Below are 100,875 nucleotides of genomic sequence, written 5' to 3' on the forward strand. Positions count from 1 at the left end.
CCGCACGGGTGGCTGAGTCGAACCCCCCCCCCCCCCCCCCCCCCCCCCCCCCCCCCCCCCCCCCCCCCCCCCCCCCCCCCCCCCCCCCGGCGGGCGGTTCGCGGCTGTTCTCTGCCGGAGAGGCCCTGGTTGTCAGTTGTCGCGACGGCGCAGATAGAACATGAGGCCGCCACCTGCCGCGGCGACGAGGGCGAGGCCGATCGCGATCTCGCCCTTGTCGACGCCCTCCGAGGTGCCGCCGACGCCGCCCCGCACACCACGCGAGGGCGCGGTGGTGGTGCTGATGGTGGGCCTGGTGGTGGGCCGGAGCGTCTGGATACCGCCGGTGATCGTGAGATCGGTGGTGCCCCGCTCGCCGCCGCACACGAACGTCACGGTGTAGGTGGCACCCCGCCTGGCGTCGACGTCGACCTGGGCGGTCGTGGAGCTGTTCGGCGAGATGGTCACCGTGCCGAAGACGCCGGAGGAGGCGGTGGCGGTGGAGGCGCACCCGGTGACGTTCAGCGTGACCGTACCGCCGGGGGAGATGGTGGAGGGGGTCACGCTGAACCCGAACGACGTGATGTTGCTGCCGTGCGCGCCGCCGCCGTCGGCGGCCAGCGCTGCCGCGGGGGTGGCGAGGGAGAGAGCCGCGGCGCCGAGCAATGTGGCGGAGGCGATGCGTATCGCGCCCATGGACAATCCTCCGGGTCCCCGAGGAGCACTGCGGAACTGTTTTCCACAAAAATCGGGAAATGCACCTCGATGCCCGACACGCTAGGAGCGGGCGGCGCCGGTCGCGAACGCTGTCCGGCAAATGGGGTATCCCGTTCCCCCGCCCGGCGGACCTGTCGGGGTGTCACCGGGGATTTCGGTCAGGTGAACAGTTCGGGAAAGAGGTCGCGCAACGGCGCCGAGGTGGCCGACAGACCCCGGCCGAAGGGGGCGTCGAAGTCCCAGATCAGGAAGAGCAGGAAGGCGATGAGCACGCTGAACAGCCCGGCCAGCAGCAGTTCGCGCCCGGTGCGGCGGATCTGGAGCGTGAAGATCAGGCCAACGGTCACCACGGCCCCGGTGATCAGCCCGAACCAGACGACCCCCGGCATCGTGGCCCCGGCCCCGGCGCCGCGCGTGGTGCGGGCGTCGTCGACGGCCGCCACCTGGTCGACCAGCGGCTGGTACGCCTGGCCCTCGTGGTCGGTCTTGGGCTCGTAGTCCGTGACGTCCTTGCGCAGCTGGGAGAGCAGGACCGAGCCCTTGTCGCCGAGCTCGCCCGAGACCTCCATGTGGTGCCACTCGGAGCGCACGACATAGGTGACGTACGAGTCGACGTCGGCGCGGATGCGCTCGCGGACCGGGCCCGGATAGACCTGGGCGCGCTCGCTGACCTCGTGGAGCGCCTGCGCCTCCTGGCGGACGGTCTCCGAGGCCGCGCCCCGGGCCTCCCAGACGCCCGCGATGGCGAGGCCGAGCACGATCGCGTAGATCACTCCCATCATCATCGTCATGTACTCCATGACGTCCGGGGTCTGGGAGGGGTCGTCGTCCTCGCCGATGCGGCGGTGGTTGACGACGACGATGGTCAGTACGACGACGCACGCGGCGGCCATCGCGATGGCGAGGACGATCCAGTCCTTCAAGGGGGAACCTCCGACGAGGGTGAAGCGGGAACGGCGCGGACGGCGCGCGCCAGGGCCGACGGCTAGTTCGAGCGGGGGCGGAGCACCGCGACGGCGACCACCGCGGGCACCGTGACCAGCAGGGTGAGCGTCACCGTCGAGAGCCCCGGGGCGGGCTTCTTCCTCGGCGGCCTGCGGTACGCGGGCAGCGCGACGGGCCGCAGCCGCGGCGGCGGGGTGGCCGAGGGGCCCGGCGCCACGGGCGCGGGCGGCGGCGGGGGCGCGGGCTTCGCCGGTACGGGCACTACAGGCTGCACCGGCCGGGGCTCAGGGGGCTGCGGCTCGGGCGGGGCCGGCGGCGGGGGAGGGACCGGCTTCGGCGGGGCGGGCGGCGGGGGAGGGACCGGCTTCGGCGGGGCGGGCGGGTGCGCCGGCGGGGGTTTCGGCACCGGGGGCTTCGGTTCGGGCGGCTTAGGTGGCGGGGGTTTCGGCGTGGGCGGCGGGGGCGACGGCGTGCAGATGCCGCCCCCGGCGACCGCCACCGCCCAGTCGTCCCCGGCGCCGCCCGAGACCGAGGCGTACGCGCAGGCGTCCGCGCGCGCGCACGGCGCGGGGCCGGTCAGCAGCAGGGCCAGGGCGGCGGCCGAAAGCAGCCGCTGCGCCAAGTGGGTTACGTGCACGTCCAGGATCATCCGGCCCGGCGGGCCGCTCGGCCATGAGACCGGCTCGGATTCGCCTGATGGGGGGAGGTTGGCCGGGTTTGCGTTTGGAACCGCCGGGGGCGGTTCGACGGGGGGCGGGAAAATTCTTTCGCAGGGTTTTGAACGTTCCGGGGGCCGCCACGCGTACCTAGGGCCATGAAAGGCGCACCCAGGCGCCACAACAAGCAGAGAACCAACTGGAGTTGACATGGCAACCTGGCGCAACGCCTCGCTCGCGGTGACGGCGGCGGCAGTACTGGCACTCACGGCGACGGCGTGCGGCCAGGACAAGGGAAGTGCCTCGCCCAAGGGCCAGTCGGTCGGCAACGCCGCCCCGGCCGCGGGCAGCGGAAACGGCTACGGATACGGCGACGCGGGCTACGGCTCGGGGTCCGGCACCGCCAATCAGGCGGCCGCCAAGGCGGCCGGACAGCTTACGGTGTGGGACAGCAAGGAACTCGGCAAGGTGGTCACCGACAGCGCCGGAATGACGCTCTACCGCTTCGACAAGGACACCGCCAGTCCGCCCAAGTCGAATTGCGACGGCGACTGCGCGAAGCTGTGGCCGGCCGTGCCCGCGGGCAGCGTCACAGCGGCTCCCGGCACCGACGCGAGCCTCATCGGTGAGGTGACCCGTACCGACGGCAGCAAGCAGCTGACGATCGCCGGCTGGCCGATGTACCGGTACACCAAGGACACCAAGACCGGTGACGCGAACGGGCAGGGCGTGGGCGGCACCTGGCACGCCTCGGCCCCCGACGGCAAGAAGGCGGCGCCCTCCGCGGACAGCTCCGAGGCCGGGGCGGAGACGCCGAGCCTGCCGGGCCTGTCGGTCCGTAACGACGCCAAGCTCGGCAAGATCATCGTCGACTCCCGCGGGATGACCGTCTACCGCTTCAAGAAGGACTCCGCCTGGCCCATGAAGTCGGCCTGTGTCGGTGACTGCCTCAAGAAGTGGCCGGTGGTCGCGCCGGTGGAGAAGAAGGACACCGAGGGCATCATCCAGAAGGGCTTCGTCACCTTCAACCGGCCCGACGGCATCAAGCAGCAGTCCATCAACTGCTGGCCCGTCTACACCTACGCCGGCGACAGCAAGCCCGGGGACACCAACGGCCAGGGCGTGGGCGGCACTTGGTGGGCAGTCTCGCCCGAGGGAAAGCTGATCGCCACCACCAAGTAACCCCCCCAAGGCCGTCGGCCCGTCACCGTGTCCCCCGCGCGGTGGCGGGCTCGACGCACGTTCCGGAGGATGTGACCGAACTTGTGTGTGACCAATAACGGATCGGCATTTTCCGTTTTCACTCGCCCTCCTGCCTGACGATCAGTAGCCTCAGCTCGAACACTGACCATGCACATGGCCACCACACCCCCTGCGGCGAGCTGTTGGAGACATAGATGGAGCGTCCTGCCTGGGCCCCTACGGGCATCGACATCTCGGTGCCGAGTGTGTCCCGCATCTACGACTACTACCTGGGCGGCTCGCACAATTTCGAGGTCGACCGGGAAGCCGCGCGCAAGGCCATGGAGTTCATCCCCGGACTGCCCAAGGTGATGCAGGCGAACCGGGCGTTCATGCGGCGGGCGGTCCGTTTCGCCCTGGACGAGGGCATCACGCAGTTCCTGGACATCGGCTCGGGCATCCCGACGTTCGGCAACGTCCACGAGGTCGCCCAGAGCCGCGCCGCCGAGGCGCGGGTCGTCTACGTCGACCACGACCCGGTCGCCGTCGCGCACAGCAGGGCCGTCCTGGACGGCAACGAGCGGGCGGGCGTGCTCGCCGCCGATCTGCGCAAGCCGCAGGACATCCTCACCAGCGCCGAGGTCGGCAGGCTGCTCGACCTGGACCAGCCGGTCGCCCTGCTCCTGGTGGCCGTCCTCCACTTCGTGGAGGACTCGGACGACCCGCGCGCCGCCGTCGCCGAGCTGCGCGACGCGCTCGCCCCCGGCAGCCTGCTGATCCTCACCCACGCCGCGTACGAGGGCATCCCGCTCAGCGAGGACCGGGCCGGCGGTGCGGTGGGCGTCTACCGCAACATCCGCAACCCGCTGGTCATGCGGACGAGCGACGAGATCGCCACGTTCTTCGACGGGTTCGAGATGGTCGCGCCCGGTCTGGTGCAGATGCCGATGTGGCGCCCGGAGTCCTCGCCGGAGCAGGAAGACCCCTACGCCTTCTCGGGGTTCGCCGGCGTGGGACGCACAGCGTGAGCACCCCGACCCGGACGGACGGGCAGCCCGTCGATCCCGACGGCCCCGAGTCCCGGCTCAGACGGTTCGCCACGATCTGGAGCCGGGCCATCTTCCCGGTGACGGCCACGTCGCTGACCCGACCCGAGTTCGAGCGCCATCTGCTGCCGCTGGCCCGCCGCCTCATCGAGGCGCTGCACCGCCGCCACTTCGACCCGGCGCCCGCACACGAGATCGGCGCCGGCCTGGTGGGCGCCCACTGCACCGACCCGGACGCGCTCAGCCGTACGCTCGGCGTGGTCGACTCCTATCTCGTCCTGTACTGCGGTACGGGCGGCGACCTGCGGGCCGAGGAGGCGCGGGCCCGCTGCGCCCGCCTCCAGCACGCGCTGGCCGCCGGGTTCGCCCAGGCGCTGCGCGAGCGCACCTTGAGCGAGCAGGAGGCCATCGCCCGCTCCGCGCTCGCCGCGCGCAGCGCCGCCGAGGAGGCCCTGCACACCACCGAGACCCGGTTCCGCGCGATCTTCGAGGGCGCCGCCGTCGGCATCGGCATCGCCGACCTCGAAGGCCGCGTCCTGGAGGTCAACGAGACCCTCACCCGGATGTTCGGTGGCGTCGAGGGGCAGATCCGCAGCCGCAACGTCAGCGAGTGGGTGCACCCCGAGGACGCGCCGCAGGTCTGGAAGCTCTACGAGGAGCTGGTCCGGGGCGAGCGCGACCACTACCGGGTCGAGAAGCCGTACTACCGCGGCGACGGCACCGTCCTGTGGACCAATCTGACGGTCTCGCTGCTGCGCGACGCCGAGGGCCGACCGCAGTACCAGCTGGCCCTTCTGGAGGACACCACCGAGCGGCGGCTGCTGAATCTGCGGCTGCGCTACGAGGCCACCCACGACGCCCTGACCGGCCTGCCCAACCGCACCCTGTTCTTCGAGCGCCTGGACAAGGCGCTCGCGGCGGGGGAGGGCAAGCGCTTCGGGCTCTGCTACCTCGACCTCGACGGATTCAAGGCGGTCAACGACAGCCTCGGCCACTCGGCGGGCGACCGGCTCCTGGTGGAGGTCGCCGACCGGCTGCAGAGCTGTGCGACCGGGCCCGGCGAGATGGTGGCGCGGCTCGGCGGCGACGAGTTCGTGGCCCTGACCACCGGCACCGACACCCTGCGCGAGGTCGACGAACTGGCCTCCCGCATCCTCGGCGTGCTCTCCGTGCCGATCCGCCTCGAGGGCCGCGAGCTCACCGTGCGCGGCTCGATCGGTGTGGTCGAGGGCCCGGCGGACGAGCGCGGCCCGGCGGAGGTGCTGCGCAGCGCCGACATCACGATGTACCGGGCCAAGGCGGCGGGCGGCAACCGTTTCGAGCGGGCCGACCCGGAGGCCGACGCCCGTGCGATCACCCGGCACGGGCTCACCAACGCGCTGCCGGCCGCGCTGGAGCGCGGTGAGTTCTTCATCGAGTACCAGCCGCTGGTGCACCTGGTCGACGGCAGTGTGCACGGGGCGGAGGCGCTGGTGCGCTGGTCGCATCCGCAGCACGGTGTGCTCGGCCCGGACCGGTTCATCCCGCTCGCCGAGCACACCGGTCTGATCGTGCCGCTCGGCCGCTGGGTGATGGCGGAGTCCGTACGCCAGGCGAGGTTCTGGCAGGAGCGCCACCCGGGCTCGCGGGCGGGCGGCCCGCTGCGGATCAACGTGAACCTCTCGCCGACGCAGCTGCACCACCCCGGTCTGGTGGCCGACACGGTGGAGGTACTGGAGCGGTCGGGCCTGGAGCCGGGCGCCCTGTGCCTGGAGGTCACCGAGTCCGCGCTGATCGGCGCGGACGACGATCTGCTGAAGCCGCTGCGCCAGCTCGCGGACATGGGCGTGGACATCGCCCTGGACGACTTCGGCACCGGCTACTCCAACCTGGCGAACCTGCGCCGGCTCCCGGTGAGCGTGCTGAAACTGGACCGCTCCTTCACCCAGTCCATGCAGCAGCACCCGGCCGACCCGGTCGACATCAAGATCGTCGAGGGGATCGTGTCACTGGCCCACAGCCTGCAACTGGCCGTCACCGTCGAGGGCGTGGAGACCGGGGCGCAGGCCGAGCAGCTGCGCGAGCTGGGCTGCGACACCGCCCAGGGCTGGTACTACGCCCGCCCCGGCGCCCCGGACCGCATTCACTCACTGGCGCTCACCGACGCCGTCTGACCCGTACCGGTACCGCGGGGTCAGACCCCGACCCTGAGCAGGACCCGCTGCAACTCCCGTGCGGCGCGCGGCGGGTCCACGTCGCTGCGGTGGGCCAGCGCGATCGTGCGGCGCAGGCCCGGGCGGGCCAGCGGGGTCACCCGCAGATCGCGGCCCGCCCGGGCGGCCACCATGCTCGGCACCACCGCGATGCCGAGCCCGGCCCGTACGAAGCCGAGCACCGCGTCCATCTCGCCGCCCTCGACCGTGAACACCGGCTCGAAGCCCTCGGCGCGGCAGGCCGCCACGGTGAGCTCCCGCAGGTCGTAGCCGTGCCGGAACATCACGAGCGGCGCGTCGCGCAGATCGCGGATGTGGACCCGCCCGCCGGTGCCGGGGGAGGGTTCGGCGGCGGCCGAGACCACCACCAGGTCCTCGTGGAGGAGCTCGACGCTGGTCAGCGCGGGGGAGCCGGGAGGCAGCGGAAGGACCACCAGGGCGAGGTCGAGCGCGCCGCGTGCCAGCTCCCGTACGAGGTCGTGCGAGCCGCCCTCCTCGATCAGGAGCTGGATGCCCGGATGGCGGCTGTGGAAGGCGCGCAGCACGTCCGGCAGCAGGCCGGTGCACAGGCTCGGGGTGGCGCCGAGCCGGACCCGGCCGCGGCGCAGCTGCGCCAGCTCCTGCACCTCGATCCGCGCGGTGTCCGCATCGGCCAGGATGCGGCGGGCCAGTGGCAGCAGCGCCTCGCCCGCGTCGGTCAGGGCGATGTTGCCCCGGGCGCGGCTGAACAGCTCGGCGCCCAGCTCCTTCTCCAGCGCCCTGATCTGCTGGGAGAGCGAGGGCTGCGAGACGTGGACCTGCTCGGCGGCGCGGGTGAAGTGGCGGGTCTCCGCGACGGCCACGAAGTACAGGAGCTGCTGGAACTGCATGGGCCCACGATAGGCCATGGCTATCGAATCGAGCGTATTCATGTCTTGGACCTCTCGGGACCTCCGGCCCTAGCGTCTATGACATGGCTCTGGCAACGCGGACGGACCGAAAACCGTCCTTGACGCGCACCGTGTGGGACTCCACCGTCGGCAAGAAGGCGGTCATGGCCGTCAGCGGCATGATCATGCTGACCTATCTGGCCGTCCACATGTTCGGCAACCTCAAGATCTTCTTCGGGGCGGGCGACTTCAACGGGTACGCGCACTGGCTGCGCACCGTCGGCGAGCCCTTCCTGCACTACGAGTGGGCGCTCTGGATCATCCGGGTGGTGCTGGTCGCCGCCGTCGTCGCGCACGCGGTCTCCGCGTACCAGCTGAGCCGGCGCGACATCAGGGCGCGCCCCGACAAGTACGTGCACCGCCGCCCCCGCGCGAGCTACGCCACCCGCACCATGCGCTGGGGCGGCGTCATCCTCGGCCTGTTCATCGTCTGGCACGTCCTGGACCTGACCACCGGGACCGTGCACTCCGGCGGCTTCCAGTCCGGGCACCCGTACCAGAACGTGGTGGACACCTTCTCCACCTGGTACGGCAACACCGTCTACATCGTGGCGATGCTCGCCCTCGGCCTCCACGTCCAGCACGGCTTCTGGAGCGCCGCCCAGACCCTCGGCGCCGGCAGCGCGGCCCGCGACCGGATCCTCAAGAACCTCGCCAACGCGCTCGCGCTGGTGCTGACCCTCGGATTCATCTCCGTCCCCGTCGCCGTCATGACCGGAGTGGTGAGCTGAATGACCTCGTACACCGACTACGCGCTCGGCGAGCCGATCGCCGACACCAAGGCACCCTCGGGACCCGTCGCCGAACGCTGGGACACCCGCCGGTTCGAGGCGAAGCTGGTGAACCCGGCCAACCGCCGCAAGCACACCGTGATCGTCGTCGGCACCGGGCTCGCGGGCGGCTCGGCCGGCGCGACCCTGGCCGAACAGGGCTACCACGTCGTCCAGTTCTGCTTCCAGGACTCCCCGCGCCGCGCCCACTCCATCGCCGCGCAGGGCGGCATCAACGCGGCCAAGAACTACCGCAACGACGGCGACTCCATCCACCGCCTCTTCTACGACACCGTCAAGGGCGGCGACTTCCGGGCGAGGGAGTCCAACGTCCACCGCCTCGCGCAGATCTCCGTCGAGATCATCGACCAGTGCGTGGCCCAGGGCGTGCCCTTCGCCCGCGAGTACGGAGGACTCCTCGACACCCGCTCCTTCGGCGGCGTCCAGGTCTCCCGTACGTTCTACGCGCGCGGCCAGACGGGCCAGCAACTGCTGCTCGGCGCCTACCAGGCGCTCTCGCGGCAGATCGCGGCCGGCAACGTGGAGCTGCACGCCCGCACCGAGATGCTCGACCTGATCGTGGTGGACGGAAAGGCGCGCGGCATCGTCGCCCGCGACCTGGTCACCGGCCGGATCGACACCTACTTCGCGGACGCGGTGGTCCTGGCCAGCGGCGGCTACGGCAACGTCTTCTACCTCTCCACCAACGCCATGAACTCCAACGCCACCGCCGTGTGGCGGGCCCACCGGCGCGGCGCCCACTTCGCCAACCCGTGCTTCACCCAGATCCACCCCACCTGCATCCCGCGCACCGGCGAGCACCAGTCCAAGCTCACCCTGATGAGCGAGTCACTGCGCAACGACGGCCGGATCTGGGTGCCGAAGGGCCAGGGCGACAACCGCCCCGCGGCCGAGATCCCCGAGGACGAGCGCGACTACTACCTGGAGCGCATCTACCCCTCCTTCGGCAACCTCGTCCCGCGCGACATCGCCTCGCGCGCCGCCAAGAACGTCTGCGACGAGGGCCGCGGCGTCGGCCCCGGCGGCCAGGGGGTCTACCTCGACTTCGCGGACGCCATCGCGCGGATGGGGCGCGACAAGGTCGAGGAGCAGTACGGCAACCTCTTCGAGATGTACGAGCGGATCACCGCCGAGAACCCGTACGAGGTGCCGATGCGGATCTATCCCGCCGTGCACTACACGATGGGCGGGCTGTGGGTCGACTACGACCTCCAGACCACCGTTCCGGGTCTGTTCGCGATCGGGGAGGCCAACTTCTCCGACCACGGCGCCAACCGGCTCGGCGCCTCGGCCCTGATGCAGGGCCTGGCGGACGGCTACTTCGTACTCCCCTCCACGATCAACGACTATCTGGCGCGCAACCCGCACCAGGAGCCGGTCACCGCCGAGCACCCGGCGGTCGCGGAAGCGGTCGCCGACACCGAGGACCGGCTCAACCTGCTCCTGGCGGTGAACGGCGACCGCACCCCCGACGCCTTCCACCGCGAGATCGGTGAACTGATGTGGGAGTACTGCGGAATGGCCCGCACCGAGGAGGGGCTGCGCAAGGCCCTCGACCGGATCCCGCAGATCCGCGAGGAGTTCTGGCGCCGCATCAAGGTCCCGGGCACCGGCGAGGAGTTCAACCAGTCCCTGGAGAAGGCCAACCGCATCGTCGACTACCTGGAGCTCGCCGAGCTCATGTGCCTCGACGCACTGCACCGCGCCGAGTCCTGCGGCGGACACTTCCGCGAGGAGTCCCAGACCCCGGACGGCGAGGCGGCCCGGCGCGACGAGGAGTTCTCGTACGCGGCCGCCTGGGAGTTCACGGAGACCGGCACCGCCCCCGTCCTGCACAAGGAAGACCTCGTCTTCGAGTACGTCCACCCCACCCAGCGGAGCTACGCATGAAGCTCACCCTGCGCGTCTGGCGGCAGAAGAACGCCGGCGCCGACGGAGCGATGTCCACCTACGAAGTGGACGGCATCTCGGCCGACATGTCCTTCCTGGAGATGCTCGACACGCTCAACGAGGAACTCATCCTGGGCGGCGAGGACCCGGTCGCCTTCGACCACGACTGCCGCGAGGGCATCTGCGGCGCGTGCAGCCTGGTCATCAACGGCGACGCGCACGGACCCGAGCGCACCACCACCTGCCAGCTGCACATGCGGGCGTTCCGGGACGGCGACACCATCGACGTCGAGCCGTGGCGGGCGGCCGCCTTCCCGGTCGTCAAGGACCTGGTGGTGGACCGCTCGGCCTTCGACCGGATCATCCAGGCGGGCGGCTACATCAGCGTCCCGACGGGAGCCGCGCCCGAGGCGCACGCCACGCCGGTGCCCAAGCCGGACGCCGACTTCGCCTTCGAGCACGCCGAGTGCATCGGCTGCGGCGCGTGCGTGGCGGCCTGCCCCAACGGCTCGGCCATGCTGTTCACCTCGGCCAAGGTCAACCACCTCAACGTGCTGCCGCAGGGCGCGCCCGAGCGTGAGACCCGGGTGCTCGACATGGTCGGCCAGATGGACGCGGAGGGCTTCGGCGGCTGCACCCTCACCGGCGAGTGCGCCACCGCCTGCCCCAAGGGCATTCCGCTGCCGTCGATCGCGGCGATGAACAAGGAGTGGCTGCGGGCGACCAGGAAGGCGGGGAAGGTCGGCCGCTGAGGCGCCGCCGAGGAGTGGGGCGTGCCCCCGGCCGTGGTTCCGGGGCACGCCCTTGGCGTACGGCTCAGCCGGTGACGGTGATCTGCTGGGCCGGGTCGGTGGTGTCGGTGACGTCGTAGGTGGCCGAGAAGGTGGCCGTCTGGTTGCCCGTGGGGCAGAGGAAGCCGCCCGTTCCGGTGGCCGCCACGGGCGCGTTGGCGATGGCGAGTCTGGACGGTGAGCCGTTGGTCCAGGTGCCCGCGACAGTGCTGGGGCCGCCGGGCGATGCGTTGAGCGTGCAGTTGGCGAGGCCGCTCGTCTTGATGACGACCCCGCCCTTCGGCATGGTGAGCCCGGCCGAGACCGGCGAGCCGTACTGGGCGGAGATGCTCCACTGGCCGTTGGTCGCGTTGCTGGTGACGGTCACGCCGACGCCGAAGATGCTGGTGGTGCAGCCGCTGAAGGAAGGCGGGTTGATGGCGGCGGAGACGGGCCCGGCGGCGTTGTGGTTGCCGGGGGCGGCCGGGACCTGGTTGGTGCTCGTGCCGCTGGGGACCGACGCCGAGACCGTACAGGTCATGGTGGTGGAACCGGCGGTGAAGGTGGCCTTGCCGTTGAGCTTGGCGGCGAAGGAGTGGCCGGCCGGGGTCACCGTGGTGGAACCGGCCACGAGGGCGCCGGCGGCATTGGTGGCGCCGAAGGTGAGAGCGGCCGCGGCGGCCATGAGGGCGGCGGGCACACGGAATCTGCGGGTTGCCATGGGGGGCTCCTCGGTCGAACGATTTCGATGGGGTGGGGGTGCGAGGAGGAACTCAGGTGAAGTCGAACCCTGGTGAACTTGAGAGTAAGTCCGCTTTTTCGGACCGAACAGCCGCTGTTCCGCCATGAATTGACGAGCCGTCAGCTTGTCGGGCGGTGAGGTTCTGCTACTGATCGGCGGCGGTCGGGCGTCAGCCGTCGAGCGCCTTCGCCAGATACGGGGCCGTGCGCCCGGCCCCCGCCGACGCGACCTCGCGCGGCGGACCCGCCGCCACGATCCTGCCGCCCTCGTCGCCGCCGCCCGGCCCGAGGTCCACCACCCAGTCGGCGCCCGCCACCACGCTCATGTCGTGCTCGACGACCACCACCGAGTGGCCCGCGTCGACCAGGCCGTGCAACTGGCGCAGCAGCACCTCGACATCGGCCGGGTGCAGCCCGGTCGTGGGCTCGTCCAGGAGGTACAGGGTGTGGTCGCGCCGTGCCCTCTGGAGCTCGGCCGCCAGCTTGATGCGCTGGGCCTCGCCGCCGGAGAGCTCGGTGGCGGGCTGGCCCAGGCGCAGATAGCCCAGCCCCACGTCGAGCAGCGCGGTCAGACTGCGGGCGGCGGCCGGGGTGTCGGCGAAGAACTCGGCCGCCGCCTCCACCGTGAGGTCGAGCACCTCGGCGATGGTGCGGCCCCGGTGGGTGACCTCCAGCGTCTGCGGGTTGTACCGGGCGCCGTGGCAGTCCGGGCAGGGCGCGTACGTACTCGGCAGGAACAGCAGCTCCACCGAGACGAACCCCTCGCCCTGACAGGTCTCGCAGCGCCCGCCCGGGACGTTGAAGGAGAACCGGCCCGCCTTGTAGCCGCGCGCCCTCGCCTCCTCGGTGGCGGTGAAGAGCTTGCGTACGACGTCGAAGAGGCCGGTGTACGTGGCGAGGTTGGACCGGGGCGTGCGGCCGATCGGCTTCTGATCGACCGTCACCAGCCGCTCCACACCCGGGAGTTCCTCGGTGACCTCGCCCACCAGCGTGGACTTCCCGGAGCCCGAGACGCCGGTCACCGCCGTGAAGACACCCAGCGGCAGCTCGGCCGTCAGGCCCCGCAGATTGTGCCGGGTCACCGGGCCGACGTTCAGCCATCCGGACGGCTCGCGCACCTCGCGTACGGGCCGGGGCGCCGTGTCGAAGAGGAAGCGGCGGGTCTGCGACTCGGCCACCTCGGCCAGCGCGTGCGGCGGGCCGCTGTGCAGCACCTGCCCGCCGTGCACCCCGGCGAGTGGACCCACGTCCACCAGCCAGTCGGCGTGCCGCATCACATCGAGGTGGTGCTCGACGACGAACACCGAGTTCCCGGCCGCCTTCAGCCGGTCGAGGACCGTGAGCAGGGCTTCCGTGTCGGCCGGGTGCAGCCCCGCCGACGGCTCGTCCAGGACGTACACCACGCCGAAGAGCCCCGACCGCAGCTGGGTCGCGAGCCGCAGCCGCTGGAGCTCCCCGGCGGAGAGGGTGGGCGCGGTCCGGTCCAGGCTGAGATAGCCGAGGCCGAGCTCGGTGACGGGGTCGATCCGGCTCAGCAGATCGGCCGTCAGGACCTCGGCCGTGGGCCCGCCGTCGGCTGAACGCAGCACATCTGCGAGGGAGTTGAGCGGGAGGGCGGCGAGTTCCGCGATGGTGCTGCCCGCGAAGGTGACCGCCAGGGCCTCCGGCCGCAGCCGGCTGCCGCCGCAGACAGGGCAGTCGGCGGCGGTGAGGAACCGCTCGGCCTTCGTTCGCAGCGTCGGGCTCTTGCTCTCGGCGAACGTCTTCATCACATAGCGGTGGGCGCTCATGTACGTGCCCTGGTACGGGCGTTGGATACGGTTCGCCTCGCGCACCGGGTGCACGGTGACCACCGGCTGCTCGTCCGTGAACAGGATCCACTCGCGGTCCGCCGGGTCGAGCTCGCGCCAGGGCCGGTCGACGTCGTACCCGAGAGTGTCGAGGACATCGCGCAGGTTCTTGCCCTGCCAGGCGCCAGGCCAGGCCGCGATGGCGCCGTCGCGGATGGACAGCGACGGGTCGGGGACGAGGAGCTCCTCGCTGGTGCGGTGGACGCGGCCCAGGCCGTGGCACTCGGGGCAGGCGCCGGCCGCTGTGTTGGGCGAGAAGGAGTCCGAGTCCAGGCGCGCGGCGCCGGTCGGGTAGGTGCCCGCGCGGGAGAACAGCATCCGCAGCGAGTTGGAGAGCGTGGTGACCGTGCCGACCGAGGAGCGCGAGGTCGGGGACGAGCGCCGCTGCTCCAGCGAGACGGCGGGCGGCAGCCCCGAGATCTCCACGACCTTCGGCGCGCCCACCTGGTGGATCAGCCGCCGGGCGTACGGAGCCACCGACTCGAAGTAGCGCCGCTGGGCCTCCGCGTAGATCGTCCCGAAGGCGAGCGAGGACTTACCCGACCCGGAGACCCCGGTGAAGACCGCCAGCGCGTCCCGGGGGATGTCCACGTCGACCCCGCGCAGATTGTGCTCGCGCGCGCCCCGCACCCGTACGTACGGGTCATGGGGGCGGTCGGCTTCGGTCCGTCCGGTGGGGCTTTGCATACCGGAATTCTAGGCGGAGCGGCCGGCCGTGCCCGCGAGCCGGGCGAGCCGTCGGTAGGAGTCCAGCATCGCGCCCCGGTCGTACGTACTGGTCGTGACCAGGAACTCGTCGGCCGCGCTGCGCGAGAGCAGCTTCTCCAGGGCGTCGGCGACCTCGTCCTCGGTGCCGTGGATCTGGCCGCGCCGGGCCTCCTCGAAGAGCGCGCGTTCGCGGTCGGTCATCGGCAGCGCCAGGATCTCCTCGGCGGGGGAGAGCGGCGGGAACTCGCCCCGGGTGCGCGAGTGCGCCGTCGACCAGGCCTCGGGCAGCAGGATGCGGCGGGCCTCCTCGGTGGTGCCGGCCACGGCGACCGTGCCGGAGACCACCACGTACGGGCGGTCGTTCCACGCGGAGGGGCGGAACGTGTCGCGGTAGTCGTCGATGGCGCGCAGCATGGCGTCCTCGCCGCGCACATCGGCGATGACCAGGGCGAGACCGGCACTGGCGGCGAGCTGCGCGCCCTGTCCGGTGGCGAGGACGAACGCGGGGACCCGGAGCCCCTCGGCCGGGCGGGCGTGCACCTGGGGGTGGGCCGTCTGCGTACCGTCGAAGTAGCCGAGGAGTTCGCTCAGCCGGCCCGCGAAGTCGTCGGCGTCCTTCTTGTCGCGGCCGAGCGCCTTGCGGATGCCGTCCGTGAACCCGACCGACCGCCCCAGGCCCATGTCGACGCGGCCGGGGAAGAGGGACTCAAGGATCCCGAACTGCTCGGCCACCACGAGCGGTTGGTGGTTGGGGAGCATCACACCGCCCGTGCCGACCCGGATCGTCGAGGTGGCGGCGGCTACGGCCGCGGCGAGCACGGTCGGCGCGGAGCCCGCGACACCCGGCACGCTGTGGTGCTCCGAGACCCAGAAGCGGTGGTAGCCGAGCCGCTCGGCCTCCTGCGCGAAGGCCACGGTGTCCCGCAGCGCCTGCGGTCCGTCGTGCCCCGCGCGGATGCGGGAGCGGTCAAGGACGGAGAAGCGCGTCGACGCGATCAGTGAGCTCACACAACCTTCAACGTCTGTGCCGCGCCAGGATTCCCTAGGGTGGACGCATGACGGAGAACAGCAGGCCACTGGCCGTATTCGACCTGGACGGCACGCTCGCCGACAGCGGCCACCGGCAGCACTTCCTGGAGGGCGCGAAGCGGGACTGGGCCGCCTTCTTCGCCGCGGCCCCGGCCGATCCGCCGCTGGCGGAGGGAATCGCGCTGTGCCTGGCGGCCGCCGAGGAGTGCGAGGTCGTCTACCTCACCGGCCGGCCGGAGCGCTGCCGCAGGGACACCCGGGCGTGGCTGGCCGCGCAGGGCCTGCCCGACGGGACGGTCCACATGCGGCCCGACGCCGACCGCAGGCCCGCCCGGACGACCAAGCTGGAGCTCCTGCGCCGGCTCGGCGCCGGCCGCGAGGTGCGGATGCTGGTGGACGACGACGAGCTGGTGTGCGACGCCGCCGAACGGGCCGGCTTCCGGGTCGTACGGGCACGCTGGGCCGTGCCGTCCGAGGCGCTGAAGGACGCGCAGGAGCGGGAGGGCCGGACCTGAGCGGGCGGGGCCGGGCGGACCCCGCCCGGACCTGGGGTCTGTCGTTCGGATCGGGTCGGCCTGATCCGAACGACAGGCCCTGGGCCCGGCCGTCGCGCTTCCCGGTCCTCACACCTCCTGGTCGTCGTCCAGCCGGAAACCGACCTTCAAGCCGACCTGGTAGTGCTCGATCTGCCCGTCGGCGATCTGGCCGCGTACTTGAGTGACCTCGAACCAGTCGAGATTCCGCAAGGTCTGCGACGCGCGGGCGACGCCGTTGCGAATGGCCTGGTCGACGCCCTCGGGGGAGGTGCCGACGATCTCGGTGACGCGGTACGTGTGGTTGGACATGGAGGTGCACTCCTCTTCGTCGCGTCCCTCCACCGTGCCCCACCTCGCGCCGCTTCGCGAGGCGTCGGGCGGGGCCCGGGTGCGGCCTCGGTTCCGTAACAAGGGTTGACCGACCCATTGGTACAGACCAAAATCGGCCGCACCCGAACTGGCCAACTGCGCTTTCCCCCAGAAGCGCCGTCTGCGCTTTCCCCACGTCGGGTCATGACTGCCCGTGCCATGACGCAGAAGGTGACCGCCGTGAAGAACCGCTTCCTCCATGCCCCCGTCGTGCTCGCCACGGCCCTCGCACTCGGCGGCTGCGGCGCGCTGCCGGGCGTGGGCGGGGACTCCACCACCACCGTCACCGTGTGGCTGATGAAGGACAGCGCCTCCGACGAGTTCATCAAGCGGTTCACCGACGAGTTCGAGAAGGAACACCGCTCGGTCAAGCTGGACGTACGGATCCAGGAGTGGACCGGCATCGGCCAGAAGGTGACCACCGCCCTCAAGACGGGCGAGGTGCCCGACGTCGTCGAGGTCGGCAACACCCAGGTCTCCCAGTACGCGGCGAGCGGCGGGCTGCTCGACCTCACCCTGGAGTCGCTGCGCGACTGGGGCAGCAAGGACTGGCTGCCGGGCCTCGCCGAACCCGGCAAGGTCGACGGGGTGCAGTACGGCATTCCCTGGTACGCGGCGAACCGCGTCGTCATCTACAACAAGGACCTGTTCGACGCGGCGGGCATAGGCAGGACGCCGAAGACCCGCGCCGAGTGGCTGAGCGACACGGACAAGCTGAACACCGGCGCCACCCAGGGCATCTACCTCGCCGGACAGGACTGGTACACCCTCGCCGGGTTCGTCTGGGACGAGGGCGGCGAGCTCGCCCAGGAGAGCGCCGGGGAGTGGACCGGCACCCTCGCCACGCCCGCCGCGCTGCGCGGCATGGACTTCTACCGCCGGCTCCAGGCGCTCGGCGACGGCCCCAAGAACGCCGACGAGGCCACGCCCCCGCAGGCCGGGGTCTTCGCCAAGGGCAAGGTCGCCCAGATCATCGCCGTCCCGGGCACCGCCAAGGCCATCCAGAAGGCCAACCCCGCCCTCGCCGACAAGCTCGGCTACTTCCCCATCCCCGGCAAGACCGCGGCCACGCCGGGCGCGGTCTTCACCGGCGGCTCGGACCTCATCGTGCCCAAGCGGTCCGCGCACCACACCGAGGCCGTGGAGGTGGTCAAGGCGCTGGCCGGGGAGAAGTGGCAGCAGGACCTCGCCGCCGCCATGAGCTACGTACCGAACAAGCCCGCGCTCGCGGCCGCCGTGGAGGACCAGGCGGGCACGGCCGCGATGGCGCAGGGCGCGGCCCGGGGCAGGGCCACGCCCAACTCGCCCCAGTGGGCCGCCGTCGAGGCCGACAACCCGATCAAGCCGTACATGACCGCCGTGCTCACGGGAGCCGACCCGAGGACGGCGGCCAGGACGGCCTCCTCGCGGATCAGCTCGCTGCTGTTCCCCTGACCGGGTCGGCCGCGGCCCCGCCCGCGGTCGCCAGCGACAGCGCGAACCGGCCGTCGGCGTCGGTCCACCAGTGGGTGGCCGTCAGCCCGGCGGCCGCCAGTTCGGCCCGCACGCCCTCACGGCGGAACTTCGCCGAGATCTCGGTCCGCAGCTCCTCGCCCTCCTCGAAGCGGACGACGAGATCCAGCTCGGGGATCTTCACGGTGAGGTCGGCGCGGGCCCGCAGCCGCATCTCGATCCACTCGTCGCGGGCGTTCCAGCGCGCCACGTGCGAGAAGTCGTCGAGGTCGAAGTCCGCGCCGAGCTCGCGGTCGATGACGGCGAGGACGTTCTTGTTGAACTCGGCCGTCACCCCCTGCGCGTCGTCGTACGCCCGCACCAGCACCGACTCCTCCTTCACCAGATCGGTGCCGAGCAGGAAGCTGTCGCCCGGCTCCATCACCGCGGCGACCGACGCCAGGAACTCCGCGCGTTCGGCGGGCAGCAGATTGCCGATCGTGCCGCCGAGGAACACCACCAGACGCGGCCCCGGGGCGGCGGGCAGGTCGAGCGGCCGGGTGAAGTCGGCGATCAGCGCGTGTACTTCGAGCCTCGGCCGCTCCTCGATCAGCGCCTCGGCCGCCCCGGTCAGGGCGCTCTCGCTGACGTCCACCGGGATGTACGTGAGCGGGTCCGGCAGCGCGTCGAGCAGCAGCCGGGTCTTCTCCGAGGAGCCCGAGCCCAGCTCGACCAGGGTGCGGGCCCCGGAAGCGGCCGCGATCTCGGCGGCGCGCCGGGTGAGGATCTCCCGCTCGGCGCGCGTCGGATAGTAGTCGTCGAGCCGGGTGATCTCCTCGAACAGCTCGCTGCCCCGGGCGTCGTAGAACCACTTGGGAGGCAGGGTCTTGGGCGTACCCGTCAGCCCGTGCAGCACATCGGCGCGCAGCGCGGCCCCGGTGGCGTCCTCGGGCAGGGCGCGGGTCAGCTGGAACGGGTGGGACTCGTGCACGAGGAAGGCTCCTTGAGGGGGGTCAGTACAAGGTCGGTACGGGTCGCGGACAGCAGGGTGCGGTCGGGGACCTCGTGCCAGTGCGGATCGTCGTCGTAGGGCTCCGAGGCGACGACCGTGCGCTCGCCCGGCCGGGCCAGGTACCAGAGGGTGTCGCCCCAGGCCGTGGCGGCGATCGTCTCGCCGTCCGTGAGCAGCAGGTTCAGCCGCGAGCCGGGGGCCGCCTCGGCGACCTCGGTCACCGTCTCGGCGAGCGCCCGGCCCATCTCGTCGCCCGCCCGCAGCCGGTGCAGCAGCAGGGCCCACACCAGCGCGGAGTCACAGCGCGCCTCCAGCCGCAGCAGTTCCTCCGCAGGCAGGGCGGCAGCGAGCGACGTGAGCGCGCCCGGCCAGCCCCTGACCGCCCCGTTGTGGCTGAACAGCCAGCGCCCGGCGGCATAGGGGGCGGCGGCCGCCTCGCCGTCCGCGCCCGGCTCGGTGGCGTCCCGTACCGCCGCGAGCAGCGCGCCGGTGCGCACCACCCGGGCCAGGTCCGCGAACGACGGGTCGGCCCAGATCGGCCCCGGGCGGCGGTAGCGGCCCGGCACCGGGTCGCCCTCCGCGTACCAGCCGACCCCGAAGCCGTCGGCGTTGACCGTCCCGTACCGCTGGTGGCGCGGCGCCCAGGACTGCCGGTACAGCGCGTGCGGCGGGCTCACCAGGAGTTCGCCGAGCGCCGAAGGCTCGCCCAGGAAAGCGATATGACGGCACATCAGGCATCCCTCGCGGTCCGGAACCCGGCGAATATCTGCCGCCGCACCGGAAGGTCCCAGTTGCGGAAGGTGCCCCGGCAGGCCACCTGGTCCACGGCGAACGAACCGCCGCGCAGCACCTTGTGGTCGGGTCCGAAGAACACTTCCGAGTACTCGCGGTAGGGGAACGCCACGAAGCCCGGGTAGGGCATGAAGTCGCTGGACGTCCACTCCCACACGTCACCGATCAACTGCCGTACACCCAGCGGGGACTCGCCCGCCGGATAGGCCCCGGCGGAGGCCGGGCGCAGATGGCGCTGGCCCAGGTTGGCGTGCTCGGAGGTGGGATCGGCGTCGCCCCACGGGTAGCGTCGGGAGCGGCCGGTGGCCGGGTCGTGCCGGGCCGCCTTCTCCCACTCCTCCTCGGTGGGCAGCCGCCGCCCGGCCCAGCGGGCGTACGCGTCCGCCTCGTACCAGCTCACATGGAGCACCGGCTCGTCCCGCGGTACGGGCTCGGTCACCCCGAACCGGCGGCGCAGCCACTCGCCGCCCTCCCGGCGCCAGAACAGCGGAGCCGTCAGCTCGTGTTGCCGGACCATGGCCCAGCCCTTGGGCTCCCACCAGCGCTCGTCGGTGTAGCCGCCGTCCTCGATGAACCGCAGATACATGCCGCAGGTCACCGGCGTCGTGTCGAGGTGGAAGGCCGGGACGATGCGGTGGTGGGCCGGGCGCTCGTTGTCCAGGGCCCACGGCTCGGCCGTGGTCCCCATGGTGAACGGGCCGCCGGGGATGAGGACTTCGGCGGGCAGGCCCGCGGTGGAGCCCTGCGGCGGCTCGGGGGCGGCGAGCGCCGCCGGGCCCTTGCGGAGCTGATGGGTGATCAGCATCGTCTCGTCGTGCTGCTGTTCGTGCTGGGCGATCATCCCGAAGGCGAAGCCCGCGTCGACGAGGCGGGGGCCGCCCTCCAGCGGGGCGCTCTCCAGTACGTCGAGGGCCCGGCCGCGCACCTCGGCGGCGTACCGGCGCGCCTCGGCGGGGGAGAGCAGCGGCAGCGAGGTCCGGGCGGCACGGGGGTGCTCGAAGGCGTCGTACAGCGAGTCGATCTCCGGGCGCATCGCGTCCCGCCCGGCGACCGCCCGCAGCAGCCACTGCTCCTCCTGGTTGCCGATGTGCGCGAGGTCCCAGACCAGCGGCGACATCAGGGGCGAGTGCTGGGCCGTGAGGTCGTGGTCGTCGACGCAGGAGGTGAGCGTGGCGGTGCGCGCCCGCGCGGCGGTGAGCGCCGTCAGGGCGCGCTTCCGCAGCGCCTCGGGGTCGGTGAGTGCCGCTCCGGTCGGTTCGGGGCCGGTCATGAGGAGGTGTCCTTCCCGGGGGCGAGCGCGAACGAGGTGTCCGCGGGGGAGAGGCCCCGTGCGACATGGCGGTCCGTGAAGGCGGCGACCGCCTGCCGGACCTCGGTGGTGGCGCCGAGCCGGGGCAGTGCCTCCAGCGCGGCCGCGAAGCAGAGCTCGGCCGCCTCCCGCAGTTCGGGGTCGGCAAGCCCGGAGCGGGCCGCCTCGACCCAGAGCGGGTTGCGCGGCGCGGGCTGCGAACCAGCCCTCTCCGCAAGGGATTTGACGGCCCGGTAGGCGGTCTCGGCCGCCTCCTGGTCGTCGAAGAGCGCGGTGGTCACCGCGAGCGGGACGATCCAGCCGTCCTCGCCCGGCTGCGCGTCGATCATGCGCAGCTCCAGGTGCCCGCGCGGCCGCACCGGCGGGAAGAGGGTGGTCAGGTGGTATTCGAGGTCCTTGCGGGTGGCCCGGCGCGGCTCGCCCGTGCGCAGCCACTCGCGGAAGGTGAGCCCCTCCGGCGCGTCCCAGGGGCCGTCGTCGGACCGGACGCACATCACCGGCGTGTCCAGCACGTGCGCGGCCCAGGCCGCCCGGGGCTCGGCGTCGAGCGGGGGCGCCAGCGACCGTACCGGGTCGATCGCGGTCCACACCGCCTGCCGGGAGGAGCGCCAGCCGGTGCGTCTGCCCTCCTGCCAGGGGGAGTTGGCGAACGCGGCCACCAGGACCGCGCCGAGGAGGTGGGCCAGCCGCCAGCGGCGCCCGAAGCCGAGCGGGCCCGGCTCCTCGTATCCGGCGTCGAGGCAGACCTGGACGGAGGCCGAGGCGCACATCATGGCCCGCCCGGCCGGGCCCGACCGGTCGAAGTGGGCTTCCATGGCGTCGTACCGGGGGTCGTGCAGAAAGCGGCGCGGCGGCTGCCACGGATCCTGGCCGAGCCCGGTGAGCGTGAGGTCCCTGGCACGAAGAGCGGCCCGGACGGCCGTCAGATCGGCCGCCACGGAGTCGATGCACTCCATGAGGGAAGCGGCGGGAAGCGAGCTGAGCTCCAGCTGGCCGCCGGGTTCGACGGTGAGTGCCGACCGCAGGGGGAGTTCCCTCAACGAGGCGTAGGCGGCGGCGAGTCGGTGGTGCTGAACGGGGAGGTGCGGGTCGTGCAGATCATGGACGAGCCACTCCACTTCGACACCGACGGCGCGAGGTGGGCCGTTCTTGAAGCAGATACACCGAAGCAGATCGTCTGCTTCCGTTTCTGTGAACTGTTTGGTCAGCATGGTCGCTTCCCCAACTCGGGGCCGTTTTCGGTGCACTGTCCCACCTAAGCCACTGCCGTAATCTCGCACAAGAGTGCCCATCCGGACGGAAAGTATGTTGCGGGAGTGCTGTCCTGGCGTCAACGATGCCAGATATGAGTGCACGACTGCGCGACCTCGCGCGCCACAGCGTGGAGATCACCGAAGCCGGTGCGTACGAGACGCCCGGCGGGACCACGGTCTCGATCGCCGCCTGGCTGGCGGCGGCCGTCGACGGAACCCGGCTCTTCGGCCCCGGCCCGGTGCCGGTGACGCCGGACTCCGACCGTTCCAGCGTATGCGCGGTGACCGGCGAGAGCAGCCTGGAGGCGGCCCGGCGGCTGGTGGGCGAGGGCCCCGGCGAGGTTGCCGTGCTGAACTTCGCCTCCGCCCGCAACCCCGGCGGCGGCTTCCTGAACGGCGCGCAGGCCCAGGAGGAGGCACTCTGCCGCTCCTCCGCGCTCTACCCGACGCTGCTGCGGGCGCCCGGATTCTACGAGCACCACCGCGCCGACCGCGATGTCTTCTACAGCGACCGGGTGATCCACTCGCCCGGTGTGCCGGTCTTCCGGGACGACCGGGGACGGCTGCTCGACGAGCCGTTCCGGGTGGGCTTCCTGACCTCGCCCGCGCCCAACGCGGGAGTGATCCGCCAGCGCACCCCGGAGGCGGTGGACCGCATCCCACAAGCCCTCGCATCCCGCGCCGAGCGCGTTCTGGAGACGGCGGCCGCCTGCGGCTACCGGCGCCTGGTGCTCGGCGCCTGGGGCTGCGGCGTGTTCCGCAACGACCCGGCGCGCGTGGCGGGCGCCTTCCACGCCCACCTCACGGGCGGGGGCCGCTTCGCGCGCCACTTCGACGAGGTCGTCTTCGCGGTCCTGGACCGCACGGCGGACCGGGCGACGCTGCGGGCCTTCGAGACGGTGTTTGCGCAGGCGTGACGGGCGCCAGGCCCGCCGTGGGGTGAGCGTCGCCGCCGCGGTTGCGCCGGACGGCGCAGCGCGCCGGGCCCGGCGGGCGGGCGGCGGCCAGGCTCAGGGGCATGATCATCCGAGCCTTCGCGGCGCTGCTCGCCGCCCTCGTCGCCGTCCTCGCCGCGCCCCCGCCGGTGTCCGCCGCGGAACCCGCGCCGCCCCGCACCGTCTCCGGCTGGCTGCCGTACTGGGACCAGGAGGGCGCCTACCAGGACGCCCTGCGCCACGCGGACCAACTGCACACCGTCAGCCCGTTCTGGTACCAGGCGATCAGCGCCGAGCGTATCGACGGCCACCCGGGCGCGGGTGCCCAGCGCGTCGTCGACGGGCTGCACGCGGCCGGGATCGCCGTGGTGCCGACCGTCATGGAGACGATGAAGCCCGGCGTCCTCGCCGCGATCCTCGCCGACCCGGCCCGCCGCGCCGCCCACATCACGGCCCTGCTCACAGTGGTGGGCAGCCGTTCCTACGACGGCCTGGACATCGACTACGAGTCGATCGCCCCGACCGGCGACGCCGGCTACCCCGCGGTACGGGCGGACTACGCCACGTTCATCACCGAGCTCTGCGGGCGCCTGCACGCCCTGGCCAAGAGCTGCGTCAGCACCGTCTCGCCGCAGACCGCGACCACCGGGCGCATCTGGGACTACGCGACGATCGGCCGGGCCGCCGACCGGGTGCGGATCATGGCGTACGACCGGCACTGGTCGGGCGGGGACCCAGGCCCGCTCGCCGGGGCCGACTGGTACGAGGAGATCCTGCGCCGGGCCACCGCGCTGATCCCGCCCGCCCGCATCGAGATGGCCCTGCCCGCGTACGGCTGGGACTGGCCCGCGGGCGGCGGCGGCCGCGCCCGGCACGTCACCATGCGGGAGGCGGAGGCCCTGCGGGTGGCCCAGGGCGCGCCGTACCGGCTCGACCCCGTGTCGCAGACGCCGCACTTCAGCTACCAGGACGGGGACACGGCCCGCGAGGTCTGGTACCAGGACGCGCGCGGCATCGAGGCCGATCTGCCGGTCCTGGACCGCTACGGCATCCACCACACCTCCCTCTGGGCCCTCAACTTCGAGGACCCTGCCGTGTGGCCGGTGCTGGCCAGAACCTGACCGGCGAACCGGCCACGGGCCCGGTTCAGCCGTGGACCGTGGCGGTCGGGGTGTTCCAGCCGGAGACCCGCAGCCGAGGGGCGGATCCGTGCAGGTCGGAGGCCCGGTAGGTGGCGGTCAACGTCGTCCTCTCGCCGGGCCAGAGGGTGACCTGGTTGTCGGACCACTGGACGGGCAGGACCGGGGCGCCCTTGGCGTCCACGAGGTGGACGTCGGTGAGCAGCGCCGGGGTCCTGCCCGTGCCCGTGTTGGTGAGCGTGACCGTCGTGGTCGAGGTGCCGTCGCCGTCCGTGGCCGTCGTCGCGTCGGCGGTCACCGTCGCCTTCGCCATCGCGCTCAGGCCCTTCAGATCGGCGTAGGCGGTGGTGGGGGTGTAGTACCAGTCGGTGTGCGCGTAGTCGAGGACGTCCGCCTTGGTGGAGAGCCAGTACACATTGCGGCTGACCTCCTTGCCGGTGGAGTCGGTGAGCAGCAGCCGGGCGAGATAGGCCGTGGAGAGGCCGCTCACGCTCGCCGGGACGGTGAGTGCGGTCGTCCTCGCCCCGTCGCCGCCCACACCCACACCCGTCGCCGTCTTGTCGTACTTCTGCGTCCCGTCGGTGTTGAACAGCGTCACCCGGGCCGTGAGACCGGACACGGGCGTGTGCCTGCCGTTCACCACGGCGACCGACCGGTTGTCGTACGAGTACTGGATGTGCAGCGGCTCGTTCGCCTTCTTCGCGCCGAAGTACGCGCCGCCCTGATCCAGACAGCGGTCCGTCAACTGCCAGTGCAGAGAGGTCCAGCCGCTGTTGAACATCCAGTAGACGACCCCGGTCGCGGGCTTCGAGGCGTCCTTGGCGTTGCGGGCGTACGCCTCGTACTGGGCGCGCACGTTCTCGTACTGGGCGAGCTGCGCCTTGCGCACATAGTCGTCCAGACCGGCCGGGGTGCCGTAGCGTCCGGCCAGGGCCGCGTCGTAGAGGGCGAGGGTGGCGAAGGTCGAGGAGGGGGAGCGGTGGTACTGCTTGGCCGAGGGGCTCTTCCAGAGCGTGTCCAGCTCGGCCGGTGACATCATCCGGCGCAGGGTGTCCAGGGTGGGGATGTCGGGGCCCGCGCTGGTCTCGGAGTTGAAGCCGGTGGCCCCGCCCTCCTGCTTGTTGTACCAGTAGTTGGGCGGCACCCAGTCGTACGGGCCGGTCATCTTCATACCCGAACTGCCGGTGATCGGCGAGGACTTGTCGGACGCGGCGGCCACGATCGGGGTCTGCCAGTCGGCCGCCCGCAGCGCGTCCACGTAGTTCTTCTCGATCGTCTTGTCCGGGGCGAAGTCGCTGCCGACCAGGAACGAGATCACGCTGGGGTGGTCGCGCAGCCGGGCCGCCTCGGCGGCCATCGACGCCTTCGCGACCGGGTAGTCCGCCGCGGTCCACTTGTCGCCCGGCTCGCTCCCGTTGACCTGGCCCTCCCACTTGTCGCAGCACTCCCAGCCGGGGAGCGTGAGGATGCCGTAGCGGTCCGCGAGGTCGAAGAACTCGTCCGGCTCGATGTGCCCTTCGAGCCGGATGGTGTTGAGGCCCAGATCGAGCGCGTACTTGAGCCGGTCCTCCACATAGGTGTGGTCCCAGCGCAGATACTCGTCCGGCGACCAGCCGCCGCCCTTGATCAGCAGCGGACGGCCGTTGACGGAGTACTGGCGGGCGCCGTCCGCGTTGAGCGGTGCCTTCACGTCGCGGATGCCGAACGACTCGTGCACCGTGTCGGACGCGGTGCCGGAGACCGACGCGGTCAGGTCGAGCCCGTAAAGCGCCTGCTCGCCCATCCCGGCCGGCCACCACACGCGCGGCGAGGCCAGATGGAGCCGGGGGTGGGCGGCCGGGGTGAAGGTGACCGTCTTCGTCTCGTGCGCGGCGAGCGTGACGTCCTGGCTGAAGGAGGCCGTGCCGATCGTGCCGGAGACGGTCGTGGTGACCGTGCTCGCCGAGTCGTTGCGTGCCTGCGCCTTCACCGTCAGGTCGGCGGTCGCCAGCGACGGCACGGCGAGGGCGGTGACGACGTGCGCGTCCCGCAGCGCGACCGGACCGCCGCGCCGCACCAGCACGTCCCGGACGATGCCCATGTTCTCGTCGGGCGGCGGCTGCAGCCAGTCGATCCACCCCATGGTGAGGTTCTTCCTGGGGTCGTTGGGCTGGACGCGGAACGCGACGGTGTTGGTGCCGGACCTCACCGCCGAGGTGATGTCCAGCTCGTGGTGGGTGTAGGCCCCCGCGACCGCGCTCTTGTCGGCGACCTGCTGCCCGTTGACGAACACATCGGCGGCCGAGACGACCCCGCTGAAGTCGAGGTACGTACGCGAGGAGGTGTCCGCGACGGTGAAGTCCGAGCGGTACCACCAGGGGACGGTGAAGTCGGCGGTGGGGATGCTCTTCTGGTTGGTGGAGTAGAAGGGGTCGGCGTACTTGCCGGCCGCGAGCAGGGCCGCGAGGACCGTGGAGCGGGGCCCGGCCGCGTACCAGCCCGCCGCCGGATAGCCGGGGCTGGAGACGGCCGCCGCGGAGTCGGTGACCTTGGCGGTGGACTGGATGGCGTAGGCGGGGAGCGCCGTCGTGGACGGGCCAACAGCCGTGCGGGCGCCGGGAGTTGCCGGGGAGGCGCCGGTGACCAGGGCGAGGACAAGGCCGAGGGCCGTGGCCACGGCGGTCTTCCGGCGGATTCGGAGGACGGGATGGCGGTGGAACACGGTGGTCTCCCAGGGGGCTGGTCGGGACGTCCGCGCTTCGCACTGGTCGGGAAAGAGGAATGAAAGTTAGGAAGCTTTACTAACGCGCCTCTGAAAGTAGAGACAAGAGCGATTCATGTCAACGACCGGTGGGCGTGGCTCCGCTGGGGCGACCGCCGGGTGAGTGGCTCTGCTTGACGGTGGCCGCCGGTGAGTGGGGTGCCCCAACGGCGGCCGCCAGGCGCGTGTGCGTTCGACGGCTGCCAAGTGCCCGCGTGCGCTCAACGGCCGCCGGGCGCCTGGGTCCGCCGTTCGAACGTCACGTCCCGCGCCGTCCCCAGCGCCGTCGCCACCGCGCCGAGCAGCACCGCGTCCTCGCCGAGCGAGCTCGGCGCCACCTTCGGGCGCAGCGGCGTCAGGGTCCGCAGGGTCTCCCGTACGGTCCGCAGCAGCAGATCCGCGCTGTGGCCCACACCCCCGCCGAGCACCACCAGATCCGGGTCGAGCATCGCGGCGACGGCCGCCACGGTGTGGGCGAGGCGCTCGCCCTCCAGCTCGACCGCCTTGACCGCGGCGGGATTTCCGGCCCGCGCGGCGTCGAAGACGTCCTTCGCCGTGAGGGGCCCGGCCATGCCGTGTGAGCGCGCCGCCGCCACCACGGCGTCGCCGGAGACCGCGTCCTCAAGGGTGTCCGGCTTCTGCCGCCCGGGCCAGGGCAGGAAGCCGATCTCGCCGGCGCCGCCGTGCGCGCCGGTGAAGAGCTGGCCCTCGCTGACCACGCCCATGCCGAGGCCGGTGCCGATCATCACGTACACGAAGAGGCGGCTGCCCGCGCCGACGCCGAAGGTGTACTCGCCGAGCGCCGCCAGATTGGCGTCGTTGTGCACCGCCAGCGGCATTCCGAGCCCGTCGCGCATCCGGTCGAACAGGCCCGGGCGGCCCCAGCCGGGCAGGTGCTGGGCGTAGCGCACGCGCCGCTTCTCCGCGTCGTACACCCCGGGCGTGCCGACCACCGCCTGGGCGATCTTGTCCGGGTCCACCCCGGATCCGGCGACCAGTTGACGGGCCGTGGTGACCACCAGATCGGCCATGGTGCCCGAGGTGCGGGCCTGGTTGCGGACCTCCGAACGGGCCACCACCGCACCGTCCAGATCCGCGAGCGCGACCCGCAGCCAGGCCCGCCCGATGTCGATGCCCAGCGCGTATCCGGCGGTCGGGTCCGGGGCGTAGAGCACCGCGGACCGGCCGCGCTCGGGCGTGTGCGTGCCCGCTTCACGGACCAGGCCGGTGGCGGCGAGCGCGGCCAGCGCACTGGAGACGGTGGGCTTGGACAGGCCGGTCTCGCGGGCGAGCTGGGCCCGCGACGAGGGGCCGTTGCCGCGCAGTCGGGCGAGCAGCAGCCGCTCGTTGCTGCTGCGCTGGCGCTGTGGGTTCCAGGGCTGTTCGCCCTCGTCGCTGCTGGTCATCGCATCATTCTCACGCATCGTTGCGGACGGTTTCCCGGCGACCTCTTGACGCCCAAAGTAAAGGTACTTAACTTGAGCACGCCCGGCGCCGGGGCGCACCCCCGCACTGGCGAAGAACCGCCGCCCGCAACGCCGTTCCCCGCGTCCCCCAAGCCCCAGGGAGGTCCCTCGTGTCCGGAACCCCGCCGCCGACCGGCGGTTTCGTCCGCCGTATCGGACTCTTCCAGGCCACCGCCATCAACATGAGCCAGATGTGCGGCATCGGCCCGTTCGTCACCATCCCGCTGATGGTCGCCGCCTTCGGTGGGCCGCAAGCCGTCATGGGCTTCGTCGCCGGGGCGGTGCTCGCCCTCGCCGACGGGCTGATCTGGGCCGAACTCGGCGCCTCCCTGCCCGGCTCCGGCGGCAGTTACGTCTATCTGCGCCAGGCCTTCCAGTACCGCAGCGGACGTCTGATGCCGTTCCTGTTCGTGTGGACGGCGATGCTCTTCATCCCGCTGATCATGTCCACCGGCGTGGTCGGCTTCGTCCAGTACCTCGGCTACCTCGCCCCGGACATGGGCAAGACCACCGGCGACCTGGTCGGGCTCGGCATGATCGCCCTCGTCGTCCTGCTGCTGTGGCGCGGCATCGAGCACATCGCGCGGATCACCACCGTGATGTGGGCCGTGATGATCGCCTCGGTGACCCTGGTCATCATCGCCTCGGCCACCCACTTCAGCGCCGACCGCGCCTTCACCTACCCCTCGGGTGCCTTCGAGTTGACCAGCAACCACTTCTGGCTCGGCTTCGCCGCGGGTCTCACCATCGGCATCTACGACTACCTCGGCTACAACACCACCGCGTACATGGGCGCCGAGATCAAGAACCCCGGCCGCACCCTGCCGCGCTCCATCATCTTCTCGATCGTCGGCATCATGGCGATCTATCTGCTGCTCCAGATCGGCACCCTCGGCGTCATCGACTGGCAGCGGATGACCGACCCCGGCGACATCGCCTCCACCTCCGTGGCGTCCGCCGTCCTGGAGAAAGCCTGGGGAAAGGGCGCCGCCGACGTCGTCACCGTCCTCATCCTCATCACGGCCTTCGCCTCCGTCTTCACCGGACTGCTCGGCGGCTCCCGGGTGCCCTACGACGCGGCCCGCGACCGCGTCTTCTTCCGCCCGTACGCCAAGCTCCACCCCAAGCACCGCTTCCCGACGCTGGGCCTGGCCACCATGGGCGTCATCACGGCGATCGGCTTCCTCATCGGCCGCCACACCGACCTGGCCACCCTGATCCAGCTGCTCACCACGGTGATGGTGCTGGTGCAGGCGCTCGCCCAGATCGCCGCCGTGACCGTACTGCGGAGGCGCCAGCCGGGGCTCCGCCGCCCCTATCGGATGTGGCTCTATCCGGTGCCCAGTTTCGTCGCCCTGGTGGGCTGGCTGGTGATCTACGGATACGCCGACAAGAACTCGCCCGGCCGCCACCCCATCGAGTGGTCACTGGCCTGGCTCGCACTCGGCTGCGTCGCGTTCGTGGTGTGGGCCCGCTTCGAGAAGGTGTGGCCGTTCGGGCCGCGGGAGGTGCGGGAGGAGTATGTGGGGGAGTCGGTGGGGGAGGGGGTGGGTGCGGCCTGAGTGGCGTATGGGTGCCGCGCCGAGCACCGACCCCCGCCGGACCGGTTCCTGCCTCTGGCACCGGTTCGAACGGGGACCAACTTCTCGTATGCGAGGACTACTTGGCGCCATGCCGACGTCGCCCGAGCGGCACCTTGGCGAAGGGCGCCCACTCATACATGCGGTTGTCCCGGTTGATGAGAATCAGCTCGGCATGGCTGATACGGGCATGTGCGGGTTCGATGTCCAGCGCTGCCAGTGCTTTGGCGTACGGTTCCGTCGGTCCGGTCCCGTGGCTGTACCCGAGTGAGACATGGGGGGTGAACCCCTCGGCCCGTTCGGGGACTTCCGGCAGAACCTCACCAACGGCTGCACGGATCGCATCCCGCACGGCCCGCACCGGCGCATCTGGTCGCACAGGAACGAGGATCGCCTCCGGGTCCACGATCGGAGCGCTCAAGGTGACCTCGAACGCCGGCACCTCGGCTAGCCGCGTCCGGGCTGCCTGCTCGATGGCGGTCGCGTCATGCTCGGGGAACTCCCCCACGAAGCCGAGGCCCTGCATGGTGAGGTGCAGCCACTCGTCAGGGATGAGGTCGAGACCGCCGACGGATGCGAGTGCAGCACGGTACTCAGCCGCGAAGCGGCACACGTCCGGCTGCCCTTCGAACGTCAGGTGCCAGGTGTAGAAGCGACGGCCGACACTCCAGCCCGGCCGCCACCACCAGTGGTCGCGCATGCGCTCAGGTTCTGTCGTCATGCCGTGGAATCCAATCAGTCCGACCAGCCTCCTGACGAGAGCGCAGCGTGTCGCGGAGCGGAATCTGCGCACCACTCGCCGAGTATGCGCCTCGCCGAAACCATGGCCCCTGCGTCAGCGGACGCATCGCGCGCCATGACGGCGGCGAGCTCACTCATGCGCTGGGTAACCGGCCCCGTGCGCCGCTCAGCAGGCATGGCCAGCACGGGCAGCAGAGCCTCCATGACACCCTCGGGTTCACTGCAGGCCAGGAGGGCCGCAGCCTGACCGATGCAGATCTGTGCCTCGGTGCCGTACGCACGTACCCGTTGAGTCGCGAGCAGGCCGAGCGCGCTCTGCGTCTCGCGCAGCGCCGCCTGAGGCTGACCAATGCGCAGGTGGACGGCTGCCGCATAGTTCTCTTGCCGAGCCTGCGGGCACGAGAAGAGTCCACCGATGTCGTCAGCCCCGGCCCCGGTGTCGCGGGCGAGGGCAGCACGGGTCAACGCGTCCTCGGCCTCGGTCCTCGCGCCGAGCATGGACCAGGCATCGGCCTCCTGGCAGGCGAGCAGCGCGCCCACGGTCCCGTTCACGGGGACCAGGGCGCCACGTCGAGCTTGGCTGACCGCATCCTTCAGACGACCGTCCCAGAGGGCGACCTTGGACCGAGTCGAGCAGACCCAGGCGCGCAGCCCGTCGTGGCCGGCGTTCTCGGCACACATCCACGCGGTGCGCCCATGTGTGTCGGCGGCCCGGAGGTTACCCAGGTCTGAGGACATCCAGGCGAGCAGCCCGCACAGGTAGCCCGCCGAAACGTACAAATCCGCAGACTGGCGCGGCGGCTGGCGCCCTTCGAGGAGCCGGAACACCCTGTCGCGCAGGTCGCAGGTGCGGCGGAACATCAGCCGGGGATCGTCGGTGAGGTAGTCCCGGGCAAGGGTCTGTACATCGGCGAAGAGCTGTTCCAGGGCGATGTCTCCGACGTTGCTGGACTCGGCCCACTGGGCCCAGGTCGCCGATTCTGCCGCAGCTGCGAGCACGCGGTCAGGCTCCGGCTCGACCAGGGGCGGCGGGTGAGGCGTGGTCGGTGTCTGCTCGGGAGCATGGTGCTGAAGGATCCGCAGGTCGCTGTTCGGCAGGGCCCGGCGGTCATCGATGTCGAGCAGCTCCTCGACATCACAGCCGTAGACACCGGCGAGGGCGACGAGAACGTGAAGGCTCGGCCGTCGCCCGCTCGGACCAGGCCACTTCTCCCACTTGCCCGCAAGGGAGGCGTCTGCTGCGATGGCCTGCCCTGGTACGCACGAGAGCCGCTCTGCGGTCTCCTGCAAGGTCCACCCAAGGGCATGCCGCCACGCCTCTCGGGGACGCAGACGAAAGCGAACGCGCATCTCCGTGGCGATCTGCGCGGCGGTACATCCGACGGCGGTCATCTCGTGACGAAGAGCGTCACGGTCTGCTTTGGCTCCTGGCTTTGCTGGTGGCGACATCGCTCTCCCTGGCTACACGCTCTCACTCACGGTAGTCACTGCGTGGCCCCTTGATGAGCCGTTCCCCCGATCCCGCGGAGTACCTTCCGTCCAATTCCTCGATGAGGAAACGGCGTTGTCGCAGGTCAACTACTCCCGGCCGCGCCAGAAAAGTTGGACACCCGCGACCGTGACGGGGAGGCGACAGAGCGCGAGTGTTGAGGCACGCACCAACCCTCCTGACAGGGGCTCTCATATGTACGCCATCAACACCGCAACAGCCAGCGAAGGCGGACCGCCGCAAGGTTCACGTGCAGCGGGGTGGAGCATGACCGTCACCCCCGCCGCCGAAGATGCGGCGCAGTACCGGCGCTGCGAGCTCTGCAAGGAGCCGGGCGCCGACACCACCACCCGCATGGTCGTCGCCGACAGCGGCGGTGACCACACCAGCTACGCGCACGCCGACTGCGCCGAAGTGGCCGAGGCCGGGGTGATCACGCCGTGATGGACCAGACCAGCAGAGCCCTCACCGACTGGCTCGCCTCCGCACACCACGTACCCGCGCAGGCCCGGCGGGAGTTCGACGTGGGTATCGCCCTCGTGCCGACCGGCGAGAAATTCGACGCGATCCGCCTGCCCGCCCCCGTCGTCCACGCGGCCGCAGGCAGCCAAGACCTGGACGCCGTCGCCGCATACCTCGCCGAGGCACTCGCGGACGGGGCCGTCATCCACGACGCGTACGGCATCGGCGTCTGGTACTACGCCCTCGTACCACCCGGAACACACACCCACTGGCAGGTGCCAGGCATCGAGTGCCTGCGCCCAGGAACATGGCTGGGAGTACCGCGCGTCGACCTCACCGCACGCCCCGGCCCGCACTGGACCCTGCCACCCCGCACGGTGGGCAGCGTATGCGCAGCGCACGCCGTCGCCGACCTCGTCGCGCTCGGGCAGAACAAGCTGCGCCAGACGCCGAAACCGGAGCGCACGCCATGAGGTCCGTGATCCGCTACGCGGAATGGACCCTCGGCACGGACACAACCCCCGGCGCCTCCGGACCCATCTACGTGATGGAGTGCACCACCTGCCTCACCACCTCCTCACCCTCCGACGAGAGGACAGGACCGGAGGACTGGGCGATCCGGCACACCGCCAGGCAGCACGACCACACCGGCTTCCGGGCCGTCGTGACCTCTTTCAGCCGGGTTGCTCCGGCCCCGGGCAACCCGCTGTTCGAACAGGCGCTGCCCCGTTGACCGCCCGCCCCTGGTGTCCCCTGCGCCGCCGGACGCGTGCCGTCCCGGTCGCTGCCGTCGCCGGCGCGGCCGGGGCGGGACTACAGGGTGACGAGGTCCGCAAGAGGCACATGGAGGGCGCCGGCCGCTCGCCAGCCGCCCCGGAGGGCATATCCGGTTCCGCCGTACCGACTTCGGCCAACCTCCGGGCCGGGACACCGGTGCTTCTGGAAGGATGCCGAGCGCGATGAGCGATATAGCGAAGCAGCCGCAGCAGCCCGCCGGCCGTCCCGTCCCGACCAGCGCCGACGTGGCCCGACTGGCCGGCGTCTCGCGCGCGACGGTGAGCTACGTACTCAACAACACCTCGGCCGTACGCATCAGCGAGCCCACCCGGGTACGGGTACGGGAGGCCGCCCAGGAGCTCGGTTACGTGCCGCACGCCGCGGCCCGCAGCCTGCGCGCCGGACACACCCGGATCGTGCTGCTGCCCAGCGGGCACATCCCGGTCGGGCCGTTCTACAGCCGCTTCCTCAACGAGCTGCAAGGGGCGCTGCGGCGGCTCGACTACACGGTCGTGCAGTACGGCAGCCTCGGCCTGGGCGCCGACGACGCGGCCCGCGCCTGGGCCGAACTGCGCCCCGTCGCGGTCATCTCGCTGGGCGAGACCGAGCTGACCGCCCAGGGCGTCGAGCTGCTGAAGCGGTCGGGGGCGCGGGCGGTCGTCACGCTCGGCCCGCAGCGCGTCGAGGGCGCCCACTCGCTGCTGATGGACCAGCGCGAGATAGGGCGGTGCGCGGTCGGCCATCTGCTGGAGCGCGGCCACCGCCGCATCGGCGTCGTGGTACCGGCCGAACCGGGCCTGGAGCTCTTCTCCACACCCCGCCTTGCGGGCGCCCGCAAGGCCGTCGCGGGCACGGACGCGGTGGTCGAGCCGCTGGAGCTGGCGTACGAGGAGGAGTCGGCGGCGGGACTGGCCCGGCGCTGGCGGGGGCTCGGTCTCGACGCGGTGTTCGCGTACAACGACGAGTACGCGATGCTCCTGATGCGCGCCCTCCAGGACGCGGGCATAGGGGTCCCCGCCGAGGCAGCCGTGGTCGGCGCCGACAACCTCCTCCTCGGCAGCCTCCTCCGCCCGCGCCTGACCACGGTCAACATCGACATGATCGCGGGCCGCCACCTGGCAGAACTGGTGGACGGGGCGGTACGCGACCCGTCGGCGGTGGGGGAGCGCAGGGACTTGATGGGGACGAGCCTGGTGAGGCGGGAGTCGACGTAGCGCGGTGCGAGTGCCCCGGTCGGGGACGGGCCTTGTCTTTCCGGGGTGCAGGGGCGGAGCCCCGCAACGGGGTCCGGGGGCGGAGCCCCCAGCAGACCGCCTCGACCCACCACCCGGCCGCCCGCCCAGGGCTCTCGGGAAGGGGCGGGGTGGGGGAAATTCCGCCCCCACCAGCGGAGTGGCACCCCCAGCCCCCCGCCCCCGCCCCCCTACCGTCCCCCCATGCACCCCTCCCGCTTCGTCATCCTCCTCGTCCCCTCCCACGTGGAGACCCGCGGCACCGCGTCCGTAGCCGACAGCGCCGTCCGCTCCGCCCTCGTCGAGGCGACGGGCGAGACCGGCGAGACGGGCTACCCCCGCTACGCCGGCCACGGCATCGTCGCCGACGTGGACCCCCGGACCCGCACCGTGGAAGGCATCCTCGTGGACGGCACGGAGCTCGACTACGGCCTCACCGCGCTCATCGCCCCCGAGGAGTGACCCGGCACACCCGGCACACCCGGCACACCCAGCACTGCAAGCTCCGCCGAGATCCCCGCGCCCGCTGCCCGCAGCGCCGGAAGCAGCGTCCGCAGCATCTCCTCCGGCGTCCCGCGCCGCGCGTGCTGCGCCACGTTCACCGCCGCCACCACCCGCCCGTCCGCCCCGCGCACCGGGACGGCCAGCGAGCGCAGCCCCTCCTCCAACTCCTCGGCCACCAGCGCGTACCCGTCGGCCGCGCACCGCTCCACGACCCGGGCCAGCTCGGCCGGGGACGTCACCGTATTCGGGGTGAGCGCGGGCAGCCCGTCGGGCAGCGGCGGGCGTTCCTCCGGCGCGAGACCGGCGAGCAGCACCCGCCCCATCGACGTCGCGTACGCCGGGAACCGCGTCCCCACCGTGATGTCGATGCTCATGATCCGTACGGTCGGGACGCGTGCCACGTAGCGGATGTCGGCCCCGTCGAGCACCGCCATCGACGCCGACTCGCCGGTCCGGGCCACCAGGCGCGCCAGGTGCGGCTGGGCGACCTCGGCGGGCCCGAGCGCCGAGAGCCGGGCACAGCCCAGTTCGAGGACCCGGGGGAGCAGCCGGAAGTGCCGCCCGGCGGGGCCGCCGCACTCCACGTACCCGAGGTGTACGAGAGTGAGCAGCGAGCGCCGCACGGTGGCCCGGGTCAGGCCGGTCGCCTCGGAGACGGCCGTGAGCGTCAGCCCCACGCCCCGGTCCGCGCCCAATGCGCACAGCACCGCGAGGCCACGGGCCAGGGACTGCAGAAAGTCCGGCCCGAGCTCCCGCTTGAGCCCGGCGGAGGCGTCGGCCTTGAGCCCGGCGTACGCGCCGACGAGGCCGCCCGCCACAGGATCCGCCCCATCCGCCGCCAGCGGGTCCACCGCCTCCAGCGCACACCGCGCCGCGAGCGCCGCCTCCATCGCACCCCCCACCTCCCGCAGCCGAGGCAGCACCGCCTCCCGCAGGGACTCCGGCGTATGCCTGCTCGTATGGCTCGGCACGCTCACCGCGCACACCGTCGAGCCCGCCGCGTCCCGTACGGGCACCGCCACCGCGATCAGCCCCGGCTCGATCAGCTCCTCGTCGGCCGCCCACTCCAGCGTGCCGTCGGCGAAGAGCGCGCCCGGCGCGCAGCGGTCGGCGGGCAGGAGGTCGCCGATGCGGAAGGCGAGCGACATCCTGCGACGGCGGCCAGCGGTCTGGAGGACTACGCGGGCGCCCGCCCCGTCGGGCACGGCCACCGAGACCGACTCGTCCAGCTCGTCCGCGAGCCGTCCCGTGAGCGGGCCGAGCGCCGCCGGGATCCCGCTGCCGCGCAGATACGCGCCGGACAGCGCCATCAGACGCGGCGCGAGCGCCACTTCCCGGCCGTCGGCGCGGACCAGGCCGAGCCGGTCCAGGGTCGCCACCACCCGGTCGACCGTCGCCCGGGCGAGCCCCGTGGACCGTACGAGCGCGCCGCGGTCCATGTCGTGTGCGGCGAGCGCGCGCAGCACCGTGAGGCCGCGTTCCAGCGGGCCGACCGGCATGTCACGGGACACGGGTCCTCCAAGGGCCGTTGACAGCGCGCCGGGGCGGGCCGAGACTCGGCATTGATTGTGAACCAAAGTTCACTGGGCGAACAGAGTGCGTCGGACCGAATGCGTCGCGCACCACGCGGGCACGGCCGACCGAGCAGCGGGAGAGAACCGATGAGCATCCGGGACGTGTACATCGTCGACGCCGTGCGCACCCCCATCGGCAAGTTCGGGGGCGCGCTCGCCCGGGTGCGGCCCGACGACCTGGCCGCGCACGTGGTGAGGTCGCTCGTCGGCCGCTCCCCGCAGCTCGACCCGGCCCGCATCGACGACGTCTACTTCGGCGACGCCAACGGCGCCGGCGAGGACAACCGCGATGTGGCCCGGATGGCCGTGCTGCTCGCCGGGCTGCCGGTGTCGGTCCCCGGCGTCACCGTCAACCGCCTGTGCGGTTCGGGCCTGGAGGCCGTCATCCAGGCGGCCCGTGCCATCGCGGTCGGTGACGCGCACATCGCGGTCGCGGGCGGTGTGGAGTCGATGTCCCGCGCCCCGTGGGTGATGCAGAAGCCCGAGCGTGCCTTCCCGGCCGGTCACCAGCAGCTCTGGTCGACCACGCTCGGCTGGCGGATGACCAACCCGAGGATGCCCGCCGAGTGGACGGTCGCGCTCGGCGAGGGCGCCGAACTGATCGCGGACCGGCACGCGTTGACCCGTGAGCAGCAGGACGCGTTCGCCCTCGACAGCCACCGCAAGGCCGCCGAGGCCTGGGCGAAGGGGCTGTACGACGACGAGGTCGTCCCGTACGAGGGCGTCGATCTCGCCCGTGACGAGTGCATCCGCGAGTCGTCCTCGATGGAGGCGCTCGCCCGGCTCAAGCCCGCCTTCCGTGAGGGCGGTTCGGTGACCGCGGGCAACTCCTCGCCGCTCAACGACGGCGCCGCCGCTCTGCTGCTCGTCGACGAGGAGGGGCTGCGCGCCACCGGCCGCGAGCCGCTCGCCCGGATCCGTACCTCCGCCGTCACCGGGATCGAGCCGCAGCTCTTCGGCCTCGGCCCGGTCGAGGCGGTGCGCACCGCGCTGGCCAAGGCGGGCAAGGGCCTCGGAGACCTGAGCGTCTTCGAGCTCAACGAGGCGTTCGCCGCACAGTCGTTGGGGTGTCTGGCCGAGTGGCCGGAGCTGGATCCGGCCGTGGTCAACCCGCGCGGCGGCGCCATCGCCATCGGCCACCCGCTCGGCGCCTCGGGTGCCCGGCTCGCCGGGGCGGTGGCCCACCAACTGGCCGCCGCGGGCTCGGGCGTGGGACTCGCCGCGCTCTGCATCGGCGTCGGCCAGGGTCTCGCGCTGGTCCTGGAGCGCTGAGGGGACGGTACCGGCGCGAGCTGAGCGGACTGAGGCCGTCCGGAACGACCCGCCCGAATGGCCCGCCCGAAATGGCCCGCCCCGAACAACCCGCCCCGAACAGCTCCGCCTGGAACAACTCCCTTACGTCTCTGCGAAGATGCCGCCGCGTCACGTGTGACGGGGCGAGACGTTTCTTCATGCGGCCCCACTAGGATGCCGCACGGGACTTCCCCGCGATCATGGCTTCCCCCGGTCATTGCTCTCGATCACGCGTGAGACTGGAGATCCTTCATGCCCCTGCTCGACCCCAAGACCTGGCAGGCGCGGACGCTGTCGGGGGGTGAGTACGAGGTCACCGAACCCGCCACCGGCGAGGGCCTGGGCGCGCTCACCCTGGCCACCGCCGACGACATCGCCGCGGCCGTCGCGGCGGGCCGCGCGGCGCAGCCCGGCTGGGCCCGCTCCCCGCACTTCGCCCGTGCGGCCGTACTGCGCCGCGCGGGCGACCTGTTCACGGAGTACGCCGACGAATTGCGCGAATGGCTCGTACGGGAGTCCGGCTCGATCCCCGGCAAGGCCGGCTTCGAGCTGCACGTGGCCGCTCAGGAGTGCTACGAGGCGGCGGCGCTCGCCTCCCGGCCGCTGGGCGAGGTGCTGCCGAGCGAGGAGCCGAGACTCAGTTTCACCCGGAGAGTGCCGGTCGGGGTGACCGGGGTCATCGCCCCGTTCAACGCCCCCCTCATCCTCGCCATCCGCTCGGTCGCGCCCGCCCTCGCGCTCGGCAACGCCGTGATACTGAAGCCCGATCCGCGCACCGCTGTCTGCGGCGGTCTCTCGCTCGCCGCGGTCTTCGACGAGGCCGGGCTGCCCGAGGGCCTCCTGCACGTACTGCCGGGCGGCGCCGAGGCCGGGCAGGCCCTGGTCGCGGACCCCGGCGTCCCGGTGATCTCCTTCACCGGCTCGACCGCCGCCGGGCGCAGGGTCGGTGAGGCCGCCGGGCGTCTGCTCAAGCGCGTCCACCTGGAGCTCGGCGGGAACTCCGCACTGGTCGTCCTGGAGGACGCCGACATCGAGGGCGCGGTGGCGCAGGCCTCCTGGGGCTCCTTCTTCCACCAGGGCCAGATCTGTATGACGACCGGCCGCCACCTCGTCCACGCCTCGCTGTACGAGGAGTACGTGGAACGGCTCGCCGCCAGGGCCGACGCGCTGGCCGTGGGCGACCCGTACCGCGAGCAGGTGCACCTCGGGCCGATCATCGACCGGGCCCAACTCGCCAAGATCCACGGCCTGGTGGAGGGCAGCACCGCGCGCGGTGCCCGGCTCGCCGCGGGCGGCACCCACCGGGAGCTGTTCTACCGGCCGACCGTCCTCGCGGACGTCGACGACCACACCCCGGCGTACGCGGAGGAGGTCTTCGGACCGGTCGCGCCCGTACGGCCGTTCCGCACCCTGGACGAGGCCGCCGCACTGGCCGCCGACGGCCCGTACGGACTCTCCCTCGGCATCGTCACCCGCGACACCGCGCTCGGCCTGGAGCTCGCGGACCGCATCCCGACCGGCATCGCCCACATCAACGACCAGACGGTCAACGACGAGGCGGTGGCTCCCTTCGGGGGCGTGGCGGCGTCGGGGACGGGGGCGCGTTTCGGCGGCGCGGCGAATCTGGAGGCGTTCACGGAGCTGCGCTGGACGACGGTACGGCGCGAACCGGCGGGGCACGGTTTTTAAGGGGGCCGTCGCTGTCCGGGCTGACCTGCGCCCCCTGAGGGGCGCGGGGCTGTGACATGTCCGGCTCCGCCGCGATGGGGGTCCCCCCTGTTAGAGCGGAGCCGAGAACGTGGGGGAGCGACCACCCACAGACGACCCGCAGCCGACCAACCGCACCCCCAGCGGAGCGCCTACGCTGACGCGGTGAACTCAGTGATCACCGGCTTCCTGCCCATCTGGGCACTCACCGCCTGCGGCTGGGGCGCCGGGCGCTACCACGTGCTCGGCGACCAGGCGCAGGCGCAGCACGTGCTCGGCCGGTTCGCGTTCACCTTCGCCATGCCGTCGCTGCTGTTCCTCACGATGTCGCGCTCGCACCCGGGCGATCTGGCCCGGCCGGGCGTGGCCGTCTTCGCCGCGAGCCTGGTCACGGTGTTCGCGGCGGGGCTGCTCGTCAGTCGCTGGATGTTCCGGCGCAAGCGCGGCGAGCAGGCGATAGGCGCGATGGCCGCGTCCTATGTGAACTCCGCGAACCTGGGCATTCCGGTCGCCGTGCACGTCCTGCACGACACCTCGTTCATCGTCGCCGCCGCGCTCTTCCAGATGCTCTTCATCACGCCGCTGATCCTGGTCCTGATCGAGCTGGACGTACGCCGGGCCGGGCGCGAGCGGTGGACGCGGATCCTCCAACTCCCCTTCCGCAACCCGGTGATCGGGGCGTCCGCCCTGGGGCTGATGGTCGCCGGGCTCGGGCTGCGGCTGCCCGCAGAGGTGGTCTCGCCGCTCCAGATCCTCGGCGGCGGCGCCGTCCCGTCGGCGCTCTTCGCGCTCGGCATGTCGCTGAACGCGCGCGCCCGGCCCGACGCCGACGGCCGGACCGAGCGGTTGATCCTGGTGGGGCTGAAGGTCGCGGCACAGCCCCTGCTCGCCTACGCGCTGGGGCGCTGGCTCTTCGGGCTCGACGGGCACGCGCTGTTCGCGGTGGTGCTCTGCGCCGGACTGCCGACCGCGCAGAACGCGTTCATCTTCGCGTCCGAGTACTCCCTGGACACCGAGCTGCCCAGGGACACCGTGCTGCTCTCGACGCTCCTGTCGATGGTGTCCCTGTCGCTCATCGCCTGGCAGTTGGGCTGAGAGGCGCGGGGGCCGCCTACTCGCCCTGCTCGCCCTTGTCGGCCTCCGCGACCGACTTGCGGACCTCGTCCATGTCGAGGGCGCGCGCCTGGCCGATCACGTCCTCCAGAGCGGCCTCCGGCAGCGCGCCGGGCTGCGAGAAGATCGCCACGTTGTCGCGGACGATCATCAGCGTGGGGATCGAGCGGATCTCGAACGCCGCCGCCAGCTCCTGCTGGGCCTCGGTGTCCACCTTGGCGAAGACCAGGTCCTCGTGGCGCTGCGAGGCCGCCTCGTAGACGGGGCCGAACTGCCGGCAGGGACCGCACCAGGAGGCCCAGAAGTCGATCAGGACGAAGTCGTTGTCCGACACGACCTGGTCGAAGTTCTCCTTGGTCAGCTCCACAGTCGCCATCACGCACTCCCTCTTCCTGGCCTCACCGTGAAGCCGCTTCGCACAACGGCGGCCGCCGTCGTGGTATTCCATGTGTTTTCCGCTGACGAACGGCTGCCCCTGTGGCTCCGAGGTACTCCCCGCACCAGACTGTGCGTATGACGGAAGCCCTGGAATACGACGTGGTGGTGCTGGGAGCGGGACCGGTCGGCGAGAACCTCGCCGACCGGGTGCGGGCGGCGGGCCTGAGCGCCGCCGTGGTGGAGAGCGAACTCGTCGGCGGCGAGTGTTCGTACTGGGCGTGCATGCCCAGCAAGGCGCTGCTGCGGCCGGTGATCGCGCGCTCGGACGCGCGCAAGGTGCCCGGCCTGCGCGGCAGCGTGGAGGGCCCGCTGGACGTGTCGGCGGTGCTCGCGCACCGCGACAGTTATGTCTCGCACTGGAAGGACGACGGGCAGGTGCGGTGGCTGGACGGTATCGGCGCCCACCTCTACCGCGGCCACGGACGCCTCTACGGCACCCGCAAGGTCAGCGTCACCAGCCCCGAGGGCGAGCACCACGTGCTGACCGCCCGGCACGCGGTCGCCGTCTGCACCGGCAGCCGCGCCGTCGTGCCCGACCTGCCCGGCATCGCCGGGGCCAGGCCCTGGACCAGCCGCGAGGCCACCAGCGCGCAGGAGGTGCCGGGCCGGCTCGTGGTCGTCGGCGGGGGAGTGGTCGGCGTCGAGATGGCGACGGCCTGGCAGGCGTTCGGCGCGCAGGTGACCGTCCTGGTGCGCGGCGACGGGCTGCTGCCGAAGATGGAGCCGTTCGCGGGCGAGCTGGTCGCCGAGGCGCTGAAGGAGGCGGGCGCCTCCGTCCGTACGCACGTGTCCGTGTCCGAGGTCGTACGGGAAGGCAGCACCGGCCCGGTCACGGTCGTCCTGGACGACGGCGGGCGCATCGAGGCGGACGAGATCCTCTTCGCCACCGGCCGGGCCCCGCGCACCGACGACATCGGCCTGGACACCATCGGCATGGAGCCCGGCTCCTGGCTGCCGGTCGACGACTCCTGCCAGGTGGCGGGGAGCGACTGGCTGTACGCGGTGGGCGACGTCAACCACCGGGCGCTGCTGACCCACCAGGGCAAGTACCAGGCGAGGATCGCGGGCGCCGCGATCGCCGCGCGCGCGGCGAAGGTTCCGCTCCTGGAGACCGACCCCTGGGGCGCCCACGCGGCCACCGCCGACCGCGCCGCCGTCCCCCAGGTCGTCTTCGCCGACCCAGAGGCAGCCTCGGCGGGGCTGACGCTCGCCGAGGCGGAGGCGGCCGGACACCGCGTCCGGGCCGTCGACCACGACCTGAGCGGCGTGGCGGGCGCGGGCCTGTACGCCGAGGGCTACCGGGGCCGCGCCCGGATGGTCGTCGACCTGGACCGCGAGGTCCTGCTCGGCGTCACCTTCGTCGGCCCGGGCGTGGGCGAGCTCATCCACTCCGCCACGGTCGCGATCGCCGGCGAGGTCCCGATCGGACGGCTGTGGCACGCGGTACCGGCGTATCCCACGATCAGCGAGGTTTGGCTGCGCCTCCTGGAGACGTACCGCGACCAGTAGGCGCCCGCGTGGAGGTCGTCGTCAGCGCTCCTCGAAGACGAGGTTCTCCGGCGGCTCGGTCATCCGGACGGTCTGCTCGGCGACCTCCACGACCGTCGACAGGGTGGTGAACTGCCCCTTCGACACGATCAGGACGCGGTCGGGGCGCTGGTCGAGGAACGCCTTGAACCCGGCGAGCGAGGGGTCCCCGGCGCCGAGGACGAGATAGTCCGCGAGGCGCCGGAACAGCTTCGGGAGCACGACCGCGCTCTCGGTGAGCGAGGCCGGCCCGTCGATCTTCGCGCCGCTGGCGGTCAGATCCACCGGCCACAGCCCGTTGGCGGCCGTGCGCGCCTCCTGCACCGCGGCCGTCATCGCCGCGCGCAGATCGACGAACAGCTTGGTGTAGTACGTCGGATAGGCGAGCCCGTCCGCCAACTGGGCGAAGTTGGCGGTCTGCTGGAGCAGCGCCGCGTCGACGAAGTGCTGCTGCCCGCCGGGGCCGGGCGCCGGGCCCCGTCCCGCCATCGCGACACAGCGCCCGTGCAGGTCCGCGCCCCGGGTGAGAACGAACCCCGGGGCCTGGACGGGCTCGGAGGCGGTGACCGTGCCGTGGGCGTCGCGCTCGACGCCGGTGAAGCCGAGCCAGGCGGTGAGCGCGTCGGCCGCCCGGTCCGCGAACGGCGCCGGCTGGTGCGACTCGCGGCCGTGCGCCGGGATGTAGTGCGTCTCCAGGGTGTCGATCCCGTCGAGCCGCAGCTGGGCGCCGCCGCTCCGGTTGCGCTGGACGCGGTGCGGCCCGGGTACGAGGTCCCACTGGGCGGGGTCGGCCGGGTAGAAGCGGACGGAGTCGCCGTCCGGCCGGGCACCGGTGACCCGGTACGTTCCCTCGATCACGAGCATTCCCACGACGGCCTCCTCAGCCTGCACACCGGGCACCTCCAGCATCCGCCGCCCGGGCCCCGGGGGCGCCCGTGCGGCGCGATAGTTACGGTCCGCCGGGCCCCGGCGCGCACAGCGCCGTACGCCGTTGCGCGTACGCCCCGTCCGCTCCGGCCACCGCCTTGTTGAACGCGTTCAATGCGAGGTAGGCTCACCCTGTATCTGAACGCGTTCAGAATGGGGGTCGGTAAGCGCATGAGCGTCCCCGCCTTCACTTATCCCGAGGTCGGCGGCACCCGGCTGTACCGCCTGCCCGCCGGATACCACCACCTCCACCACAGCACGCGGATCGGCCACGGGCCGGACACCCTGCACCGCGCCGGAGCCGCCGTCACCGAGTGGCGGATGCACCGCGCCCTCGGCGTCGCGGTGCGCTCGCCGTCCGGGCGGGCCGAGCCGGGCGTCCCCGTGGACATCGTGCTCGGCGTCGGCCCGGTCGGGATCGCGGCGCCGTGCCGGGTGGTGTGGACCGACCGGGAGCCGCACCGGATCGGCTTTGCCTACGGCACGCTTCCGGGCCACCCGGAGTGCGGCGAGGAGTCCTTCGTCGTGGAGCTCGACGGCAGGGGCCAGGTCTGGTTCACCGTCACCGCCTTCAGCCACCCGGCGAGCTGGTACACCCGCCTCGCCGGTCCACTGGTCCCAGTGGCCCAGAGGCTGTACGCCCGCCGCTGCGGGGCGGTGCTGCGCAGGCTGGCCCAGGGCGCGGAGCCCCGGCCCCGGTTCGCCCGCACGGCGACCCATCAGTAATACTCACCGCATGACCTCACGTATTACGAGCAAGGGTGGCGAGGACATGCTGATCCGGCGCGCGGTCGCGCGCGACGCCAAGCGCCTCACCCGGCTCGTACGGTCGTCACGCGCGTACGAGGGCCCGTACGCCCCGATGGTCGCGGGCTACCGGGTGGGACCCGACTACATCGAGACGCACGAGGTGTACGTGGCGGTCGGCGCCGACGACCGGCTGCTCGGCTTCTACGCCCTGCTGCTCGCCCCGCCCGAGCTCGACCTGATGTTCGTCGCCGACGACGCCCAGGGGCTCGGCATCGGGCGCCGGCTCGTCGCGCACATGACCGGGCGGGCCCGGGCCGCCGGCCTCGACCGCGTCCGGGTGGTCTCGCACCCGCCCGCCGAGGGCTTCTACCGCAGCGTGGGCGCGCTGCGGACCGGCACGGCCCGTGCGAACCCGCCCGCGGTGATGTGGGACCGGCCCGAGCTGGACATCCCGATTCCCTGACCGGTCCCGGGCCGCCTCAGGTGAGCGGCACCCCGACCTGGCTCCACGCCTTGGTGACGGCCTGGAGCTCGTCGCCGTCGCCGTAGAGGCTGCGGGCGGTGGCGACCGTGAGACGCCCGAAGTCGGCGAACTTGGCGTCGCTCGCCAGCTCGCCGCCGGTCAGCGTGGCGTACCAGATCTTCCCGGCCCGCTCCCAGGCGTTGCCGCCCAGCGCCGTGGCCGCCAGGTAGAACGCGTGGTTGGGGATGCCCGAGTTGATGTGCACACCGCCGTTGTCCCGGCTGGTGCGCACGAAGTCCTCCATCGTGGCGGGCTGCGGGTCCTTGCCGAGCTGCGGGTCGTCGTACGCCGTGCCCGGCGCCTTCATCGACCGCAGCGCCTCGCCGTGGATGCGCGGGCCGAGCAGCCCGGCGCCGATCAGCCAGTCGGCCTGGTCAGCGGACTGCCCGAGCGCGTACTGCTTGATGAGCGAGCCGAAGACGTCCGAGATGGACTCGTTGAGCGCGCCCGACTGCCCGAAGTACTCCAGGTTGGCGGTGAACTGTGTGACGCCGTGGGTGAGTTCGTGGCCGATGACGTCGACCGGGATGGTGAAGTCGAGGAAGAGCTCGCCGTCCCCGTCGCCGAACACCATCTGCTCGCCGTTCCAGAACGCGTTGTCGTACTTCTCGCCGTAGTGGACGGTCGCGTCCAGCGGCAGTCCCGAGTCGTCGATCGAGTGCCGGCCGTACGCCTTGAGATACAGCTCGAAAGTGGCACCCAGTCCGGCGTGCGCCCGGTTGACGGTCGCGTCCTTGGACGGCGTGTCGCTCTCGGCGTGCACCTTCGTGCCGGGGAGCGTCTCCTGCGCCGCGGCGTCGTAGATCGTGCGGTTGGGCTTGTCGGAGGGCGTGCCCGTGGGGGCGGCCATGCCACGCACGGTGGTGATCCGGCGCCGGGTGCGCTGGAGCGCGTCGTGCTCCAGGGTGCGGCGGGCTGGCTCGAACGTGGCGGGGTCCTCGGCCTGCGCGAGCTTGTCGAGGACATGGGGCGGGATGATGGTGCAGAACACGGTGTTGGTCTCCATGTCAAGCAATGTGGCACAGCGTGACCGCTTCGGTGATACCTGTAGTCGAGTTGGCTGAAAATCGGCGGCGGAGTCGGAGCGGCCGCTTCTACGGACCGTAACGGCGGCCCGCCACCCGTCCGGTCACAGCCAGCCGTTGCGGCGGAAGCCCCGGTGGATGGCGAAGCAGGCGACGGCCATGACGGCGAGGGCGAGGAAGTACCCGTACTTCCAGTGCAGTTCCGGCATGTTGTCGAAGTTCATGCCGTAGATCCCGCACACCATCGTCGGCACCGCGACGATCGCCGCCCACGCCGTGATCTTGCGCATGTCCTCGTTCTGGGCCACCGTCACCTGCGCCAGATGGGCCTGGAGGATCGAGTCGAGCAGCGCGTCGAAGGAGCCGATCTGCTCGTTGACCCGGGACAGATGGTCGGAGACGTCGCGGAAGTACGGCTGGGTGTCCGGGCCGATGAGCGGCATCGGCGTGGTGGCCAGGGCCTGGAGCGGGCGGTAGAGCGGGGTCACCGCCCGCTTGAACTCCAGGAGTTCGCGCTTGAGCTGGTAGATGCGGCCCGCGTCGCCGCGCCCGGCGGTGTCGCTGAACACGGCGGTCTCGACGGCGTCCACGTCGTCCTGCATGGCGTCGATGACCACGAGGTAGTCGTCGACGATGTGGTCCGCTATGGCGTGCAGCACCGCCGCCGGGCCCTTGGCGAGCTGGTCGGGCGTCTCCTCCAGGGCCTCGCGCAGCGGACCGAGCGAGCCGTGCTTGCCGTGCCGCACGGTGACCACGAAGTCGGGCCCGGTGAAAATCATCAACTCGCCGGTCTCGACGACCTCGCTGGTCGCGGTCAGCTCCTCGTGCTCGACGTAGCCGACGGTCTTGAAGGCCGCGAACAGCACGTCGTCGTACGGCTGGACCTGCGGGCGCTGATGGGCGCGGACCGCGTCCTCGACGGCCAGCGGATGCAGCTCGAAGAGCTCGGCGATCCCGGCGAACTCCTCGGCGCTGGGCTCGTGCAGCCCGACCCACACGAACCCCTCACCGGCCTTGCGCACCCGCCGTACGGCCTCGTCCACCGGGCAGTCGCCCGGCTGGCGCACCCCGTCCCGGTAGACCACGCAGTTCACCACGGCGCTGCCGAGCGGCGAGCGGGCCGGGTGGCTGAGGTCCACCGTGCGGCGGTAGGCACGGCGGACCGCCCTGCGGAGGTTGCGGATCACGGGCACGGCTGGCACTCCTTCGGCGGATCGATCGGCCAGTGTGCCATGCGCGCCTGTAGGGGCCGTCGGCGCGCCGAGTCCGCAGGTCACCGCTGCTGCGCCGCGACCTCCCCGTCGAAGGCGGCGGCGAGGCGCAGATAGCGGGCCGCGTCCCCGGGCCGGCCCTGGCGCTCCAGGGTGCGGCCGAGCATCAGCGTCGCGTACTGCTCGACGGGGTCGCGCTCCAGCACGGCACGCAGCTCGGCCTCGGCCTTCTTGAGCTGGGCGGAGTGGTAGTAGGCGCGGGCGAGCAGCAGCCTCGGCGCGACCTGCCCGGGCACCTCGTCGACGATGCCGGTCAGGATGCGTACGGCCGTGACGTACTCCTTGGCCTCGAAGAACAGCTGGGCGCGGTCCCAGCGCTCGGCGGTGGTGCCGGACTCGTAGTAGCTGTCGACCACGGAACGTCCTCTCGTAGCTGGCCTGTCCATGCTGATACGGACGCCACAACAAGGGGCAGTGGTTGAAAATTCCACAACTTTACGGGTGCGGTGCGCGTGGGAGGCTGCCATCGGGTGTCCCGACAGGAATAGGTTGACCGACATGAGCAATCTCGATCGTCAAGCCACAGTCTCCGTGTGCGGCGGCCGCGGCTTCGTCGCCGCCGAGCCGGTGCGCGAGCTGCTTTCGCCGCGCACCGTCAAGCTCGGCGAGTCCACCGAGGTCCGCCGGCTGCTGCCGAACCTCGGCCGCCGCATGGTCGGCGCCTGGGCCTTCGTCGACCACTACGGTCCGGACGACATCGCCGACGAGCCCGGTATGCAGGTGCCGCCGCACCCGCACATGGGGCTGCAGACGGTGAGCTGGCTGCACGAGGGCGAGGTGCTGCACCGCGACAGCCTCGGCAGTCTGCAGACCGTACGCCCGCGCGAGCTCGGGCTGATGACTTCGGGGCGGGCGATCAGCCACTCCGAGGAGAGCCCCCGCCCGCACGCCCGTCTGCTGCACGGCGCCCAGCTCTGGGTCGCCCTGCCCGACGCGCACCGCCACACGGAGCCGCACTTCCAGCACCACGCGGACCTGCCCACGGTCAGCGCCCCGGGCCTGAAGGCCACGGTGATCCTGGGCGAGCTCGACGGCGCGGCGTCGCCGGGCACGATCTACACCCCCCTGGTGGGCGCCGACCTGACCCTGACGGCCGGCGCGGACCTCGCTCTGCCCCTCGACCCCGACTTCGAGTACGCGGTCCTGTCGATGTCCGGCGAGGCCCACGTGGACGGCGTCCCGGTCCTCCCCGGCTCCATGCTCTACCTCGGCTGCGGCCGCACCGAACTCCCCCTGCGCGCCCCCTCGGACGCATCCCTCATGCTCCTGGGTGGCGAGCCGTTCGAGGAGGAGATCGTGATGTGGTGGAACTTCATCGGGCGGTCGCAGGCGGACATCGAGGAGGCGCGGCGGGAGTGGATGGAGGGGGCGCGCTTCGGTGAGGTGAAGGGGTACGACGGGGGGCGGCTTTCGGCCCCTGCGCTGCCGCCGGTGCCGTTGAAGGCGCGGGGGAGGGCGCGCTGACCTGCTCTGATGTCCTTCGGGCTGAAGGTGCTTGCGGCCCTGGATGACATTGCCGTGTCGACTTGGGCAGGGTGACGAAGAGCCCTTCGAGCTGCTCGGCAGTCGGGGGCTCTTCGTTGAATGTTCAGCAGCCTGCTACAGGGTCTGGCAATGTGGATGCTGACTCAATGCCGACTTTCCTGATGCTGCGTCAGTTACGGTCGAGCCGTTCCCGTCGTTGGTGGATCGCGGGTCCTCGCCCGTTCGCTCTGAAGCCTTGAGTGAGGGCGCTTCGTCCTCGTCGCCATCGGTCCAGTCTGGCCCAGCATGAGGTCTGGAAGAGTGCGACCGGGGAGCGGTCACCGCGTGCAGGCTGTGGGCACCGAACAATGCGGGGGTAGGCCGCAGCTTGTGCTGACGCCCATCGGGGCCGCCATTGTTGAGCTCCTGGCAGGCCTCGCTCTCGCGTGCGGCGACGGCCCGTTCGAAGCTGTCGAACTCGATCAGGACAGTGCGTTCGGCGATTCCGGCATCGTGTGCGACGGCCCGGCCGCCACGGGCGAGGAGCCGTCCGCCCGCGGCCTGGACGGCCGGACCGGCCAGCTTGTTGTAGGCAGCCAGCTTCTCGGGGTCGGAGATGGTGCGGTAGGCGCTGACCCAGTAGCCCTTGGCCACGGAAGCCTCAGTGTTGTGAAGTTCTGTGCCGACGTTCGCCGTTGGCAGGATGGGCTTATTCGGACGCGAGGGCCGGGGAGTCGCCGCAGAGCAGGGGCTGCAGCAGCGGGACGTAGAGGTCGGCGACCTCCTCGGGGTCGAGCCGGGTGAGCTGGTCGGCCTGGACGGTCGCGTAGAGGGCGCCGAGGCCGAGCAGCACGCCGATGGCCATCTCCGCCCTCAGCGGGGCGCCCGGGCCGGGGAGGTGGGCGGCGAGGGCGTCGATGACCTGGGTGCGGAAGTTGGCCCGTGCCTGCCCGCCGAGCTCCAGGTGGTGGCGGGAGAAGGCGATGCGCAGGATCGGGTCGCGGGTCTGGCCGCGTTGGGTGGCCAGCAGATGCAGGACCATGTGCCGGGCGAGGCGGTCCAGGGGGGCGTCGAAGAGGGCGGAGGCGTCGGCGTCGAAGGTGAAGACCTGGGTGAACAGGTGCTCCTTGGTGCCGTAGTACTTCATCACCAGCGCCGGGCTGACGCCTGCGTCGGCGGCGATGGCGGCGATGGTGGTGTCGGCGTAGGCGTGGCGTGCGAAGGCCCGCCGGGCTGCGTCGAGGATGTCCGCGCGGCGCGCGTCGGCGTCACGCGGTCGTGCCGGCCGGTCCGGGTCCGAGTCGGGCGTCGGCGCTGGGGTCAGCTGCTTCTTGGACGTCGTCCGCGGGCGGGCGCTGCGAGGGGAGGCGGAGTTCGGGTCGGGCATCTGGTTCAGTCTCCTGGAGGGGGAACAGCGCGGGCCGCGGCGGGCGCGGGATGAGGCAGGCCGCCGCACAGGCCAGCAGCGCGACCGCACCCGCTGCGGCGAAGGCCGTGCGGTACCCGTCCAGGGTCGGCGCCGACACGGCCGCGCCCGCCGGGGCGGTGAACAGACGGGTGTGCTGGGCCAGCACGGTGGCCACCACCGCACTGCACAAGGCCTGCCCGATGGTGCGCATTAGGACGTTGAGGCCGTTCGCTGCGGCGGTCTGCTCCAGCGGCACCGCCCGCATGATCAGCATGGGCAGTGCGGAGTAGGCGAGCGCCGTGCCGACCGAGACCACGGCCGCGCCCGCGATGACCGCCCACAGCTGCCGACTGTCGGCGAAGCGCAAACCGTAGCCGGCCGCGATGACCACCGTGCCCAGGGCGAGGGTGGCCTTGGCCCCGCGGGCGGCGGACATGCGAGCGGACAGAGAGGCGCACAGCACCATGATCACACCGCTGGGCAGCAGACAGGCGCCCGCCGCCACCATCGAGAGCCCCAGCCCGTACCCGGTGGCCCGAGGCGCCTGGACCAGTTGCGCGGTGACCAGGGAGTTGGCATAGAAGGCGAATCCGGCCAGCAGCGCGGCAAGGTGCGGCAGTAGCACTGCCGGACGCGTCGCCAGCCGCACGTCCACCAGCGGCCGCGGCGCACGGCGCTGGTGCACGGTCCAGCCGGTCAGGATCAGCAGCGCCGCCCCCGACAGTCCCAGCGTCCGCCAACTGCCCCAGCCCCACTCCCCCGCCTTGGACAGCGCCAGCAGCAAGAGCACCAGCCCCGTACTCAGCCCGAACGCCCCCGGCAGGTCGAAACGCCCCGGCGACCGGACCGGCTCCTCCCGCAGCAGCCGCCAGGCCAGGGCGAGCACTCCCGTCGAGAGCACGGACATGGCCCAGAACATCGCGTGCCAGTCCGCGTACTGCACCAGCAGCGCGGCCAGCGGCAGCCCGAGCGCCGCACCGATGCCCACCGTCGAACTCATCAGCGCCACCGCCGAACCCGTCCGCTGCGGCGGCAGCACACCCCGCAGGAAACTGATCGCCAGCGGCACCACCGCCGCACCCACACCCTGCAGCGCCCGCCCCGCCAGCAGCCACGGAAGCGTGGAGGCGAACGCACACACCAACGATCCGGCGGCAAGCGCCCCGAGCGCGAGCAGCAGCATCCGCCGCTTGCCGTACATGTCCCCGGCCCGCCCCAGCAGCGGGGTGGCGACCGCACCGGTCAGCAGCGTGATCGTGACCACCCACCCGACATCGACCGGGGCCGCACCGGTCAGCCGGGGCAACTGCGGCAGCAGCGGCACGATCGCGGTCTGCACCAGCGTGGTGACGATGCCGCCGGCCGCCAGCACGGCCATGACGCCACGGTCAGCGATCGGAGCCGTCGACGGATGCGAATCAGCGGGCACAGCGGGACCCCCTCCGAGGTGAATGGCGTTCACCAACATAGGTGAACGCCATTCACCCTGCAAGGGGCATTGGCCGACAGACCCGCAGCCCTGCACCCCGGAGCGAATCACTCCGTATTGCGGCGCGGACGCAATCGGGTGACGGAGATCGCACCCGCTGGTGACGGGAGGTCAACCCGCGCCACTCCGGGTCAGCTCGGCGATCATGCGCTCCTCCCGCTTCAGCAGCCCCTGACGAGGAGCTTGGCTCGTAACACTGGTCACCGCCGTGCTCTTCGAACTGCACGACGAATGGATCGCCTTCCCCCGCCGCTACCTCCCCGAAGGCAGCATGGACCGGCTCTACCCCGCCGAGCTCCCCGAACAAGCCCCCGCACTACCCGACACGCCCTCCAACTGATCGGCTACACCACAAGAAGGGGCACAATCCCCATTGACCCGCCACCAGCTGACTGATGACCAAGCCGCCCGGCGGGGGGTATCGCCGGGCGATCTCCCGCAGTTTCCCGGTGACCCTCCGTTTGGCCTTGAGTCGCTTGCACTTCTGACGGATCCAGCGCACCAGGTAGGCGTTGATGCGTATCAAGAAGGGATGCAGTTCACACGGCCGGAAGCGGCCGAAGTAGTTGATCCGGCCGGCCACTCTGGGGTTGACCCAGCGTGCGAGCTCCCCGGTCCGCCTCGTATAAACGTAGTGCGTGAAGTGACGTCGCCCATCGACGGTCCGGCCTCCGCCAAGGGGGGCCGGACCGCAGTGGGTTTTAGGCTGAGCGACGTCGGCGGCGCAGGTGGAATAGCGTTCCGCCTGCCGCCGACACGGCGACCGAGGCCGAGGCGGCTGGGAGCCAGGGACGTGCGGGGCCGGCGGCAGCGGCCGTCGTGGTGGCGGGCTGGTCTTCGACGGGGGCGTAGCCGCCGGCGAGGCCCTTGCGGTCGTAGGCCGAGCCCGGGAGCTTGTCGCTGTAGCGCTTGGCGACGAGTTGCTGGTAGGCCTTGAGGGTGACCTGCGGCTTGCCTTGGAGGGCCACGCCGGCCTCCTTGTTGAGTGGCTCGACGGTGCCGGTGCTGGTCACCCGGTACCAGGCGTGGATCTGAGGCTCCATGAAGGTCTGTGCCTGATCGGTGCCGCGCTCGGCGGTGCTGACGTCTGCGTCGCCGTCGCGGATCCCCGCCAGCTCCCAGGCGTGGCCGCCCTGTTTCTGGGCGAGCAGGACGGCGGCCTGGTGGCCATTGGCCGCGGAGACACGGGAGACGAGGTAGGAGAGCCGCAGAGCCGAGGCGGCGGTCGGCTTGGTCTTACCGGTGACGAACTCGGGTGCGAGTTCGTAGAGCGGCACGGGCTTCTTGAGGTCGAAACCGGGTGAGGTGGTGGGGGCTTGTACGAGGCCGCGCGGGTTGCCGGCCGTGCCGCCGTCTGCGCCGGCGGCCGGCGTACGGTGCTCGGCGGCCGTCAGGAAGCGGGAGACGGTGTCGTGGACCTGGCCGGAGCGCAGCACTTGCTGAGCGGCGGTGTAGTCGGTCGCGGCGGGTGCGGTGGGGCGATCGGCGGCTTGCGCGGGAGCGCCCGCGCACAGGGTGGCGGCAGCGGCTGCGAACAGGATGGCGGCGCGTGTGGTTGTACGGTGCATGGTGGGTCCCCTAGCCGTGGATGCCTGTGCGCGTGTGGGTCCACCGGAAGGAGTTGTTTCCGGCGTAGGTGGAGTAGTTCCACCAGGTATAGGTCTGGGTGCTGGGCCACGGGTCGCCGACTGCCACCATGTTGCTGGTGCTGTCGTAGCCGTAGATGACGTTCATGTGGCCGCCGCCGGAGGTCCAGCCGATGCGGACGGCGAACGGGCGCCCGTTCGCGATCTCGTTCTGGGTCTCGCTGAAGGACGCGCTGCGGTACAGGTCGGTGCCGCTGTTGCGGAAGCCCATGTTCTTGAGCGCGTTGGCCATGTCGTCGAGCGTGGCGGGCTGGTTGTTGCAGTCCAGCCAGCTGTTCTGGGCGGCCAGTCGGCAGAAGTCGTACTGGGTGTAGCCGGTGTATCCCCAGTAGTTGGCGATGGTGAGGCCGGAGGCGTCCCAACACCACTGGTTCTGGACCTGCTTCTGCATACCGATGTTGAGGGCCGTCCAGCTGGTGGGCCGGGTGGAGCTGCAGACTGGCAGGCTGCCGGTGTCCTCGCGGATGAACGCGTCGGCGAGGTAGTACGCGCCGGACCAGATCCAGCGCGAGTTGTTCTCCACGGCGTCGCCGGTGGTCCGGCAGACCATCGGGATGTGGTCGCCGATCGGAGAGCTGCCGGTGACGTTGGAGGACAGGGTGGGCAGAGAACGCTGGTTGACGGTGGTGAAGTTCCCCTGCCCGCCGACGACTGTTCCGGTGATGGCGGCCTGGGCCTGCGGGGCGACGGCCAGCAGGAGGCCGGCGGACAGGGCGGCGGCCACTGTGGACGCGAGTGTCCTTCTGCGGGCCGGCCTGCGGGTCGGCGTATGAGCGGGTATGCGGGAAGTCCTGCGGAATCTGTGCATGGGGGGTTCCTTTGTCTTGATCAAGTGGGTCGTCCTGATCAGGAAGGGCGGTTCCGGCGGCGCCGCACTCGGAATATGGCGAGGCCACCGATGGCGACGAACAGGGCGGCGCCGCCGATGGCCAACGGGGTGCCTACGCCCGGTCCGCCGTCGGATTCGGTACGAGGTGCTGCCGCCGGAGGTGTTGCCGCTGCCGGCGCGGCGGGCGACGGGGCGACCGACGCGGGGGCCACCTCGGCCTGGGACTCGGCGCGGCCGAGCGCCGGGAAGGCCGTCTGTGCCGTGATGGTCCAGTGACCGGCGGGCAGAGCTTCGGCGGTGGTGAACGTTCCGGGCTCACCGGCTACTGGTACGAACCGCCAGGGCCCGACGCTGGTGCCGTCGGCCGAGGTGGCAGTGAGGGTGCCGGCGACTTTGTCGTTGACGGGGTGACCGTCGTCCTCCCAGGTCGCCTTGGTGACGGGGTGGCCGGCGGACACGCCCGTGACGGTCAGATGGATGGTGTCGCCGTGGGCGTGTGCCGTGGCCGCGGAGCCCAGGAGGAGCAGGCCGGTGAGGGCGGCGGTCACTGCCGTGAAGCGGCGATCGGGCATGAGGGGGTGGCTCCGGTGTGAGGGGGTGGCAGGGGCCGTATGAGGACGGCCCCTGCCGTTAGTGGGGGGTCAGGATGCTTTCTGCAGGGCCCAGTTCTGGTAGTTGGAGGTGTCCGGGTCCTGGAGTTCGAGCAGCCAGGCTCCGTAGTACGGGCTATTGCCGACGCCCAGGACCAGTGAGCTGTTCTTGGCGGTCAGGCGCAGGCCGGTTCCCGACTTGGTGAGTCGCCACTGCTGGGCGTCACTGCCGGAGCAGGGCTGCTGGGCGACCCACTGGCCGGGGGCCGCGGCACCGCCGATCTGCAGGCACTTGCCCGACACGGCCGAGCGAAGGCGCGCACTGCCGCCGGCAACGTCATCGAAGTACCACTGCTGAGGGGTGAACCCATTGGGCTGGGAACCGACCAGGACGGTACCGTCCGCGCTCCCGCCGCCCCAGATCTCAGCCGCAAGCCCCGTGTGACCATTGGTCAGCGTGTACCGCGTGCCGGGTTTGGTAGCGGTGCCGCCGACGGGCGGGGTGTGGAACGACAGCGCGCGGCCGGGTCCGGAGTCGCGGCCGGCCTGGTCGCGGACCGAGACGGCGAGCCTGTAGTCGGTGTCGGGCCGCAGGTTGTAGACCCGCGCCGAGTTGGGCTGGACCCATGCCAGGTGGCTGTCGTTGAGCAGGAGCTGATACCAGGCTACGGAGGACGCCGCCGGCCAGCTGACCACGGCCGAGTCGGACGTCAGCTGCCCGAGGACCGGGACGGGGCCCGTCGTCGGTCCGGTGCTGCCGGTCGGCGTCGGGGTCGGCTTCGGGGTCGGGGTAGGGCTCGGGTCCGGGTCGGGCCGGGTTCCACCGCCGGTCATCAGGAACTGGTTGTTCGCGACGTTCCAGTGTGTGGCGAGGTAACTGCCCGCCCGTGGACTGGTGTTGTAGTAGTCGTCGTGATTGCAGTCCAGGCGCTCGTCTTGGCTCCGCTCGGTACAGACGTTGCGCATGGTGGGGTAGTACGGCGTGTCCGAGTAGCACATGATGTCCCACTCGTCGGTGCAGTGCGCCCCTCGGCTGCTGTTCGGTGCGCTGTTGTTCACCGCACCGAGGTTGTGTCCGAGCTCGTGCGCCGCGGTGGAACCGCTCCAGCAGCCGGCGTCCGTGCGGCCGTAGGAGGGGCCGAAGTTGCTGAGGTTGGCGGCGCCGGGGCGCTCGTCACCGTTGAAGGTTCCGATGCCGCAGTAGACCTTGGCGTCCGCGAAGATCATGTACTTGCGGTCGCGCCGGTCGAAACCCTTCTGCGCGAGTGCGGAGTTCAGAGCACCGAACTCGGCGAGTGCCGAGCTCGCCACCTCCACGTTGAGCACGGACGGCGTGCAGTCGGCTCCGGTCACGTACCGGATGTGCCGTACGCCCCCGGTCTCCTGCGCGCTGGCGAAGTAGATGGTGTCGGCGTCGGCGGCCCACCTGCGGAACGACGCCAGGTACTCGCCGTACCGGTCGTTGCCGGGACCGTGCGCGTACACCACCTGTACCCGGTTGCCCGTGCTCCCGTCGCCGTCGCACTGCACCGCTTGACCACCCGGCGCCGCCTTCCCGCTTCCGGTGCCCCGGGTGGGGGCGGCGGGCGGCGTCTTGGCGGCGGTGCCCGCCTGGCGGGCGTCCACAGATGCCGTGGTGCCGGAGGACGGCTGTTCCGTGGAGGGTTTCTGGGTGGCGGGGCGGCTTGGTGTTCCGGCCGCTCCCTGTGCCTTCACGGCGGGTGGCGTGTCCTTGGAGATGTCCACCCCCTTGGGGGGCTTGTCGGGACCGTGCGTGCACCGGCCGTCGGCGGTGCGCAGGACGCCGGCGCAACGGTCACCCTTGGGCGCGGAACTCAGGCCCTTGTAGACCAGGCCGCGCGTGCGGTCGTCGTTGGGTATTCGGGCCACCGGTTCTGGGGTCTTGTCGTGCGCGGGTGCCGGAGCGGGACCGTCCACCGCGGCCCGTGCCGCGGTGATCTCAGGTCGGGACGAGTGGTGGTCGAAGACGCCACCGAGCGCCGCTGTACCGGCGAGTGCTCCCGCCGTGACGGCTACCGCTGCGACGAGCATGCCGCGTCTTCGTCGCCGTTGCTGCACCTGTCTTCTGCGACCGGACAAGGCCACACCTCATTTCTGTGGGGGAGTTGTGGTTGGCCGGAAGTGTGCCAGAACGGATGCACGGACTGACAGGGCTGCTTTGTGCGGGGAATGGGAGCGTGCGCTTCAGGACAATGCGCGGGAACAATCGGCGCAGTCATCAAGTCCCGTTCGCTGTACGGGGTTTGACTGCCCGAGCACTAAAGGTCCATTCCAATGGATGACAAACCCGAGAGACGCTACTTAGAAAGATCGTTATCATGGAATGAGTAGCTCCACTTGTGTGCAATTGCACAGCGTGTCGACGCTATCACCCAAGATCACATTCCTGGGGAATCTGTTTAGGTAGGCCCAAGGCGGGCTTATGGAACCGCCGATGACCCATTGCAGGTACTCGGCTACGGTCTGCTGGAAAGGGCGCCGCCAGGGCCGGTGGGACCCGCAGCCTCCTTTGCCCGCGTGCGACGCGCGAGTCCGGGCACCCTGCACCGGTGAAGAGGCCGGAAGCGGCGGGGGCGGCGTCCGTGGCCGATCCGCCGCGCACGATGGCTGCGGCGGAGTGCATAGCGGGGTTGGGCAAGACGAACAAGTTCTTCGTCAAGTCCCGCTACGCCGTCTGCTCGGGCGCGTCGTTCAACCAGACCTGGCTTCAGGGCGGCAAGCCGGTCGGGGAAAGCCACTTCAACGTCCTCGTGATCGCGACGGTCCCGTCCGTCAGCCGGGACGTCCAGCTCACCTACCAGTTCACCGACATGCTCTCCACCGGACAGACGGGGATCACGACCACCGGCATCGAAAGCTCGGCGACGATCGCCAAGAGCTGGCCCTCCAACGTCCAGTACAGCTGGGGCGGCACACAGTTGCCGGTCACCAAGCTGTGGCTGGCCCTGCGCAACAACGGCACCTTCAGCCAGACCGTCACGCCTCCGCGGGGCAGGGGTGGAGATCACGCACTGATCAGCACTGTTGATCGCCGGGGCCGGTGCGCCGCAGCCTACCGGCCCCGTGCGGCTCTATGGCGGGCCAGAACTGGGCGGTATACCGCTCGATGTTGTGGGCGGCACGGTGCAGTGTCTCTGCGGCTACCTCAGCCCGGCCAGTGCACAGCAGACGCACCTCCCAGGTGGCCGGAGCCTGCGGAAGGTGTACGTCATCGGTGGCCGGCCCGCCGCTCGTCCCGTGCAGGCGAAGCCGGCCTGAGACACAGCGCAGCGATGCGGTACCGCGTTCATCCCATGCGCCCTCGGGCTCGGAGGGCGGCCCGTCCCACACCTCCACGTTGAAGTGGGCCGTGTGCGTGTGCCCGGCACTGCGGATGTCCAGACGCCCCGGAAACGGCTTCAGGAACACGCCGGGGTCGTACCCGTCAGGGAAGGGGTGGGGCATCCAACTCGTGTCGCGGTCTTCGAGGCAGATAGCGAAGTGCTCCACGTACACCGATAACTCCTGGTGCTGGATCATCGCGTCCATGCGTGTCCTCGCAGTCAGCTGATCCTGCCCAGCATCCTAGGACGGGCCTGCTGCTACTGACGGCCGATGTAGACCAGGGCGCGGAAGTCGCGCTCAAGGGTGCCGGGTGCGGTGGTGGTCGTCATGATGCTCTGGCTCCTACCGCAGGGTGCGACTGGACAGACCCATGGACGACGGGTCGACAAGCGCGGAAGCTCCCGGCGGCACGGGTGATCTCGGTCGAGACCCCGACTACCAGGAGCTTCATCGTTGTGCAGACATGTCCAACTCGCGGCCACCGCCATCAGCTTGGAAAATGCTCCTTGATCAGACGGGGGGGACTGCGGTGACCGGCGTCCGCCTGTTGGGCCGGCCTGCTCAGGGAATCGTGAACGGCTCGTCCGTCATCGAGCCGGATAAACGGCAGCGCCATTCAGCCCATTAATCATTTGGGTAGATCAAGCGCCGAATTCTTCCATTCCAGCGAAACCGCTCAGATAAGCCGTAATCGGAGCACCTTCCTGCGTAATATTCCAGGCGCAGAATCGAATTCTGCACGGCCGGGAATCGCCAAGATAATCCTCTCAAAGGAGTTGGCCCCTCGATGACGCTGAATATTACTGACGCGCCTCCACGGCGCACATTGTCGGTGTGGATCGCGGCGGTTACGGCCGTGGCGATGGCCGCTGTCGTCCTCGCGATGACGCCGACACGCGCAAGCGCCGTTGCCATCCCTGTGCCTCTGGGCACGGCAGCCGCTTTCGGGGTACTGGCCGGCGCCACGGTCACCAACACCGGTCCCACGGTGGTCAACGGTCTCCACGTCGGCGTAAGCCCCGGGACGGCCATCACCGGGTTCCAGACGTCCGACGGAGGGCCCGGCATCGTGACCGCACCCGGGGTGCTGCACTCTGCCGATGCCGTCGCGGGCCAAGCCAAGATCGACCTGAATACGGCGTACAACCAGGCCGCCGGACAGCCTCTGAAGGACGCGGTCTACAACGACGCTCCCCACGAGTTCGGTGGCCAGAAGCTGACGCCGGGCCTCTACAAGGCGAACAGCTCCGCCGGGATCACCGGCACGCTCACGCTGGACGCCCAGGGCAACCCCAGTGCCGTCTGGGTGTTCCAGATCGGTTCGACGCTGACGACGGCATCCGCCAGCTCGGTGAGCCTCATCAATGGCGCCTCGCCGTGCAATGTGTACTGGCAGGTCGGCAGCTCGGCCACGCTCGGTACCAACTCCACGTTCGTGGGCACCATCATGGCCGACACCTCGATCACCGCGACCACGGGGGCGATCATCAACGGCCGGCTGCTGGCCGATGCGGGCCTGCGCGGTGACGGCGCCGTGACGCTGGACAGCAACAGGATCTTCCAGGGGCCGTGCGGGACCGGGGCCACGGGCGGTCTGATCACCGGCGGTCTGATCACCGGCGGTCTGGTCACCGGCGGTATTGTCGCCGGCGCCACGTCCGGTGGCACGGGCGCCTCCACGGTCGGAGTCATCGCCGGGGTGCCGACGGGCGGCGCAACCGGTGGCATCCTGGGTGGTCTCCTGGGCGGCGTCCTGACGACAGGCGGCACCATGGGCGGAGTGCCCGGCGGCCTCATCGCGGGCGCTACAGCGGGCGGGACCCCGGGTCCCACCACGGGCGGCGTCCACGGCGGCGCGACCGGCGGGCCCTGGCACGACCACCACCACCATCACGGGCAGCCGGGCAAGCCCGGAGGCCACTACGGGAAGCCGGAGAAGCCGGGAGGCCACTACGGGCAGCCGGAGAAGCCGGGAGGCCACTACGGGCAGCCGGAGAAGCCCGGAGGCCACTACGGGAAGCCGGAGAAGCCGGGTCACCACGATCACGGTGGGAAGCCCGCAAAGCACGGCGGTTACGGCGGGTACGGCAACAAGCCCGGCAAAGACGACGGCTACGGCAGCGTTCGTCACTGAGTCGTGCATGCGTCCTTGAGGGGACGGGCGGCGCGCGGCGGATCGTTGTCGATTCCGTCGCGCGGCGCCGCCGAAAGCTCAGGAGAGCAGTGAGAGAAGCCGGGATCGAAAGGCGGGAGGGGCTGTGCTGGATGGCACTGCATCGACGGATGTGGACGAATCTAGGGATGAATTCCTACAACAATCCGCGTCACAATCCGCAGAAAGGCCCGCGGAACAATCGGAGCCTCCGCCGGGCTTCCTGCAAGCTGTAACGAGTACTGCCGTGTTCCTCTGCCTGGCGACGGCCCTGGTCCATGTGCTCCTGGTTTTTCTGCATGTGGCGCCCCCGAACCCGCTCTCCCAGCGGTACAGCCGGCAAGTCAACGCATGGGTCTTCCCGCTGTTCGAGCAGAACTGGCGACTATTCGCCCCGGATCCGGAGTCCGTCAACCGGCAGATCTCGGCGAGGACCCTGCACACCGCCCCCGACGGAACCGTGCGGGTGAGCGGCTGGTTCGATCTGACCGCCGTGGACAATTCCGCGGTGGAGCACAACCCCTTCCCGAGTCACACGGCGCAGAACATGCTGCGGCGGGCCTGGAGTTCCTACCTCGAAAACCACGTTGTCGACGACCAGCCGCGCTCACAGCGGGCGCTGATGACTCAGCGGTACCTGACCAACATCGCGTCGGATCGCGTCGCTGCCCACCGTCGCGGGAGCTTCGAGGCCATCCAGCTACGGGTGGTCACCGTGCCCATCGCCGCGCCGGCCCCGGCGGGCGGCGCGGACGCGGCCGCGGTCGCACCGAGGACGGCCGATACGCGGTATCTGCCGTGGTGGAAGGTTGAGGTGGACTCCCGTGGAAACTGAGCAGCTGCCAGCATCGCAGCCCCCTGCCGCCGAGAGGCCGGGGGCGGGCGCGCCGCACCGCGTAACCGACCGTGTCCGTGCGGCCCTCGACGTCCTGACCGAGCGGCCGGTCTCCCTGTACGCCGCCGCGGTCCTGCGCATCGGATACGGGTCTGTCTACCTCGTCTTCCTGCTGCGCGAGTTTCCGCACCGCGACGAGATCTGGGGTCCGGGATCACCCTGGACACCGGAACTGGCGAGTGAACTGTTCGACCAGACCGGATGGATCAGCATCCTCACCCTGTCCGACAACCGCGCCTACTTCGAAGCCTGTTACGCACTGGCCGTCGGCGCATCGGTACTGTTCGCCCTCGGCTGGCGGACCAGGGCGGTGTCCGTGCTGTTCGCGGTCGTGGTCGCGTCGTTCCACAGCAGGGCGATCTTCATGACCGATGGAGGAGACAACCTCATCCTCCTCATGGCCCTCTACCTCGTCCTCACCGCATGCGGCCGCCGCTGGTCCCTGGACGCACGCAGAACCCGGCTCCGGGCATGCGCGGGTGCTACGGCGTGCCCGTCGGTGGACCGGACGGCGGATGGGCTACGGCATCACCTCCGCGCTTCCCGGCGGACCCTGACCGCCGTGCTGCACAACTGCGGGATGTTCGTCATCGCGGCCCAGGTCTGTTTCCTCTACGGGTCCGCGGGCCTGTACAAGGTGCAGGGCGGATCCTGGGGCAACGGGACCGCCCTCCACTACGTCCTGAACCTCGATCTGTTCCGGCCATGGCCCGGACTCTCCCTCATGGCGGACGAGCACGACGTACTGATCGCCATCGTCTGCTACCTGACGGTGCTGTTGCAGGTCGCCTTCCCGTTCGTCCTGTTCGGGCGGCTCAAGTACCCGGCCCTGACCATGCTGTTGGGCATGCACCTGGGCATCGCGGTACTCATGGGGCTGCCCCTCTTCTCCGGTGCGATGATCATCGCCGACGCCGTGTTCCTGCCGGACCGCTTCTACCGGGCTCCGGGTCGGCTGTGGCGACGTACCGCTCGGGGAGCGGGTTCCGGAGGAACGGCGGACGCGCCCCGGACACCCCGTGCACTGGTACCTGCGCAGAGCGAACCGGGCGGCTGAGGCCGTGCCCGTCTTGGCCATTTCGCAGACACAGGCGGACGTGGTCCGCCGCCCGCCCTGCGCCAGGGACTTCACGGCGCTGCCCCTGGGTGCACGGCCGAACGCACGTTCCGTACAGAGGGAGAGAGCGACCTCTCAGGGGCGGCTCGCCGCGTCGATGTATGTCTTGGTGGCGTCGGCGATGAGGTCGCGGGTGCCGTCGGGGCTGAGAGCCTGGGCCTGGAGGTGGTCGTACAGCATGCCGAAGTGCTGCATGTCGGATCGTTTCTCCAGGTAGAGGTCGTTGGTGAACCGCTCCAGGTGCACCACTCCCGCGTCGGGGCTGTCGGCGAACTGCAGGATGGAGAACTGTCCTGACAGGCCAGGGTGGGCGCCCACCGCGTGGGGAAGTGCCTGCACGGTGATGTGCGGCTCGGCGCCGAGTGCGTTCAGGTGCTCCAGTTGCTCGCGCATGATGTCGGGACCGCCGACGACGCGGCGCAGTACCGATTCGTCCAGGACGACCCACAGACGCAACGGCCGGGCCGGGTCGTAGATCCGGTGCCGACGGCGCAACCGCACCTTGAGGCGCGTGGCGGACTGTTCGGCAGTGATCGGGGGGTCGTTTCCTCGATGACCGCGTGGGCGTAGGCGGGAGTCTGCAGCAGCCCGGGGATCACCATGGGCTCGAAGGTATGGAGGCAGGCGGCGTCCGTCTCCAGGCGGCAGGAACCGCCGGAGAAGTTCACGAGCTCCACCCGGCAACGTGGTCCTGTTCAAAGGTGCCGGCTTCGCCCCACCCTGACGTGCACCCGGCTGTCCGGCGCTCTGGCCCCGCGAAGGTCCACGGCCGGTCGGTGCTCTCTTCGGCCCGGGGCGAGGAGGCCGTCTGGCCGGTGCGTCGCGGCCGCCGGTTGTTCGGCTGGTCACCGATCCGCTGGGAGGCGTGGCGGCCGGACGCGTGCTGCTGTGGGCCGGTGGTCCGCAGCAGCAGTTCAGGGATGGATGGTCGCGATTGCTCAGATCGCCAGCAGTCGCTCTGCGGTCTCCCGGTACTCCTGTAGGGCGACGCGTAGTTCCTCGGTCTCGGCTTGGGTGTCCTGGCTCTGCCAGTTCGCGCGGAGGGTGCGCCGGCGTTCGGCGAGGGCGTTCGTCAGGAGGGTGACCATCTGGTCGAAGGTGCCGTCGGCTTCCTCCACGGCGTGGCGCGGGCTGTCGACGAAGTTGCTGATGGCCTGCTGGAGGCGGACGGCCAGCTTGTCCCGTTCGCCCGTGGGCAGCAGCTGGTGTTCCGAGACCTGGGTACGGTCGGGGTCGGCGGAACCGGTGAACACTTCGCGCGGAGCCCGGGTCGATTCCGGTCCCGCTGCCTGCGGTGCGCGCCGCTTGGCGAGATCCGGGGTCCGGGCCTCGGGCTGCCTCGCGCGTTCGGAGTCGTACAGCATTACGTGCCACTTCCCTTCGTGTGGTGCCGGCCATGTGCGGTGGGTGCCCGGCCGTGGTCATCGGGGGGCTGTGAACGGTGTCGGTCCGAGTCGCTCGGCTCTTCGGTGGCCAGTGCGGCGAACAGGCCGCGGGCCTCGACCATGGCCTCGCGCATCTCTTCGGTGCCGCTCTGGCCGCGGACCGCAGCATGGACGCCGCGGTAGCCGTGGACCTGGCCTGCGTGGTGGACGGAAAGCGCGGCCAACTGCTCGTCGAACTGCTCACCGCTCGGGAATCCCCGGTCCTGGGCCAGCCGGGCCAGGAGCGCGTCGGCCTCGGTAACCGCCTTGTGCGGCGAGTCGACGAACTGCTCCTGGATCCCGGCCCATTGAGCGACGTACTGCTCGCGATCCTGGGGCGACAAGGGCCGCCCCTTGAGGGATCCGTACCGCCGCACGCGCTCGCCGAGTTCTTGGTCGGCGGCTTTGGTGTCGCCGTTGTGGCCGGCCAGGGCGTGGTCGTACTCGGGGCCGAAGCGCCGCTTCAGCCCACGGTTGCCACCGCGCTGGCCGAGCCCGATGAAGAGAACTGCGGCCGCGATCACGACCACCACGGCGATCACCACGATGGCGAACATCGACATGACGTTCCTCTCTGACTTCCGGCTCGTAAGCCGATCTGCTGCATGTGCGTCAGCTCCTGCCGACCGGCGCTTGTATCCGTGCCGGCCGGACGGCGCCCACCCCAGGTGGGCACCGCCCGGGGCGGTCGTGGGTTTGAAAGTGCCCTTGGCCCGCTCGCGGATCGCTTCAGCCTCCCGGTGACCAGGCGGTCTTGACGTCTCCTGCCAGCCGCCGGATTGAGGGGACTCACCGTCTGTGGCCGAGCTGTTCGCCAAGGCTCATGAGGTTCTCCATCCCGCGGTGTGGTGGGATCTCCCGGTGCCCGGGACGGCCCGGTGCTTCCGCGGAGGGAGGGTGCGGGGCGCCGCCCCGTCCGACTACCGGCGGTTCCAGGCGTATCGGCGTCCGCCGCCGTTGCGGTGGTGGCGGGAGAAGCCGAGGATCCAGAAGACCAGCAGGACGGCCGCGACGATCCAGAGGAGGTGCATGGTGAAGCCGACCCCGAGCAGCAGCAGGACGAGCAGGAGAAGGAGAATGAGAACGATCACGTCGGGCCTCCAGCAGTTACAGGGCCGCAAGCCCTGTTCTCCGCGAGGTCCAGGCGAAACAGAACGGGGGCGCGTCGCCCGGAAGTTCCAAGCGGCATAGCCCAACGCCGTGCCTGCCAGTCAACTCCGCATGACCGGCCCTGTCAACGCGAGTGGAATGCTGGTGCGTTCGCGAACGGGCGCGGAGAATGCGGGTGCTCGTGACGGCTCGGCGGCCACATCGTCCAGTGGTGCTGGTGGCCGTACGTGATCCTCCCACCAGGACAGGCCCATCACCATGCGAACACTCGACGAGGAAGTCCGATCAAGCCGTTCCCACCCATCGGGATGCTCTGCATGATCGAAGGATGTTCTTCTGGATTCCGGTGCCTGATCGCAGCTTGGCGGGGAACACGACAGATGGCGGTGCTGCGTCGCCGCCAGCTCCCTGGCTCCGGTCTTCGGCGTCGTGCCGAAAGTACCTTGTGGCGCAACGGATATGCACACCAGATGCCGCCGAACACCGGCCGGGCGTCCAGCCCCTGAGAATGGTCACCTCCGGCCGCCTTCTGGTGCGGAATGGGGGCTATCCTGAGGTGCGGACGCCCTGGACCCCGGCGGACCTGTTGTTGCTCGACACAGATGGCTGCGGGGAGCGGACCACTTCGTCCGGTCGCCCGGCGCATCCCTTGGAGGAACTGGGCGGTTCCCCTGCCCTGGTGGTCAGATTGTTGGCCCGCCTGTTCGCCTGCCTCCGCCCCATGTATGTCCCTGCCGGGAACGCCCCGAGAGGAGCCGGGAGTCAAGCTCCTCTCCGTGGCCCTGCCCGGCGGGCCTCTGGAACCGAGGCGTCATGCCCCAACCGCAGTCGAACGTCCACCGGCACGCCGGAAAGACCAGTGCTCTGCTCACCCTGGCCGGTGAGATCGATCTGGAGACGGCGCCGCTGATGCGTGCGGCGCTGGAATGGTCCCTCCGGGACGGCGTACGCACCATCGACATCGATCTCCCCCCTGCCACCTTCTGCGACTGCAGCGGCCTCAACGCCTTCATCGCCCCCGTGGCGTGCTTCGCGACATCGCATCGGCTCGCTCCCGCTGTCCCGGGCGGTGTGCTGTGAGGGTTCGGCCCTGGTGGGGGCAGTCACTGAAGTCCGCACTCGACGAGTCGTTCACCCCAAGCGCGGTGCCCCTGCGCCGGGTGAACCGCTGGCTGGTGGAGGACCTGCGCCAGGATCTGGCGGATCTGTACGTGGAGTCCTGTGAAACGGAGCCGGGCGAGGACTACCGCAGTCGCAGTCGCAGTCGAGAGGACTTCCTGAACCGTCTCACCGGTGACATCCGCCGGCCGGGGTTCGCCATGGTGATCGCGGAGACGGACGGGCTGGTGGGATGCGCCTTCGGCTTCGCGGTGCGCGGCGACGGCTTCCGGTGGCTGGGTTTCGACGGTGAGCTGCTCCGCAGCTTCGAGCAACTCACCGAATCCGACAGGGTCTTCGCCATCACCCACATCCTGGTCCGCCCGCACCCTCAGAACCAGACCCTGGGCCGGCGTCTGCAGGAGCGCTTGCTGGACGACCAGCACGCGTCGCTCGGCGCCACCTTGGTGGATCAGGCCGATCATCCGGCCCTCACTGCCTTCCGGGCCTGGGGGTGGCAGGACATCGGGGAGATCTGGAGGCCGACCGACCACACGATGTTCCGCGTGCTGGTACTTCCCCTCGGAGAACGGACCGTGCCGATACTGGAGGGACTCGCTCCGCAATCCTGGACGCGGTGGACCGGGTGATGCCGAACAGCCGGTCGTCCCGGATCCGCGTGCTGGTCGCCGAGCAGGCGGCCCGACGTGGTGCCCGGGCCGGGGTGGTGGACGTGTGTACAGCGGCGGTGGCCTCTCTGCCGGTCGGTGGGGCCGGGGTTTCGGCGATGTACCGGACGGCGGTGGGCCATCCGCTGTGCAGTACCGATGACATCAGTGAGCAGCTGGAAGAACTGCAGCTCGCTCTGGGCGAAGGGCCGTGTGTAGATGCCTTCACGCACGGTGCGGCCGTCCTGATATCCGACCTGCGGACCGGCGAACTGCAGGACTGCTGGCCCGTGTTCGCCGGTGCGGCCATGGAGGCCGGGGCGCTCGCGGTCTTCGCGCTCCCCTTGCAGATAGGGGCGATCAGACCCGGGGTTCTGGACCTGTACGCCCAGGTCCCGGTCCGGTTGGACACGGAGGAGCTGGCCGACGCGTTGGCTTTCGCTGATCTCGCGACTCTGGTCTTGCTCGACGCCCGGATCGACGAGACGGGCGCACCACCCGGCGACGGTGCGCCGAGCGGACACGTCGAGGATCTGGGCGGGTACCGGGCGGAGATATCCCAGGCCACCGGCATGCTCACCGTCCAGCTGGGTGTCGGTATCGAAGAGGCCTTCGTCCGGCTGCGCGCCCACGCCTATGCCCACGGGCGTCGGCTCACCGTCGTGGCCGCTGACGTGGTGGCCGGCCGGCTCCGCTTCTCCCCCCACGCGGAGCCGACCCAGAGCGACGAGGACACATGACGTCCTCGCTCGGTCCAGTGAACGCACCATGCGCCGAGGTTCCCGCCCGATTCCGGCAGGGCTAGTCTCCATAGAGGGTGTAGATGATGGACGAGCGACTCCTGGCCAAGACCTTCGTCGAGCTGGCGGACAATCTGGTCGCCGACTTCGACTTGATCGACTTCCTGCGTCTGCTGACCGATCGCTGCGTGGGGATGCTCGGTGCGAGCGCCGTCGGCGTGCTGCTCGCGGACCGCGACGGCGAACTTCGTGTGATGGCGGCCTCCAACGAACAGGTGCGCCTGTTGGAGCTCTTCCAGCTCCAGAACGACGAAGGCCCCTGCTTGGAGTGCTTCCGCACCGGTCAGCCGGTGACTGTTCCCGACCTGCGCACGGAGACCGCCCGCTGGCCGCGCTTCGCCGCGCAGGCCGGGCTTCGCGGTTTCGGCGCGGTCCAGGCCCTGCCGATGCGGTTGCGCGACGAGGTCGTCGGCGCACTGAATCTCTTCCGCTCCGCTCCCGGCCCCTTCGACCCACTCGGCACGCCCATCGCCCAGGCCCTGGCTGACGTCGCCACCATCAGCCTCCTGCAGCAGCGCACTACCCAGCGCACCACGGTCCTCAACGAGCAGTTGCAGACGGCGCTGAACAGCCGCGTCCTGATCGAGCAGGCCAAGGGCAAACTCGCCGAGCGCCAGGGCATCGACATGGAACAGGCGTTCACCGCCCTGCGCGTCTACGCCCGCTCCCACAATCGCCGTCTGTCCGACGTGGCCCGCGCCTTCGTCGACGACACCGAGCCCCTCGCCGGTCTGGCGTCCTGACCCGTACCGCGAGGATTGTCGCCTGTGACTGGGCCGCCGGCGTTCTGAGCCGGCGGCTCTGATCGACGCATCCTTGACCGAACTGCCCCGCATGGTTACTCCAGGCGCGGGCGGGCCTCTGAGCCGGGAGCCGGGAGCTGGGAGCGGGGGTCCGGGTCCGGCCCTCCCGAAGGAGCCCCAGCGGGCCGGTCATGGACCTTGGTGGTCGTTGCGGTCCTTGTTCACAGGCGGCGCCAGCGCGCGGAGGCGAACGAGAAGACTCCGAAGAGGATCAGGCCGACCGCGACGGCGACCAGGAGCCACGGGCCCGCCGGGGTGTGCGTGAAGCTGCGGAGCGTGGCGTCCATGCCTCTGGCCTCTTGTGCGTCGAAGCGGATGGCCGCGATCAGGATGAAGACGCCGGCCGCGGCGAACACCAGGCCGCGTGCCACGCCCCCTCCTATCGCCACACCCTGGACGACGGGCTGCTGGATGTCCGCATGGTCGACGGAAAGCACCCCTTCGCCCGCATCCGCCTCGTCGCGGCCTTCCTCACGGCACTCTCGCCCGCTCCCGCATCTACCAGGAGACCACCGCCGTCCGCCTGCGGATCGACGGCGTGGGAAAGGCAGGCGACTACACCCGCGACGGCGAAGTCAGCCCCGCCGCCGACACCCTTGTCCTCGACAAGAGGGCCCGGACGCTCACCGTCTGTCTGCCTGAGCGACATTGATCCAGTGCCATCACCAGTGCCATCAGCGGACGGCACCGCGGTGCCGATCCGGGGCTATGCTGCGGGGAGACGCCCCAGACCCCGGCGGCGCACTGTCAGTTGGGCACCATGCCCGTCCTGCACGTCTGCCGGTCTCCTGAACCGAGGCGCCCCATGCGTACTCCGCAGCACCCGCACGAACCTGACAATTCCCAGCCGTCCGCCATGGACGCCGTGCGCCTGCGCCGGCTGAACCGCTGGCAGGCCGAGGACCTGCGCGAAGACCTCGCGGACCTGTACGTCGAATCCTCCACGGCTCCATCCGGTGAGGAGTTCCACGGCCGACAGGAGTTCCTGCACCGCCTGGCGGATGGCGTACAACAGCCGGGATTCGACATGCTGGTCGCCGAGGCCGAAGCGCTGGCCGGCTGTGTGTACGGAGTTCCCCTGGCGCGTGACGGTTCCTGGTGGCAGGGGTTCGACGGCCCCCTGCCCCAGAACCTTGAGCAGCTCACCGCGTCCGGACATGTCTTCGCGATCACCGAAACCGTCGTCCATCCGCATGAGCACGCGCGCGGGCTCGCCCGCCGCCTTCAGGAGCGCCTGCTCGCCCACCATCAGGCGTCGCTCGGCGTCACCCTGGCCGATCAGTCCGATCACTCGGCGTTTGCCGCGTTCGCAGCCTGGGGTTGGCAGGAGGTCGGACAGGTCCACCGGCAGCCGCCCGGCCCAACAGCGTTACGTGTACTTGTCCTTCGGCTGGGAGAGCGTACGAGAGAGCATCCCGACGGCCTGGCTCATAATGCCCGGACCCAGCGGCCCGAATAGCCGTGCCCGCCGGAAGCGGAGCGTAGGGAGAAGCTTCCGGCACCTGTTCCGGATCCGCACGGCGGGTTACCCGGCAGGGGCGTCCGAGGTCGGCCCGGACGAAGGCACCAGAGAGCCGAGTTCACCGCTCCGGTGCCGCCCGCACCACACGAGTCGTCACCGCCGGTCGTGGAGGCGCCTCAGCGCGTGGCGCAGTTCGCGTTGCATCGGCGCCGGGAGCGACTCGCCCTGTGCCGTGGCGACCAGGGCCGCAGCCACGTCCCGGAGCTTGACGTTGCAACGCTGCGACACATCCACCAGCAGACCCCAGGCCCTCTCACTGGAACACGGCGCCAGCGCCATCACCATGCCGCGCGCCTGGTCGATCACCGCACGGCTCGACAGGCATCTGTTCAACTGATCGTTCTCGGCACGCAGTTCGAGGACCGCGGCCACAAGAGCCGCGTCCTGTGCCGAAGCCGCGGCCGTCCACATCCGCTGTTTGTCATAGGGCGTGATCGATTGATGCATGGTGCCCACCTCGCAGCGCAGTGTTGAGAGCCGTGGCCTACGTCCCTCCGGGCACCACAAGCGGTCAGCGGCAGGCGAGTTGCCGCTCTCCGGCCGTGCCGGGCTCGTAGCGCAGCCGTAGTGCCCGAAGATCGCTTCTTCGTCCTCGGCGGCAGGACGTCGTCGGTCGCAATACTGCTCATCGTCGGTCGCCCGCATGGAGCCGCCGCAGGGCGCGGCGCAACGCCCGGTGCATCGGCACGGGGAGCGGCTCGTCCTCCGTGGTGGCTACCAGGGCCGTGGCGACCTCTCGGAGCTTGAGATCGCACTGCCGCGCAACATCCACCAGCAGACCCCTCGCTGCCGTGCGGCGGCAGGGGGTCAGGACCATCACCATGCCGCATGCCTGGTCGACGAGCGCGCGGCCGGCCATCATCCGGCGCAGCCGATCGTTCTCGGTGCGCAGCGCGGTGACGTCCTGCTCTGGGGATGCGCCTCCCCATGTGGCCTCGGCCATCAGGTTCCACCGCTCCTCTTGGATCGTGGTCGTCCGCTGCATGACAGGTACCTCTCGCCGAGTTCCTCGTGTCCGGCCCGGCTGACGCCACCCCGGAGTGTTCGGGCAGGCAGTCCCCAGGTCACCCGTGGTGTTCGTGATCCCTGCGGTCCTGGCGGCTCCAGCGCCCTCGGCGCCGGCGTGGGTAGCGGCGGTCCCAGCGGTCCCAGCGGTCCCAGCGGTCCTGGCGATCCCGGTAGTCCCGGTACTCCCCGTACCCGGAATCGCCCCCACGTTCCCAGCTCCCGGTGCCGCCTCGGCCGTAGTGGACGAGCCCGAAGATCACCACGGCTGCGGCCACCCACCACAGGGGGTTGAGGAAGCCGAGCCCGAACAGGACCACGAGGAGGATGATCAGCAGGACAGACACGGCGGGCCTCCCGGGAACGGAATGGGCATCGCTGCCAGGGACCGGGGCCTCACCCAACAGCGTAGTCCTGCCCAAAGGTTCCGGATAGCTTGCGACGTCACCGCATATCTGCACGAGGTAGACGGCCACTTGGCCTCTGGTCAGGAAACGCGGCGAGGGCTAGCGTGCGCGGTGCCGCCCCAGCCCCCGGCAGCGCCGAACAGCCCTCGCGCTCTCCAGGGGCGCACCGTGCGCATCGCTGCCGGAACTTGCCGCGTCACGAGCGTGGCCGCTCCCGCCCCTCGCCAGGTCCCGCGCGGCCTCGATGCGTTCCACGCGGGCAACGATCTGCTGCCCGCCGCGTCGCACACATCTGACCACAGGCGGTACGCATGTACGCGCTGATCGTTCCGGCCTCGGCCCCCTTCGTCCTGCTCGCCACCGTCATGGGCCTTGCCTGGTGGGAGGACCGCCTCCTGCCACCGGCCGAGTCGGCCGAAGCTCCTGCCGAGACTCCGCTGACCCCGGCGGCCCCGGCCGCGCACTCGTAACCCCCAGCGTCGCGTGCCACGGCGATCACATGAGGTCACCGGCTGGGCGGGCCCAGGGCGTTGGGTGCGAGAGGGTCAGGATGTCGACACGTTCGGGGTGCTCGCGGCGGCCGGGACATTCGGCCGCCGGGCGAGCAGCACGCTGGCGGCGATGATCCACAGCCCCGACACGAGGAAGGCGAAGAAGCCGACCCAGGGGATGAACACCAGCACACCGAGCACGATTCCGGCCCAGCCCAGCCAGCGCGGCAAGGGGGTTCCGCTGCGCGCCGTGCCCAGGCCGGCGGCGAGCATCATGATGCCGATTCCGCCGACGAAGGGAATGAAGAGGTCGTTGCTGATGGCATTCATGGCCTGGAGGGCCGGACCGCCGACTCTCCGTTCGTCGCTTGCGTCGATCAGAGCGAGCGTCACGCCCGATGCGACCCAGAAACCTCCGGCCGACAATATCCCTCCGGCAAAGGCGACTTGGGGCAGCCAGCCGTGCCGGTCGGGCTCGGCGAGGTGGTGGCGAAGACTGCCGGCGAAGAAAACCAGGAAGACTCCCGCCAGGACCAGCAGGTACACGGAAACCGCCTGCTGCGTGTCGTGCTCCTGGAAGAACAGCTTGACCTGCGGCCCGGAATCCCCGACATCCGGCGTATCGCCACCGACACCGAAAGCGACGGCAATCAGAACAACGGCCACCAGGCCGCTCAACGGTCCGAGGCGCATCGGAATCCTCCGATCCGGGCATTCGGATACTGTTCTCAGCGTTTCACTCAGCACGGGGACCGGCAACTCGACTCATCAAGCCTTCGTCGGTTCGGGTCACGACCCGACAACTGGTCGGCCGACTCCGGTCGGTCGTGCGCGGAATCGTTTCGCCGCTTCGGTGAGGTGAAGGGTTACGACGGGGACCGGCCGGCTGCCCCGGACTGCCGCCGGTACCGCTGAAGCCGCGGGGGCGGGTGTGCCGACCTCGCCCCGCACCCGGCTCATCGCGGTGCGGAGCGAGACAGGGACCCCCAGGTTTCCCACACGCTCAGCCCTCGTGGCCGCGGACCTCGCGCAGGAAGTCCACGAGGACGCGGGTGAATTCCTCCGGCCGCTCCATCGTCGTGTAGTGGCCGGCGCCGTCCAGCTCCGTGCTGCGACCGTGGGGGACGGCGTCCATCAGGGCCGCGACGGTGTCGAGCAGACCGGGCACGTCGAGGGCGCCGTTGATGGCCAGGACAGGGATGGCGATGTCCTTGGCACGGGAGGCCAGGTCCTCGACCGGAACGTGGTGGTCCGGCTCGTCCGGGGTGTGCTTCATCAGGGTGCGCATCGCCATCTCGCGGACATGCGCCACGATCGCCGGATCGATCTCTGCGAGGCTGCGCCGCGGCCCCGCGATCCACTCGACGAATCCGTCCAGGTAGCCCGGGAGATCTCCGCCGGCCAGTGCCGTGTGCTGCCGCTCGGCGACGGCGGCGGACCAGGGGTCGGTCAGGTCCGGCTCGCCCAGCCCGCGGCCGCTGACGACCAGGGCGCGCACCAGGTCGGGGTGCTCGACGGCCGTGTCCACGCCGATCATCCCGCCCATCGAGACGCCCACGAGTACGACCTGACGCAGCCCCAGGTGCCGCAGCAGGTCCGCCAGGTCGTCGGCCTGCCGGAACGGCTTGCTCGCGTTGGCGGAACGGCCGTGGCCCCGGGCGTCGGGGGCGATGACCCGGTGGCCGAGGGCGGTGAGGCCCGGAATCAGGGTGTCGAACTGGGTGCTGTCCGCGAAGCCGCTGTGCAGGAGCACCAGCACCTCGCCGTCACGGGGTCCCTCGTCGCGGTAGGTGAGCAGGCCGTCGGTGGACTGGAAGGTCTCGAACACGATCTCGTTCATGACAACCAAGGTGTCACAAATGAAGCGGAGATGGCAACCGAGTTGTCATGTGATGTGAGAGAGTGGTCCCGTGAGTGAGCCGACCTCCGTACCCCTGTCCCCCGACGAACTGCCGGGACGTCTCATGGAAGTCTTCGCGCTCGTCGGCCCGCTCTACCGCCGCGTACAGCGCCGGATCGAGCTGGACGCCGCCCAGGACATCTCCGTGGGCGTGCGCGCCGTGCTGGACCTGCTGCGCGAGAACGGCCCGATGACCGTGCCGCAGATGGGCCGGGCCCAGTCACTGAGCCGCCAGTTCGTGCAGCGGATGGTCAACGACGCCGCCGGGAGGAAGCTCGTCGAGAGCATTCCGAACCCCGCGCACCAACGCTCCTCGCTGATCCGGCTGACCGACGAGGGCCACGCGGTGATCACCGCCGTGACCGCTCGTGAGTACGCCCTGCTGCGCCAGGCCGGCGGCGACCTCAGCGATGCCGACATCGCCGCCTGCGTCAGGGTCCTCGGCCGGATGCTGGAGCTCTTCGACGACGTCGACGTCTCCAACTCCGGATCGCCGCCCTGCTAGGGACTGCCGTCGAATTCCCGCCTGCCCCGCGACGCCTGGCACGCGGGCGGGTGCGCTGAGCGGGGGTCGACCTCGTGCCGGACCGGGGGTGCGGTCCCGAGCGGGTAGTGCGCTGTCGTGCCGACTCCTGGGCACGGGGAGCAAAGTCGACCGGTCGTGCCGGTCCTACTTTCGGGGTGTGCCCGTCCGTGAACGCGGCGGGCGCGCTATCGACTGCCCCGAAAGGACCCCTCATGTTCGACATCACCAAGGTGCAGGCCGCCCCGAGTTCGGACCTCCTCACGCCCGACAACGCGGTCATGCTCTTCGTGGACCACCAGCCGCAGATGTTCTTCGGCACCGGCAGCGGCGACCGCGCCGCGATCATCAACAGCACCGTGGGTCTCGCCAAGGCGGCCGAGGCGTTCGACGTGCCGGTTGTCCTGACCACGGTCGCCGCAGAGTCGTTCTCCGGGCCCCTGCTGCCGCAGCTCGCCGAGGTGTTTCCCGAGCACGAGGTCATCGACCGCACGACGATGAACGCCTGGGAGGACGAGGCGCTGGTGGCGGCCGTCAAGGCGACCGGGCGCAAGAAGATCATCCTGTCGGGTCTGTGGACCGAGGTCTGCCTGGTGCTGCCCGCGTTGTCCGCGCTGGAGCAGGGTTACGAGGTGTACGTCGTCTCCGACGCCTCCGGCGGCGTCAGCCCGGCCGCCCACGAGCACGCGCTGCAGCGGATGATCGCCGCCGGGGCGGTCCCCGTGACCTGGGTGCAGGTCCTGCTGGAGCTCCAGCGCGACTGGGCGCGCACGGAGACGTACGGCGCGGTCATGGAGATCGTCAAGGCGCACGCGGGCGCCTACGGCCTGGGCGTCGTGTACGCGCAGAGCGTCATCGGCGCGCACGCGGCGGGCTGACCGCCTTGGACACCGGAATTCTGATCCTGCGTCTGCTGGTGGGGCTGCTCGTCGCCGCCCATGGCGTGCAGAAGGTGAGCTCGCACCTGGGCGGCAGCGGGCTGGAGGGCGGCACGGAGGAGTTCCGCGACGACGGCTTCCGCGGCGGAGTCCTCACCGCCCTGGCGGCGGGCGGTGGCCAGATCGGATCGGGTCTGCTGCTCGCCGCGGGCTTCCTGACCCCGCTCGCCGCAACCGGGACCATCGGGGTCATGACGGTCGCGCTCACCGTGAAATGGCACAACGGCCTCTGGGTGCAGCACGACGGATACGAGTACCCGCTCTTCCTCATCGGCGCCGCCACCGCTCTCGCCGCCACCGGCCCCGGTGGCTGGTCCCTCGACGCGGTCCTCGGCCTCACGCCGTACCCGCTGTGGTGGGCGGCCCTCGCGCTCGTGGCCGGCCTCGGCAGCGGGCTGCTCACCCGGCTCGTACTGCACCGGCCGGCCCCGGCGGCTCCGCACACCGCGGCCACCGCCGGGCACTGAGCACGCGCCCCCCAAAGACCGGGTCCGGCCGCTCCGCACCCCCGAACGGACGGCCGGGCCCTCCCACTTCTCCTACCAGGAGCACCTGATGGAAACCACCACCGCACCCCCGCACGGCGGCGGCCAGCCGCTGCTGCACCAGAAGGGCGCCGAGACCCAGGCGTTCGGCACGCTCAAGCAGCTGCCGATCGGCCTCGGACACGACACCCGCATGTACGCCTGCCAGCGGCTGAACCGCGTACTCGCCGACACCCAGATCCTGTACTCCCTCTACAAGAAGCACCACTGGCTCATGCGCGGGGCGACCTTCTACTCGCTCCACCTCATGCTGGACAAGCACGCGGAGGCCCAACTGGCCGTCGTGGACGCGCTGGCCGAGCGGATCCAGAGCCTCGGCGGCGTCGCGGTCTCGGACCCGCGCCACGTCGCGGAGCTGACGGCCGTTCCGCGGCCGCCGGACGGCGTGGAGGAGGTCCCCGTCATGCTGTCGCGGCTCCTCGACGCCCACGAGCGGATCCTGATCGACGCACGGGACGCCGCCGCCAGGATCTCGGCGGAGGGCGACGAGGGCAGCACCGACCTGCTCGTGTCCGAAGTCATCCGCACCGGCGAGGCGCAGGTGTGGTTCCTGGCCGAGCACCTCGTGGACACCCCGCTGGTGCGCGTCTGATGGAGGACACGTACGACGTCGTGGTGGTCGGCGGTGGGCCGGGCGGCGAGGTCGCCGCCGACCGGATCGTCCGGGCCGGACTGACCGCCGTCGTCGTCGAGGCCGAGGCCGTCGGCGGCGAGTGCTCCTTCCGCGCATGCATCCCGAGCAAGGCCCTGCTGCGACCCGGAGCGGCCCGGGAGGCCGCGCGGTCCGTGGACGGGGCCCGGCAGGCGGTAACGGCCGTACTCGACACGGCACTTGTCCTGGCCCGCCGCGACCGGTTCACCGGCCGCGGTGACGACAGCGGCCAGGCCGACTGGCTGAACGGCGCCGGCATACCCCTCGTACGAGGGCACGGAAGGCTCGCCGGAGTGCGCCGGGTCGACGTGACCGGGACGGACGGCACGGTCCGCACTCTGCGGGCCCGGCTCGCGGTCGTGCTCAGCACCGGGACGGAACCCGCGCTGCCGCCGGTCGATGGGCTCGACCGGATCGGTGTGTGGACCAACCGGCAGGCCACCACGGCCGATGCGGTGCCCGGGCGGCTCGTCGTCATCGGCGGGGGAGTGGTGGCCTGCGAGATGGCCACCGCGTGGCGCTCGCTCGGCTCCTCCGTCACCCTGCTCGTCCGCGACCGGGGTCTGTTGACCGGCTGGGAGCCGTGTGCCGGCGAAGAGGTCACCCGGGGTCTGACCACTCTCGGCGTCACGGTCCGCTTCGGGGTCTCGGCCACCCGGGTCGCCCGCGACGAGACCACCCGTACCGTGACCGTGGAGACCGACGACGGCGCCACCCTCGTCTGCGACGAGGTGCTGGCCGCCGTCGGCCGCCGCCCGCGCACCGCGGACCTCGGCCTGGACACCGTCGGCCTGCCGGCCGGTGACTGGCTCCCGGTCGACGACACCTGCCGGGTCACCGCCCTCGACGGCGACTGGCTCTACGCGGTGGGCGACGTCAACCACCGTGCGCCGCTGACCCACATGGCCAAATACCAGGCCCGCGCCTGCGCCGCGGCGATCGCCGAGCGAGCCGCGGGTCGCCCGGCCGATACCGGCCGCCGACAGGCCTGGAGCGCGGAGGCCGACCAGTTCGCCCTCCCGCAGGCCGTCTTCACCCACCCCGAGGTCGCGAGCGCCGGTCTGACCGAACGCGCGGCGCGCGAAGCGGGTCTCGCGGTACGTGCGGTGGAGTACCGCATCGACGACGTCGCCGGTGCCGCGCTCCACGCGGACGACTTCCGCGGCCGCGCCAAGCTCGTCGTCGACGAGACCCGGGGAGTCGTCGTCGGCTGCACGCTCACCGGCCCGATGGCGACCGAGCTCATCCACACGGCGACCGTCGCCATCGTGGGCGAAGTCCCGCTCGAACGTCTGCGGCACGCCGTCCCCGCCTTCCCGACGGTGAGTGAGGTCTGGCTGCGGCTGCTGGAGGCGTACGGCCTCTGAGACGCGCTCCGCCCGCCCATCCGATGCACCCGCACAAGCACCCGACAGGAACCGCAGATGCCTCCCACGAAGCGCACCCTCGCGCTCGCCCTCGCCCTGCCCGCGGCGCTGGCCTCCCTGATCGGCGCCGCACCCACGAGCGGCTCGCCCGCCGCCGGCACCGACCGGCACGCTCCCAAGCCCACCGTCGTCCTGGTCCACGGGGCGTTCGCCGACTCCTCCAGCTGGAGCGGCACGATCAGGCGGCTGCGCCGCGCCGGCTACCCCGTCGTCGCCGTCGCCAACCCGCTGCGCGGTCTCTCCGACGACACCGCCTACCTCCGTAGCGTGCTCGCCACCGTCGACGGCCCTGTCGTCCTGGTCGGCCACTCGTACGGCGGCGCCGTCATCAGCGGTGCCGCCGCGGGCGACAGCCGTGTGAAGGCCCTCGTCTACATCGCCGCGTTCACCCCGGACAAGGGCGAGAGCGCGGCCCAGCTGGCCGCCAAGTTCCCCGGCTCCACCCTCGGCGGGGCGGTCAACCCTCGGCCGTACCCGCTGTCCGGCGGCGGCACCGGCACCGAACTCGTCATCGACCAGGCCAAGTACCGCCACCAGTTCGCCGCCGACGTCTCCGCTGCCGACGCGGCGGTCATGGCCGCGACCCAGCGCCCGGTCTCCACCCTCGCGCTGGAGGAGAAGGCCCGGGACGCGGCCTGGAAGACGATCCCGTCGTGGGCGCTGATCGCCACCGCCGACAAGAACATCCCGCCGGCGGCCGAGCGGTGGATGGCCAGGCGCGCCGGCTCGCACACCACCGAGGTGGACGCGTCGCACGCCGTGCCCGTCTCCCGCCCGGCCGTGGTCACCGACGTGATCCTCGACGCCGCGCGCACCACCCGCTGACCACCCCCCGTACACCCCCGTACACCCCCGTACACCTCGAAGGAGAACCCCTCATGCCGAACCCGCCGACCCTCGAACCCGCCGCCCAGGCCTTCGCCGATGCCACCGCGCAGCCGCCGTTCCTCTACCAGATCCCCGTGGCCGACGGCCGCAAGGCGGTGGACGACGTCCAGAACGGTGACGGTGTCCCGCTGCCCGCCGTCGACGAGGAACGGGTCACCGTCACCGGCGGCCCGACCGGCGACGTCCGCGCCCGGATCGTCCGCCCGCGCGGCGCCACCGGTCCCCTCCCCGTCATCCTCTACATCCACGGCGCGGGCTGGGTCTTCGGCAACGCGCACACCCACGACCGGCTGGTGCGCGAACTCGCCGTCGGCACCGGGGCGGCCGTAGTCTTCCCCGAGTACGACCTCTCGCCCGAGGCCCGCTACCCCGTCGCCATCGAGCAGAACTACACCGTCGCCCAGTGGATCGCCTGCGAGGGACACCACAAGGACCTCGACGGCACCCGGATCGCCGTCGCGGGCGACTCGGTCGGCGGAAACATGACCGCCGCCCTCACCCTCATGGCCAAGCAGCGCGGCGACGTCCGCCTCAGCCAGCAGGTCCTCTTCTACCCGGTCACCGACGCGGGCTTCGACACAGAGTCGTACCACCTCTTCGCCGAGGGCTACTTCCTGCGGCGCGACGCCATGAAGTGGTTCTGGGACCAGTACACGACCGAGGAGGCCGAGCGCGCCCAGATCACCGCCTCGCCGCTGCGTGCCACCCCCGAGCAGCTGACCGGCCTGCCGCCCGCCCTGGTCATCACCGCCGAGGCCGACGTCCTGCGCGACGAGGGCGAGGCGTACGCGGCGAAGCTCCGCGCCGCCGGAGTGCCCGTCACCGCCCTGCGCGTCCAGGGGGTCATCCACGACTTCGTCATGCTGAACGCGCTGCGCGAGACGCGGGGCGCCGAACTCGCCATCGGCGTCGCCATCGACGCCCTGCGCAAGGCCCTGGCATGACCGGGCCGTCGACGAGCATGCCGGTGGCGGGCGTCGTTCCCGCCGCGCGGCAGGACGACGCGCAGGCCGACCTCCTCGTCCGCAACGCGAAGGTGTTCACCGGTGACCCCGCCCGTCCCGAGGCCCGTGCCGTCGCGATCCGCGACGGCCGGGTCGCGGCCCTCGGCGACGACCACGACCTCGCCCACCTCGTCGGGCCGGGAACCAGGGTCGTCGACGCCCTCGGCCGCAGGGTGATCCCCGGCCTCAACGACTCCCATCTGCACGTCATCCGGGGCGGCCTGAACTACGTCCTGGAGCTGCGCTGGGACGGGGTGCGCAGCCTCCGCCACGCGCTCGCCATGCTGCGCGAGCAGGCCGGCCGCACCCCCAAGGGGCAGTGGATCCGGGTCGTCGGGGGCTGGACCGGCGAACAGTTCGCCGAGCGCAGGATGCCGACCGTGGCCGAGCTGAACGAGGCCGCCCCCGACACCCCGGTGTTCGTCCTGCACCTGTACCAGTCAGCCCTGATGAACCGGGCCGCGGTGCGGGCCGCCGGCTTCACCCGCGACACCCCCGACCCGCGCGGCGGACAGATCGTCCGGGGCCGGGACGGCGAACCCACCGGGGTCCTCCTCGCGGCGCCGAGCGCGCTCATCCTGTACTCGACCCTGGCCAAGGCACCCGCCCTCGACGAGGCCGACAAGCGCACCTCGACGCGGCACTTCCTGCGCGAGCTGAACCGCTTCGGGCTGACCTCCGCGGTCGACGCCGCCGGCGGGTTCCAGAACTTCCCCGACAACTACGCCACGGTCGTCGACCTCGCCAGGGCCGGGGAGCTGTCCCTGCGGATCGCCTACCACCTCTTCCCGCAGACGGCCGGCCAGGAGCTCGCCGACCTGAAGCGCTGGACCGAGATGGTCAAGCCCGGGGACGGGGACGAGTGGCTCCGGCTGAACGGCGCGGGCGAGAACCTGACCTGGGCCGCCGCCGACTTCGAGAACTTCTCCGAACCCCGTCCCGAGCTCGCCGCGGGGTACGAGGCCGAGTTCGAGCAGGCCGTCCGACTCCTGATGGAGAACGGCTGGGGCTTCCGGCTCCACGCGACCTACGACGAGACGATCCGCCGCGACCTGGCCGTCTTCGAGAAGCTCGCGGCGGAAGGGCTCTTCCCCGGCGACAACCGCTGGCTCTTCGACCACGCGGAGACCGTCTCGACCGCCAGCCTGGACCGCATCGCGGCCCTCGGCGGCGCCCTCTCGGTCCAGAACCGCATGTCCTTCCAGGGCACCGCCTTCCGCGACCGCTACGGCGCCGAGGCCGCCGCCCACACCCCGCCGGTCAGAGCCATGCTCGACCGGGGCCTGACCGTCGCCGCCGGAACCGACGCCACCCGCGTCTCCTCGTACAACCCGTGGGTCGCGCTCCACTGGCTGGTGACCGGGCGCACCGTCGGCGGCACCGCGCTCTGCCCGGCCGGGAACCTGATCAGCAGGGAGACCGCCCTCGGCCTCTACACCCGGGGCGGCGCGCGGCTCACCGGCGAGCAGGACGTCAAGGGGCAGCTGCGGGAGGGCTGTTACGGCGACCTCGCGATCCTGTCCGACGACTTCCTCACCGTGCCCCAGGCCGCCATCCCCGACATCGAATCCGTACTCACCGTGGTCGGCGGCCGCATCGTCTACGCGAGTGCGGAGTACGAGGGACTCGACGAGGCCGTCCCGCCGGTCAGCCCGCAGTGGAGCCCCGTGGCCCACTTCGGCGGCTACCAGGGGGGCGCTCGCCAGGCCTCGCTCGTGGCGGAGGCCGTCGCCGAGTCCGAGCAGCAGCGCCGGTGGCGCGTGGCCCGCGGCTCCGCTCCCGAGACGCCTCCGCCGTTCATCGACCCCTGCTTCGCGCACTGAACGAGAGATCCCCACGATGAGTACAGCCTCCCCCTCCGCCGACAGCGCCGACGACGCGCCGGACGCTCCCCCGGGGCGCCGCTTCGAACCGGACCTGCGGTCGATGACCCGGATCAACCTGCGCCCCATCGCCTCACCCATGCCGCTGGGCTTCTTCACGGTGGCGATCGCCTCCGCGATGACGGGATGCCTGCAGCTCGGGCTCTTCGAGCCCGAGGCCCGCAAGGCCGTCGCCCTGTGCGTACTGCCCGCCTTCGCCCTGCAACTCCTGGTGAGCATCCTGGCCTTCGGCGCCCGTGATGTGATCGCGGCGACGCTCATGGGCGTCTTCGCCGGCAGCTGGCTGGCCTACTCGCTCGTCATGGTCAGCGGCGCGGCCGACGGCCTTCGGGTGCTGGGCGTGTTCAACCTGGTGTTCCTCTGCTTCGGGGCGCTGATGACCGCCGTGACGCGGCCCAAGCGCGCGCTGTGGCTGGTCCTGGTGGCCTCCCTGCCCCGCTGGACGGCCACCGGTCTGTCGGGGCTGACCGGCGCCGAATGGCTCACGCGCACGTCCGGGGCGCTCGGCCTTCTGGTGGCGCTCGTCGCGATGTACGCGGCGTTCGCCCTGATGCTGGAGGACATGCGCAGCGAGGAGGTCCTGCCCATCGGCCGCAGTGGCCCCGCCCACGCCGCCGTGGAGGGCGACCTCGCGGTCCAGCTCCGCAACCTGGAACGCCACGCCGGCGTGCGCCGCACCCTCTGAACCCACCCACCCACCCACGAACACCGCGACCGCACTGGAGCACCCATGGAACCGCAGGTGATGGACCGGCCCGAGAGGTCCCGGTACGAGATCGTCCTCGCCGGTGACGACGGCACCGAGACCGCGGGCTTCGCCGAGTACTTCCTCTCGGAGGACGAGATCGCCTTCATCCACACCGAGACCGAGCCCCGGTTCGCCGGACGGGGCCTGGGCGGACTGCTTGCCCGCGGAGCCCTCGACGACGCCCGGGCGCGCGGGCTGCACGTCCTGCCGTACTGCCCCTTCGTCCGGGGGTGGATCGGCAAGCACCCGGAGTACGCCGACCTGGTGCCCGAGGCGCGCCGCGCCCGGTTCGGTCTGTGAAGCAGCACCTTTCCGCCTTCCCCACCTCCGCCCACCCACCGAGGAGTTCACCCATGTCCCGATCCGCGGACCCCACCGTCGTGCTGGTCCACGGCGCCTTCGCCGACGCCTCCAGCTACGCCCGCGTCATCCCCGAACTGACCGCCGCCGGCCTGAAGGTGGTGGCTCCGGCGGTCCCCAACCGCAGCCTGGTCGACGACGCCGCGTACATCGCGTCCGTGATCCGTGCCGTCGACGGCCCCGTGATCCTGGTGGGGCACTCCTACGGCGGCGCCGTCATCACCCTCGCCGGCGCGGAGGACAACGTCCGGGCGCTGGTCTACCTGGCGGGATACGCGCTGGAGGAGGGTGAGAGCCTGGGCGAGCTCCAGGGACGCTTCCCCGACTCCGGCCTCGCCGACGCGCTCGTCTACACCCCGTTCCCCGTGGCCGGCTCCACCGAGACCGGCACCGATGTGTCGGTCGAGGCCGAGAAGTTCCCCGCGATCTTCGCCGCGGACGTCGACCCCGAGCTCGCCGCGGTGCTCGCGGTCTCCCAGCGCCCCCTGGCCGCGAGGGCCTTCGCGGAGGCGGCGCCGGTCGCGGCGTGGAAGAGCAAGCCCTCCTGGGGCCTGGTCGCGGCCTCCGACCGGACCATCAACCCCGAGGTGGAGCGCTTCGGGTACGAGCGTGCCGGCATGACCACCGTCGAGGTCGACTCCTCGCACCTGGTCATGCTCGCCCATCCCAAGGCCGTGGCCGGGCTGATCCAGGACGCGATCCGGGCCACCGCCCACTGACCAGGCCCCTGACATCGAACGATTGGTCGATGATGTTCGAGCGCTGGTAGCTTCGGGTCGCCCTCAAGGATCCTTCGGGGGCGATCGGAGGAAGCACACCCCATGAGGTTCGGGGCGAGGCTCGCGCTCGCCGTCATCACCCTCGTAGCCACGGTCAGCGCCTGTGGCGCCCCGCACGGCACCGGTTCGCAGTCCCGCCATGCCCCGGACTGCGGGCCCTACGCGCGGTACGGCAAGCACGCCGGCACCGCGGTCACCGTCTACGCGTCGAACCGGGACCGGGAAGCCGATCTGTTCGAAGAGACCTGGGCGGACTTCGCGCAGTGCACGGGGATCGACGTCCAGTACGAGGGGGACGGGGAGTTCGAGGCCCAGATCCAGATCCGGGTCGAGGGCGGGAACGCGCCCGATGTGGCGTTCTTCCCCCAGCCGGGGCTCCTGGGGCGCTTCGCGCGCGCGGGCAAGCTCAAGCCCGCGAGCGCCGGGCTCGCCTCTCTGGCGAAGCGGGGCTGGTCGGCGGACTGGAACAGCTACGCGACCGTGGACGGCACCCTTTACGGCACTCCGCTGGTCGCGAACGTGAAGTCGTTCGTCTGGTACTCGCCGAAGTTCTTCCGGGACAGGGGACTGAGCGTTCCCCGCACCTGGTCCGAGCTGATGGACGTGACGGAGAAGGTCGCGGCATCGGGGGTCAAGCCGTGGTGTGCGGGCGTGGAATCCGGTGAGGCGACCGGCTGGCCCCTGACGGACTGGATCGAGGACGTCCTGCTGCGCCAGCAGGGGCCGGACGTCTACGACCAGTGGGTCACCCACAAGATCCCGTTCAATGACCCGAGAGTGATCAGGGCCATGGACACCGTGGGGTCCCTCCTCAAGAACGACCGGTACGCCAACGGCGGCTACGGCCCGGCCCGGTCGATGGCCTCGATCGCCTACCAGGAGGCCGGCACGCCGATCCTCTCGGGCGACTGTGCGATGCACCGCCAGGCCTCGTTCTACGCCGAGCAGTGGCCGAAGGGCACCGGGATCGGACCGGACAAGGACGTGTTCGCCTTCCTCCTGCCAGGGACGGAGAGGAACAGCCGTCCGGTGCTCGGCGGTGGGGTGTTCGCCTCCGCGTTCTCCGACCGTCCCGAGGTCCGGGCCTTCCAGGAGTACCTCGCGAGCGCGGACTTCGCCAACGCGCGCATGAAGAAGGGCCCGTTCGTCTCGGCGAACAAGGGTGTGGATCCGGCGAACGCCGCCAACCCGGTCGACAAGCTCTCCATCCAGCTGCTCCAGGATCCCGGGACGCAGTTCAGGTTCGACGGCTCGGACCAGATGCCCGCGGCGGTCGGTGCGGGAACGTTCTGGCGTGGAGCCGTCGACTGGATCAGCGGCAAGGGCACCAAGCCGGTGGCCGACTCCATCGAACGGTCCTGGCCGAGCCACTGATGTCGTTCGATGTCGTCGCCCAGCAGCCCAAGCTGCTGTATCTCCTCCAGGGCATCGCCGCGTTCACGGCGGTGGTGTGCCTGATCCTCGTGGCGCTGCACCGGGGACCGGTACGGCGGCGGGGCGCGGCCCTCCTGCTGCTGGCCCCCGCGCTGCTGCTGCTCACGGCCGGTCTCCTCGTGCCCGGTCTGCGCACCCTGATGCTGTCGTTCACGGACGGTGAGGGCGGCACCTGGGCCGGACTCGACAACTACGTGTGGATGTTCACCGATCCCGAGGCGCTGATCGCGCTGCGCAACACCCTGGCGTGGGTGGTGCTGGTGCCCCTGCTGACGACCGCGGTCGGTCTGCTCTACGCGGCGGCTGTCGTACGGTCGCGGTTCCGGGGGCTCGCCCTGTCGCTCGTACTGCTGCCGATGGTGATGTCGTTCGTCGGCGCCGGCCTCGTCTGGAAGTTCGTCTACGCCTACCGGCCCGCCGGGGCGGACCAGATCGGGCTGCTGAACCAGCTCGTCGTGGCGTTCGGCGGCGAGCCGAGACAGTGGCTCGTGGAATCTCCCTGGAACGTCCTGTTCCTCATCGTGACGATGGTGTGGACCCAGGCGGGCTTCGCGGCCGTCCTGCTGGCGGGCGCGATCGCGGCGGTTCCCCGTGAGACGACCGAGGCGGCCCAACTGGACGGTGCCTCCCCCCGGCAGATCTTCTGGCGCATCACCCTGCCGTCGATCAGACCCACGCTGCTCGTCGTGGTCCTCGCCGAGGTGATCGGCACCTTCAAGGCGTTCGACGTCGTCAAGACCATGACGGGCGGCCAGTTCGACACGGGTGTCATCGCCCACGAGATGTACGACCAGGCCTTCCGCTACGGGCGGACAGGCCGCGGCGCGGCCCTCGCCGTGCTCCTGTTCGTCCTGGTCACCCCCGTCGTCGCCTATCAGGTCCGGGCGCAGCGGAGGGCGGGATGAGCGGCGTCCGGGAGCGTCTGGCCTCCCGCGCCTTCTCGGTGATCGCCGTGGTGATCGCGGTCCTGTGGACGACGCCGACCCTCGGCCTCCTCCTCTCCTCGTTCCGCCCCGAGGGCGAGGTGAAGACGACGGGCTGGTGGACCGTGTTCGGCTCGCCGCACCTCACGCTCGACAACTACGGCGAGGTGCTGTTCGGCACCGGGAACGCGTCGGGGCGGCTCGCCGACCACTTCGTCAACTCGGTCGTCATCACCCTCCCCTCGGTGCTGTTCCCCCTCGTCCTGGCGTTCTTCGCGGCGTACGCCCTGGCCTGGATCGACTTCAAGGGGCGCGACGCGCTCGTCGTCGGCATCTTCGCGCTCCAGATCGTGCCCCTCCAGATGGCGCTCGTCCCCCTGCTGAAGCTCTTCTCCCAGGGGTGGCTGTTCCTGCCCGCCTGGAACCTCACCGGACCGGCCCGGTTCAGCCACGTCTGGTTCGCCCACACGGTCTTCGCGCTGCCGTTCGCGGTGTTCCTCCTGCACAACTTCCTGGCCGGACTGCCACGAGAACTGATCGAGGCCGCCCGGGTCGACGGCGCGTCGCACGGGACGCTGCTGCTCCGGATCGTCCTCCCGCTGGCCCGCCCGGCCCTGGTCACGTTCGCGATCCTCCAGTTCATCTGGGTGTGGAACGACCTGCTGGTGGCGCTGACCCTGTCGGGCGGAACGGCCGAGACCGCGCCGATGACGGTCAGACTGGCGGCACTGGCCGGGACGCGCGGCAACGAGTGGCAGCGGCTCACCGCGGGAGCGTTCGTGTCGGCGCTCGTCCCGGTGCTCGTGTTCTTCTCCCTCCAGCGGCACTTCGCCCGAGGCCTGCTCGCAGGATCGGTCAAGGGATGAGATCGAGGAGGAGACCGTGAGCGCCGGGCTGAGCCGGCCCGGACTGCGCGGCCGCGATGCCGAGCTGGAGCAGCTGCGTGCCCTGGTCGGGGCGGTGGGCGACGGGGACGGCGGAGCGATCGCCCTGCTCCTGGGGGAAGCCGGCATCGGTAAGACCGTACTGCTGGAGGAGACCGTCTCGATCGCGCGGGCCCATGGGTTCGTCGTCAGTCAGGGGCGCGCCGAAGAGCTGCACGAGCTGGCACCGCTCGCCTCACTGGCCTCGGGCCTCCTGCACGGCGACCCGCCGCTGCTGTCCGCCAGGGACTTCGCGCACCTGGCCGGCCACCACGATCAGCGCATCTGGCTCGTCGAACGGCTGGCCCAGCTGATCGAGGAGCGCTCGGCGGGCACACCCACGCTGATCGCGATCGACGACGTCCACTGGACCGATCCGCTGAGCAGGTTCGCCCTGAACGTCATGCCGGCCCGACTGCTCACCTCTCCGGTCCTGTGGCTGCTGGCGGGCAGGCAGAACCCGGACCTGCGCGGAGACGGACCGCGTACGACGACGGTCTCCCTGCGGCCGCTGTCCGATACGGCCCTGGCCGAGCTGGCGCGCGACGTACTCGGCGAGGACGTACCGCGGAAGGTCACGGAGCTGCTCGACGGATCGGGGGGCAACCCGTTCCTCGCGGCCGAGATGCTGACGGGAATCGCGGCGTCGGGTGCGGACGCGGCGGTGCCGCCGGAGCGGTTGGTGCTCGGTGTGCGCGGCAGGCTGGCCGCGCTCCGGCCCGCCACCCTCCACTTCCTGCGGATCGGCTCGGTCCTCGGAGGCGCTTTCCGGCTCGCCGACGCCGCGGCCCTGTGCGGCCGGTCCGCCACCGACCTCCTCGGCGAACTGCACGAGGCGATCGCCGCCGGGCTCCTCCACGACGACGGTGAACGCCTCGTGTTCCGTCACGATCTGCTCCGCCAGGCCGTGTACGCCGACCTCGCTCCCTCGGCGCGACGCGCACTGCACCGGGAGGCGGCGAGCCGGCTCGTCGCGGTGGGCCGGGCCTCCGTCGACGCGGTCCCGCATCTGCTGAAGAGCGCCGAACCCGGCGATCACGAGGCGGTCCGGCTGCTCGGCAGGGCCGCCATGGACGTACTCGCCGTCATGCCCGATCTCGCCGCCGACCTGGCTGTGCGTGCGCTGGAACTGGTGCCGCCCCACGACCCCGAGGCGTTCGGGGTGGGAGAACGTGCCATCACCGCGCTGACCCGCGCGGGCCGGTACACCCGGGCACGGGAGACCGGCGACGTGCTGCTGGCCCGACAGCCGCCGCTGGACGTCTTCGCCCGCCTGCAGTCCGTCCTCGGCGACACGCTGTGGCACCTCGACGACTCCCACGAGCTGACCCGCCGTACGACGGCGGGACTGGCCGTCGTCACCGACCCGGCGGTCTCCGCCCGGCTGACCGCGCGGCAGGCACTGGCCCAGTCGCGCGGACGTGACCTCGGGAGCGCCCGGAAGACGGGAGAGCGGGCGCTCGCCGAGGCGGAGCGGGCGGGCGACCGGGAAGCCCGCGTCGTCGCGCTGTGGGGGCTCGGCGAGATCGCCCTCAACGCGGGCGAATGCGCGGCCGCCGTCGACCACCACACAGCGCTCAGCGCGTTCGACGCGGCCTTCCTGCCCGAGGAGGTCGTCGCACGGGTCCACATGGACGACTTCGACTCCGCCCGAGGGCTGCTGGGTGCGGCGGGTGACCAGCCACTGCGCCCAGCGATGCTGACGTGGGCCCAGGGAAGCCTGAACCTCGGGCTCGGGCGGCTCGACGACGCGGAAGCCGATTTCATCACCGCCGCACGGCTGGAAGCGGACATCCGGGTGCCCGGCAACCTGGTCAACATACGGGTCATCCGAGGCTCGTTGGCGCTGCTGCGCGGCGACCGCGAAGCCGCGGAGGAACATCTCGACGTCGTCAGGGCGGCCGTGGCCGCCCGCCCGAACACGGGGAACCACGCCGCCCACCAGTACCTTGAGGCCATCCTCGCCGACGCCCATGGCGACCACGCGGCAGCGGCCGAACGGCTCCGGTCCCTTCAGCGGGACCACCCGTTCGTCCGATGGCGGCTCCTGCGTACCCGCTTCGTCGAAGCGGTGCGGATCGCCCTGCGCGCCGAAGACCGGTCCCTGGCCGAGGACCTGGCGGCGCAGGCGGCCGAGCACGCCTCCCGCAACCCTTCCGTACCCACCGCACAAGGGATCGCCGCCCACACGGCCGCCCTGTTGAATGCCGACACGAGCCTCTTGGAGCGGTCCGTCCAGATCTTCCTCACCGGCCCGCGCCCCCTGCAGCTCGCAGCGGCCTCGGCCGACCTCGGGCGCGCCCTGCTGGCCACCGGCGATGCCGCCGCGACAGCCGCCCTGACCAGGGCCTACGAGGCATACGCGCAGGCGGGAGCGGGCTTCGAGGCCGAGCGGGTCCGGACGGACCTGAACCGGGCGACGACCCACGCCGGCCGGCGTACCGCGACCCGGCCGCGTCCAGGCCAGGGCTGGGGCGCGCTCACCGCCTCGGAGCGCAGGGTCGCCCGGCTGATCGCCACCGGGCACACCAACCGGTCGGCGGCGGCCGCCCTGGTGGTCTCCCCGCACACCGTCAACACCCACCTGGCGTCGATCTTCCACAAGCTCTCGGTCAACTCAAGGGTCCACCTGACACGGCTCGTGCTGGCGGACTCCGCGTCCAGCGGCCCCTGAACTCTGCGCCCGTGGGCAAGCCTCGGTGCGTCACGCGACAACAGACGGCGCTTCCCCCGCCATAGCGTGACGGCGTTCAATACCGCGCCGAGCCGCGGACCACCACACCGAATCGAGGAAGCACCCCATGCCGTACATCACCGTCGGCCAGGAGAACTCCACCGCCATCGACCTCTACTACGAGGACCACGGCACCGGGCAGCCGGTCGTCCTCATCCACGGCTTCCCGCTCGACGGCCGCTCCTGGGAGCGCCAGAGCGCCGCACTGCTCGACGCCGGCCACCGCGTGATCACCTACGACCGCCGCGGCTTCGGACAGTCCTCCCAGCCGACCACCGGCTACGACTACGACACCTTCGCCGCCGACCTGAACACCGTGATGGAGACCTTCGACCTGAACGACGCCGTTCTGGTCGGCTTCTCCATGGGCACCGGCGAGGTCGCCCGCTACGTCTCCACGTACGGCTCCGCCCGCGTCGCCAAGGTCGCCTTCCTGGCCTCGCTGGAGCCGTGCCTGCTCAAGAGCGACGACAACCCCGACGGGGTCGCGCCGAAGGAGTTCTTCGACGGGGTGGTCGCCGCCGTCAAGGCCGACCGCTACGCCTACTACACCGCCTTCTTCAACGACTTCTACAACCTCGACGAGAACCTGGGCACCCGCATCAGCGAGGAAGCGGTCCGCAACAGCTGGAACACCGCGGCCGGCGGCGGCTCCTTCGCCGCATCCGCCGCCCCGTCGACCTGGTACACCGACTTCCGCGCGGACATCCCGGCCATCGACGTGCCCGCCCTGGTCCTGCACGGCACCGCCGACCGCATCCTGCCCGCCGAAGGCACCGCGCGCCCCTTCCACCAGGCACTGCCCTCCGCCGACTACGTCGAGATCGAAGGCGCTCCGCACGGTCTGCTGTGGACCCACGCGGAAGAGGTCAACACCGCGCTGCTCGCCTTCCTGGCGAAGTGACGACGGCTCAGGAGAGGCACGACACCATGCAATTCGGCATCTTCACCGTCGGGGACGTGACACCCGACCCCACCAACGGCCGTACACCCTCGGAGCACGAGCGCATCAAGGCGATGGTCGCCATCGCGCTCAAGGCCGAGGAGGTCGGCCTGGACGTCTTCGCGACCGGCGAGCACCACAACCCGCCGTTCGTGCCGTCGTCCCCGACCACCCTGCTCGGCTACATAGCCGCCCGCACCGAGAAGCTCATCCTGTCCACCGCGACGACGCTGATCACCACCAACGACCCGGTGAAGATCGCGGAGGACTACGCGACGCTCCAGCACCTGGCCGACGGCCGGGTCGACCTCATGCTGGGGCGCGGCAACACCGGCCCGGTGTACCCGTGGTTCGGGCAGGACATCCGCCAGGGCCTCGGCCTCGCCAAGGAGAACTACGCGCTGCTGCGCCGGCTGTGGCGCGAGGACGTCGTGGACTGGGAGGGAACGTTTCGTACGCCCCTGCAGGCCTTCACCTCGACTCCACGGCCGCTGGACGGCGTCCCGCCGTTCGTCTGGCACGGATCCATCAGGTCCCCGGAGATCGCGGAGCAGGCCGCGTTCTACGGCGACGGCTTCTTCCACAACAACATCTTCTGGCCGGCCGATCACACCCGGCGCATGGTCCAGTTGTACCGGCGCCGGTACGCCCACCACGGTCACGGCCGCCCGGAGGACGCCGTCGTGGGGCTCGGCGGACAGGTGTTCATGCGGAAGAACTCCCAGGACGCGGTACGGGAGTTCCGCCCCTACTTCGACAACGCGCCGGTGTACGGCCATGGTCCGTCCCTGGAGGACTTCACCGAGCAGACCCCGTTGACGGTGGGCTCGCCCCAGCAGGTGATCGAACGGACCCTGTCCTTCCGGGAGAGTGTCGGCGACTACCAGCGCCAGCTCTTCCTGATGGACCACGCCGGTCTGCCGCTGAAAACCGTCCTGGAACAGCTCGACATCCTCGGCGAAGAGGTCGTGCCCGTCCTGCGCAAGGAGTTCGCGAACGGACGCCCGGCCGGCGTCCCCGACGCACCCACGCACGAGGCGCGGGTCGCTGCCGCCGCCGACGAGCAGGGAGGGGCCGCCGCGTGAAGCTGATCGCCGTCTCCGCCGGATTGAGCGCGCCCTCCTCCACCCGTCTGCTCGCGGACCGGCTGGCCGAGTCGGTCCGCGAGGAACTCGCCGGCCGGGGCCACGTCGTGTCGACCGAGGTCATGGAGCTGCGCGGGCTGGCCGGCGACGTGGCCAACCACCTGGTGACCGGCTTCCCACCGCCGCGGCTGGCCGCCGCGATCGACGCGGTGACGGGAGCCGACGGTCTGGTCGTGGTGACTCCCGTGTTCGCGGCTTCCTACAGCGGGTTGTTCAAGTCCTTCTTCGACGTGATCGACCCGGACGCCCTCAGCGGGAAGCCGGTGCTCGTCGCGGCGACGGGCGGCACCGCTCGCCACTCCCTGGTCCTGGACCACGCCATGCGCCCGCTCTTCGCCTATCTGCGGGCGGCCGTCGTTCCCACCGCGGTGTACGCGGCGTCCGAGGACTGGGGGTCGGGGGGAGACGAGTACACCGAGGGCTTGCCCGCCCGCATCCGGCGGGCGGGCGGCGAGCTGGCCGAGCTCATGGCCGCCCGCCCGCCGCGCTCCGAACCCGAGGACGACGTCACCGCCCTGGAACGGCAGCTCGCCGACCTGCGCTTCGACTGACGCGGGACGGTCCCGCATACTGTTCCGCCGTACCGCACGCGAAAACCGAGCCCCGTCCCGTGCGGCCCCGGCCGGCGGAATGAGCGTGAACCCCTTGACGACATGGCCCTTGTCCGAGGACTTCGACGGTGTGAGGGCGCCGGTCCGCGGCAGGGAGGCGGAACTGGCGTTCATCGAGGCGCGGCTCGACTCGCTCGCCCGTCGCGAAGGCGGGGTCGTCCTCGTCGAAGGCCCCGCGGGCATCGGCAGGTCCAGGATCCTCGTGGAGGCGTCGGCGTCCGCGAGGCGGCGCGGGATGCGGGTGTTCCAGGGGGGAGCCGACCCCGCCGAACAGTTCGTGCCGCTCGGCCCGCTGCTGGAGGGGCTGCTCTCCGGGGAGGAGCCGCTGTCGGACGCAGCCCGGCTGCGGGATCTCGCCACGATGCCCGGCCAGCGGTTCTGGCTGCTTCAGGAGCTGGGGGACCGTTTGCGGGAGGCGGCTCGCGGCGGGCCCCTGCTCATCGTCCTCGACGACCTCCAGTGGTGCGACGACCTGACGCTCCTCACCTTTCACACGGTCGCGGCCGGACTCTCCTCGCACGCGATCCTGTGGCTGGTGGCCGTGCGGGGCGGGAGCGTGCCGCCGGCCGTACGCACGACGCTCGACAGGATCCGGCAGGCCGGCGCGCACGAGTTGGCCCTGGGGCCGCTCGGGGACGGGGCGATCGCGCACCTCGCCGAGGACGTCCTGGGTGCGGTTCCCGGTCCGGACGTCCTCGGCGTCGCCCGCCGGGCCGAGGGGGTGCCGCTGCTGCTGGTGGAGCTGCTCGGCGCGCTGCGGGGCGAGGAGTCGGTGACGATCGGGAACGGCACGGCCCGGCTGTCGGCCGGCCCTCTCCCCATCCGGCCGTTGCCCTCCGTGGCGCGCCGGCTCGACCTGCTGTCCGATGTGGCCCGCGAGCTGGTGGAAACGGCGGCGGCCGTGGGGTGCCCGGTCACCGTGGGCCTGCTGGCCGAGCTGCTCGGCCGGTCGCCGGCGGCGCTCATCACGGCGGTGCGGGAGTCCCTCGACGCCGATCTGCTCACCGAAAGCGGCGATCACCTGGAATTCCGGCACGAGCTGGTCCGCGAGGCGGTGGAAGCCGGGCTTCCGCTCTCCTTGCGCCGCACCCTGCGCCGCCATGGTGCCGAGATGCGGCCGAGGAGCGCGGCGTCCCCGGTCGAAGCCCCCGCACTGCCGGCCGACGGCGCGGAGCGCGGTGACCGGGCGGCCGTCGACCGGCTGCGTACGGCGGCGGCGGAAGTCGCGGACACCGCTCCCGGACCAGCCGCGGAACTCACCCTCAGAGCCCTGGAACTCACCGCGGTGGACGCTCCCCAGCGGGCGCGGGTCATCGCCGAGACGATCCCGCTGCTCTGGCAGACGGGACAGCCGGCCCGGGCACACCGCCTGGGGACTTCGGCCCTGTCGTCCGGTGGCCTCAGGCCCGAGGACGAGGCACGCATACGCCTCGGACTGGCGCGCCTGTCCAGTCAGTTCGACTTCTGCGCGGCGGTCCGGCAGGCCCGTGCCGGGGCGGCGCTGCCCGGGATTCCGGCGGCCCTGCGGGCCCGACTGCTCGCGCTGCTGTGCCTGGGCCTTTCGTTGTCGGGCGACGACGAGGCGGCCGGACAGGCCGTCGGCGAGGCGCTGGAGAGCGCCGAAGCGGCCGGCGACCGCGCGGCCGAGGCCACCTTGATGGTGGTCGAGTCGGCCCTGCACTTCCGCCGGATGGAATGGAGCGAAGCGTTCCGTCGGGCGGACCGGGCCGGCGCCCTCGCCGCAGGCCTGGGCATCGTCCATTCCGAGTGGATTCCGGAAGCGCTGTGGCAGGGGTTCCTGCTGAACGCGGCGGGCCGCTCCGCGGAGGCGCTCGCCGTCGCTGACGCCGGCGTTCGCGACAGCCGGAACCAGGGCCGCGCGGCCGCCACGCGCACCTGGCTCATGAGCCGGGCCCGAGCGCTCCTGGACGCCGGACGGCTGGCGGACGCCCGGGCGGACGCGGAAGCCGCCTTCGCGATGAGCGACGAACTCGGCACGGGCAACCTCTCCGACATCACACTCCTGTACGTGATGGTGCGCATCGCACTCCACACCAACGACCAGGAGGCCGCACGAGGGTACGCGGCGCGGGTGCGGCGGATGCGGAGCGACAGCGCACCGCTCGTCCGCGGCGCCGGCGCCTGGCTGCTGGCGCTGCTCGCCGACCTCGAAGGCCGCCCCGACCGCGCCCTGGCCGAACTCGACGACGTGGCGCCCGCCGAGGGCCGGCCTTTCGCCGCCGCCCCGGCCGACGCCGTCGACGCCCCCGTCCTCGTCCGCATGGCGCTGCGGGCCGGCGCGCCCGAGCGGGCCGCGGGGGCGGTCGCGGTGGCCGAGCGACGAGCCGCGCTCAACCCGGACTTCACGATCCTCGCCGCCACCGCCGCGCACGCCCGCGGGCTGCTCGACAACGACCTCGGGCGCCTCCTGCGCGCGGTCCGGCTCTACGGGGAATGCCCTCGGCCGCTCGCCCGGGCGTCGGCGCTGGAGGACGCCGGACGCAAGCTCGCGGCCACCCGGGTGTCCGAAGCGGTGCCGTACCTGGACACGGCCCTCGCTCTCTACACGCGGGCCGGTGCGGAGCGGGACGCGGCACGTGTCCGTCGGCGCCTGCGGGCGGCGGGTGTCCGCCGTCAGCCCGTGTCGGCCGGATACGTCAAGGAGTGGCCCGAGCTGACGGCGTCAGAGCTGCGGGTGGCACGGCTCGTGGCACGAGGACTGACGAACCGGCAGGTGGCCGAGCAGCTCTCCCTCTCGCCGCACACGGTGGGGTCGCACCTGCGCCGTACCTTCACCAAGCTCGACGTCGCCTCGCGCACGGAACTGGCACGGCTGGTGATGAGCCGCGACAACGCGGAGTAATCGCTTCGCATCCCCTGAGAGCCCCGTGCCCATGCACGATTCGTGCGATGTGCCGACGCCCTGGCGTCCTCAAAATGATCAAGAGCTGCGGAAAGGAGACGCGATCCGCGGGGAACAGCTGGTCAGGAGAGGAACAGTGCATGACGGTCAGACCTCAGCGGGCCCGTCCCGGCAGTGCGGAGCTCCAGGCGCTTGTCGACGAACTCGCGGAGAGGCTGGGCCGGTCCGTCGCGGTCGACGACCCGCTGATCCGTATGGTGTGCACGAGCCGCCACTTCGGTGACGAGGACCCGGTGCGCATCGGCACGCTGCTGCAAGGCCGGGCCGACAACGCCACCGTCCGGTACGTCCTCGACCAGGGAGTGGCGCAGTGGTCGAGGCCCGGATTCATCGACGGCCGTGACGACCTCGGGCTGCTGCCCCGCTACGTCGTGCCGCTGCGAGAGCGCGGACACCTCCTCGGACTGCTGATGGTGGTCGCACCGGACAAAGCGCTCGGGGAGAACGAGACCGAAGCCATCGCGCGGGCCGCCGACGCCATGGCCGCCCAGATGTACATGGAGAACCTCTCCGCCGACACGCGGAAGACCGACGAGCGGACCCTGGTCCTTGATCTGGTCGACACCAACGTCGCCCGGCGCACCGCCGCACGCAGGCAGGCCATGGAGCTCGGGCTGCTCGGCGAAGCGGACCACGTGCTGGTGACCTTCGTCCAGCTCTGCCGCGGTACGGAGCCCGTACGGCAGTCCGAGGCGGCGCTGTGGGCCGCGCTGGAGGGCTTCAGACAGACGCGTTCGGCGCAGGGCCTCGTCGCGATCTACCAGGAGCGGGCGATCCTGCTCCAACTGCGCGACCGGCCTCCCGGTCCGGACGAGGTCACTGCCCAGTCCGCCCGCATCCTCGATGAACTCCACACGTTCCTGGACCCGTCGGCGGCCCCCGTGATCGGCGTCGGGGGGCGCCATCACGGGCTGCACGACGCCTCGACGTCGTACGAGCAGTCGCTCGTGGCGGCCCGCGCGGCGCGTCGGCTGCCCTCCCTGAAGAGCATGGGCGACTGGGACCTGCTCGGGGAGTTCGCCGTGCTGCTCCAACTCCCCGAGCACGCCCTGAACGGATCCCTCGTCCCGAAGCCGCTCCGCACCCTGAACGAGGCCGGCGGCGGCGACCGGCTGCGGGACACCCTGCGGTGCTTCCTCGAACACGCCGGGTCGATCCCCAGGACCGCGGACGCGCTGCGAATCCACCGCACGTCGCTCTACTACCGCCTGCGCCAGATCCAGGAGATCACCGGGCTCGACCTGGACGACGGCGCTCACCGGCTCACCCTGCACCTCGGACTGAGGATCGAGGAACTCCTCACCACGGGCGACGACGCGGGCAGGTGATCCCGGCCCGATCGGGTGGCCGGTTCTCATCGCTTCGACAAAGCGAGAAGGATCTCCCGCCCGATTCCTACAGCACGCGGTAGCGACGGCGGCGTGCCGCATCAGAAGATCATCAGGACGAGGCCGGGCATCACGTCCAGCACTTTGAGCAGGGAAGAAGCCATGAGAGAACTGATCACCACGGACGGAACACGGCTCGCGTACCGGGACAGCGGTGGCGAGGGCGTACCCCTGGTCATGCTGCACGGCTGGGGCCAGACACAGGCGATGTTCCGCCATCAGCTCGCGGATCTGTCGCCCGGCCGTCGCGTCGTCACCGTCGACCTGCGCGGCCATGGGCTGTCCGGCAAGCCGCGGCACGGCTACCGCATCGCGCGCCTGGCCCGCGACGTGCTCGAACTCGTCGACCACCTCCGGCTCGGGCGGTTCGACGCGCTGGGCTGGTCCATGGGCGTCTCGGTGTGGTGGAGCTTCATCGACCAGTACGGAACCGGACGGATCCGGCGCTTCGTCGCCGTCGACCAGCCGGCGGCCGTCGCCGCCGTTCCCTGGATGACCGGGCGGGAACAGCGGGACTCCGGCGCCATCTTCGACGTGTCCGAGCTGCTCGCCCTGGGTGCCGCGCTCGCGGCGCCGGGGGGTGACGACGTGCGCGCCGGTTTCGTGCGCGGCATGTTCTCCGGCGAGCCCGACCCGGAGGTGCTCGCCTTCGTCGCCGAGCAGATCACCTCGACGCCCGCCTACGCCGCCGTTCCCCTTCTGTTCGACCACTGCGCTCAGGACTGGCGCGACGTCCTCCCCAGGATCGATGTGCCGACCCTGGTGATCGGCTGTGAGGGAAGCCATGTGCACCCCGATTCGCAGCGCTTCATCGCCGAGCAGATTCCCGGTGCGCGCCTGCACGTCTTCCCCTCCGACGTGGCGAGCTCGCACTTCCCGTTCCTTGAGAACCCGGCGGCCTTCAACGCGGTGGTGGACAAATTCCTCGTGGAGGCGGCTGCAACAGGGGCCTAGGCAGACGGTTGCGCCCCGGCAGGAAGAACGTTCGGTTTGGAGTTCCGATGACCCGATCACTGATGTCACGTGTGCCTGAAACGAAGACACGCCAGGTGTCTGATCCCCCGTCAACCTCCGTTTCCGGTTGGCTTGTTCAGCTCCTCCCCGAAATGCCCGGTGAGGCGGACGGAGACTTCCTCTACCTCGGGATGCACGTCCGTGGCCGCGTCACGAGCGTCCGTGAGGGCGCCCAGAGCCCCCTGAGCCCGAACGACCTGGTCTTCTGTGACCCGGCCCGCCGTCACCTGCTCCGCTTCGGCGACGACTGCCAGATGGTCTTCTTCCGGATACCGCGCTGCTATCTGGGTGTCACGGAGCCGGAACTGAACCAGGTCGTGGGCGTCCCCGTGCGCGGCGGCGAGGGGCTGGGGGCGCTGGTGTCGGACTTCCTGTCCGCGCTCGCCGCCGAGGCTGAGTTCCGCCGGTCCACGGTCGGGGACCGGCTCGCCCGGACGGCCGTTCACCTCCTCTCCGTCCTGGTCGTGGAGCTCCTTGAGTCGGACACGGCGGACGCGGCGGCCGACGCGTCGCGAGGCGGCAACGAGATGCTGTCCCGGATCCGGGCCTTCGTCGAAGAGCACCTGATGGACCCGGACCTCTCACCGGAATCGATCGCACGCGCCCACCACATCTCCGTCCGGTACCTGCACAAGCTCTTTCAGAACGACGGCACCACGGTGAGCCAATGGGTGCGCCGACGCAGGCTGGAGTCCTGCAGGATCGAGCTGGGCCGGTCCAACCGCAGGTTCACCGTGGCCGCGGTGGCAAACCGCTGGGGCTTCAGCAGCCCCTCGCACTTCAGCCGTACGTTCCGGGGCGCGTACGGCATGTCGCCCAGCGAATGGCAGTCGCTGGCAACGTCGGCCTTCGCGCCGACGCCGGCCTTCGGTACGGTGCGCGACACCGGGTGCGCGGCCTGATCACGAGGGCTGAGCCCAGCGGCGGTCACATGGCGTTTCCGCTTCCGTACGGGGCGTACATGTCGAGCAGGCGGGTGCGGGCCGCATGCAGTCGGTGGGCCAGGACGCGGCCCACCCAGCCGCTGACCGCCGCGCTGAACGCGGGATCGGATTCCATCAGGGCGCGTACGGCCTCGGCGTCGAACTCGAAGGCGCGTACGGGCGTCTTGACCTCGGCGCCCAGCTGCCACACATAGGGGCGGAACAGCCAGGACCAGCCCACCAGTTCGTCCGAGCCGAGCGTCTCGATCACGGCCGGGCGTCTGCCGGGGATGTGCATGTCGAGGGTGACCGTGCCCGAGCGCAGGACCCAGAACCGGTCGGCGTGGCCGCCTTCGTTGAAGAGACGGGTCCCGGAGGGGAAGTCGACCTCGTGGGCGAGGCCGGTGAGGCGGTTGCGGTGCTCGTCCGCAAGGGCGCTGGTGAGCCGGGGGAGCGCGGGGATGCTCATGGGCGGCCTCCTAGTCGAGTCCCCCTTGTCGATTCCTCCTCCAGTGTCACCCGGGTGCGACCAGGACGGCCTCCTCCAGGGTCGGAACCACGTGCAGCGCGGCGCCCAGGCCCGAAAGCGCCAGAATCCGGAGAGTGAACGGGTGCGCACACACCACGGTGAGGCTGCCATGGCGGGCGGCCACACGGCGGCGGGCGGAGCTGAGCAGCCGCAGGCCGGAGCAGTCGAAGAAGGTGACCGCCGTCAGATCGATCACGACTTTGGGTTCGTACGGGGCGGTCACGGCCTCCAGGTAGGGGACGACCTCGGCGGCGGTGGCGATGTCGATCTCGCCGCAGAGGGCCAGGACCGTATGTCCGTGCATGCGGTAGACGCGCGATGGTGGAGCGAAGTCCGGAAGAACGGCGATCATGTGCTCACCTCGGTTGAGGCGAACCGTCGGCCCGGCGGCGGACGGAGGAGAGGTTGCGGGGGAACCGTGGAGACGTCCGGCCGTATGTGTACAGAATCGGGGTCTCCGGTGTGTGCATGCCCGGCACAAGTGGCCCTTGAACATGGCGCGTTGGCATATGTCCCACTGGTTTGGCCAACTCGGTGGACCGGCTCGGCCGACGGGCTCCGCCGACAGGCTTGGTGGGCCGTCAGGAAGTGTCGCCGGTGGTGTGGGCCGGCCCGCCCTCCAGTCCGAGCAGATCGTCGATGCCCGCCTTGATGCGCTCCGGCGTCACCCCCCGCCCGACCGTGAGGTGCTCGAACAGGCTCGGTACGAAGGGGGCGAGCAGCAGATGGGCCAGGAGCTCCGTGTCCGCCTCGGGCCGCGCCTCGCGCAGGAGGACGGAGACATGGGTGTGCAGGGTCGCGTACACCCCGCTGCTGTAGCGCGCGCTCGGTGACGCGGCCTCCGCCAGCTGCATGATCTCGCGCTGATCCACGATCCGGTCGGCGAGCGCGTGCAGGAAGGCGCGCAGCCGGTCGGCGGGCGGGGCGCCCGGGCCGAGCGGTGGGGGGCCGGTCAGGAACGACTGCTGGAAGCGCCGCTCGCTGTCGTCCAGGAGGGCGAAGAGGAGCTGACTCACGTCGCCGAACCGCCGGTAGACCGTACCGACGCCCATGCAGGCGGCGTGCGCGACCGCGTTCATGGTGACGGCCTGCGGCCCCTGCTCCGCGACCAGCCGGGCCGCCGCGTCCAGGATCTTCCGGCGGTTGCGAGCGGCGTCGGCGCGCTCGGGTGGGGCCTGGCCCGTGACGGCGAGTTCGATGCGGGTCATGGTTCCGAGGCTATCGGATACGTATCCGGTTCGATCGCGGGAGCTGTGGAGGGAGGTCCTCGACCGCTTGCAAAGTGGATTGCTATCCGGTTTACTCGCACTCGAAGGTGAACCGGATAGCTATCCGTTTCGCCGATACGGTCTTACGATCTCTGCTTGGGAGGGGCCTCGTCATGAGCGCCAAGGTCGCGGTCATCTACTACTCGTCCACCGGCAACGTCCACCAGCTCGCCAAGGCGGTCGCGGAGGGGGCGGAGAAGGCCGGCGCCGAGGTCCGGCTGCGCCGGGTCCCCGAGCTCGCCCCGGACTCGGCCATCGATGCCAACCCGGCCTGGCGCGAGCACGTCGAGGCCACCAAGGACGTCGAGATCGCCACACTCGACGACCTGGCCTGGGCCGACGCGTACGCGCTCGGCTCACCGACCCGCTACGGCAACATCGCCGCGCAGCTGAAGCAGTTCATCGACACCACGGGCGGCCTGTGGCAGCAGGGCGCGCTGTCGGACAAGCCCGCCACCGGCTTCACCAGCGCCCACAACGCGCACGGCGGCAACGAGTCGACGACTCTCGCGCTGTACAACACGTTCCATCATTGGGGCTCGATCATCGTCGCGCCCGGCTACACGGACCCGGTCGTCTACGGCGCGGGCGGCAACCCGTACGGCACGGCGCACGCGGGTGCCGAGGCCGTCTCCGAGGAGACGCTGCTGGCAGCCCGCTACCAGGGCGAGCGCCTGGCGACCGTCGCGGCGCGTCTGCTCGCGGGAGCACGCTGACCGATCCCGCTACCTCGGGGGGGGGGGGGGGGGAGGGGGGAAGGGGGGGGGGGGGGGGGGGGGGGAGGTGGGGGGGGGGGGGGGGGGGGGGGGGGTGGGGGGGGTGGGGGGGGGGGGGGTGGGGGGTGGAGTGGCCCGAGGCGGGATGGGC

The 100,875-nt window shown here is 71.2% G+C and carries 97 protein-coding genes and 4 pseudogenes; 56 read left to right on the forward strand and 45 right to left on the reverse strand.

Features of this window, described 5'->3' with window-relative positions; all coding sequences use genetic code 11:
- Window positions 1-132: 132 nt before the first annotated feature.
- From ACZ499_RS21745 to ACZ499_RS21755, 3 genes are all read right to left on the reverse strand, one after another.
- Entirely contained in the window at window positions 133-675 is a 543-nt protein-coding gene (locus tag ACZ499_RS21745; RefSeq protein WP_468677123.1) for a hypothetical protein, read from the reverse strand.
- 179 nt (window positions 676-854) lie between these two features.
- Window positions 855-1,619 carry a bestrophin-like domain gene (locus ACZ499_RS21750; protein WP_468677125.1) on the reverse strand — a complete coding sequence of 255 codons (765 nt, stop codon included), beginning with the start codon at window positions 1,617-1,619 and terminating at the stop codon, window positions 855-857.
- A 62-nt stretch (window positions 1,620-1,681) separates the two neighbouring features.
- Window positions 1,682-1,915 carry a hypothetical protein gene (locus ACZ499_RS21755; protein ID WP_468677127.1) on the reverse strand — a complete coding sequence of 78 codons (234 nt, stop codon included), beginning with the start codon at window positions 1,913-1,915 and terminating at the stop codon, window positions 1,682-1,684.
- 592 nt (window positions 1,916-2,507) lie between these two features.
- Here ACZ499_RS21755 and ACZ499_RS21760 point away from each other — a divergent pair.
- The 3 genes from ACZ499_RS21760 (at window position 2,508) to ACZ499_RS21770 (ending at window position 6,678) form a co-directional block, all read left to right on the forward strand.
- Window positions 2,508-3,479, forward strand: coding sequence for an SCO0930 family lipoprotein (locus ACZ499_RS21760; RefSeq protein ID WP_468677128.1), 972 nt, complete (start codon window positions 2,508-2,510; stop codon window positions 3,477-3,479).
- A 215-nt stretch (window positions 3,480-3,694) separates the two neighbouring features.
- A complete protein-coding gene (locus ACZ499_RS21765; protein ID WP_468677130.1) occupies window positions 3,695-4,507 on the forward strand; it encodes an SAM-dependent methyltransferase in 813 nt (270 codons plus the stop codon).
- A complete protein-coding gene (locus tag ACZ499_RS21770; protein WP_468402805.1) occupies window positions 4,504-6,678 on the forward strand; it encodes a putative bifunctional diguanylate cyclase/phosphodiesterase in 2,175 nt (724 codons plus the stop codon). The genes ACZ499_RS21765 and ACZ499_RS21770 overlap by 4 nt, the downstream gene beginning before the upstream one ends.
- Before the next feature lie 20 nt (window positions 6,679-6,698).
- Here the strand turns inward: ACZ499_RS21770 and ACZ499_RS21775 are convergent, their stop codons facing one another.
- The gene (locus ACZ499_RS21775) at window positions 6,699-7,586 is read right to left on the reverse strand and encodes a LysR family transcriptional regulator (RefSeq protein WP_468402803.1); all 888 of its coding nucleotides are present in this window, start codon (window positions 7,584-7,586) and stop codon (window positions 6,699-6,701) included.
- A gap of 83 nt (window positions 7,587-7,669) precedes the next feature.
- Here ACZ499_RS21775 and ACZ499_RS21780 point away from each other — a divergent pair, with 83 nt between their 5' ends.
- The 3 genes from ACZ499_RS21780 to ACZ499_RS21790 are packed head-to-tail and all read left to right on the forward strand — an operon-like array spanning window position 7,670 to window position 11,079.
- Entirely contained in the window at window positions 7,670-8,377 is a 708-nt protein-coding gene (locus ACZ499_RS21780) for a succinate dehydrogenase (RefSeq protein ID WP_468402801.1), read from the forward strand.
- The gene (locus ACZ499_RS21785; RefSeq protein WP_468677133.1) at window positions 8,378-10,327 is read left to right on the forward strand and encodes a fumarate reductase/succinate dehydrogenase flavoprotein subunit; all 1,950 of its coding nucleotides are present in this window, start codon (window positions 8,378-8,380) and stop codon (window positions 10,325-10,327) included.
- Window positions 10,324-11,079 (forward strand): succinate dehydrogenase/fumarate reductase iron-sulfur subunit, encoded by a 756-nt coding sequence (locus tag ACZ499_RS21790; RefSeq protein WP_468677135.1) that lies wholly within the window; start codon window positions 10,324-10,326, stop codon window positions 11,077-11,079. The genes ACZ499_RS21785 and ACZ499_RS21790 overlap by 4 nt, the downstream gene beginning before the upstream one ends.
- Before the next feature lie 64 nt (window positions 11,080-11,143).
- Here the strand turns inward: ACZ499_RS21790 and ACZ499_RS21795 are convergent, their stop codons facing one another.
- The 3 genes from ACZ499_RS21795 to ACZ499_RS21805 all read right to left on the reverse strand — a co-directional run bounded on the left by ACZ499_RS21795 (window position 11,144) and on the right by ACZ499_RS21805 (window position 15,404).
- On the reverse strand, window positions 11,144-11,818 hold the full coding sequence (locus ACZ499_RS21795; protein WP_468677137.1) for a hypothetical protein: 675 nt from the start codon (window positions 11,816-11,818) through the stop codon (window positions 11,144-11,146).
- A 190-nt stretch (window positions 11,819-12,008) separates the two neighbouring features.
- Entirely contained in the window at window positions 12,009-14,375 is a 2,367-nt protein-coding gene (locus ACZ499_RS21800; RefSeq protein WP_468677139.1) for an ATP-binding cassette domain-containing protein, read from the reverse strand.
- 9 nt (window positions 14,376-14,384) lie between these two features.
- Window positions 14,385-15,404, reverse strand: a complete 1,020-nt coding sequence (locus ACZ499_RS21805; RefSeq protein WP_468677141.1) for an LLM class flavin-dependent oxidoreductase — start codon at window positions 15,402-15,404, stop codon at window positions 14,385-14,387.
- Window positions 15,405-15,451: 47 nt separating this feature from the next.
- Here ACZ499_RS21805 and ACZ499_RS21810 point away from each other — a divergent pair, with 47 nt between their 5' ends.
- Complete coding sequence (locus ACZ499_RS21810) at window positions 15,452-15,940, forward strand: phosphatase domain-containing protein (protein WP_468677143.1); 489 nt, start codon at window positions 15,452-15,454, stop codon at window positions 15,938-15,940.
- 108 nt (window positions 15,941-16,048) lie between these two features.
- Here ACZ499_RS21810 and ACZ499_RS21815 read toward each other — a convergent pair whose 3' ends face one another.
- The gene (locus ACZ499_RS21815; RefSeq protein WP_371655833.1) at window positions 16,049-16,270 is read right to left on the reverse strand and encodes a dodecin; all 222 of its coding nucleotides are present in this window, start codon (window positions 16,268-16,270) and stop codon (window positions 16,049-16,051) included.
- A gap of 240 nt (window positions 16,271-16,510) precedes the next feature.
- Between ACZ499_RS21815 and ACZ499_RS21820 the strand changes: the two genes are divergently transcribed.
- Window positions 16,511-17,764 carry an extracellular solute-binding protein gene (locus ACZ499_RS21820; protein WP_468677413.1) on the forward strand — a complete coding sequence of 418 codons (1,254 nt, stop codon included), beginning with the start codon at window positions 16,511-16,513 and terminating at the stop codon, window positions 17,762-17,764.
- On the opposite strand, the gene egtD is transcribed toward ACZ499_RS21820, so the two are convergent.
- From egtD to egtA, 4 genes are read right to left on the reverse strand one after another with little or no spacing between them, the layout of a single operon-like run.
- Complete coding sequence (gene egtD, locus ACZ499_RS21825) at window positions 17,742-18,752, reverse strand: L-histidine N(alpha)-methyltransferase (RefSeq protein WP_468677144.1); 1,011 nt, start codon at window positions 18,750-18,752, stop codon at window positions 17,742-17,744. The two genes, ACZ499_RS21820 and egtD, sit on opposite strands and share 23 nt — an antisense overlap.
- Entirely contained in the window at window positions 18,725-19,504 is a 780-nt protein-coding gene (gene egtC, locus ACZ499_RS21830; protein WP_468677145.1) for an ergothioneine biosynthesis protein EgtC, read from the reverse strand. Before egtC ends, egtD begins: the two co-directional genes overlap by 28 nt.
- Window positions 19,504-20,835 carry an ergothioneine biosynthesis protein EgtB gene (gene egtB / locus ACZ499_RS21835; protein ID WP_468677147.1) on the reverse strand — a complete coding sequence of 444 codons (1,332 nt, stop codon included), beginning with the start codon at window positions 20,833-20,835 and terminating at the stop codon, window positions 19,504-19,506. The genes egtC and egtB overlap by 1 nt, the downstream gene beginning before the upstream one ends.
- Window positions 20,832-22,085 (reverse strand): ergothioneine biosynthesis glutamate--cysteine ligase EgtA, encoded by a 1,254-nt coding sequence (egtA, locus tag ACZ499_RS21840; RefSeq protein ID WP_468677148.1) that lies wholly within the window; start codon window positions 22,083-22,085, stop codon window positions 20,832-20,834. The genes egtB and egtA overlap by 4 nt, the downstream gene beginning before the upstream one ends.
- A gap of 134 nt (window positions 22,086-22,219) precedes the next feature.
- On the opposite strand from egtA, the gene ACZ499_RS21845 reads away from it, so the two are divergent.
- Together ACZ499_RS21845 and ACZ499_RS21850 are read left to right on the forward strand one after the other, a co-directional pair.
- A complete protein-coding gene (locus ACZ499_RS21845) occupies window positions 22,220-23,044 on the forward strand; it encodes a TIGR02452 family protein (protein WP_468677150.1) in 825 nt (274 codons plus the stop codon).
- 101 nt (window positions 23,045-23,145) lie between these two features.
- A complete protein-coding gene (locus ACZ499_RS21850; RefSeq protein ID WP_468677153.1) occupies window positions 23,146-24,183 on the forward strand; it encodes a glycosyl hydrolase family 18 protein in 1,038 nt (345 codons plus the stop codon).
- Between the two features lie 25 nt (window positions 24,184-24,208).
- Here ACZ499_RS21850 and ACZ499_RS21855 read toward each other — a convergent pair whose 3' ends face one another.
- Together ACZ499_RS21855 and ACZ499_RS21860 are read right to left on the reverse strand one after the other, a co-directional pair.
- Window positions 24,209-26,902 carry a glycosyl hydrolase 2 galactose-binding domain-containing protein gene (locus ACZ499_RS21855; protein WP_468677155.1) on the reverse strand — a complete coding sequence of 898 codons (2,694 nt, stop codon included), beginning with the start codon at window positions 26,900-26,902 and terminating at the stop codon, window positions 24,209-24,211.
- Between the two features lie 260 nt (window positions 26,903-27,162).
- Entirely contained in the window at window positions 27,163-28,347 is a 1,185-nt protein-coding gene (locus ACZ499_RS21860) for an ROK family protein (protein ID WP_468677157.1), read from the reverse strand.
- 170 nt (window positions 28,348-28,517) lie between these two features.
- On the opposite strand from ACZ499_RS21860, the gene ACZ499_RS21865 reads away from it, so the two are divergent.
- Window positions 28,518-29,969: an APC family permease gene (locus ACZ499_RS21865; protein ID WP_468677159.1), complete on the forward strand. Its 1,452-nt coding sequence runs from the start codon at window positions 28,518-28,520 to the stop codon at window positions 29,967-29,969.
- A 97-nt stretch (window positions 29,970-30,066) separates the two neighbouring features.
- Here ACZ499_RS21865 and ACZ499_RS21870 read toward each other — a convergent pair whose 3' ends face one another.
- On the reverse strand, window positions 30,067-30,708 hold the full coding sequence (locus ACZ499_RS21870; RefSeq protein ID WP_468677160.1) for a 2'-5' RNA ligase family protein: 642 nt from the start codon (window positions 30,706-30,708) through the stop codon (window positions 30,067-30,069).
- Between the two features lie 14 nt (window positions 30,709-30,722).
- Entirely contained in the window at window positions 30,723-32,120 is a 1,398-nt protein-coding gene (locus ACZ499_RS21875; RefSeq protein WP_468677162.1) for a helix-turn-helix transcriptional regulator, read from the reverse strand.
- Between the two features lie 364 nt (window positions 32,121-32,484).
- Between ACZ499_RS21875 and ACZ499_RS21880 the strand changes: the two genes are divergently transcribed.
- The 5 genes from ACZ499_RS21880 to ACZ499_RS21900 all read left to right on the forward strand — a co-directional run bounded on the left by ACZ499_RS21880 (window position 32,485) and on the right by ACZ499_RS21900 (window position 35,150).
- Complete coding sequence (locus tag ACZ499_RS21880) at window positions 32,485-32,661, forward strand: hypothetical protein (protein ID WP_468677164.1); 177 nt, start codon at window positions 32,485-32,487, stop codon at window positions 32,659-32,661.
- Window positions 32,661-33,152: a hypothetical protein gene (locus ACZ499_RS21885; protein ID WP_468677168.1), complete on the forward strand. Its 492-nt coding sequence runs from the start codon at window positions 32,661-32,663 to the stop codon at window positions 33,150-33,152. The genes ACZ499_RS21880 and ACZ499_RS21885 overlap by 1 nt, the downstream gene beginning before the upstream one ends.
- The gene (locus ACZ499_RS21890; RefSeq protein WP_468677169.1) at window positions 33,149-33,412 is read left to right on the forward strand and encodes a DUF7848 domain-containing protein; all 264 of its coding nucleotides are present in this window, start codon (window positions 33,149-33,151) and stop codon (window positions 33,410-33,412) included. Before ACZ499_RS21885 ends, ACZ499_RS21890 begins: the two co-directional genes overlap by 4 nt.
- A 226-nt stretch (window positions 33,413-33,638) precedes the next feature.
- Entirely contained in the window at window positions 33,639-34,670 is a 1,032-nt protein-coding gene (locus tag ACZ499_RS21895) for a LacI family DNA-binding transcriptional regulator (RefSeq protein WP_468677170.1), read from the forward strand.
- Between the two features lie 222 nt (window positions 34,671-34,892).
- On the forward strand, window positions 34,893-35,150 hold the full coding sequence (locus ACZ499_RS21900) for a hypothetical protein (protein WP_385535176.1): 258 nt from the start codon (window positions 34,893-34,895) through the stop codon (window positions 35,148-35,150).
- Here the strand turns inward: ACZ499_RS21900 and ACZ499_RS21905 are convergent.
- Complete coding sequence (locus ACZ499_RS21905; protein WP_468677415.1) at window positions 35,114-36,691, reverse strand: IclR family transcriptional regulator domain-containing protein; 1,578 nt, start codon at window positions 36,689-36,691, stop codon at window positions 35,114-35,116. The two genes, ACZ499_RS21900 and ACZ499_RS21905, sit on opposite strands and share 37 nt — an antisense overlap.
- Before the next feature lie 162 nt (window positions 36,692-36,853).
- Between ACZ499_RS21905 and ACZ499_RS21910 the strand changes: the two genes are divergently transcribed.
- The 3 genes from ACZ499_RS21910 to ACZ499_RS21920 all read left to right on the forward strand — a co-directional run bounded on the left by ACZ499_RS21910 (window position 36,854) and on the right by ACZ499_RS21920 (window position 40,861).
- On the forward strand, window positions 36,854-38,038 hold the full coding sequence (locus ACZ499_RS21910; RefSeq protein WP_468677172.1) for a thiolase family protein: 1,185 nt from the start codon (window positions 36,854-36,856) through the stop codon (window positions 38,036-38,038).
- 273 nt (window positions 38,039-38,311) lie between these two features.
- Window positions 38,312-39,748, forward strand: coding sequence for a benzaldehyde dehydrogenase (locus tag ACZ499_RS21915; protein ID WP_468677173.1), 1,437 nt, complete (start codon window positions 38,312-38,314; stop codon window positions 39,746-39,748).
- Window positions 39,749-39,931: 183 nt separating this feature from the next.
- Window positions 39,932-40,861: an AEC family transporter gene (locus ACZ499_RS21920; protein WP_468677175.1), complete on the forward strand. Its 930-nt coding sequence runs from the start codon at window positions 39,932-39,934 to the stop codon at window positions 40,859-40,861.
- A 16-nt stretch (window positions 40,862-40,877) separates the two neighbouring features.
- Here ACZ499_RS21920 and trxA read toward each other — a convergent pair whose 3' ends face one another.
- Window positions 40,878-41,255, reverse strand: coding sequence for a thioredoxin (gene trxA, locus ACZ499_RS21925; protein WP_385535168.1), 378 nt, complete (start codon window positions 41,253-41,255; stop codon window positions 40,878-40,880).
- Between the two features lie 137 nt (window positions 41,256-41,392).
- On the opposite strand from trxA, the gene ACZ499_RS21930 reads away from it, so the two are divergent.
- The gene (locus ACZ499_RS21930; RefSeq protein WP_468677177.1) at window positions 41,393-42,826 is read left to right on the forward strand and encodes a dihydrolipoyl dehydrogenase family protein; all 1,434 of its coding nucleotides are present in this window, start codon (window positions 41,393-41,395) and stop codon (window positions 42,824-42,826) included.
- A 21-nt stretch (window positions 42,827-42,847) separates the two neighbouring features.
- On the opposite strand, the gene ACZ499_RS21935 is transcribed toward ACZ499_RS21930, so the two are convergent.
- Complete coding sequence (locus tag ACZ499_RS21935) at window positions 42,848-43,735, reverse strand: nuclease (protein WP_468677179.1); 888 nt, start codon at window positions 43,733-43,735, stop codon at window positions 42,848-42,850.
- A 207-nt stretch (window positions 43,736-43,942) separates the two neighbouring features.
- Here ACZ499_RS21935 and ACZ499_RS21940 point away from each other — a divergent pair, with 207 nt between their 5' ends.
- The gene (locus tag ACZ499_RS21940) at window positions 43,943-44,497 is read left to right on the forward strand and encodes a DUF1990 family protein (protein ID WP_468677181.1); all 555 of its coding nucleotides are present in this window, start codon (window positions 43,943-43,945) and stop codon (window positions 44,495-44,497) included.
- A 10-nt stretch (window positions 44,498-44,507) separates the two neighbouring features.
- Window positions 44,508-44,984, forward strand: a complete 477-nt coding sequence (locus tag ACZ499_RS21945; protein WP_468677183.1) for a GNAT family N-acetyltransferase — start codon at window positions 44,508-44,510, stop codon at window positions 44,982-44,984.
- A gap of 16 nt (window positions 44,985-45,000) precedes the next feature.
- Here ACZ499_RS21945 and ACZ499_RS21950 read toward each other — a convergent pair whose 3' ends face one another.
- The 3 genes from ACZ499_RS21950 to ACZ499_RS21960 all read right to left on the reverse strand — a co-directional run bounded on the left by ACZ499_RS21950 (window position 45,001) and on the right by ACZ499_RS21960 (window position 47,696).
- Entirely contained in the window at window positions 45,001-46,050 is a 1,050-nt protein-coding gene (locus ACZ499_RS21950; protein WP_468677185.1) for a M4 family metallopeptidase, read from the reverse strand.
- Window positions 46,051-46,173: 123 nt separating this feature from the next.
- Window positions 46,174-47,256: a magnesium and cobalt transport protein CorA gene (locus tag ACZ499_RS21955; protein WP_468677417.1), complete on the reverse strand. Its 1,083-nt coding sequence runs from the start codon at window positions 47,254-47,256 to the stop codon at window positions 46,174-46,176.
- An 86-nt stretch (window positions 47,257-47,342) separates the two neighbouring features.
- On the reverse strand, window positions 47,343-47,696 hold the full coding sequence (locus ACZ499_RS21960; RefSeq protein ID WP_468677187.1) for a tetratricopeptide repeat protein: 354 nt from the start codon (window positions 47,694-47,696) through the stop codon (window positions 47,343-47,345).
- A 142-nt stretch (window positions 47,697-47,838) separates the two neighbouring features.
- Here ACZ499_RS21960 and ACZ499_RS21965 point away from each other — a divergent pair, with 142 nt between their 5' ends.
- Window positions 47,839-48,804 carry a pirin family protein gene (locus ACZ499_RS21965; protein WP_468677189.1) on the forward strand — a complete coding sequence of 322 codons (966 nt, stop codon included), beginning with the start codon at window positions 47,839-47,841 and terminating at the stop codon, window positions 48,802-48,804.
- 381 nt (window positions 48,805-49,185) lie between these two features.
- Here the strand turns inward: ACZ499_RS21965 and ACZ499_RS21970 are convergent.
- From ACZ499_RS21970 to ACZ499_RS21980, 3 genes and pseudogenes are all read right to left on the reverse strand, one after another.
- Window positions 49,186-49,458, reverse strand: a pseudogene (locus tag ACZ499_RS21970) (DUF1330 domain-containing protein); the annotation flags it as partial.
- Between the two features lie 55 nt (window positions 49,459-49,513).
- Window positions 49,514-50,191 (reverse strand): TetR/AcrR family transcriptional regulator, encoded by a 678-nt coding sequence (locus ACZ499_RS21975; RefSeq protein ID WP_466182285.1) that lies wholly within the window; start codon window positions 50,189-50,191, stop codon window positions 49,514-49,516.
- Window positions 50,073-51,590: an MFS transporter gene (locus ACZ499_RS21980; protein WP_468677190.1), complete on the reverse strand. Its 1,518-nt coding sequence runs from the start codon at window positions 51,588-51,590 to the stop codon at window positions 50,073-50,075. The genes ACZ499_RS21975 and ACZ499_RS21980 overlap by 119 nt, the downstream gene beginning before the upstream one ends.
- Before the next feature lie 307 nt (window positions 51,591-51,897).
- On the opposite strand from ACZ499_RS21980, the pseudogene ACZ499_RS21985 reads away from it, so the two are divergent.
- A pseudogene (locus tag ACZ499_RS21985) lies at window positions 51,898-52,041 on the forward strand (IS256 family transposase); the annotation flags it as partial.
- Here ACZ499_RS21985 and ACZ499_RS21990 read toward each other — a convergent pair.
- The 7 genes from ACZ499_RS21990 to ACZ499_RS22020 all read right to left on the reverse strand — a co-directional run bounded on the left by ACZ499_RS21990 (window position 52,018) and on the right by ACZ499_RS22020 (window position 58,315).
- Complete coding sequence (locus tag ACZ499_RS21990) at window positions 52,018-52,512, reverse strand: group II intron maturase-specific domain-containing protein (protein ID WP_468677419.1); 495 nt, start codon at window positions 52,510-52,512, stop codon at window positions 52,018-52,020. The pseudogene ACZ499_RS21985 and the gene ACZ499_RS21990 overlap by 24 nt on opposite strands.
- On the reverse strand, window positions 52,403-53,269 hold the full coding sequence (locus tag ACZ499_RS21995; RefSeq protein WP_468677192.1) for a hypothetical protein: 867 nt from the start codon (window positions 53,267-53,269) through the stop codon (window positions 52,403-52,405). Before ACZ499_RS21995 ends, ACZ499_RS21990 begins: the two co-directional genes overlap by 110 nt.
- 10 nt (window positions 53,270-53,279) lie before the next feature.
- Window positions 53,280-54,155, reverse strand: a complete 876-nt coding sequence (locus ACZ499_RS22000) for a papain-like cysteine protease family protein (protein WP_468677193.1) — start codon at window positions 54,153-54,155, stop codon at window positions 53,280-53,282.
- Between the two features lie 38 nt (window positions 54,156-54,193).
- Window positions 54,194-54,748 (reverse strand): hypothetical protein, encoded by a 555-nt coding sequence (locus tag ACZ499_RS22005; RefSeq protein ID WP_468677195.1) that lies wholly within the window; start codon window positions 54,746-54,748, stop codon window positions 54,194-54,196.
- A 69-nt stretch (window positions 54,749-54,817) separates the two neighbouring features.
- Window positions 54,818-56,818 carry an RICIN domain-containing protein gene (locus tag ACZ499_RS22010; protein ID WP_468677197.1) on the reverse strand — a complete coding sequence of 667 codons (2,001 nt, stop codon included), beginning with the start codon at window positions 56,816-56,818 and terminating at the stop codon, window positions 54,818-54,820.
- A gap of 763 nt (window positions 56,819-57,581) precedes the next feature.
- Complete coding sequence (locus tag ACZ499_RS22015; RefSeq protein WP_468677199.1) at window positions 57,582-57,740, reverse strand: hypothetical protein; 159 nt, start codon at window positions 57,738-57,740, stop codon at window positions 57,582-57,584.
- 62 nt (window positions 57,741-57,802) lie between these two features.
- The gene (locus ACZ499_RS22020; RefSeq protein WP_468677201.1) at window positions 57,803-58,315 is read right to left on the reverse strand and encodes a hypothetical protein; all 513 of its coding nucleotides are present in this window, start codon (window positions 58,313-58,315) and stop codon (window positions 57,803-57,805) included.
- 583 nt (window positions 58,316-58,898) lie between these two features.
- Here ACZ499_RS22020 and ACZ499_RS22025 point away from each other — a divergent pair.
- The 3 genes from ACZ499_RS22025 (at window position 58,899) to ACZ499_RS22035 (ending at window position 62,215) form a co-directional block, all read left to right on the forward strand.
- On the forward strand, window positions 58,899-60,245 hold the full coding sequence (locus ACZ499_RS22025) for an ice-binding family protein (protein WP_468677202.1): 1,347 nt from the start codon (window positions 58,899-58,901) through the stop codon (window positions 60,243-60,245).
- A gap of 124 nt (window positions 60,246-60,369) precedes the next feature.
- Window positions 60,370-61,098, forward strand: coding sequence for a DUF5819 family protein (locus tag ACZ499_RS22030; protein ID WP_468677204.1), 729 nt, complete (start codon window positions 60,370-60,372; stop codon window positions 61,096-61,098).
- Between the two features lie 94 nt (window positions 61,099-61,192).
- Entirely contained in the window at window positions 61,193-62,215 is a 1,023-nt protein-coding gene (locus tag ACZ499_RS22035) for an HTTM domain-containing protein (protein ID WP_468677421.1), read from the forward strand.
- Between the two features lie 135 nt (window positions 62,216-62,350).
- Here the strand turns inward: ACZ499_RS22035 and ACZ499_RS22040 are convergent.
- From ACZ499_RS22040 to ACZ499_RS22055, 4 genes and pseudogenes are all read right to left on the reverse strand, one after another.
- Window positions 62,351-62,916 (reverse strand): annotated as a pseudogene (locus ACZ499_RS22040) (DUF5753 domain-containing protein); the annotation flags it as partial.
- Between the two features lie 297 nt (window positions 62,917-63,213).
- Window positions 63,214-63,639 carry a hypothetical protein gene (locus ACZ499_RS22045; RefSeq protein WP_468677206.1) on the reverse strand — a complete coding sequence of 142 codons (426 nt, stop codon included), beginning with the start codon at window positions 63,637-63,639 and terminating at the stop codon, window positions 63,214-63,216.
- Complete coding sequence (locus tag ACZ499_RS22050; RefSeq protein WP_468677208.1) at window positions 63,639-64,262, reverse strand: hypothetical protein; 624 nt, start codon at window positions 64,260-64,262, stop codon at window positions 63,639-63,641. Before ACZ499_RS22050 ends, ACZ499_RS22045 begins: the two co-directional genes overlap by 1 nt.
- Before the next feature lie 357 nt (window positions 64,263-64,619).
- Window positions 64,620-64,790, reverse strand: a complete 171-nt coding sequence (locus tag ACZ499_RS22055; RefSeq protein ID WP_468402724.1) for a DUF5670 family protein — start codon at window positions 64,788-64,790, stop codon at window positions 64,620-64,622.
- An 832-nt stretch (window positions 64,791-65,622) separates the two neighbouring features.
- Between ACZ499_RS22055 and ACZ499_RS22060 the strand changes: the two genes are divergently transcribed.
- The 4 genes from ACZ499_RS22060 (at window position 65,623) to ACZ499_RS22075 (ending at window position 68,118) form a co-directional block, all read left to right on the forward strand.
- Window positions 65,623-65,889: an STAS domain-containing protein gene (locus ACZ499_RS22060; protein ID WP_468677210.1), complete on the forward strand. Its 267-nt coding sequence runs from the start codon at window positions 65,623-65,625 to the stop codon at window positions 65,887-65,889.
- Window positions 65,890-65,969: 80 nt separating this feature from the next.
- The gene (locus tag ACZ499_RS22065; RefSeq protein WP_468677212.1) at window positions 65,970-66,557 is read left to right on the forward strand and encodes a hypothetical protein; all 588 of its coding nucleotides are present in this window, start codon (window positions 65,970-65,972) and stop codon (window positions 66,555-66,557) included.
- Window positions 66,557-67,315: a GAF and ANTAR domain-containing protein gene (locus ACZ499_RS22070; RefSeq protein WP_468677214.1), complete on the forward strand. Its 759-nt coding sequence runs from the start codon at window positions 66,557-66,559 to the stop codon at window positions 67,313-67,315. Before ACZ499_RS22065 ends, ACZ499_RS22070 begins: the two co-directional genes overlap by 1 nt.
- A gap of 86 nt (window positions 67,316-67,401) precedes the next feature.
- Complete coding sequence (locus ACZ499_RS22075) at window positions 67,402-68,118, forward strand: ANTAR domain-containing protein (protein ID WP_468677216.1); 717 nt, start codon at window positions 67,402-67,404, stop codon at window positions 68,116-68,118.
- 221 nt (window positions 68,119-68,339) lie between these two features.
- On the opposite strand, the pseudogene ACZ499_RS22080 reads toward ACZ499_RS22075, so the two are convergent.
- Window positions 68,340-68,561, reverse strand: a pseudogene (locus tag ACZ499_RS22080) (DUF1206 domain-containing protein); the annotation flags it as partial.
- Between the two features lie 473 nt (window positions 68,562-69,034).
- Here ACZ499_RS22080 and ACZ499_RS22085 point away from each other — a divergent pair.
- Window positions 69,035-69,637: a hypothetical protein gene (locus ACZ499_RS22085; protein WP_468677218.1), complete on the forward strand. Its 603-nt coding sequence runs from the start codon at window positions 69,035-69,037 to the stop codon at window positions 69,635-69,637.
- A 156-nt stretch (window positions 69,638-69,793) separates the two neighbouring features.
- Here ACZ499_RS22085 and ACZ499_RS22090 read toward each other — a convergent pair whose 3' ends face one another.
- The 3 genes from ACZ499_RS22090 to ACZ499_RS22100 form a co-directional block, all read right to left on the reverse strand.
- On the reverse strand, window positions 69,794-70,147 hold the full coding sequence (locus tag ACZ499_RS22090) for an ANTAR domain-containing protein (protein ID WP_468677220.1): 354 nt from the start codon (window positions 70,145-70,147) through the stop codon (window positions 69,794-69,796).
- A 178-nt stretch (window positions 70,148-70,325) separates the two neighbouring features.
- The gene (locus ACZ499_RS22095; protein ID WP_468677222.1) at window positions 70,326-70,685 is read right to left on the reverse strand and encodes an ANTAR domain-containing protein; all 360 of its coding nucleotides are present in this window, start codon (window positions 70,683-70,685) and stop codon (window positions 70,326-70,328) included.
- Between the two features lie 79 nt (window positions 70,686-70,764).
- Window positions 70,765-71,052, reverse strand: coding sequence for a hypothetical protein (locus ACZ499_RS22100; RefSeq protein ID WP_468677224.1), 288 nt, complete (start codon window positions 71,050-71,052; stop codon window positions 70,765-70,767).
- 371 nt (window positions 71,053-71,423) lie between these two features.
- Here ACZ499_RS22100 and ACZ499_RS22105 point away from each other — a divergent pair, with 371 nt between their 5' ends.
- Window positions 71,424-71,582, forward strand: a complete 159-nt coding sequence (locus ACZ499_RS22105; RefSeq protein ID WP_468677226.1) for a hypothetical protein — start codon at window positions 71,424-71,426, stop codon at window positions 71,580-71,582.
- 75 nt (window positions 71,583-71,657) lie between these two features.
- Here ACZ499_RS22105 and ACZ499_RS22110 read toward each other — a convergent pair whose 3' ends face one another.
- Together ACZ499_RS22110 and ACZ499_RS22115 are read right to left on the reverse strand one after the other, a co-directional pair.
- Window positions 71,658-72,296, reverse strand: a complete 639-nt coding sequence (locus ACZ499_RS22110) for a hypothetical protein (protein WP_468677229.1) — start codon at window positions 72,294-72,296, stop codon at window positions 71,658-71,660.
- Window positions 72,297-72,606: 310 nt separating this feature from the next.
- Window positions 72,607-73,443 carry an alpha/beta fold hydrolase gene (locus ACZ499_RS22115; protein ID WP_468677232.1) on the reverse strand — a complete coding sequence of 279 codons (837 nt, stop codon included), beginning with the start codon at window positions 73,441-73,443 and terminating at the stop codon, window positions 72,607-72,609.
- A gap of 124 nt (window positions 73,444-73,567) precedes the next feature.
- On the opposite strand from ACZ499_RS22115, the gene ACZ499_RS22120 reads away from it, so the two are divergent.
- The 22 genes from ACZ499_RS22120 (at window position 73,568) to ACZ499_RS22225 (ending at window position 98,190) form a co-directional block, all read left to right on the forward strand.
- Window positions 73,568-74,008, forward strand: a complete 441-nt coding sequence (locus tag ACZ499_RS22120) for a MarR family winged helix-turn-helix transcriptional regulator (protein WP_468677423.1) — start codon at window positions 73,568-73,570, stop codon at window positions 74,006-74,008.
- A 233-nt stretch (window positions 74,009-74,241) separates the two neighbouring features.
- Window positions 74,242-74,904, forward strand: a complete 663-nt coding sequence (locus ACZ499_RS22125) for a hydrolase (RefSeq protein WP_385820359.1) — start codon at window positions 74,242-74,244, stop codon at window positions 74,902-74,904.
- Window positions 74,905-74,909: 5 nt separating this feature from the next.
- On the forward strand, window positions 74,910-75,431 hold the full coding sequence (locus ACZ499_RS22130; protein ID WP_468677234.1) for a DoxX family protein: 522 nt from the start codon (window positions 74,910-74,912) through the stop codon (window positions 75,429-75,431).
- Window positions 75,432-75,519: 88 nt separating this feature from the next.
- Window positions 75,520-76,101 (forward strand): Dps family protein, encoded by a 582-nt coding sequence (locus ACZ499_RS22135; RefSeq protein ID WP_468677236.1) that lies wholly within the window; start codon window positions 75,520-75,522, stop codon window positions 76,099-76,101.
- On the forward strand, window positions 76,101-77,528 hold the full coding sequence (locus tag ACZ499_RS22140; RefSeq protein ID WP_468677237.1) for a dihydrolipoyl dehydrogenase family protein: 1,428 nt from the start codon (window positions 76,101-76,103) through the stop codon (window positions 77,526-77,528). The genes ACZ499_RS22135 and ACZ499_RS22140 overlap by 1 nt, the downstream gene beginning before the upstream one ends.
- A 57-nt stretch (window positions 77,529-77,585) precedes the next feature.
- Window positions 77,586-78,413, forward strand: coding sequence for an alpha/beta fold hydrolase (locus tag ACZ499_RS22145; protein ID WP_468677238.1), 828 nt, complete (start codon window positions 77,586-77,588; stop codon window positions 78,411-78,413).
- A gap of 53 nt (window positions 78,414-78,466) precedes the next feature.
- Entirely contained in the window at window positions 78,467-79,420 is a 954-nt protein-coding gene (locus ACZ499_RS22150) for an alpha/beta hydrolase (RefSeq protein ID WP_468677240.1), read from the forward strand.
- Complete coding sequence (locus ACZ499_RS22155; protein WP_468677242.1) at window positions 79,417-81,303, forward strand: amidohydrolase; 1,887 nt, start codon at window positions 79,417-79,419, stop codon at window positions 81,301-81,303. Before ACZ499_RS22150 ends, ACZ499_RS22155 begins: the two co-directional genes overlap by 4 nt.
- Window positions 81,304-81,319: 16 nt before the next feature.
- A complete protein-coding gene (locus ACZ499_RS22160; protein WP_468677244.1) occupies window positions 81,320-82,048 on the forward strand; it encodes a GPR1/FUN34/YaaH family transporter in 729 nt (242 codons plus the stop codon).
- 45 nt (window positions 82,049-82,093) lie between these two features.
- Window positions 82,094-82,411, forward strand: a complete 318-nt coding sequence (locus ACZ499_RS22165) for a GNAT family N-acetyltransferase (RefSeq protein WP_468677245.1) — start codon at window positions 82,094-82,096, stop codon at window positions 82,409-82,411.
- Between the two features lie 53 nt (window positions 82,412-82,464).
- On the forward strand, window positions 82,465-83,190 hold the full coding sequence (locus tag ACZ499_RS22170; protein WP_468677247.1) for an alpha/beta fold hydrolase: 726 nt from the start codon (window positions 82,465-82,467) through the stop codon (window positions 83,188-83,190).
- Window positions 83,191-83,292: 102 nt separating this feature from the next.
- Window positions 83,293-84,624, forward strand: coding sequence for an ABC transporter substrate-binding protein (locus ACZ499_RS22175; RefSeq protein ID WP_468677249.1), 1,332 nt, complete (start codon window positions 83,293-83,295; stop codon window positions 84,622-84,624).
- The gene (locus ACZ499_RS22180) at window positions 84,624-85,589 is read left to right on the forward strand and encodes a carbohydrate ABC transporter permease (RefSeq protein WP_468677251.1); all 966 of its coding nucleotides are present in this window, start codon (window positions 84,624-84,626) and stop codon (window positions 85,587-85,589) included. The genes ACZ499_RS22175 and ACZ499_RS22180 overlap by 1 nt, the downstream gene beginning before the upstream one ends.
- Window positions 85,586-86,473 (forward strand): carbohydrate ABC transporter permease, encoded by an 888-nt coding sequence (locus ACZ499_RS22185; protein WP_468677253.1) that lies wholly within the window; start codon window positions 85,586-85,588, stop codon window positions 86,471-86,473. Before ACZ499_RS22180 ends, ACZ499_RS22185 begins: the two co-directional genes overlap by 4 nt.
- Window positions 86,474-86,489: 16 nt before the next feature.
- Window positions 86,490-89,204 (forward strand): ATP-binding protein, encoded by a 2,715-nt coding sequence (locus ACZ499_RS22190; RefSeq protein WP_468677255.1) that lies wholly within the window; start codon window positions 86,490-86,492, stop codon window positions 89,202-89,204.
- A gap of 127 nt (window positions 89,205-89,331) precedes the next feature.
- Window positions 89,332-90,168 carry an alpha/beta fold hydrolase gene (locus ACZ499_RS22195; RefSeq protein ID WP_468677258.1) on the forward strand — a complete coding sequence of 279 codons (837 nt, stop codon included), beginning with the start codon at window positions 89,332-89,334 and terminating at the stop codon, window positions 90,166-90,168.
- 26 nt (window positions 90,169-90,194) lie between these two features.
- A complete protein-coding gene (locus ACZ499_RS22200; RefSeq protein ID WP_468677260.1) occupies window positions 90,195-91,292 on the forward strand; it encodes an LLM class flavin-dependent oxidoreductase in 1,098 nt (365 codons plus the stop codon).
- Window positions 91,289-91,903: an FMN reductase gene (locus ACZ499_RS22205; RefSeq protein WP_468677263.1), complete on the forward strand. Its 615-nt coding sequence runs from the start codon at window positions 91,289-91,291 to the stop codon at window positions 91,901-91,903. Before ACZ499_RS22200 ends, ACZ499_RS22205 begins: the two co-directional genes overlap by 4 nt.
- 85 nt (window positions 91,904-91,988) lie before the next feature.
- Window positions 91,989-94,826, forward strand: a complete 2,838-nt coding sequence (locus ACZ499_RS22210; RefSeq protein ID WP_468677265.1) for a helix-turn-helix transcriptional regulator — start codon at window positions 91,989-91,991, stop codon at window positions 94,824-94,826.
- A 140-nt stretch (window positions 94,827-94,966) separates the two neighbouring features.
- Entirely contained in the window at window positions 94,967-96,214 is a 1,248-nt protein-coding gene (locus ACZ499_RS22215; protein WP_468677267.1) for a PucR family transcriptional regulator, read from the forward strand.
- A gap of 162 nt (window positions 96,215-96,376) precedes the next feature.
- The gene (locus tag ACZ499_RS22220) at window positions 96,377-97,228 is read left to right on the forward strand and encodes an alpha/beta fold hydrolase (RefSeq protein ID WP_468677268.1); all 852 of its coding nucleotides are present in this window, start codon (window positions 96,377-96,379) and stop codon (window positions 97,226-97,228) included.
- Window positions 97,229-97,380: 152 nt separating this feature from the next.
- Entirely contained in the window at window positions 97,381-98,190 is an 810-nt protein-coding gene (locus ACZ499_RS22225) for a helix-turn-helix domain-containing protein (protein WP_468677270.1), read from the forward strand.
- 25 nt (window positions 98,191-98,215) lie between these two features.
- On the opposite strand, the gene ACZ499_RS22230 is transcribed toward ACZ499_RS22225, so the two are convergent.
- The 3 genes from ACZ499_RS22230 to ACZ499_RS22240 form a co-directional block, all read right to left on the reverse strand.
- Window positions 98,216-98,680, reverse strand: coding sequence for a Crp/Fnr family transcriptional regulator (locus tag ACZ499_RS22230; protein ID WP_468402664.1), 465 nt, complete (start codon window positions 98,678-98,680; stop codon window positions 98,216-98,218).
- A 46-nt stretch (window positions 98,681-98,726) separates the two neighbouring features.
- Window positions 98,727-99,092 (reverse strand): STAS domain-containing protein, encoded by a 366-nt coding sequence (locus tag ACZ499_RS22235; RefSeq protein WP_468677272.1) that lies wholly within the window; start codon window positions 99,090-99,092, stop codon window positions 98,727-98,729.
- A gap of 229 nt (window positions 99,093-99,321) precedes the next feature.
- A complete protein-coding gene (locus ACZ499_RS22240; protein ID WP_468677274.1) occupies window positions 99,322-99,948 on the reverse strand; it encodes a TetR/AcrR family transcriptional regulator in 627 nt (208 codons plus the stop codon).
- A 173-nt stretch (window positions 99,949-100,121) separates the two neighbouring features.
- On the opposite strand from ACZ499_RS22240, the gene wrbA reads away from it, so the two are divergent.
- Window positions 100,122-100,724 (forward strand): NAD(P)H:quinone oxidoreductase, encoded by a 603-nt coding sequence (wrbA, locus tag ACZ499_RS22245; protein ID WP_468677276.1) that lies wholly within the window; start codon window positions 100,122-100,124, stop codon window positions 100,722-100,724.
- The last annotated feature ends 151 nt before the right edge of the window (window positions 100,725-100,875 follow it).

It is taken from the genome of Streptomyces sp. NPDC031265 (assembly GCF_055570295.1).

What these genes read in the sequence shown, in the direction of transcription:
- ACZ499_RS21915 (WP_468677173.1), top strand. Translation starts at nt 38,312, where the DNA reads ATGCCCCTGCTCGACCCCAAGACCTGGCAGGCGCGGACGCTGTCGGGG.
- ACZ499_RS21895 (WP_468677170.1), top strand. Translation starts at nt 33,639, where the DNA reads ATGAGCGATATAGCGAAGCAGCCGCAGCAGCCCGCCGGCCGTCCCGTC.
- ACZ499_RS22170 (WP_468677247.1), top strand. Translation starts at nt 82,465, where the DNA reads ATGTCCCGATCCGCGGACCCCACCGTCGTGCTGGTCCACGGCGCCTTC.
- ACZ499_RS21995 (WP_468677192.1), bottom strand. Translation starts at nt 53,269, where the DNA reads ATGCACCGTACAACCACACGCGCCGCCATCCTGTTCGCAGCCGCTGCC.
- ACZ499_RS21850 (WP_468677153.1), top strand. Translation starts at nt 23,146, where the DNA reads ATGATCATCCGAGCCTTCGCGGCGCTGCTCGCCGCCCTCGTCGCCGTC.
- ACZ499_RS21875 (WP_468677162.1), bottom strand. Translation starts at nt 32,120, where the DNA reads ATGACCGCCGTCGGATGTACCGCCGCGCAGATCGCCACGGAGATGCGC.
- ACZ499_RS22115 (WP_468677232.1), bottom strand. Translation starts at nt 73,443, where the DNA reads ATGAACGAGATCGTGTTCGAGACCTTCCAGTCCACCGACGGCCTGCTC.
- ACZ499_RS22005 (WP_468677195.1), bottom strand. Translation starts at nt 54,748, where the DNA reads ATGCCCGATCGCCGCTTCACGGCAGTGACCGCCGCCCTCACCGGCCTG.
- ACZ499_RS22185 (WP_468677253.1), top strand. Translation starts at nt 85,586, where the DNA reads ATGAGCGGCGTCCGGGAGCGTCTGGCCTCCCGCGCCTTCTCGGTGATC.
- ACZ499_RS22145 (WP_468677238.1), top strand. Translation starts at nt 77,586, where the DNA reads ATGCCTCCCACGAAGCGCACCCTCGCGCTCGCCCTCGCCCTGCCCGCG.
- ACZ499_RS22110 (WP_468677229.1), bottom strand. Translation starts at nt 72,296, where the DNA reads ATGCGCCTCGGACCGTTGAGCGGCCTGGTGGCCGTTGTTCTGATTGCC.
- ACZ499_RS22175 (WP_468677249.1), top strand. Translation starts at nt 83,293, where the DNA reads ATGAGGTTCGGGGCGAGGCTCGCGCTCGCCGTCATCACCCTCGTAGCC.
- ACZ499_RS21945 (WP_468677183.1), top strand. Translation starts at nt 44,508, where the DNA reads ATGACCTCACGTATTACGAGCAAGGGTGGCGAGGACATGCTGATCCGG.
- ACZ499_RS21930 (WP_468677177.1), top strand. Translation starts at nt 41,393, where the DNA reads ATGACGGAAGCCCTGGAATACGACGTGGTGGTGCTGGGAGCGGGACCG.
- ACZ499_RS22215 (WP_468677267.1), top strand. Translation starts at nt 94,967, where the DNA reads ATGACGGTCAGACCTCAGCGGGCCCGTCCCGGCAGTGCGGAGCTCCAG.
- trxA (WP_385535168.1), bottom strand. Translation starts at nt 41,255, where the DNA reads ATGGCGACTGTGGAGCTGACCAAGGAGAACTTCGACCAGGTCGTGTCG.
- ACZ499_RS22155 (WP_468677242.1), top strand. Translation starts at nt 79,417, where the DNA reads ATGACCGGGCCGTCGACGAGCATGCCGGTGGCGGGCGTCGTTCCCGCC.
- ACZ499_RS21775 (WP_468402803.1), bottom strand. Translation starts at nt 7,586, where the DNA reads ATGCAGTTCCAGCAGCTCCTGTACTTCGTGGCCGTCGCGGAGACCCGC.
- ACZ499_RS22140 (WP_468677237.1), top strand. Translation starts at nt 76,101, where the DNA reads ATGGAGGACACGTACGACGTCGTGGTGGTCGGCGGTGGGCCGGGCGGC.
- ACZ499_RS22150 (WP_468677240.1), top strand. Translation starts at nt 78,467, where the DNA reads ATGCCGAACCCGCCGACCCTCGAACCCGCCGCCCAGGCCTTCGCCGAT.
- ACZ499_RS22045 (WP_468677206.1), bottom strand. Translation starts at nt 63,639, where the DNA reads ATGCTGTACGACTCCGAACGCGCGAGGCAGCCCGAGGCCCGGACCCCG.
- ACZ499_RS22085 (WP_468677218.1), top strand. Translation starts at nt 69,035, where the DNA reads ATGGACGCCGTGCGCCTGCGCCGGCTGAACCGCTGGCAGGCCGAGGAC.
- ACZ499_RS21810 (WP_468677143.1), top strand. Translation starts at nt 15,452, where the DNA reads ATGACGGAGAACAGCAGGCCACTGGCCGTATTCGACCTGGACGGCACG.
- ACZ499_RS21800 (WP_468677139.1), bottom strand. Translation starts at nt 14,375, where the DNA reads ATGCAAAGCCCCACCGGACGGACCGAAGCCGACCGCCCCCATGACCCG.
- ACZ499_RS22020 (WP_468677201.1), bottom strand. Translation starts at nt 58,315, where the DNA reads ATGGACGCGATGATCCAGCACCAGGAGTTATCGGTGTACGTGGAGCAC.
- ACZ499_RS22010 (WP_468677197.1), bottom strand. Translation starts at nt 56,818, where the DNA reads ATGCTCGTCGCAGCGGTAGCCGTCACGGCGGGAGCACTCGCCGGTACA.
- ACZ499_RS22120 (WP_468677423.1), top strand. Translation starts at nt 73,568, where the DNA reads ATGGAAGTCTTCGCGCTCGTCGGCCCGCTCTACCGCCGCGTACAGCGC.
- ACZ499_RS21885 (WP_468677168.1), top strand. Translation starts at nt 32,661, where the DNA reads ATGGACCAGACCAGCAGAGCCCTCACCGACTGGCTCGCCTCCGCACAC.
- wrbA (WP_468677276.1), top strand. Translation starts at nt 100,122, where the DNA reads ATGAGCGCCAAGGTCGCGGTCATCTACTACTCGTCCACCGGCAACGTC.
- egtB (WP_468677147.1), bottom strand. Translation starts at nt 20,835, where the DNA reads ATGACCGGCCCCGAACCGACCGGAGCGGCACTCACCGACCCCGAGGCG.
- ACZ499_RS21965 (WP_468677189.1), top strand. Translation starts at nt 47,839, where the DNA reads ATGAGCAATCTCGATCGTCAAGCCACAGTCTCCGTGTGCGGCGGCCGC.
- ACZ499_RS21880 (WP_468677164.1), top strand. Translation starts at nt 32,485, where the DNA reads ATGACCGTCACCCCCGCCGCCGAAGATGCGGCGCAGTACCGGCGCTGC.
- ACZ499_RS22160 (WP_468677244.1), top strand. Translation starts at nt 81,320, where the DNA reads ATGAGTACAGCCTCCCCCTCCGCCGACAGCGCCGACGACGCGCCGGAC.
- ACZ499_RS21900 (WP_385535176.1), top strand. Translation starts at nt 34,893, where the DNA reads ATGCACCCCTCCCGCTTCGTCATCCTCCTCGTCCCCTCCCACGTGGAG.
- ACZ499_RS21950 (WP_468677185.1), bottom strand. Translation starts at nt 46,050, where the DNA reads ATGGAGACCAACACCGTGTTCTGCACCATCATCCCGCCCCATGTCCTC.
- ACZ499_RS22180 (WP_468677251.1), top strand. Translation starts at nt 84,624, where the DNA reads ATGTCGTTCGATGTCGTCGCCCAGCAGCCCAAGCTGCTGTATCTCCTC.
- ACZ499_RS22095 (WP_468677222.1), bottom strand. Translation starts at nt 70,685, where the DNA reads ATGCAGCGGACGACCACGATCCAAGAGGAGCGGTGGAACCTGATGGCC.
- ACZ499_RS22090 (WP_468677220.1), bottom strand. Translation starts at nt 70,147, where the DNA reads ATGCATCAATCGATCACGCCCTATGACAAACAGCGGATGTGGACGGCC.
- ACZ499_RS21745 (WP_468677123.1), bottom strand. Translation starts at nt 675, where the DNA reads ATGGGCGCGATACGCATCGCCTCCGCCACATTGCTCGGCGCCGCGGCT.
- ACZ499_RS22075 (WP_468677216.1), top strand. Translation starts at nt 67,402, where the DNA reads ATGGACGAGCGACTCCTGGCCAAGACCTTCGTCGAGCTGGCGGACAAT.
- ACZ499_RS21910 (WP_468677172.1), top strand. Translation starts at nt 36,854, where the DNA reads ATGAGCATCCGGGACGTGTACATCGTCGACGCCGTGCGCACCCCCATC.
- ACZ499_RS22220 (WP_468677268.1), top strand. Translation starts at nt 96,377, where the DNA reads ATGAGAGAACTGATCACCACGGACGGAACACGGCTCGCGTACCGGGAC.
- ACZ499_RS22060 (WP_468677210.1), top strand. Translation starts at nt 65,623, where the DNA reads ATGCCCCAACCGCAGTCGAACGTCCACCGGCACGCCGGAAAGACCAGT.
- ACZ499_RS21795 (WP_468677137.1), bottom strand. Translation starts at nt 11,818, where the DNA reads ATGGCAACCCGCAGATTCCGTGTGCCCGCCGCCCTCATGGCCGCCGCG.
- ACZ499_RS21790 (WP_468677135.1), top strand. Translation starts at nt 10,324, where the DNA reads ATGAAGCTCACCCTGCGCGTCTGGCGGCAGAAGAACGCCGGCGCCGAC.
- ACZ499_RS21845 (WP_468677150.1), top strand. Translation starts at nt 22,220, where the DNA reads ATGAGTGCACGACTGCGCGACCTCGCGCGCCACAGCGTGGAGATCACC.
- ACZ499_RS22195 (WP_468677258.1), top strand. Translation starts at nt 89,332, where the DNA reads ATGCCGTACATCACCGTCGGCCAGGAGAACTCCACCGCCATCGACCTC.
- ACZ499_RS21860 (WP_468677157.1), bottom strand. Translation starts at nt 28,347, where the DNA reads ATGACCAGCAGCGACGAGGGCGAACAGCCCTGGAACCCACAGCGCCAG.
- ACZ499_RS22200 (WP_468677260.1), top strand. Translation starts at nt 90,195, where the DNA reads ATGCAATTCGGCATCTTCACCGTCGGGGACGTGACACCCGACCCCACC.
- ACZ499_RS21905 (WP_468677415.1), bottom strand. Translation starts at nt 36,691, where the DNA reads ATGCCGGTCGGCCCGCTGGAACGCGGCCTCACGGTGCTGCGCGCGCTC.
- ACZ499_RS21765 (WP_468677130.1), top strand. Translation starts at nt 3,695, where the DNA reads ATGGAGCGTCCTGCCTGGGCCCCTACGGGCATCGACATCTCGGTGCCG.
- ACZ499_RS21870 (WP_468677160.1), bottom strand. Translation starts at nt 30,708, where the DNA reads ATGACGACAGAACCTGAGCGCATGCGCGACCACTGGTGGTGGCGGCCG.
- ACZ499_RS21760 (WP_468677128.1), top strand. Translation starts at nt 2,508, where the DNA reads ATGGCAACCTGGCGCAACGCCTCGCTCGCGGTGACGGCGGCGGCAGTA.
- ACZ499_RS22000 (WP_468677193.1), bottom strand. Translation starts at nt 54,155, where the DNA reads ATGCACAGATTCCGCAGGACTTCCCGCATACCCGCTCATACGCCGACC.
- ACZ499_RS22070 (WP_468677214.1), top strand. Translation starts at nt 66,557, where the DNA reads ATGCCGAACAGCCGGTCGTCCCGGATCCGCGTGCTGGTCGCCGAGCAG.
- ACZ499_RS21975 (WP_466182285.1), bottom strand. Translation starts at nt 50,191, where the DNA reads ATGCCCGACCCGAACTCCGCCTCCCCTCGCAGCGCCCGCCCGCGGACG.
- ACZ499_RS21890 (WP_468677169.1), top strand. Translation starts at nt 33,149, where the DNA reads ATGAGGTCCGTGATCCGCTACGCGGAATGGACCCTCGGCACGGACACA.
- ACZ499_RS22235 (WP_468677272.1), bottom strand. Translation starts at nt 99,092, where the DNA reads ATGATCGCCGTTCTTCCGGACTTCGCTCCACCATCGCGCGTCTACCGC.
- ACZ499_RS22105 (WP_468677226.1), top strand. Translation starts at nt 71,424, where the DNA reads ATGTACGCGCTGATCGTTCCGGCCTCGGCCCCCTTCGTCCTGCTCGCC.
- ACZ499_RS21980 (WP_468677190.1), bottom strand. Translation starts at nt 51,590, where the DNA reads ATGGCCGTGCTGGCGGCCGGCGGCATCGTCACCACGCTGGTGCAGACC.
- ACZ499_RS22050 (WP_468677208.1), bottom strand. Translation starts at nt 64,262, where the DNA reads ATGTCGATGTTCGCCATCGTGGTGATCGCCGTGGTGGTCGTGATCGCG.
- ACZ499_RS22025 (WP_468677202.1), top strand. Translation starts at nt 58,899, where the DNA reads ATGACGCTGAATATTACTGACGCGCCTCCACGGCGCACATTGTCGGTG.
- ACZ499_RS21785 (WP_468677133.1), top strand. Translation starts at nt 8,378, where the DNA reads ATGACCTCGTACACCGACTACGCGCTCGGCGAGCCGATCGCCGACACC.
- ACZ499_RS22135 (WP_468677236.1), top strand. Translation starts at nt 75,520, where the DNA reads ATGGAAACCACCACCGCACCCCCGCACGGCGGCGGCCAGCCGCTGCTG.
- ACZ499_RS22240 (WP_468677274.1), bottom strand. Translation starts at nt 99,948, where the DNA reads ATGACCCGCATCGAACTCGCCGTCACGGGCCAGGCCCCACCCGAGCGC.
- egtC (WP_468677145.1), bottom strand. Translation starts at nt 19,504, where the DNA reads ATGTGCCGTCATATCGCTTTCCTGGGCGAGCCTTCGGCGCTCGGCGAA.
- ACZ499_RS22165 (WP_468677245.1), top strand. Translation starts at nt 82,094, where the DNA reads ATGGAACCGCAGGTGATGGACCGGCCCGAGAGGTCCCGGTACGAGATC.
- ACZ499_RS22230 (WP_468402664.1), bottom strand. Translation starts at nt 98,680, where the DNA reads ATGAGCATCCCCGCGCTCCCCCGGCTCACCAGCGCCCTTGCGGACGAG.
- ACZ499_RS21780 (WP_468402801.1), top strand. Translation starts at nt 7,670, where the DNA reads ATGGCTCTGGCAACGCGGACGGACCGAAAACCGTCCTTGACGCGCACC.
- ACZ499_RS22225 (WP_468677270.1), top strand. Translation starts at nt 97,381, where the DNA reads ATGCCCGGTGAGGCGGACGGAGACTTCCTCTACCTCGGGATGCACGTC.
- ACZ499_RS22125 (WP_385820359.1), top strand. Translation starts at nt 74,242, where the DNA reads ATGTTCGACATCACCAAGGTGCAGGCCGCCCCGAGTTCGGACCTCCTC.
- ACZ499_RS21940 (WP_468677181.1), top strand. Translation starts at nt 43,943, where the DNA reads ATGAGCGTCCCCGCCTTCACTTATCCCGAGGTCGGCGGCACCCGGCTG.
- ACZ499_RS21815 (WP_371655833.1), bottom strand. Translation starts at nt 16,270, where the DNA reads ATGTCCAACCACACGTACCGCGTCACCGAGATCGTCGGCACCTCCCCC.
- egtA (WP_468677148.1), bottom strand. Translation starts at nt 22,085, where the DNA reads ATGCTGACCAAACAGTTCACAGAAACGGAAGCAGACGATCTGCTTCGG.